100 protein-coding genes, 2 tRNA genes and 2 rRNA genes (2 of these 104 running past the window's edge) are annotated in these 112251 nt (G+C 70.1%); 58 read left to right on the top strand and 46 right to left on the bottom strand.

Annotated features, from left to right (window positions below; translation table 11 throughout):
• The 4 genes from HBB12_RS26475 to HBB12_RS26490 all read right to left on the bottom strand — a co-directional run.
• Positions 1-1069 (bottom strand): 23S ribosomal RNA (locus HBB12_RS26475) (it extends 1734 nt beyond the left edge of the window).
• A 270-nt stretch (positions 1070-1339) separates the two neighbouring features.
• Positions 1340-1415, bottom strand: a tRNA-Ala gene (locus tag HBB12_RS26480).
• 120 nt (positions 1416-1535) lie between these two features.
• Positions 1536-1612, bottom strand: a tRNA-Ile gene (locus HBB12_RS26485).
• A 151-nt stretch (positions 1613-1763) separates the two neighbouring features.
• Positions 1764-3247, bottom strand: a 16S ribosomal RNA gene (locus tag HBB12_RS26490).
• Together the 16S and 23S rRNA genes with 2 tRNA genes alongside form the textbook arrangement of a ribosomal RNA operon.
• Before the next feature lie 533 nt (positions 3248-3780).
• Here HBB12_RS26490 and HBB12_RS26495 point away from each other — a divergent pair.
• Positions 3781-5181, top strand: a complete 1401-nt coding sequence (locus HBB12_RS26495) for an FAD/NAD(P)-binding protein (protein ID WP_236992088.1) — start codon at positions 3781-3783, stop codon at positions 5179-5181.
• A 244-nt stretch (positions 5182-5425) separates the two neighbouring features.
• On the opposite strand, the gene HBB12_RS26500 is transcribed toward HBB12_RS26495, so the two are convergent.
• Together HBB12_RS26500 and HBB12_RS26505 are read right to left on the bottom strand one after the other, a co-directional pair.
• A complete protein-coding gene (locus HBB12_RS26500) occupies positions 5426-6037 on the bottom strand; it encodes a 2-dehydro-3-deoxy-6-phosphogalactonate aldolase (RefSeq protein ID WP_236992089.1) in 612 nt (203 codons plus the stop codon).
• A complete protein-coding gene (locus HBB12_RS26505; protein WP_236992090.1) occupies positions 6028-6906 on the bottom strand; it encodes a 2-dehydro-3-deoxygalactonokinase in 879 nt (292 codons plus the stop codon). The genes HBB12_RS26500 and HBB12_RS26505 overlap by 10 nt, the downstream gene beginning before the upstream one ends.
• Positions 6907-7050: 144 nt before the next feature.
• Between HBB12_RS26505 and hmgA the strand changes: the two genes are divergently transcribed.
• From hmgA to HBB12_RS26520, 3 genes are read left to right on the top strand one after another with little or no spacing between them, the layout of a single operon-like run.
• The gene (gene hmgA / locus HBB12_RS26510) at positions 7051-8412 is read left to right on the top strand and encodes a homogentisate 1,2-dioxygenase (protein WP_236992091.1); all 1362 of its coding nucleotides are present in this window, start codon (positions 7051-7053) and stop codon (positions 8410-8412) included.
• Complete coding sequence (gene fahA, locus HBB12_RS26515; protein WP_236992092.1) at positions 8412-9737, top strand: fumarylacetoacetase; 1326 nt, start codon at positions 8412-8414, stop codon at positions 9735-9737. Before hmgA ends, fahA begins: the two co-directional genes overlap by 1 nt.
• Positions 9734-10051: a Rieske (2Fe-2S) protein gene (locus HBB12_RS26520; protein WP_236992093.1), complete on the top strand. Its 318-nt coding sequence runs from the start codon at positions 9734-9736 to the stop codon at positions 10049-10051. Before fahA ends, HBB12_RS26520 begins: the two co-directional genes overlap by 4 nt.
• A gap of 7 nt (positions 10052-10058) precedes the next feature.
• Here the strand turns inward: HBB12_RS26520 and HBB12_RS26525 are convergent, their stop codons facing one another.
• Both HBB12_RS26525 and HBB12_RS26530 read right to left on the bottom strand, forming a co-directional pair.
• Complete coding sequence (locus tag HBB12_RS26525) at positions 10059-10541, bottom strand: hypothetical protein (RefSeq protein WP_236992094.1); 483 nt, start codon at positions 10539-10541, stop codon at positions 10059-10061.
• Positions 10542-10751: 210 nt separating this feature from the next.
• Positions 10752-11669 (bottom strand): 2-dehydropantoate 2-reductase, encoded by a 918-nt coding sequence (locus HBB12_RS26530; RefSeq protein WP_236992095.1) that lies wholly within the window; start codon positions 11667-11669, stop codon positions 10752-10754.
• 178 nt (positions 11670-11847) lie between these two features.
• On the opposite strand from HBB12_RS26530, the gene zwf reads away from it, so the two are divergent.
• From zwf to HBB12_RS26550, 4 genes are all read left to right on the top strand, one after another.
• Positions 11848-13368 carry a glucose-6-phosphate dehydrogenase gene (zwf, locus tag HBB12_RS26535; protein WP_236992096.1) on the top strand — a complete coding sequence of 507 codons (1521 nt, stop codon included), beginning with the start codon at positions 11848-11850 and terminating at the stop codon, positions 13366-13368.
• Positions 13369-13962: 594 nt separating this feature from the next.
• On the top strand, positions 13963-15870 hold the full coding sequence (locus HBB12_RS26540) for an amylo-alpha-1,6-glucosidase (RefSeq protein WP_236992097.1): 1908 nt from the start codon (positions 13963-13965) through the stop codon (positions 15868-15870).
• A 38-nt stretch (positions 15871-15908) separates the two neighbouring features.
• Positions 15909-18611, top strand: a complete 2703-nt coding sequence (locus tag HBB12_RS26545) for an MGH1-like glycoside hydrolase domain-containing protein (RefSeq protein WP_236992098.1) — start codon at positions 15909-15911, stop codon at positions 18609-18611.
• Between the two features lie 61 nt (positions 18612-18672).
• Positions 18673-20094, top strand: a complete 1422-nt coding sequence (locus HBB12_RS26550) for a DUF2254 family protein (RefSeq protein ID WP_236992099.1) — start codon at positions 18673-18675, stop codon at positions 20092-20094.
• A gap of 67 nt (positions 20095-20161) precedes the next feature.
• Here the strand turns inward: HBB12_RS26550 and HBB12_RS26555 are convergent, their stop codons facing one another.
• Both HBB12_RS26555 and HBB12_RS26560 read right to left on the bottom strand, forming a co-directional pair.
• Positions 20162-21421, bottom strand: a complete 1260-nt coding sequence (locus HBB12_RS26555; protein WP_236992100.1) for a class I SAM-dependent RNA methyltransferase — start codon at positions 21419-21421, stop codon at positions 20162-20164.
• Complete coding sequence (locus tag HBB12_RS26560) at positions 21418-22221, bottom strand: TlyA family RNA methyltransferase (RefSeq protein WP_236992101.1); 804 nt, start codon at positions 22219-22221, stop codon at positions 21418-21420. The genes HBB12_RS26555 and HBB12_RS26560 overlap by 4 nt, the downstream gene beginning before the upstream one ends.
• A gap of 109 nt (positions 22222-22330) precedes the next feature.
• Between HBB12_RS26560 and HBB12_RS26565 the strand changes: the two genes are divergently transcribed.
• Positions 22331-22888, top strand: coding sequence for a superoxide dismutase family protein (locus HBB12_RS26565; protein ID WP_236992102.1), 558 nt, complete (start codon positions 22331-22333; stop codon positions 22886-22888).
• A 42-nt stretch (positions 22889-22930) separates the two neighbouring features.
• Here the strand turns inward: HBB12_RS26565 and dxs are convergent, their stop codons facing one another.
• The 6 genes from dxs to serB form a co-directional block, all read right to left on the bottom strand.
• On the bottom strand, positions 22931-24925 hold the full coding sequence (gene dxs / locus HBB12_RS26570; RefSeq protein WP_236992103.1) for a 1-deoxy-D-xylulose-5-phosphate synthase: 1995 nt from the start codon (positions 24923-24925) through the stop codon (positions 22931-22933).
• 60 nt (positions 24926-24985) lie between these two features.
• Entirely contained in the window at positions 24986-25276 is a 291-nt protein-coding gene (locus HBB12_RS26575) for an exodeoxyribonuclease VII small subunit (protein WP_236992104.1), read from the bottom strand.
• A 140-nt stretch (positions 25277-25416) separates the two neighbouring features.
• Complete coding sequence (locus HBB12_RS26580) at positions 25417-25929, bottom strand: tyrosine phosphatase family protein (protein ID WP_236992105.1); 513 nt, start codon at positions 25927-25929, stop codon at positions 25417-25419.
• A gap of 21 nt (positions 25930-25950) precedes the next feature.
• Entirely contained in the window at positions 25951-26535 is a 585-nt protein-coding gene (locus HBB12_RS26585) for an HD domain-containing protein (protein WP_236992908.1), read from the bottom strand.
• Between the two features lie 26 nt (positions 26536-26561).
• Positions 26562-27191, bottom strand: coding sequence for a DNA-3-methyladenine glycosylase I (locus HBB12_RS26590; RefSeq protein WP_236992106.1), 630 nt, complete (start codon positions 27189-27191; stop codon positions 26562-26564).
• Between the two features lie 52 nt (positions 27192-27243).
• Positions 27244-28140 carry a phosphoserine phosphatase SerB gene (serB, locus tag HBB12_RS26595; RefSeq protein ID WP_236992107.1) on the bottom strand — a complete coding sequence of 299 codons (897 nt, stop codon included), beginning with the start codon at positions 28138-28140 and terminating at the stop codon, positions 27244-27246.
• 46 nt (positions 28141-28186) lie between these two features.
• Here serB and miaA point away from each other — a divergent pair, with 46 nt between their 5' ends.
• Positions 28187-29134 carry a tRNA (adenosine(37)-N6)-dimethylallyltransferase MiaA gene (miaA, locus tag HBB12_RS26600; protein ID WP_236992909.1) on the top strand — a complete coding sequence of 316 codons (948 nt, stop codon included), beginning with the start codon at positions 28187-28189 and terminating at the stop codon, positions 29132-29134.
• Positions 29135-29298: 164 nt separating this feature from the next.
• On the opposite strand, the gene HBB12_RS26605 is transcribed toward miaA, so the two are convergent.
• The 5 genes from HBB12_RS26605 to HBB12_RS26625 all read right to left on the bottom strand — a co-directional run bounded on the left by HBB12_RS26605 (position 29299) and on the right by HBB12_RS26625 (position 37354).
• The gene (locus tag HBB12_RS26605; protein ID WP_236992108.1) at positions 29299-31377 is read right to left on the bottom strand and encodes a hypothetical protein; all 2079 of its coding nucleotides are present in this window, start codon (positions 31375-31377) and stop codon (positions 29299-29301) included.
• A 28-nt stretch (positions 31378-31405) separates the two neighbouring features.
• On the bottom strand, positions 31406-34228 hold the full coding sequence (locus tag HBB12_RS26610; RefSeq protein ID WP_236992109.1) for a DUF4159 domain-containing protein: 2823 nt from the start codon (positions 34226-34228) through the stop codon (positions 31406-31408).
• A gap of 11 nt (positions 34229-34239) precedes the next feature.
• Complete coding sequence (locus HBB12_RS26615; protein WP_236992110.1) at positions 34240-35154, bottom strand: DUF58 domain-containing protein; 915 nt, start codon at positions 35152-35154, stop codon at positions 34240-34242.
• Positions 35155-35158: 4 nt separating this feature from the next.
• Entirely contained in the window at positions 35159-36166 is a 1008-nt protein-coding gene (locus HBB12_RS26620; RefSeq protein WP_236992111.1) for an AAA family ATPase, read from the bottom strand.
• Between the two features lie 510 nt (positions 36167-36676).
• Positions 36677-37354, bottom strand: coding sequence for an Lrp/AsnC family transcriptional regulator (locus HBB12_RS26625; RefSeq protein ID WP_336886957.1), 678 nt, complete (start codon positions 37352-37354; stop codon positions 36677-36679).
• Between HBB12_RS26625 and HBB12_RS26630 the strand changes: the two genes are divergently transcribed.
• From HBB12_RS26630 to HBB12_RS26665, 8 genes are all read left to right on the top strand, one after another.
• Positions 37334-37582 carry a hypothetical protein gene (locus tag HBB12_RS26630; RefSeq protein WP_236992112.1) on the top strand — a complete coding sequence of 83 codons (249 nt, stop codon included), beginning with the start codon at positions 37334-37336 and terminating at the stop codon, positions 37580-37582. The two genes, HBB12_RS26625 and HBB12_RS26630, sit on opposite strands and share 21 nt — an antisense overlap.
• Before the next feature lie 51 nt (positions 37583-37633).
• Entirely contained in the window at positions 37634-38881 is a 1248-nt protein-coding gene (locus HBB12_RS26635; protein ID WP_236992113.1) for a 3-methyl-2-oxobutanoate dehydrogenase (2-methylpropanoyl-transferring) subunit alpha, read from the top strand.
• A 1-nt stretch (position 38882) separates the two neighbouring features.
• The gene (locus HBB12_RS26640) at positions 38883-39896 is read left to right on the top strand and encodes an alpha-ketoacid dehydrogenase subunit beta (RefSeq protein WP_236992114.1); all 1014 of its coding nucleotides are present in this window, start codon (positions 38883-38885) and stop codon (positions 39894-39896) included.
• Positions 39897-39899: 3 nt separating this feature from the next.
• Positions 39900-41276, top strand: coding sequence for a dihydrolipoamide acetyltransferase family protein (locus HBB12_RS26645; protein ID WP_236992115.1), 1377 nt, complete (start codon positions 39900-39902; stop codon positions 41274-41276).
• Between the two features lies 1 nt (position 41277).
• On the top strand, positions 41278-42666 hold the full coding sequence (gene lpdA, locus HBB12_RS26650) for a dihydrolipoyl dehydrogenase (protein ID WP_236992116.1): 1389 nt from the start codon (positions 41278-41280) through the stop codon (positions 42664-42666).
• 74 nt (positions 42667-42740) lie between these two features.
• On the top strand, positions 42741-43064 hold the full coding sequence (locus HBB12_RS26655) for a hypothetical protein (protein WP_236992117.1): 324 nt from the start codon (positions 42741-42743) through the stop codon (positions 43062-43064).
• Between the two features lie 171 nt (positions 43065-43235).
• Positions 43236-44237 (top strand): DUF3616 domain-containing protein, encoded by a 1002-nt coding sequence (locus tag HBB12_RS26660; protein WP_236992118.1) that lies wholly within the window; start codon positions 43236-43238, stop codon positions 44235-44237.
• Positions 44238-44543: 306 nt separating this feature from the next.
• The gene (locus HBB12_RS26665; protein WP_236992119.1) at positions 44544-45377 is read left to right on the top strand and encodes a protein-L-isoaspartate O-methyltransferase family protein; all 834 of its coding nucleotides are present in this window, start codon (positions 44544-44546) and stop codon (positions 45375-45377) included.
• A 400-nt stretch (positions 45378-45777) separates the two neighbouring features.
• Here HBB12_RS26665 and HBB12_RS26670 read toward each other — a convergent pair whose 3' ends face one another.
• The 3 genes from HBB12_RS26670 to HBB12_RS26680 form a co-directional block, all read right to left on the bottom strand.
• Positions 45778-46857, bottom strand: a complete 1080-nt coding sequence (locus HBB12_RS26670; RefSeq protein WP_236992120.1) for a phytoene/squalene synthase family protein — start codon at positions 46855-46857, stop codon at positions 45778-45780.
• Positions 46838-48364 carry a phytoene desaturase family protein gene (crtI, locus tag HBB12_RS26675; RefSeq protein WP_236992121.1) on the bottom strand — a complete coding sequence of 509 codons (1527 nt, stop codon included), beginning with the start codon at positions 48362-48364 and terminating at the stop codon, positions 46838-46840. The genes HBB12_RS26670 and crtI overlap by 20 nt, the downstream gene beginning before the upstream one ends.
• Before the next feature lie 145 nt (positions 48365-48509).
• The gene (locus HBB12_RS26680) at positions 48510-48899 is read right to left on the bottom strand and encodes a DUF3775 domain-containing protein (RefSeq protein WP_236992122.1); all 390 of its coding nucleotides are present in this window, start codon (positions 48897-48899) and stop codon (positions 48510-48512) included.
• A 182-nt stretch (positions 48900-49081) separates the two neighbouring features.
• Here HBB12_RS26680 and HBB12_RS26685 point away from each other — a divergent pair, with 182 nt between their 5' ends.
• Both HBB12_RS26685 and HBB12_RS26690 read left to right on the top strand, forming a co-directional pair.
• Positions 49082-49831, top strand: coding sequence for a sulfate transporter family protein (locus tag HBB12_RS26685; RefSeq protein ID WP_236992123.1), 750 nt, complete (start codon positions 49082-49084; stop codon positions 49829-49831).
• Positions 49832-49914: 83 nt separating this feature from the next.
• Positions 49915-51534 (top strand): acyl-CoA dehydrogenase family protein, encoded by a 1620-nt coding sequence (locus HBB12_RS26690; protein ID WP_236992124.1) that lies wholly within the window; start codon positions 49915-49917, stop codon positions 51532-51534.
• Position 51535: 1 nt separating this feature from the next.
• On the opposite strand, the gene HBB12_RS26695 is transcribed toward HBB12_RS26690, so the two are convergent.
• Positions 51536-51931 (bottom strand): DUF2306 domain-containing protein, encoded by a 396-nt coding sequence (locus HBB12_RS26695; protein WP_236992125.1) that lies wholly within the window; start codon positions 51929-51931, stop codon positions 51536-51538.
• 103 nt (positions 51932-52034) lie between these two features.
• On the opposite strand from HBB12_RS26695, the gene HBB12_RS26700 reads away from it, so the two are divergent.
• The 11 genes from HBB12_RS26700 (at position 52035) to HBB12_RS26750 (ending at position 62924) form a co-directional block, all read left to right on the top strand.
• Positions 52035-52589: a TetR/AcrR family transcriptional regulator gene (locus HBB12_RS26700; protein ID WP_236992126.1), complete on the top strand. Its 555-nt coding sequence runs from the start codon at positions 52035-52037 to the stop codon at positions 52587-52589.
• A 151-nt stretch (positions 52590-52740) separates the two neighbouring features.
• Entirely contained in the window at positions 52741-54369 is a 1629-nt protein-coding gene (locus HBB12_RS26705; protein ID WP_236992127.1) for an ABC transporter substrate-binding protein, read from the top strand.
• Between the two features lie 66 nt (positions 54370-54435).
• Positions 54436-55389: an ABC transporter permease gene (locus HBB12_RS26710; protein WP_236992128.1), complete on the top strand. Its 954-nt coding sequence runs from the start codon at positions 54436-54438 to the stop codon at positions 55387-55389.
• Between the two features lie 4 nt (positions 55390-55393).
• Entirely contained in the window at positions 55394-56305 is a 912-nt protein-coding gene (locus tag HBB12_RS26715; RefSeq protein ID WP_236992129.1) for an ABC transporter permease, read from the top strand.
• Positions 56302-57342, top strand: coding sequence for an ABC transporter ATP-binding protein (locus HBB12_RS26720; RefSeq protein ID WP_236992130.1), 1041 nt, complete (start codon positions 56302-56304; stop codon positions 57340-57342). Before HBB12_RS26715 ends, HBB12_RS26720 begins: the two co-directional genes overlap by 4 nt.
• A gap of 7 nt (positions 57343-57349) precedes the next feature.
• A complete protein-coding gene (locus HBB12_RS26725; RefSeq protein ID WP_236992131.1) occupies positions 57350-58378 on the top strand; it encodes an ABC transporter ATP-binding protein in 1029 nt (342 codons plus the stop codon).
• Positions 58379-58652: 274 nt separating this feature from the next.
• Positions 58653-59494 (top strand): IS5 family transposase gene (locus tag HBB12_RS26730; protein WP_442919318.1). Its coding sequence is split into 2 segments (ribosomal slippage): positions 58653-59043 and positions 59043-59494, totalling 843 coding nucleotides; the frame shifts between segments, so codons are not numbered across the junction.
• A 101-nt stretch (positions 59495-59595) separates the two neighbouring features.
• Complete coding sequence (locus HBB12_RS26735; RefSeq protein WP_236992132.1) at positions 59596-60012, top strand: ABC transporter ATP-binding protein; 417 nt, start codon at positions 59596-59598, stop codon at positions 60010-60012.
• 157 nt (positions 60013-60169) lie between these two features.
• Entirely contained in the window at positions 60170-61369 is a 1200-nt protein-coding gene (locus HBB12_RS26740) for an ABC transporter substrate-binding protein (protein ID WP_236992133.1), read from the top strand.
• Between the two features lie 137 nt (positions 61370-61506).
• The gene (locus tag HBB12_RS26745) at positions 61507-61851 is read left to right on the top strand and encodes a (2Fe-2S) ferredoxin domain-containing protein (RefSeq protein ID WP_236992134.1); all 345 of its coding nucleotides are present in this window, start codon (positions 61507-61509) and stop codon (positions 61849-61851) included.
• Positions 61848-62924, top strand: coding sequence for a lysylphosphatidylglycerol synthase domain-containing protein (locus HBB12_RS26750; RefSeq protein WP_236992135.1), 1077 nt, complete (start codon positions 61848-61850; stop codon positions 62922-62924). Before HBB12_RS26745 ends, HBB12_RS26750 begins: the two co-directional genes overlap by 4 nt.
• 99 nt (positions 62925-63023) lie before the next feature.
• On the opposite strand, the gene HBB12_RS26755 is transcribed toward HBB12_RS26750, so the two are convergent.
• Together HBB12_RS26755 and HBB12_RS26760 are read right to left on the bottom strand one after the other, a co-directional pair.
• Positions 63024-63572 (bottom strand): ankyrin repeat domain-containing protein, encoded by a 549-nt coding sequence (locus tag HBB12_RS26755; RefSeq protein ID WP_236992136.1) that lies wholly within the window; start codon positions 63570-63572, stop codon positions 63024-63026.
• Between the two features lie 183 nt (positions 63573-63755).
• Complete coding sequence (locus tag HBB12_RS26760) at positions 63756-63923, bottom strand: hypothetical protein (RefSeq protein ID WP_236992137.1); 168 nt, start codon at positions 63921-63923, stop codon at positions 63756-63758.
• Between HBB12_RS26760 and HBB12_RS26765 the strand changes: the two genes are divergently transcribed.
• The gene (locus tag HBB12_RS26765) at positions 63858-66176 is read left to right on the top strand and encodes a bifunctional diguanylate cyclase/phosphodiesterase (RefSeq protein WP_442919379.1); all 2319 of its coding nucleotides are present in this window, start codon (positions 63858-63860) and stop codon (positions 66174-66176) included. The genes HBB12_RS26760 and HBB12_RS26765 overlap by 66 nt on opposite strands.
• A gap of 109 nt (positions 66177-66285) precedes the next feature.
• The gene (locus tag HBB12_RS26770; protein ID WP_236992139.1) at positions 66286-67911 is read left to right on the top strand and encodes an alpha-D-glucose phosphate-specific phosphoglucomutase; all 1626 of its coding nucleotides are present in this window, start codon (positions 66286-66288) and stop codon (positions 67909-67911) included.
• A 319-nt stretch (positions 67912-68230) separates the two neighbouring features.
• Here HBB12_RS26770 and HBB12_RS26775 read toward each other — a convergent pair whose 3' ends face one another.
• Positions 68231-69133, bottom strand: coding sequence for a DMT family transporter (locus HBB12_RS26775; protein ID WP_236992140.1), 903 nt, complete (start codon positions 69131-69133; stop codon positions 68231-68233).
• 101 nt (positions 69134-69234) lie between these two features.
• On the opposite strand from HBB12_RS26775, the gene HBB12_RS26780 reads away from it, so the two are divergent.
• The 9 genes from HBB12_RS26780 (at position 69235) to HBB12_RS26820 (ending at position 77131) form a co-directional block, all read left to right on the top strand.
• Positions 69235-70047 (top strand): IclR family transcriptional regulator, encoded by an 813-nt coding sequence (locus tag HBB12_RS26780; RefSeq protein ID WP_236992141.1) that lies wholly within the window; start codon positions 69235-69237, stop codon positions 70045-70047.
• 131 nt (positions 70048-70178) lie between these two features.
• On the top strand, positions 70179-70907 hold the full coding sequence (pcaH, locus tag HBB12_RS26785) for a protocatechuate 3,4-dioxygenase subunit beta (RefSeq protein WP_236992142.1): 729 nt from the start codon (positions 70179-70181) through the stop codon (positions 70905-70907).
• 4 nt (positions 70908-70911) lie between these two features.
• Entirely contained in the window at positions 70912-71547 is a 636-nt protein-coding gene (gene pcaG, locus HBB12_RS26790) for a protocatechuate 3,4-dioxygenase subunit alpha (RefSeq protein WP_236992143.1), read from the top strand.
• A gap of 345 nt (positions 71548-71892) precedes the next feature.
• On the top strand, positions 71893-72726 hold the full coding sequence (locus tag HBB12_RS26795) for a 3-oxoadipate:acetyl-CoA acetyltransferase (protein WP_236992144.1): 834 nt from the start codon (positions 71893-71895) through the stop codon (positions 72724-72726).
• 4 nt (positions 72727-72730) lie between these two features.
• Positions 72731-74089: a class-II fumarase/aspartase family protein gene (locus tag HBB12_RS26800; protein ID WP_236992145.1), complete on the top strand. Its 1359-nt coding sequence runs from the start codon at positions 72731-72733 to the stop codon at positions 74087-74089.
• 12 nt (positions 74090-74101) lie between these two features.
• Positions 74102-75283: a bifunctional 3-oxoadipate enol-lactonase/4-carboxymuconolactone decarboxylase PcaDC gene (gene pcaDC / locus HBB12_RS26805; RefSeq protein ID WP_236992146.1), complete on the top strand. Its 1182-nt coding sequence runs from the start codon at positions 74102-74104 to the stop codon at positions 75281-75283.
• 100 nt (positions 75284-75383) lie between these two features.
• Positions 75384-76031, top strand: coding sequence for a TetR/AcrR family transcriptional regulator (locus HBB12_RS26810; protein ID WP_236992147.1), 648 nt, complete (start codon positions 75384-75386; stop codon positions 76029-76031).
• Between the two features lie 75 nt (positions 76032-76106).
• Positions 76107-76349 carry a hypothetical protein gene (locus tag HBB12_RS26815; RefSeq protein ID WP_236992148.1) on the top strand — a complete coding sequence of 81 codons (243 nt, stop codon included), beginning with the start codon at positions 76107-76109 and terminating at the stop codon, positions 76347-76349.
• A 371-nt stretch (positions 76350-76720) separates the two neighbouring features.
• Positions 76721-77131, top strand: a complete 411-nt coding sequence (locus tag HBB12_RS26820; RefSeq protein ID WP_236992149.1) for a cupin domain-containing protein — start codon at positions 76721-76723, stop codon at positions 77129-77131.
• Positions 77132-77303: 172 nt separating this feature from the next.
• Here HBB12_RS26820 and HBB12_RS26825 read toward each other — a convergent pair whose 3' ends face one another.
• From HBB12_RS26825 to HBB12_RS26835, 3 genes are all read right to left on the bottom strand, one after another.
• A complete protein-coding gene (locus HBB12_RS26825) occupies positions 77304-79448 on the bottom strand; it encodes a TonB-dependent receptor (RefSeq protein ID WP_236992150.1) in 2145 nt (714 codons plus the stop codon).
• A gap of 122 nt (positions 79449-79570) precedes the next feature.
• A complete protein-coding gene (locus tag HBB12_RS26830) occupies positions 79571-80356 on the bottom strand; it encodes an SDR family NAD(P)-dependent oxidoreductase (protein WP_236992151.1) in 786 nt (261 codons plus the stop codon).
• A 52-nt stretch (positions 80357-80408) separates the two neighbouring features.
• Positions 80409-80855, bottom strand: a complete 447-nt coding sequence (locus HBB12_RS26835) for a cupin domain-containing protein (protein WP_236992152.1) — start codon at positions 80853-80855, stop codon at positions 80409-80411.
• Positions 80856-81158: 303 nt separating this feature from the next.
• Here HBB12_RS26835 and HBB12_RS26840 point away from each other — a divergent pair, with 303 nt between their 5' ends.
• The 4 genes from HBB12_RS26840 (at position 81159) to HBB12_RS26855 (ending at position 84599) form a co-directional block, all read left to right on the top strand.
• Positions 81159-81569, top strand: a complete 411-nt coding sequence (locus HBB12_RS26840) for a copper chaperone PCu(A)C (RefSeq protein WP_236992153.1) — start codon at positions 81159-81161, stop codon at positions 81567-81569.
• Positions 81570-81711: 142 nt separating this feature from the next.
• The gene (locus tag HBB12_RS26845) at positions 81712-83418 is read left to right on the top strand and encodes a PQQ-dependent dehydrogenase, methanol/ethanol family (protein ID WP_236992911.1); all 1707 of its coding nucleotides are present in this window, start codon (positions 81712-81714) and stop codon (positions 83416-83418) included.
• A gap of 58 nt (positions 83419-83476) precedes the next feature.
• Positions 83477-83995, top strand: coding sequence for a c-type cytochrome (locus tag HBB12_RS26850; protein ID WP_236992154.1), 519 nt, complete (start codon positions 83477-83479; stop codon positions 83993-83995).
• On the top strand, positions 83973-84599 hold the full coding sequence (locus tag HBB12_RS26855) for a hypothetical protein (RefSeq protein WP_236992155.1): 627 nt from the start codon (positions 83973-83975) through the stop codon (positions 84597-84599). Before HBB12_RS26850 ends, HBB12_RS26855 begins: the two co-directional genes overlap by 23 nt.
• Before the next feature lie 253 nt (positions 84600-84852).
• On the opposite strand, the gene HBB12_RS26860 is transcribed toward HBB12_RS26855, so the two are convergent.
• Positions 84853-86934 carry a methyl-accepting chemotaxis protein gene (locus HBB12_RS26860; RefSeq protein ID WP_236992156.1) on the bottom strand — a complete coding sequence of 694 codons (2082 nt, stop codon included), beginning with the start codon at positions 86932-86934 and terminating at the stop codon, positions 84853-84855.
• 609 nt (positions 86935-87543) lie between these two features.
• Here HBB12_RS26860 and HBB12_RS26865 point away from each other — a divergent pair.
• The gene (locus HBB12_RS26865; RefSeq protein WP_236992157.1) at positions 87544-87939 is read left to right on the top strand and encodes a hypothetical protein; all 396 of its coding nucleotides are present in this window, start codon (positions 87544-87546) and stop codon (positions 87937-87939) included.
• Positions 87940-87943: 4 nt separating this feature from the next.
• On the opposite strand, the gene sfsA is transcribed toward HBB12_RS26865, so the two are convergent.
• On the bottom strand, positions 87944-88651 hold the full coding sequence (gene sfsA, locus HBB12_RS26870; RefSeq protein ID WP_236992158.1) for a DNA/RNA nuclease SfsA: 708 nt from the start codon (positions 88649-88651) through the stop codon (positions 87944-87946).
• A gap of 139 nt (positions 88652-88790) precedes the next feature.
• Between sfsA and HBB12_RS26875 the strand changes: the two genes are divergently transcribed.
• The 4 genes from HBB12_RS26875 to HBB12_RS26890 all read left to right on the top strand — a co-directional run bounded on the left by HBB12_RS26875 (position 88791) and on the right by HBB12_RS26890 (position 91738).
• Positions 88791-89543: a competence/damage-inducible protein A gene (locus HBB12_RS26875; protein ID WP_236992159.1), complete on the top strand. Its 753-nt coding sequence runs from the start codon at positions 88791-88793 to the stop codon at positions 89541-89543.
• A 7-nt stretch (positions 89544-89550) separates the two neighbouring features.
• The gene (gpt, locus tag HBB12_RS26880; protein WP_236992160.1) at positions 89551-90057 is read left to right on the top strand and encodes a xanthine phosphoribosyltransferase; all 507 of its coding nucleotides are present in this window, start codon (positions 89551-89553) and stop codon (positions 90055-90057) included.
• A 176-nt stretch (positions 90058-90233) separates the two neighbouring features.
• Positions 90234-90884, top strand: a complete 651-nt coding sequence (locus HBB12_RS26885) for a transglutaminase-like cysteine peptidase (protein ID WP_236992161.1) — start codon at positions 90234-90236, stop codon at positions 90882-90884.
• A 146-nt stretch (positions 90885-91030) separates the two neighbouring features.
• A complete protein-coding gene (locus tag HBB12_RS26890; RefSeq protein WP_236992162.1) occupies positions 91031-91738 on the top strand; it encodes a transglutaminase-like cysteine peptidase in 708 nt (235 codons plus the stop codon).
• A 16-nt stretch (positions 91739-91754) separates the two neighbouring features.
• Here the strand turns inward: HBB12_RS26890 and HBB12_RS26895 are convergent, their stop codons facing one another.
• Both HBB12_RS26895 and HBB12_RS26900 read right to left on the bottom strand, forming a co-directional pair.
• Positions 91755-92495, bottom strand: a complete 741-nt coding sequence (locus HBB12_RS26895; RefSeq protein ID WP_236992163.1) for a tetratricopeptide repeat protein — start codon at positions 92493-92495, stop codon at positions 91755-91757.
• Between the two features lie 109 nt (positions 92496-92604).
• Positions 92605-92934: a DUF6949 family protein gene (locus tag HBB12_RS26900; RefSeq protein WP_236992164.1), complete on the bottom strand. Its 330-nt coding sequence runs from the start codon at positions 92932-92934 to the stop codon at positions 92605-92607.
• Positions 92935-93208: 274 nt separating this feature from the next.
• On the opposite strand from HBB12_RS26900, the gene HBB12_RS26905 reads away from it, so the two are divergent.
• Entirely contained in the window at positions 93209-93916 is a 708-nt protein-coding gene (locus HBB12_RS26905) for a hypothetical protein (RefSeq protein WP_236992165.1), read from the top strand.
• A gap of 9 nt (positions 93917-93925) precedes the next feature.
• On the opposite strand, the gene HBB12_RS26910 is transcribed toward HBB12_RS26905, so the two are convergent.
• From HBB12_RS26910 to HBB12_RS26925, 4 genes are all read right to left on the bottom strand, one after another.
• Positions 93926-94123, bottom strand: a complete 198-nt coding sequence (locus HBB12_RS26910) for a DUF3126 family protein (RefSeq protein WP_206289771.1) — start codon at positions 94121-94123, stop codon at positions 93926-93928.
• A gap of 286 nt (positions 94124-94409) precedes the next feature.
• The gene (cysE, locus tag HBB12_RS26915) at positions 94410-95249 is read right to left on the bottom strand and encodes a serine O-acetyltransferase (RefSeq protein ID WP_236992166.1); all 840 of its coding nucleotides are present in this window, start codon (positions 95247-95249) and stop codon (positions 94410-94412) included.
• Between the two features lie 136 nt (positions 95250-95385).
• Positions 95386-96138, bottom strand: a complete 753-nt coding sequence (locus HBB12_RS26920; RefSeq protein WP_236992167.1) for a response regulator — start codon at positions 96136-96138, stop codon at positions 95386-95388.
• A 240-nt stretch (positions 96139-96378) separates the two neighbouring features.
• Positions 96379-96606: a hypothetical protein gene (locus HBB12_RS26925; RefSeq protein WP_236992168.1), complete on the bottom strand. Its 228-nt coding sequence runs from the start codon at positions 96604-96606 to the stop codon at positions 96379-96381.
• 308 nt (positions 96607-96914) lie between these two features.
• On the opposite strand from HBB12_RS26925, the gene HBB12_RS26930 reads away from it, so the two are divergent.
• The 3 genes from HBB12_RS26930 to HBB12_RS26940 all read left to right on the top strand — a co-directional run bounded on the left by HBB12_RS26930 (position 96915) and on the right by HBB12_RS26940 (position 101197).
• Complete coding sequence (locus tag HBB12_RS26930; RefSeq protein ID WP_236992169.1) at positions 96915-98660, top strand: ATP-binding response regulator; 1746 nt, start codon at positions 96915-96917, stop codon at positions 98658-98660.
• A gap of 462 nt (positions 98661-99122) precedes the next feature.
• Positions 99123-99557: a TadE/TadG family type IV pilus assembly protein gene (locus HBB12_RS26935; RefSeq protein ID WP_236992170.1), complete on the top strand. Its 435-nt coding sequence runs from the start codon at positions 99123-99125 to the stop codon at positions 99555-99557.
• Positions 99554-101197 carry a pilus assembly protein TadG-related protein gene (locus HBB12_RS26940; protein ID WP_236992171.1) on the top strand — a complete coding sequence of 548 codons (1644 nt, stop codon included), beginning with the start codon at positions 99554-99556 and terminating at the stop codon, positions 101195-101197. Before HBB12_RS26935 ends, HBB12_RS26940 begins: the two co-directional genes overlap by 4 nt.
• Positions 101198-101227: 30 nt before the next feature.
• On the opposite strand, the gene HBB12_RS26945 is transcribed toward HBB12_RS26940, so the two are convergent.
• The 5 genes from HBB12_RS26945 to HBB12_RS26965 are packed head-to-tail and all read right to left on the bottom strand — an operon-like array spanning position 101228 to position 107266.
• Positions 101228-101482 (bottom strand): formate dehydrogenase subunit delta, encoded by a 255-nt coding sequence (locus tag HBB12_RS26945; RefSeq protein ID WP_442919325.1) that lies wholly within the window; start codon positions 101480-101482, stop codon positions 101228-101230.
• Between the two features lie 46 nt (positions 101483-101528).
• On the bottom strand, positions 101529-102350 hold the full coding sequence (gene fdhD / locus HBB12_RS26950; protein WP_236992173.1) for a formate dehydrogenase accessory sulfurtransferase FdhD: 822 nt from the start codon (positions 102348-102350) through the stop codon (positions 101529-101531).
• Positions 102337-105198, bottom strand: coding sequence for a formate dehydrogenase subunit alpha (gene fdhF / locus HBB12_RS26955; protein WP_236992174.1), 2862 nt, complete (start codon positions 105196-105198; stop codon positions 102337-102339). Before fdhF ends, fdhD begins: the two co-directional genes overlap by 14 nt.
• An 11-nt stretch (positions 105199-105209) precedes the next feature.
• Complete coding sequence (locus tag HBB12_RS26960) at positions 105210-106772, bottom strand: formate dehydrogenase beta subunit (RefSeq protein WP_236992175.1); 1563 nt, start codon at positions 106770-106772, stop codon at positions 105210-105212.
• Complete coding sequence (locus HBB12_RS26965; RefSeq protein WP_236992176.1) at positions 106769-107266, bottom strand: formate dehydrogenase subunit gamma; 498 nt, start codon at positions 107264-107266, stop codon at positions 106769-106771. The genes HBB12_RS26960 and HBB12_RS26965 overlap by 4 nt, the downstream gene beginning before the upstream one ends.
• A gap of 255 nt (positions 107267-107521) precedes the next feature.
• Here HBB12_RS26965 and HBB12_RS26970 point away from each other — a divergent pair, with 255 nt between their 5' ends.
• The gene (locus HBB12_RS26970; RefSeq protein WP_236992177.1) at positions 107522-107734 is read left to right on the top strand and encodes a hypothetical protein; all 213 of its coding nucleotides are present in this window, start codon (positions 107522-107524) and stop codon (positions 107732-107734) included.
• A 97-nt stretch (positions 107735-107831) separates the two neighbouring features.
• Here the strand turns inward: HBB12_RS26970 and HBB12_RS26975 are convergent, their stop codons facing one another.
• Together HBB12_RS26975 and HBB12_RS26980 are read right to left on the bottom strand one after the other, a co-directional pair.
• Positions 107832-109523 (bottom strand): methyl-accepting chemotaxis protein, encoded by a 1692-nt coding sequence (locus tag HBB12_RS26975; protein WP_236992178.1) that lies wholly within the window; start codon positions 109521-109523, stop codon positions 107832-107834.
• A 265-nt stretch (positions 109524-109788) separates the two neighbouring features.
• Positions 109789-110697 carry a LysR family transcriptional regulator gene (locus HBB12_RS26980; protein ID WP_236992179.1) on the bottom strand — a complete coding sequence of 303 codons (909 nt, stop codon included), beginning with the start codon at positions 110695-110697 and terminating at the stop codon, positions 109789-109791.
• A 300-nt stretch (positions 110698-110997) separates the two neighbouring features.
• On the opposite strand from HBB12_RS26980, the gene coxB reads away from it, so the two are divergent.
• Both coxB and ctaD read left to right on the top strand, forming a co-directional pair.
• Entirely contained in the window at positions 110998-111870 is an 873-nt protein-coding gene (gene coxB, locus HBB12_RS26985) for a cytochrome c oxidase subunit II (protein ID WP_236992180.1), read from the top strand.
• Between the two features lie 106 nt (positions 111871-111976).
• Positions 111977-112251, top strand: partial view of a cytochrome c oxidase subunit I gene (gene ctaD / locus HBB12_RS26990; RefSeq protein WP_236992181.1) — the 5' portion only. Its footprint extends 1354 nt past the window's final position; only the first 275 of its 1629 coding nucleotides appear in the window; it begins with the start codon at positions 111977-111979; the stop codon falls past the right edge of the window.

Consider the following 112251-nt stretch of genomic DNA (forward strand, 5'->3'; position numbering starts at 1 on the left):
TTCCCACTTAGCCACGAATTGGGGGCCTTAGCTGTCGGTCAGGGTTGTTGCCCTCTTCACGACGGACGTTAGCACCCGCCGTGTGTCTCCCGAACAGTACTCGTGCGTATTCGGAGTTTGGTTGAGTGCGGTACCGCTGTGGGCGGCCCTAGCCCATCCAGTGCTCTACCCCGCACGGTATTCATTCGAGGCGCTACCTAAATAGCTTTCGCGGAGAACCAGCTATGTCCAGGTTTGATTGGCCTTTCACCCCTAACCACACGTCATCCAAGACCTTTTCAACGGGCACTGGTTCGGACCTCCAGTGCGTGTTACCGCACCTTCATCCTGCGCATGGCTAGATCACCTGGTTTCGGGTCTAGAGCCACGAACTGAACGCCCTGTTCAGACTCGCTTTCGCTGCGCCTTCGCCTACCGGCTTAAGCTCGCTCGTAACTCTAAGTCGCTGACCCATTATACAAAAGGTACGCAGTCACCCAGAACGAATCTTGGGCTCCCACTGTTTGTAAGCATCCGGTTTCAGGAACTGTTTCACTCCCCTCGTCGGGGTGCTTTTCACCTTTCCCTCACGGTACTGGTTCGCTATCGGTCGCTGAGGAGTACTTAGGCTTGGAGGGTGGTCCCCCCATCTTCAGACAGGATTTCACGTGTCCCGCCTTACTCGTGTCCTGGCATTGGCTTGTCCCGTACGGGGCTGTCACCCATCACGCCGGCCATTCCAGGCCGTTCCGGTAAGCGTCATGCCAGGCGCTGGCCTGGTCCGCGTTCGCTCGCCACTACTGACGGAGTCTCGTTGATGTCCTTTCCTCCGGGTACTGAGATGTTTCAGTTCCCCGGGTTCGCTTCAAACCCCTATGAATTCAGGATTTGATACCTTCTCGAACCATCGTAGCGCAGACCCAGGATCGCTCCTGAGCCTACGATACGGTGGCTGAAGGTGGGTTTCCCCATTCGGAGATCCTCGGATCAAAGCTCGTTCGCAGCTCCCCAAGGCTTATCGCAGCGTACCACGTCCTTCATCGCCTCTCAGCGCCAAGGCATCCACCAGATGCTCTTAAGGCACTTGATCGCTCTCATGATCGGTGTCCGGCGTGACCGACAGCCTGTTGGGGCCATCGCTCACACCATCCACGGTCACGATAAAGACCGGCAGCAGGCCTTTTCAGACCCGCTGCCTTATGCTTGCCGAACGCACCCGAGCCGGCCGCTTTCGCAACGGCCCGGGCACATTCCCTCTTCACGATGTCAGATATCCGCAGCCACCCGCGATTGCGTCGATGGTTGCGAAGCTCTTTGATCCGGACGACCCTCGACCTCACTGCCGATTGGCAGGGGAGGGTGGTGGAGCTGGACGGGATCGAACCGACGACCTCATGCTTGCAAAGCACGCGCTCTCCCAACTGAGCTACAGCCCCGTGGGTGCTGCTCGTCAGGTCGAGGCGAAGCCTCGCAAGGCCAACTGGCCGCCGCGCCGCGTGGCGCGGGAAGCCTAAGGCGACGGATGTCGCCGCCGGCGTTTGAGGCCCCAAGAACAATGGTGGGCCTGGGACGACTCGAACGTCCGACCTCACCCTTATCAGGGGTGCGCTCTAACCACCTGAGCTACAGGCCCGTCGCTGGTTCCACCAGCGTGTCCGGATGATGAGAAAGAGAAACGAAGACGGCGCGTCCCGCCAAATGGGTCCTGACTGGACCCTTGATCCAACGACGCCGTACGAGGAGAGGACCGGTCACCCGATCGTCCTGACAAACAGCATCCTTAGAAAGGAGGTGATCCAGCCGCAGGTTCCCCTACGGCTACCTTGTTACGACTTCACCCCAGTCGCTGACCCTACCGTGGTCGCCTGCCCCCTTGCGGTTGGCGCAGCGCCGTCGGGTAAGACCAACTCCCATGGTGTGACGGGCGGTGTGTACAAGGCCCGGGAACGTATTCACCGTGGCGTGCTGATCCACGATTACTAGCGATTCCGCCTTCATGCACCCGAGTTGCAGAGTGCAATCCGAACTGAGACGGCTTTTGGGGATTCGCTCCAGGTCGCCCCTTCGCTGCCCATTGTCACCGCCATTGTAGCACGTGTGTAGCCCATCCCGTAAGGGCCATGAGGACTTGACGTCATCCACACCTTCCTCGCGGCTTATCACCGGCAGTCTCCCCAGAGTGCCCAACCGAATGATGGCAACTAGGGACGTGGGTTGCGCTCGTTGCGGGACTTAACCCAACATCTCACGACACGAGCTGACGACAGCCATGCAGCACCTGTGTGCACGCCTCCGAAGAGGACAACGGATCTCTCCGCCTAACATGCCATGTCAAGGGATGGTAAGGTTCTGCGCGTTGCGTCGAATTAAACCACATGCTCCACCGCTTGTGCGGGCCCCCGTCAATTCCTTTGAGTTTTAATCTTGCGACCGTACTCCCCAGGCGGAATGCTTAATGCGTTAGCGGCGCCACTGACCTGCATGCAGACCAACGGCTAGCATTCATCGTTTACAGCGTGGACTACCAGGGTATCTAATCCTGTTTGCTCCCCACGCTTTCGCGCCTCAGCGTCAGAACCGGACCAGACAGCCGCCTTCGCCACTGGTGTTCTTGCGAATATCTACGAATTTCACCTCTACACTCGCAGTTCCGCTGTCCTCTTCCGGTCTCAAGCCAACCAGTATCGAAGGCCATTCCGTGGTTGAGCCACGGGCTTTCACCCTCGACTAAATCAGCCGCCTACGCGCCCTTTACGCCCAGTGATTCCGAGCAACGCTAGCCCCCTTCGTATTACCGCGGCTGCTGGCACGAAGTTAGCCGGGGCTTATTCCTCCGGTACCGTCATTATCGTCCCGGAGAAAAGAGCTTTACAACCCTAAGGCCGTCATCACTCACGCGGCATGGCTGGATCAGGGTTGCCCCCATTGTCCAATATTCCCCACTGCTGCCTCCCGTAGGAGTCTGGGCCGTGTCTCAGTCCCAGTGTGGCTGATCATCCTCTCAGACCAGCTACTGATCGTCGCCTTGGTGAGCCGTAACCTCACCAACTAGCTAATCAGACGCGGGCCGATCCTTCGGCAGTCAAGCCTTTCCCCATAAGGGCGTATCCGGTATTAGCTCAAGTTTCCCTGAGTTATTCCGAACCGAAGGGCACGTTCCCACGCGTTACTCACCCGTCTGCCGCTGACCCCGAAGGGCCCGCTCGACTTGCATGTGTTAAGCCTGCCGCCAGCGTTCGCTCTGAGCCAGGATCAAACTCTCAAGTTGAAGAGCTGATCAAAGCTGATCACAATAGTAACGGAGGCTCACGACCGACCGGCGTTTCCACCAATCGTGTGAGCACCGAAACGTCAGATCAGCATCATCCTACTCACGATCCCACCCGAAGGCAGGATCCGCAGGGACGACGCCGTCCACGCTTCTCTTTCTCGTATGTACTTGTCAAAGAGCGGGTCGGGCCGGGAGCCAGACCTTGTACCCTGGAGAACAGAAAGCCGAGCCTGGTTTCCCTGGCCCTTGCTTCACCGTCTCTGGGGAAGTCCTTCGCGGCGGCCAGTTCGTCGGCGCCCCGTCGGTGAGCGGCTGTCTAAGGGTAGCCGGCTCGCCTGTCAACACGGCTGCGATCCAAGGATCGTGACCCATAAGGTGGGGAAGGGCAGGGGTACCGCGTAGCCCCCGCGGCCAGCCCGTCCCCGAGATGGATTTGCACGCCCTGCGTTCAAGTGTCCGCCGTCATCGGGCCGAGACCGGTCGGCCGGCGTCCCCTACATTGAGCAGGCGATGCAGGAGACCGACGGCGGATGCGTACGACCCTTCCACCCATCGCGGTGATCGGCGCCGGATTCAGCGGTACCATGGCGGCTCTCCACCTGAGCCGGTTGATGCCGGAGCGTCCGGTTCTGCTATGCGAGAAGTCGAGCGCGTTTGCGCGCGGCCTCGCCTACGCGACAGGGTGCAGCGATCACCTGCTGAACGTCCGCGCCACCAACATGAGCGCATTCCCGGACCAGCCGGACCATTTTTCGCGGTGGCTTGAAGGCTGCCCCCTCGACGGAGCCGCGTGGACCCATTCAACGCCGGCCGGGCTGTTCGCGGCCCGCGGACTCTATGGCCGTTACCTCACCGACCTGCTGCTCACAGCCTTGTCCAAGCCTGGGCCGGGGCCCCTCCTGATGCTCGAGAACGACGAGGTCGTCGATCTTGCGCCGGCGGAGACCGGCTTCGATCTAACCCTTGCGGCCGGACGTCGGCGGCGCGTGGCCGGCGCAGTTCTGGCCTGCGGCAACCTGCGGGCCCCGCGCGGTCCTCGCAGCCGCTACGTGGTCGATCCCTGGGACGACACTCCGCTCGACGATCTACGGCCCGACCTGCCGTTGCTCATCATCGGGACCGGGCTGACCATGGTCGATGCCGTCGCGGCTCTGCGCCAGCGCCGCTTCCCTGGGCCGATCCTTGCCGTGTCACGCCACGGCTTGTTGCCGCAGGTCCATGCCGCGACTGCCTCATGGCCCGCGCCTGCGATCCCAGCCGCAGCGCGGCAGTCGCTCCTCGGGCTGCTGCGGTTCTTGCGCGAGGAGACGCGCCGTGCTGCGTCGGCCGGGATCGATTGGCGCGGAGTGATCGACTCTCTGCGAGGCGACAGCGTCGGCTTGTGGCGCGGCCTGCCGCTCTCCGAGCAGCGCCGCTTCCTGCGCCACCTGCGTGCCTTCTGGGACGTGCATCGCCACCGGATGGCACCGCCTGCAGCCAAGATCGTCGGTCGCGAGTTCGCGGAGGGCGGGCTGACGCTGATGCGCGCACGGGTGGTCGCGATCGACGACCAAGCCGGCCATGCTCGGGTCACGGTGCGCGAGCGCGGCGTTGCCGCTCCGCAGGTCGTCGACGTGCAGCGGATCATCGATGCGTCCGGCGTCGGACGCGTCGTGGATACCGACGACTTGCTCCTGCGCCGCCTGCTGAGCCGAGGGCTGGTCCGGCCTGACGCCCTTGGCCTCGGTCTCGCGGTGGCGGATGATCTCGCGGTGCTCGGCCAGCACGGCGAAGCGGGTCGACCGCTTTGGACCCTCGGTCCTCTGCTGCGCGGTACGCTGTGGGAATGCACGGCAGTGCCCGACATCCGCGGGCAGGCGGCCGAGCTCGCCCGGACGGTGGCGAAGCGACTACAGAGTGCAGCGACCGGAGTGGGCCGGGAGACGGCCTGAGCTCGAGGGCACGATACTGGCGCCAGATGCCGCGCAATCGCAATCACCTGCTCGCGCACTCGCTCGCAAACGTGTACTTGCACAGGCACTTGCCCGCATCGAGCGGACACCTCCTGTCATTCCATAACGTCGCTTATGCGAATTGTGTGGTTCGGCGAGGGCACTGGCGGGCCGGAAAGGATCGATCCGACCTCCCCCGGAACGGATCGCGGGCCGATCCCGGGGCCGGCCCTCGTGCGGCGCCTCAGAGTGCGGCGATCAGGGTCTTGGCCTTCGCGGCGACCCGATCGGGCGTGTCGCCGGGCTTGTAGAGCGAGGAGCCGCAGCCGTAGCCGCTGGCGCCGGCCTCGCGCCAGGCCGGCAGGCTGCGGGCATCGACGCCGCCGACGGGCAACAGCGGCGTGCCCTTCGGCAGCACCGCCCGCAGGGCCTTCAGCATCGGCGGACCGCCGGCCTCGGCCGGAAACAGCTTGAGGGCGTCGGCCCCGGCATCGAGCAGGCCGAAGGCCTCGGCCGGGGTCAGGAAGCCCGGCATCGCCACCATGCCGCGGGCCTTGGCGGCGCGCACCAGGGCCGGATCGGCGTGCGGCGTCACCAGCAGGCGACCGCCGACGGCCGCCACCGCCTCGACCTCGGCCTCGCGGCGGAAGGTGCCGGCGCCGACGAGCGCCCGGTCGCCGAGGCGCGCCGCCAGACGGCGCACGCTCTCGACCGGCTCGGGCGAGTTCAGCGGCACTTCGAGGATCACGACGCCCTCGGCCACCAACGCCTCGCCGATCGCCTCGACCTCGTCGGGCGTCACGCCGCGCAGGATCGCCACCAGGGGGCAGCGCGAGAGCCAGCCCGTCACATCCATGCGATTCTCTCCCCGATCAGCGCCAGTCCGCGGGCGGCGGCATCCGGATCGCCCGTGACAGCCTCGCCACCCTCGAGGGCGATCGCCCGGCCGTAGAGCGCCATCAACGGGCCTGAGCCCACGAGGTGTACGAGGGCCGGCTTCGTCATGGCGGCCGCCACCTCGTGCCCGATCAGCAGGCCCGACAGGTAGCTCGCCGCATCCTCCGGTGCGAGCCGGCCGAGCAGCCCGAGGGTGCGGGTGCCGAACAGGTGGTGGAGCAGCCCGCCCTCGTCCGCTGCGCGGGCGACGCCCGCCTCGAAGGCCGGCCCCACCTGCGCCGGCCCGGTCATCATCCGGCCGAGGATCGTGTGACCGCTGAGCGCCGCGAAGGCCTCGCCGGTCATGTGGGTGGTGAAGCCGGCGATGCGGCTCCTTGCGACCCGCACCCACTTGGCATGGCTACCGGGCAGGCAAAGCAACGCGTCCTCGCCCCGCCCGGCAAGCGCCCCGAAGACCTGGACTTCCTCGCCGCGCATCACCTCGGGCGTGCCCGCGGCATCCTCGGCGCTCAGGCCCGGGACCAGCCGCACGGTGGCGCCCGCGAACGGCACCGGCACGACGGCGCCGGCCAGCTCGTCGAGCCCCGCCGGACAGGCGAGATACGGCGCCTCCTGCCAGCCTTGGCGGCTGCCGACCATGCCGGAGAGCAGCACCCGGGTCTCGCCCTCGGCCAGCCAGTCGCCGACCATCTCCGTCAGCGCTGCCGGAAAGCCGCCTTCGGGCACCCGCAGGATGCCGCCCGCGCTCTCGCGCCGCGCCAGAACGGCACCGTCCGGCGCGAGCCGGTAGGCGCGGGCGCTGCTCGTTCCCCAATCCACCGCGATCATGCCCGGTGCTGTGCCCCAGGGACGGCGCGAGCGCAACCATCCCGCCGCGCTGCCCCTTGCGCTTGACGCCGCTCCGGGCCGCTCCTATCCAGGGAAAAAGGTTGCAACTGAAACCAATCGACAGGGCAGGAAAGGGTCGCCGTCATGAACAGCCAGGCGCCGTCCGGGCTTCGTCCCGCCGCCACCGGCTCCGGTCTCAGCCCCGGCTACATGTCGGGCTTCGGCAACGGCTTCGAGAGCGAGGCCCTGCCCGGCGCCCTGCCGGTCGGACGCAACTCGCCCCAACAATGCCCCTACGGCCTCTATGCCGAGCAGATCTCCGGCTCGCCGTTCACCGCGCCGCGCACCACCAACGAGCGTTCCTGGCTCTACCGCATCCGCCCGACCGTGATGCATTGGGGGGCGTTCCGGAAGGTCGATGCCGGTCTCTGGCGCACCGCCCCGGCCCAGGAGATCGAGTTGCCGCCGGCGCCTTTGCGCTGGGATCCGGTTCCGATCCCGGCCGAGCCGCTCTCCTTCGTCGAGGGCATCCGCACCATGACGACGGCCGGCGATGCGGGCAGCCAAGCCGGCATGGGCGCGCATGTGTATGTCGCGACCCGCTCGATGCGGGACGAGTACTTCTACAACGCCGACGGCGAGACGCTGGTGGTGCCGCAGGAGGGCGGTCTGCGCTTCCGCACCGAGTTCGGGGTGATCGACGTCGAGCCCGGCGAGATCGTGGTGATCCCGCGCGGCGTGAAATTCATGGTCGAGCTGCTGGGCGGCCCGGTCCGGGGCTATGTCTGCGAGAATTACGGCGGCGCCTTCACGTTGCCGGAGCGCGGTCCAATCGGTGCCAATTGCCTGGCCAACCAGCGCGACTTCCTCACGCCGGTGGCGTCTTACGAGGACCGCGACGCCCCCGGCACGATGCTGGTGAAGTGGGGCGGGACCCTGTGGGCGGCGGACATCGCCCATTCGCCCCTCGACGTGGTGGCCTGGCATGGCAACTATGCGCCCTACAAGTACGACCTGCGAAAATTCTCGCCGGTCGGACCGATCCTGTTCGATCACGCCGATCCGTCGATCTTCACGGTACTGACCTCACCCTCCGAGACGCCCGGCACCGCCAATATCGACTTCGTGATCTTCTCCGACCGCTGGCTGGTGGCGGAGAACACCTTCCGGCCGCCCTGGTACCACCTCAACGTGATGAGCGAGTTCATGGGGCTGGTCTACGGGGTCTACGACGCCAAGACCGGCGGCGGCTTCCGGCCGGGCGGCGCGTCGCTGCACAACACGCTGCTGCCGCACGGGCCGGATGTCGACGCGTTCGAGAAGGCCTCGACCACCGAGCTCAAGCCGCACAAGCTGGAGGGCACGCTGGCCTTCATGTTCGAGACGCGGTTTCCCCAGAAGGTCAGCCGCTTCGCCGCCGAGACCCCGGCCTTGCAACAGGATTACGGGACTTACGGGCGCGAGCTCGTGAAGCATTTCGACCCGACCCGGCCGCAGGTGCGGTGATGACCATGATCGATCACACCCACGACCCCGCCGCCCGCTCCTCGGTGCCCGGAGCCGACGGGCATCCCGACTTTCCGATTCAGAACCTGCCGCTCGGGATCTTCTCGCGGGAGGACGGCGCCTCGACCGAGGGTGGCTCCCGGCGAGCCGGCGTCGCGATCGGCGACCAGATCCTCGATCTCGCGGCGGTCCTGGCCGCCGGCCTCCTCACCGGCGAGGCGGTTCGGGCGGTGGTTGCGGCGGAATCCGGCGACCTCGCCGGGATGCTGGCCCTCGGCGCCGGCCCGCGCCGGGCCCTGCGCCACCAGCTCTTCGCGCTCCTGCAGGCGGATGGGCCCGACCGCGATCGGGTGCCGCCGCTCCTGCACCCGGCCGCCGCCTGCACGCTGCACCTGCCGGCGCGGATCGGCGACTACACCGACTTCTTCGTCGGCATCCACCACGCCACCAACACGGGCAAGCAGTTCCGGCCCGACCAGCCGTTACTGCCGAACTACAAGCACGTGCCGGTCGGCTATCACGGCCGCGCCTCCTCGATCCGGCCCTCCGGCGTCCCGGTGCGCCGGCCGCACGGCCAGGCGAAGCCCCCGCATCTCGACGCGCCGGTCTTCGGCCCGTCGCGCCGGCTCGATTACGAGCTGGAGCTCGGGGTGTGGATCGGGTCCGGCAACGACCTCGGGACACCGGTGCCGATCGGCGAGGCCGCCGGGCAGGTGGCGGGCTTCTGCCTGCTCAACGACTGGTCGGCCCGGGACATCCAGGGCTGGGAGTACCAGCCCCTCGGGCCGTTCCTCGGCAAGAGCTTCGCCACCACGATCTCGCCCTGGATCGTCACGCCGGAGGCGCTGGCGCCGTTCCGCATCGCCCAGGCCGCGCGGCCCGAGGGCGATCCCGCCCCCCTGCCCTACCTCCTCGACGCGGCCGACCAGGACAGCGGCGCCCTCGACCTCGACCTGGAGATCTGGCTCTCCACCGCGGCCGCCCGCGAGGCCGGCGCAAGTCCGCACCGGGTCGCGCGGTCCAACGCCCGCCACATGTACTGGACGGTGGCGCAGATGATCGCCCATCACACCAGCGGCGGCTGCAACCTGCGCCCGGGCGACCTTCTCGGCACCGGCACCCTGTCGGGCCCGGATCCGGATTCCTGCGGCAGCCTGCTCGAGACCACGCAGGGCGGCAAGACGCCGATCCGCCTCGCGCCCGGCGAGGAGCGCCGTTTCCTGGAGGATGGCGACGAGGTGATCCTGACGGCGCGAGGAATCCGCGAGGGCTTCGCGCCGATCGGCTTCGGTGCCTGCCGGGCTTTGGTGCTGCCCGCGTCGTGAACTGGGTCCCGGTCGCCGATCTCGCCGAGTTCGAGGCAAGCCCGGTGCTCGCCCGCGAGGCCGGCGGCGTCGCCCTCGCGCTCTACCGCATCGACGGCGCGGTCTACGCCACGCAAGGGCTCTGCACCCATGCCGGAATCAGCCTCGCCGGGGGCGAGATCGTCGAGGGCTACATCGAGTGCCCGGCCCATTACGGCCTGTTCGAGATCGCCACCGGCCGGGCGCAGGGCGGGCCGGTCTGTCGCGACCTCGCGACCTATCCGGTCCGGGTCGAGGATGGCCGGGTCTTCGTCGCGGTCGGGCCGGAGGAGTGATCCCGGCTCAGCGGGCCTCCGCGAAATGCGTTCCATCCCAGGTCAGGGTCGTCCGGCAGGGGGCGGACTCCGCCTTGCCGCAGGCGCTGCCGTGCCGGCTCAGCAGGATGGCAGGCCTGCCGTTCACCGTCCCGAAGCGCAGGTCGCGGACGGTTCCGCTGAAGGCCTGGACGTAGCCGCTCCGTCCCTTCGAGACGTAGACCTCCATCCGGCATCCCGCTTCATGGCAGTAGCGGCTGGCCTCCGCGCCGCACTTGTAGCTGCCGTAATCGAGGATGTAATCCATCACGCCGTCGCGGTTCACGTCCTTGCGCGAGATGAATTGCGTCACGAACGCCGCCTTCTTCAGCATGCAGTCGCGGATATCGCCGTCGATCGCGGCCCGAAGCTGACGCGGCAGCTCCTGGGCCCGGACATCCCGATGCGATGACAGAACAGCCGAGACCAGCGCCGTCGCCATGACGGCGCGGCGAGAGAGGATGGCGCGCAACGACGATCTCCGGCAAGCATCGGCGGAACAGGGCCAGAATCTTGATTCCGGCTCGTCTCACGCAAATCGCGGAAGGCGAAGCGTTCGATGATTCGCCCCGATGCCGTGATCTGGCCGCAGCGCGACGCCCCCGTCAACACCATGACGCAGGGTAAAACCGTCGGATGGCGGGCGGACGGCCGCCGCGCCGGTCCGCCCTCGGCCGGGCGTCTACCGGTCCCCTGCCAGCCCCTGCCCGCTCGCCGCCCCGGCGAGCGCCAGGATCGCCCGGTTGAGCGGCACGGCGATCCCGTGGCGCTCGGCCGCCGCGACGACGGCGCCGGTCAGATGGGCGTGTTCCAGCGGGCGTCCGGCGAGGCGGTCGTAGAGCATCGAGCTGCCGCCGTCGCCGCTGATGCGCCCATAGCTGTCGAGGATGCGGGTCGCGTCCTCGTCGGTGAGCCGGGCGCCCTCGGCATTGGCGACCCGGATCACCTCGTCCATCAGGCCACGGGCGAGGTCCCGGATCGCCGGATCGTTGAAGACCACGATGCGCCGCAAGGTGAGCGCCGTGATCGGATTGACCACCGCGTTGCTCAGGAGCTTGCGCCAGGCGACGGTGACGAAATCCGCTTCCTGCGTGATCTCGAACGGCGTGCCGGAAAACAGCTCCGCGAAGGCGGCACCGTCGGGGCCGGCCGGCACGGTCATCTTGGTGCTGCCGTGGTGGGTGATGCGGCCCGGCGCCGTGCGCTCGACCGAGCAGTAGATGATCGCCGGCAGCACCGTGACCCCCGGCGGCAGGTGGGGACGGGCCCGCTCCGCCTGGCCGACGCCGTTCTGCACCACCACCACCCGGGTCCGGGGCCCGACGAGGGTGCGGAACCACGGCTCCGCACTCGCGGTGTCCTGGGCCTTGGTGGTCACCAGCACCCAGTCGGCGGCACCGACCTCCGCCGGATCGGCGACGATGCGGACCGGGACCTCGCGCTCGCCCGAGGCGTCGGTGACGACGAGGCGGTCGAACGGCGTGCGCACGCACAGGGTCACGTCGCGCCCTGCCCGCTCCAGCGCTCCCGCCAGGTAGCCGCCGATCCCGCCGCTCCCGATCACCGCGACGCTGCCCGCCTGCCTGGTCCCGTCCGCCATCGTTCCACTCGCTCTCAACGATCGTTGCGCCCGGACCTTAGAGCGGCCCCCTCGCCCCGGAAAGGCGGGGTCGCCGCGGGTGGGGCCTGCATCCGCCGCGTTCTTACCCAGGGTCACACCTTGTCCGCTGCGCTGCGGGATCTAGCTTCACCGCCGTCGCACAGGCCAGGAGATCCCCATGACGTCGCACGTCCCGGTGGAAGGGCATGCCGCTTCCGGCAACAAGCCGGCCCCGCCCTGCACGATCGTGATCTTCGGCGCCGGCGGCGACCTGACCAAGCGCCTTCTGATGCCGGCGCTCTACAACCTCGCCGGCAGCCGCCTCCTCGACGACGCGACCGCGATCTGGGGCGTGGACCACACCGACGGATCGGACGAGAACTGGCGAACGAACCTTTCCGACACGATGGAGTCCTTCACCAAGGACGACACGGCGGAGTTCCACGCCAAGCACATCGACCCGAAGGCCTGGGGTTTCGTGCGCGACCGGCTGCACTACTTCAAGGGCGACTTCCTCGACCCGACAACATATCAGGCGATTGCCAAGAAGATTCCCGGCAACGCGGTGTTCTACCTCGCGGTGGCGGCGCGGTTCTTCGCGCCGATCGTCGAGCATCTGGGCCAGGCGGGGCTCCTGAAGCAGTCCGACCACGCCTTTCGCCGGGTGGTGATCGAGAAGCCGTTCGGCAGCGACCTCGCCTCGGCGCAGGAGCTGAACAAGCGGCTGCTTACCGTCGCCGACGAATCGCAGCTCTACCGGATCGACCATTTCCTCGGAAAGGAGACGGTGCAGAGCATCATGGCGATCCGCTTCGCCAACGGGATGTTCGAGCCGATCTGGCGCCGCGATTTCGTCGACCACGTCCAGATCACCGCCGCCGAGACGATCGGCGTCGAGGAGCGCGGCGCCTTCTACGAGCCGACCGGGGCTTTGCGAGACATGGTGCCCAACCACCTGTTCCAGCTCCTGTGCATGACCGCGATGGAGCCGCCGGTCTCCTTCGACGCGGAAGCCGTGCGCACCGAGAAGGCGAAGCTCGTCCAGGCGGTGCGCCCGGTTCCGCCGGAGGATGCGGTGCGCGGCCAGTACCGCGCCGGCACCGAGCAGGGCCACGCCGTGCCGTCCTACCGGGACGAGCCGCATGTGGCTGGCGACAGCCGAACCGAGACCTACGCGGCCTTGAAGCTCACCATCGACAACTGGCGCTGGGGCGGGGTGCCGTTCTATCTCCGCACCGGCAAGCGGATGACCGGGCGGCGCACCGAGATCGCGGTGCATTTCAAGCCGGCGCCCTACCGGCTCTTCCGCGATACTCCGGTCGACCAGATCGCCCCCAACATCCTGCGGATCATGGTCGATCCGGTCCAGGGCATGACCACCGAGTTCAACGCCAAGGTGCCGGGGCCGTCGATGCGGCTCGGCGCCGTGCGCTCGACCTTCCGCGAGGGCGACTTCTTCCCCCAGGAGCCGAATGTCGGCTACGAGACCCTGATTTACGATTGCCTCTGCGGCGATGCCACCTTGTTCCAGCGCGCCGACAACATCGAGGCATCGTGGGCCGCCGTCGATCCGCTGGTGAAGGCGTGGGGGGCGGGCGGCGAGCCGGAGCCCTACGAATCCGGCAGCGCCGGCCCGAAGGCGGCCGACGAGCTGCTCGCCCGCGACGGCCGGCGCTGGCTGCCCCTGGACGGCGACTAAGCAGATTTCGCAAAAATGGCAGCCGGTTTTGCAGGATGAATCTGCGACAAAACAAGGAATCCGAGCGGGCGAAGCGTTGGTCTGCCAACGCGAGTCTGCTGAGAGCAGCACCCGATCGCGCCTCCACACGGTACACGACAGGGGCCTGAAGTCTGCCGGCCATGGTGCTCTTCCACCCTCATCCTCATCCTGAGGTGTCGGCGATCGAAGATCGACTGACCTCGAAGGAGGGCTCCAGGGATCGCGGAGGCTTCTGGAGCCCTCCTTCGAGGCTCCTTACGGTCGAATGCGATCTCCGATCGCCGGCGCCTCAGGATGAGGTCGCGGGTGGGAGAGGTGATCGCCGCGGGTTTCATGCCACTGTCGTGCATCGTGGCGCTGCCATCGGACGCTGCTCCAATTTTTGATTTTGCCGCATTTTCTGCGAAGAACCAGTATCCACTTCGTCGGAAAATGCGGTAGAGTAGAGCCCGATCACGCTGCCATCGGACGCTGCGTTAGTCTTTTATTTCGCCGCATTGTCTGCGGCGAACCGGTATCCACGTCGTCGGACAATGCTCTTTGCGGGAAATGCTCTTGGCGGGAGAGGCGACCTTGGACGACACGCGCGAATGGCTCGAGGCCGACGGGCTCGGGGGCTTCGCCTCCGGCCCGGTCATGGGCCCGCGTACCCGGCGCTACCACGCGCTGCTTCTGACCGCGACGACCCCGCCGACGGGCCGCATGGTCCTGGTCAACGGGATCGAGGCGGAGGTCGCCATCGCGGGCGGGACCGTCCCGCTCTCGACGCAAGCCTATGCGCCGGACGTGATCCACCCGGACGGCTGGCGCCACGTCGCCGATTTCACGCCCCGTCCCTGGCCGTCCTGGACGTATCGCCTGGCCGACGGCGGCACGCTCCGGCACGAAGTGCTGGTCGAGCCCGATTCAGGCGAAACGCTGCTGCGCTGGCAGCGCCTGACCGGCACCGGCCCCTGCACCTTGACTGTTCGCCCGCTCCTGTCGGGCCGCGACTACCACGCCCTCCACCACGAAAACCCGGCCTTCGCCTTCGCCGCCGCCGTGCAGGGCGGCAACGTCTGCTGGCGGCCCTATCCCGGCCTGCCGGCCATCGGGGCGCTCACCAACGGGACTTACGCCCACGAGCCGGACTGGTACCGGAATTTCCTCTACGCGGCGGAGGCGGCCCGCGGCCTCGACGACATCGAGGATCTGGCCAGCCCCGGTCGCTTCACCTTCGACCTCGCCGCCGGTCCGGCCGTGATGATCCTGCGCAGCGGCGACGGCCTGTCCGTTCGCGCGGCGGCGCATGCCGAGCGCCTGATGGCGGGTGAGCGGGCGCGGCGCGAAGCCCTGTCGCCGCTGGCGCTGGCGGCCGGTGCCTACCTGGTCGACCGCTCGGGCGGGCGCACCCTGGTGGCGGGCTTCCCGTGGTTCACCGATTGGGGCCGGGATACCTTCATCGCGTTGCGCGGCCTCCTCGTCGCCACCGGCGCGCTGGCACAGGCCCGCGCGATTCTTCTCGCCTGGGCCGGCGCGGTGAACGAGGGCATGATGCCGAACCGCTTCCCCGACCGAGGCGCGGTGCCCGAGTACAACGCCGTCGACGCCTCGCTCTGGTACGTGGTCGCGGTCCACGAGGTGCTCGCCGCCCACGCCGCTGCGGGTCGCCCGGTCCCGGAGGCGGAAGCCGCGCGCCTCGCCGAGGCCTGCATGGCGATCCTCGACGGCTACGCCGCCGGCACCCGCTACGGGATCGAGGCCGATGCGGATGGGTTGCTGCGGGCCGGCGTGCCGGGCGTGCAGCTGACCTGGATGGATGCCAAGGTCGACGACTGGGTCGTCACGCCCCGCATCGGCAAGCCGGTCGAGGTCCAGGCCCTGTGGATCAACGCGCTCAGAATCGGCTCCGCCCGCTGGTCGCCGCGCTGGCGCGACCTGGAGCAGCGCGCTTCGGCGAGCTTCGCGCGCTTCCTCGCCCCATCGGGCGCCCTTCACGACGTGGTCGATGCCGACCATGTCCCGGGCGCGGTGGATTCCAAGGTCCGGCCGAACCAGATCCTGGCGGTCGGCGGCCTGCCCTTCCCGCTCCTCACCGGCGCCGCGGCGCGGGCGGTGGTCGACGCGGTCGAGGCCCGCCTCCTCACGCCTCTGGGCCTGCGCTCCCTCGATCCCGCCGATCCGGACTATCGCGGCACCTATGCGGGCGATCAAAGGGCGCGGGACGGCGCCTATCACCAGGGCACGGTCTGGCCGTGGCTGATCGGCCCCTTTGTCGATGCCTGGCTCGGCGTGCGGGGCCGTTCCCAGCCGGCGAAGGCCGAAGCGCGGGCGCGCTTCCTGCCGCCGCTTGAGGCCCATCTCCAGGAAGCGGGCCTCGGCCACGTCTCGGAGATCGCCGACGGCGATCCGCCCCATCGGCCCGGCGGCTGCCCGTTCCAGGCCTGGTCCCTCGGCGAGCTGATCCGTGTGCGGCGGATGCTCGACCTCGATCCGGTGTGACCGCTCTTCCGGTGCGCCCGTTTCTGGAGAACCCCGCGATGCCCGATCCCGCCCCCTGCCTCACCGATACCGAGGAGGGCCGCCGCCTCGCCGCCGTCGAGGACGAGGGCTGGCACCGCTGGGGGCCGTACCTGAGCGAGCGCCAATGGGGCACGGTGCGGGAGGATTACAGCGCCGGCGGCACCGCCTGGGACTACCTGCCCCACGACCAGGCCCGCTCGCGCGCCTATCGCTGGGGCGAGGACGGCATCGCGGGCTGGAGCGACGACCGCCAGCTCTGGTGCCTCGCACTTGCCGTGTGGAACGGCCGCGACCCGATCTTGAAGGAGCGGATGTTCGGCCTTACCAACGGCGAAGGCAATCACGGCGAAGACGTCAAGGAACTGTGGTGGTACCTCGACGGAACTCCGACGCATTCGTACATGCGGATGCTCTACAAGTACCCGCAGGCGCCCTACCCTTACGCCGACCTCGTGGCCGAGAACGGACGACGCAAGGGAAAAAACCTCCCGGAATACGAGATCGCCGATACGGGTGTGTTCGCGGAGGGGCGGTACCACGACGTGACGGTGGAATACGCCAAGGCCGCCCCCGACGACGTGCTGATGCGGGTCACCCTCGTCAATCGCGGGCCGGACGACGCGGATCTCCACGTCCTGCCGCAGTTCTGGGCCCGCAACACCTGGTCCTGGGGCCATGAATCCTGGGAGACGACGCAACCCCGCCCGCTCCTGCGCCTGACCGAGACCGGCGCCGTCGAGGCGACGCGCGAGGGCTCGCCGCCCTTGCGCTTCACGGCCTTGCAGCCGGCCGAGTTCCTGTTCTGCGAAAACGAGACCAACACGCGGCGGCTGTTCGGCACGCCCGGCCCCGCCCACCCGAAGGACGCGGTCAACGACCGCATCGTCGAGGGCCGGCACGACGCGGTGAACCCGCTGGCCGAGGGCACCAAATGCGCCGCCTGGAGCCGCGTCACCGTACCGGCCGGCGGCGTCGTGAGTTTACGCTTCCGCCTGTGCCCCGCGGCGAACCCGGACGAGCGCGACCCGGCCGCCTTCGACGCCGTGATGGCGCGCCGCCTCGCCGAGGCCGACGCCTTCTACGGCGCGCTCCAGCGCGACATCGCCGACCCGGATGCGCGCCTCGTCCAGCGCCAGGCCCTCGCCGGCATGCTGTGGTCGAAGCAGTTCTACCATTTCGACGTCCGGCGCTGGCTTACCGGCGATCCGGCCCAGCCGGCCCCGCCGGAAGGCCGCCGCCACGGCCGCGACAGCGATTGGACCCATCTCAACAACGCCGACATCGTCTCGATGCCGGACAAGTGGGAATATCCCTGGTACGCGGCCTGGGACCTCGCCTTCCACTGCGTGACCTTCGCGCTGATCGATCCGGCCTTCGCCAAGGGCCAGCTGATCCTGCTGACCCGCGAATGGTACATGCACCCGAACGGGCAGTTGCCGGCCTATGAATGGGCCTTCGGCGACGTGAACCCGCCGGTCCATGCCTGGGCGGCGCTCCGCGTCTACCGCATCGACCAGGCGATGACCGGCAAGCCCGACCGCGCCTTCCTGGAGCGGGTCTTCCACAAGCTGATGCTGAACTTCACCTGGTGGGTGAACCGCAAGGATGCCGGCGACCGCAACGTCTTCCAGGGCGGTTTCCTCGGGCTCGACAATATCGGCATCTTCGACCGCTCGGCCAAGCTGCCCACCGGCGGCACCCTCGACCAGGCCGACGGCACCGCCTGGATGGCGACGTACAGCCTCAACCTGATGCGCATCGCGCTGGAGCTGGCGGTCGAGGATCCGGTGTACGAGGACATCGCCACCAAGTTCTTCGAGCACTTCCTGACCATCGCCGAGGCGATGACCCATGTCGGCGGCACCGGCACCGGTTTGTGGGACGAGACCGACGAGTTCTACTACGACGTCTTGCGCCTGCCCGACGGCCGCCAGGTGCCGTTGCGGGTGCGCTCGCTGGTCGGCCTGATCCCGCTCTGCGCCGTCGAGGTGCTGGACGAGAACTTTTCGGAGCGCTTCCCGGCCTTCGCCCGCCGGGCCCGCTGGATCCTGGCCCACCGCCCCGACCTCGCCGATCAGGTCTCGCGCTGGGAGCAGCCGGGCCGCGGCAACCGGGTGCTGCTCTCGCTGCTGCGCCGCCACCGGATGAAGGCGCTCCTGCGCCGGATGCTCGACGAGACCGAGTTCCTGTCCCCCCACGGCGTCCGCTCGGTCTCGAAGGCGCATGCGGCGGCGCCGTTCCGCTTCCCATGGGACGGCCAGACCTTCGCGGTCGATTACGAGCCGGCGGAATCGACCACGGCCGTCTTCGGCGGCAACTCGAACTGGCGCGGGCCGGTCTGGCTGCCGATCAACTTTCTGCTGGTCGAGGCGCTCACCGAATTCGGCCGCTTCTACGGCCCCGACTTCAAGGTCGAGTGCCCGGCGGGCTCGGGCCATTACCTCACCCTGCCGCAGATCGCCGACGAGCTGTCCGCCCGCCTCACCCGCCTGGTTTTGCGCGGCCCCGGCGGACGCCGCCCGGTGCTGGGCGACAACCCGCTGTTCCAGGACGATCCGCATTTTCGCGACCACATCCCGTTCCACGAATACTTCCACGGCGATACCGGCGCGGGCCTGGGGGCTGCGCACCAGACCGGGTGGACGGGCTTGCTGGCGCTGCTGCTCCAGCCGCGGCGGGACGTGGCGGGCGGGCAGGTGCCGGCGGCGCCGGAGGGCTGATGCAGGGTCTCTCGACCATTCATCGCGTCGTGCACCCATCGCTTCGGGGTGAGATCCGCGCATGAAGGCGATCACGTCGATCCCTGTCCGCTTCGTCAGCGCGATCAAGCGGTCGTTCCGGCAGTTCCTGAGCCTGCCGCTCGCGACCGTGATCGGCTTCGCGGGCTTGAGCGTCCTGGTCTACCTCGCGGACAGATCCTGGTCCGGCGGCCAGGCACCTCACGGCTTTCGCTGGCTCGGGGAACTGATGGGGGACCGGGCAGCCCTCGGAAGCCTGCTCGCGACCGTGGCATCGAGCATCGTCACGGTCACCTCCATCACCTTCTCGCTCCTGCTTCTCGCCGTGCAGCAAGGTGCCGCAGCCTTGACCGCACAGGTCACCGACCAGTTCATGGCCCGCAAGGTCAATCAATTCTACTTCGGCTATTTCGTCGGCCTGTCGGTTTTCGTACTGATGACCCTCGTCACGAACACTGATTATCATCGTCCCGTGTTTGCCGCAGCCCTCAGCCTGCTGCTCACCGCTCTGGCACTGTGCCTGATCATCGTGATGATCTACAACACCATCGATCAGATGCGACCCGAGCAGATCATCCAGTTCATTCACGACAAGGTGCTGGGCGCGCGAGGCGAGGACCTCAAGCTGCTTGCGGCAACCCGACGGGCGAGGTGCCACGGCTGGTTCGACGTCGCGCTCGTCCGCTCCTGCGAGAAGGGCTACGTCGTCGGCCTCGACCTCGCTCGGATCGAGAACGCTCTGGAGCGGCATGCGCGAGGCAACGTCGAGATCGAGATCCTGATCACGCTCGGGACGTATCGGGCCGTCCAGGACCCGCTGTTCCAGGTCCGAACCAGACCCGGCGTCACCTTGAGCGAGGATGCGCAAAACAGCATCGTCGACGAGGTCCTGGCCGCCTTCGCCTACGACGACGGCCGTGATCTGAAAAACAACACCGCCTACGGCTTGCACCAGCTCTCGACCATAGCGTGGACTTCGGTATCGACGTCGAAATCGAACCCCAATCCAGGTCTCACGGTGATCGAAGCCCTGCGAGACATCATCTCACAATGGAGCCGGGGCGAGGTCGAGATGCGGGACGATGCCGGCTCCTGTATCGTCTACGACGATGCGGCCCCGATCATCGCAACCGACGCGCTCGAAGCCGTGATCGTGGTCGCATCGGAATCGATTCAATCGCAGACGCTGACGGAAGCCGTCAGGACGCTCGCCATCCTCCTGCGCCACGTCGAAACGCCGACGGCCGGGCGGCTGGCCGATGTGGCCCATCGCGCGCTGTCGAGCCTCGGCGAGCACGTCCTCACCCGCCAGCTCGACATCGCACTCCGCGACCTGACGGACGCCCTGCGGGAACGGGGCTTCGTCACCATCGCGGATGCCGTCCGCGAGGCGTCGGCCGAACTCGCGGCCAGCCTGGGCAAGCTGAACTCGCGCTCGACCCGGGTCCCCGGAACGACATCGTAGCCGATGACCGTCACGCCCGCTCTCATCCTGCCGCGGAGGCCTGACACCGTGGCGGGCCGAACGGCAATCAGCGCCTCTTCCCCGGCCGCTTGAACACCCCGACGATCTCGACATGCGGCGAGTGCCGGAACTGATCGACCGGGGTCACCGCCTCCAGCCGGTAGCCGCCGCGCACCAGCAGAGCGGCATCGCGGGCGAAGCTGCCGGCGTCGCAGGAGACGCCGACCACCACCGGCACCTTCGATTCGGCGATCCGGGCGCTCTGCGCCTCGGCGCCGGCGCGGGGCGGATCGAACACCACGGCGTCGTAGCGGTCGAGCTCCGGCGCCAGCAGCGGGCGGCGGAAGAGGTCGCGGCGTTCGGTGGTGATGGTGCGAAGGCCCGCGGTCTCACGGAAGGCGCGATCGAGGGCTTTGAGCGCCCCGTCCTCGCCCTCGACGGCGTGGACGGTATGGCCTTCCGCGAGTGCCAGCGAGAAGGCGCCGGCGCCGGAGAAGAGATCGACCACGCGCTTCGCTTTGCCGACTCCCTCGACGACGAGGCGCGCGAGCGTCGCCTCGCCCTCCGCCGTCGCCTGGAGGAAGCCGCCGGAGGGCGGTACCAGACGCGAGCGGCCGGCCGGGATCTCCGGCGGACGGCGGATGATCAGCACCTCGCCGTGGAGGGAGAGCCGGGCGAGGTCCAGTTCTCCCGCGAGCAGCACCAGGGCCTGGCGCGCCCGCTCCGAGGCCGGGCCGTGGCCGCGGATATCGACGTCGAGGCCCCCGGCGGTCGCGGTGACCTGCACGTCGAGGGGCTTTCCGCCGCCTCCGCCGAGGGGACGGCTGACCGCCCGGGCGATCTCGGGGGCGCGGTGCAGGGCCGATTCCGTGATCGGGCAATGGTCGATCGCCACCAGTGCGTGGCTGCGCGCCGCCATGAAGCCGGCCTGGGGCCCGCCCTCGCCCGCCCGTACATGCAGGGTGATGCGGCGGCGTCCCGTGCCGTGGGCATCGAGGAGCGGCGCCACCGGCGCCTCGATCCCGGCCCGCGCCAGGGCACCGACCAAGAGGTCGCGCTTCCATTCCGCATAAGGAGCGGGTGCGAGATGCTGGATCGCGCAGCCGCCGCAGGTGCCGAAATACGGGCAGAACGGCGCGATCCGATCGACCGAGGGCGTCAACACCGCGTCGAGCCGGGCCCGGGGCGGCCGGGCGCCCTCCTCCGGCTCCGCCCGCACGGTCTCGCCCGGCAGAGCGCCCGGCACCACCACGCCGTCCGCCGTCACCCCGTCGCCGCGCAGGCCGAGGCGGGTGATCTCGTAGGTCGTCTCTGCCACGTCGCTCATCGCCCCAGCCCTTGCGAAACAAGCCCCTGCAAACCAAGCCCCTGCGAACCCAATCCCCGCAAGCCGAGCCCCCGCACCGCGCCGATCAGGAATTCCCGGTTGCCGTCGCCGCCCTCGACCGGCGACGGGATCAGGCCGCGGACGGCAAAGCCGAGAGAGACGATGAGGTCCCGGATCCGCTGGCAGACCGTCTCCTGCACCGCCTCGTCGCGGACCAGCCCGCCGCGGCCGACATGCTCGCGCCCGGCCTCGAATTGCGGCTTGATCAACGCCACCAAGGCGGCGTCGCCCGCCAGGAGCGGGATCACGGGCGGCAGGACCAGCCGCAGGGAGATGAAGCTCACGTCGATCACCAGAAGGGAGGGCGGCTCGGGGAAGGGTTGGAGGGAGCGGGCGTCGGTCGCCTCGAGCGCCGCGACGCGGGGATCGGCGGCCAGGCTCGGATGGAGCTGGAAGCGGCCGACATCGACGGCATGGACGAAGGCTGCGCCGCGGCGCAGCAGCACGTCGGTGAAGCCGCCGGTCGAGGCGCCGATATCGAGGCAGGTCCGGTCCGCCGGGTCGATCGCGAAGGCGTCGAGGGCGGCAGCGAGCTTGAGGCCGCCGCGGGAGACGTAAGGGTGCGGCGCCTCGGCGACGATGGCGGCGCCCTTCGCGATCAGGTCGGAGGCCCGGCGCACCACGACGCCGTCCGCCCGCACCAGTCCGGCTTCGATCGCGGCTTGCGCGCGCGCCCGGCTCTCGAAATGGCCCGCCTCCACCAGGAGGCGGTCGGCCCGCAGCCGCTCGCCCGTCGTCATCAACCCTCGATCCCTGATCGTCTACGACCGTTCCGTCGCCGCCCGGAGGCCGTCCACACCGGCGCCGCGCGCCCTAGCTACACGGCGGCACACGAGGAGAGTTCTTCCCATGAGACATACCGTGCTCGCGAGCGCCCTGGTTCTCGGCGTGACCGCCCCGGCCTTCGCCCAGGACAAACCTGCTCAGGACAAACCTGCTCAGGACAAGCCCGCTGCGCCGACGACCTACAATGCGCCGATCGTCAACAACAAGGGCGAGACGATCGGCAAGATCGACCTCAGGGACGGCGCCAACACCCTGGTGATGCGGGTGACGATCCAGACCGGCGGCCTGCCGCCCGGCTGGCACGGCATCCACTTCCATGCGGTCGGCAGCTGCGCCGACACCGACAAGTTCCAGGAGTCGAAGGCGCACGTCAATCACGACAACGCCAAGCACGGCCTGCTGAATCCGGAGGGACCGGACGAGGGCGACCTGCCGAACGTCTACGCCAATGCCGATGGCTCGGTGAATGCCGAGGTGTCGAGCGACACCCCGCTCACCGGCGAAGGCGGCCTGAAGGACAATGACGGCTCGGCGCTGATCATCCACGCCAACGAGGACGACCATACCACGCAGCCGATCGGCAATGCCGGCGCCCGCATCGCCTGCGCGGTCATCAAGTAGCCGGGAACGGGCCGCGTCCTCGGACGCGGCCCGGTTCTCGCCTCAGCGCTGGCGCCGGGCGACGCTCACGACGTTGCTCGCGACCTTGGGTTCCGAACGGGCCGGCAGCGTGGCCTCGACGACCTTGACGATCGAGGCCGCATCGAGCCCGGCCTCGGCATACATCCGCTCCGGCGAGTCGTGGTCCTGGTAGCTGTCCGGCAAGGTCAGCGTCCGCACCCGCACCTTGCCGTCGTCGAGCGCCCCGCGCGACGACAAGAGGTGCAGCACCATCGCACCGAACCCGCCGACAGACCCCTCCTCCAGCGTCACCAGAACCTCGTGGCTCGATGCCAGATCCAGGATCAGCGCCTCGTCGAGCGGCTTGGCAAACCGCGCATCCGCCACCGTCACGGCGATGCCGGCCGCCTCCAGGCGTTCGGCCGCCTTCAGCGCCTCCGCCAGACGCGTGCCGAGGCTCAGCAGGGCCACCCGCGCGCCCTCGGGACGGCGGATCACCCGGCCCTTGCCGATCTCCAGGACCTCGCCCTTCTCGGGAAGCTCGACGCCGACGCCCTCGCCGCGCGGATAGCGGAACGCGATCGGCCCCGTATCATGCGCGTGCGCGGTCGCCACCATGTGCACCAGCTCGGCCTCGTCGGCCGCCGCCATCACCGTCATGTTCGGCAGGCAACAGAGATACGCCAGGTCGAAGGCGCCGGCATGGGTCGCCCCGTCCGCCCCCACCAGGCCGGCCCGGTCGAGGGCGAAGCGCACCGGCAGGTTCTGCAACGCCACGTCGTGGACGAGCTGGTCGTAGCCGCGCTGCAGGAAGGTCGAGTAGATCGCGCAGAACGGCTTGAACCCCTCCGTCGCCAGGCCGCCCGCGAAGGTCACCGCGTGCTGCTCGGCGATGCCGACGTCGAAGGTCCGCTCCGGATGCACCTTGGCGAACAGGTCGACGCCGGTGCCCGACGGCATCGCGGCGGTGATCGCCACCACCTTGTCGTCGATGTCGGCCGCCTTGATCAGGCTCTCGCCGAACACCCGCGTATAGGCCGGCGCGTTGGGCTTGGCCTTGGTCTGCTTGCCCGACACCACGTCGAACTTCACCACCGCGTGGCCGCGATCGGCGGCGGCCTCGGCGGGTGCGTAGCCCTTGCCCTTCTGGGTCACGACGTGGACCAGCACCGGGCCGTCCGGCGCGTCGCGCACGTTCTTGAGCACGGGGAGCAGGTGGTCGAGGTTGTGGCCGTCGATCGGCCCGACATAGTGGAAGCCGAGCTCCTCGAACATCGTGCCGCCGCCGGCGAGCATGCCGCGGGCATATTCCTCGGCGCGGGCGGCGGTGTCGTAGAGGGCCTTCGGCAGCAGGCGGCCGAACTGCTTGGCGGTGTCGCGGAGCGAGCGGTAGGTGTCGCCCGAGACGAGCTTGGCGAGGTAGGACGACATCGCGCCGACGGGGGGCGCGATCGACATGTCGTTGTCGTTGAGGATGACGATCAGGCGGGACTTCAGCGCGCCGGCATTGTTCATCGCCTCGTAGGCCATGCCGGCCGAGATCGAGCCGTCGCCGATCACCGCCACCACGTTGCGGCGCGGCGGCGTCTCGCCGCGGGCTCGTGCCGCGGCGTCCGAGAGGTCGCGGCCGATCGCCATGCCCAAGCCGGCGGAGATCGAGGTGGAGGAGTGCGCCGCGCCGAAGGGATCGTAGGGGCTCTCGGAGCGCTTGGTGAAGCCCGACAGGCCGCCGCCCTGGCGCAGCGTGCGGATGCGGTCGCGGCGGCCGGTGAGGATCTTGTGGGGATAGGCCTGGTGGCCGACATCCCAGATGATGCGGTCGTCGGGGGTGTTGAAGACGTAGTGGAGGGCGACGGTGAGCTCGATGACGCCGAGGCCCGCGCCGAGATGGCCGCCGGTGACCGAGACGGCATCGATGGTCTCGGCGCGCAGCTCGGCGGCGAGCTGCGTCAGGTCGCTCTCGGGCAGCTGGCGCAGGTCCGCAGGAATGCGGACGCGGTCGAGGAGGGGAAGGTTGAGCGGTGACACCGGAGCCATCCTCACGTCCGGAAGGAGAAGACCCGCCGCGGCACGCCGGGGCGGGATGAATGGGAGCGATCAGGCGACATCGAGCGGCGCCGTCCCGGCGGCGCGTCCGTCCGCCCCGAGGGTGATGCGCTGGATGCGCGCCTCGGCACGCTGCAGCAGCGCCTCGCAGTGCCGCTTGAGGACCTCGCCGCGCTCGTAGATCGCGACGGATTCGTCGAGCGGCACGTTGCCCTGCTCCAGGCGCTGCACGATGCCCTCGAGTTCCTCGAGGGCCTTCTCGAACGGCAGATCCGCGGTTCCGGTCGGGCCGGCGGGGACGGAGACGGCCGCGCGGCTGGCATCGGACCGGGCTGCGGACATGCGTGACGACACTCCCATGATGAGCGTTGGGTTATGGCGACGAGAATCGCGCGAAACAACCCTTCGGCGGTGCCGCAGGGCCGCGATGAAGCCGTCGATGCCCGTTTGCGCGCCAGGGCTGCGTTTCGGCCACAGTGGAATCAGTCGATGGTGACGCTGAAGGGCTCACCCTCGAAGGCGTCGGCGCCGCGACCGATCGCCGCGATGGCCGCCACCATGCGCCCGTCCCGCCCGAGCATCGCATCCGCCACCGCGACGAGGCGGCGGTTCGGAGTCGCCGAGGGCGAGGCCTGGCGCAACTCGCGGGCGATCTCGGCCTCGTCCCGGTCCGGACGTAGGGCGCAGGTGGCGATGAAGGCGGCGGCCGTCGAGCGGCTGATGCCAGCATAGCAGTGGATCACCAGCGGCTGCTCGCGCGGCCAGGCGCGCACGAAGTCGAGGAGCCGCCGGACATGCACCTCGTCGGGCAGGACGTGGCCGTCGAGGGTGTCGGTGATGTCGCTGACTCCGACGAACAGGTGGTCGTCTTCCGCGATTGCCGGCGGCCGGATCACCTTCGTGCCGACATTGATCAAGGTCACCACATGGCGCGCGCCGGTCGCCTCGACCGTCTCGGGCAGGCGGGACAGGGCGCAGACGTGCAGGGTCGGCATGGCGGCGGGAAATCCTTCGGTTCAGGATACGGGAACGCCCTGCTGGGCATCGGCCAAGGCGTGGAAGCGGGCGAGGAACGCGCTTTGGGCCTCGGCGGTCGGCCAGGGTTCGAGCAAGGTGCCGAGATCGGCGTCGAGGCGATCCGGCTTGCCGAAGACCCGGACGGCCTCGACTTGCGAGAAGCCGGCGAGCCGCGTCGCCTCCAGGTAGGCGCTGAGCCGATCGGCGCGCTTGATCAGGCGCTGCATCGCCGCGCCCGGTGCCGGGGTGAGCCCGAAGCGCAGACGGATCGCCGCCAGCAGCCGAGTCTCCACCGCCTTGTAGGAATGCCCGATCGCCGCCTTGAACGGCGAGATGATGTCGCCGATCACGTATTCGGGCGCATCGTGCAGCAGCAATTCCAGCCGGCCAGCGGCCGCGAGGCCGGGCTCGAAGGCGCCGCCGATCGCCTCGACGAGCAGCGAATGCTGGGCCACCGAGAAGACCTGCGGGCCGGCGGTCTGCCCGTTCCAGCGCGCGACCCGGGCGAGCCCATGGGCGATGTCGACGATCTCGACGTCGATGGGCGAGGGATCGAGAAGGTCGAGGCGCCGACCCGAGAGCATCCGCTGCCACGCCCGCGGCGGCGCGCTCACGGCTTGACCCCGAGACCACCGGGACCGGCCAAGGCGGCGCAGGCTTCGTGCCGGCAGCAGCCGACGAGGTGATCGTTGAGCATGCCGACCGCCTGCATGAAGGCGTACACGATGGTCGGGCCGCAGAAGCCGAACCCTTCCGCCTTGAGCGCCTTCGACATCTTGCGCGAGACCTCGCTCTCGGTCGGGATCTCGGTGCGGGTCTCCGCCTTCGTCTGGACCGGGCGTCCGTCGACGAAGTCCCACAGGAAGGCCGAAAAGCCGGGCCCTCGCTCCTGGATGGCGAGGTAGGCCCGCGCACTGCGGATCGTCGCCTCGATCTTGGCGCGGTTGCGGATGATGCCGGTATCCCGCATCAGCGCCTCGACCTCCGCAGGGCCGAACCGTGCGATCGCCTCCGGCTCGAAACCCGCGAAGGCACTCCGAAAACCCTCGCGCCGGCGCAGGATGGTGATCCAGCTCAGGCCGGCCTGGAACCCGTCGAGGATCAGCTTCTCGTAGAGGGCGCGGTCGTCGTGCTCCGGCACGCCCCACTCGGCGTCGTGATAGGCGACGTAGAGCGCGTCGGTGCCCGGCCACCAGCAGCGCTGGCAGCCGTCGGGATGCAGGATCAGTCCGGTCGACATCCGGTGTCGTGTAGCGGTGTGGAGCTGGAACGCAACCTCCCCGACGACCTCGCTACGCGACGAACTCGGCCGCCGCGAAGCCCTGCAGGTAGAGGAGCGCGGTGAGGTCTCCGTGGTCGATCCGGGCGTGCGCCGCGGCCGCCACCGCAGGCTTGGCCCGGAACGCCACGCCGAGGCCGGCTTCCTCCAGCATCGCCAGGTCGTTGGCGCCGTCGCCCACCGCCAGGGTCTCGGCCGGATCGAGACCGAACCGGCTGCGCAGCTCGACGAGGGCGTCGCGCTTGGCGTCGCGACCGACGATCGGCTCGGCGACGGTGCCGGCGAGCCGGTCGCCCTCCGTCTCGAGGCGGTTCGAGCGATGCTCGTCGAAGCCGATTTGCGCCGCCACCGGCCCGGTGAACAGGGTGAAGCCGCCCGAGACGAGCGCCGTATAGGCGCCATGCGCCCTGAGGGTGCGCACCAGGATGCGCCCACCGGGCATCAGGGTGATGCGCTCGGCGATGACCTGATCGACGGCCTTGAGGGGCAGGCCCTTGAGCAGGGCGACGCGCTCGCGCAGGGCCGGCTCGAAGGCGATCTCGCCCCGCATCGCCCGCTCGGTGATCGCCGCGACGTGGTCCTTGAGCCCGACCACGTCGGCGAGCTCGTCGATGCATTCCTGGCCGATCATGGTCGAATCCATGTCGGCGAGGAAGAGCCGCTTGCGCCGGTGGGGGCTCACGACCTGCATCGCCACGTCGATCGGCTCAGATGCGAGCGCCGCGCGCAGGCGCTCGGCGAGGGCCGGCGCGGAGGCGGGCGCCCCCTCGACCAGGATTTCGGCGGCGACCTCGCCGTGCAGGATGCGCGGCGGGTGCTCGGTCGCCAGCACGCGCCGGGCTTCGGCCAGCACCGCGTCGGTGATGGCGGGGCGCTCCGGGTTTGCTATCAGGGTGGCGACCAGGGTCATCGGAAAAGCTCGGGCTCGTCGGTACGGCGCGTCCGGGCTTGCGCGCATCGGAGAGGCAGGCATGGACGGGCGGGTTCGGGCGATCCTCATCGCAGGGCCGACCGCCTCGGGCAAGTCGGCCCTGGCACTCGCCCTGGCGCAACGGCACGGCGGCGTGGTGATCAATGCCGATTCGATGCAGGTCTATCGCGACCTCCACCGACTCACCGCCCGGCCGGCGCCGGAGGAGGAAGCACGGGCGCCCCACCGCCTCTACGGCACGATCGACGGCGCGGTGAATTTTTCCGTCGGCCATTACCTGGCGGAGGCCGGCGCGACGCTCCGCGAAGCCTGGGCCGCGGGCCGCCTGCCGATCGTGGTCGGGGGCACCGGGCTCTACTTCATGGGCCTGACCGACGGCCTGTCGGAGATCCCGCCGGTGCCGGACGAGATCCGGGCCGTCGTGCGGGCCGAGGCGGAGGGGCGGGAGACGCCCGAGCTTCACGCCGCCCTCGCCCGCCGGGACCCGGACGGTGCCGCCCGCCTCGACCGCAACGACCGCCTGCGGGTGCTCCGCGCCCTCGAAGTGCTGGCCGCCACCGGCCGGCCGATCGCCGCGTTCCAGGCCGCGCGCCGGCCGGGCCCGCTCACCGGCCTGTCCTGCCACAAGATCTTCCTCACCCCGGACCGGGAGGTTCTGCGGGCGCGGATCGATGCCCGCTTCCTCGCCATGATGGCGGCGGGCGCCCTCGACGAGGTTCGGGCCCTGGCCGACCGTCACCTCGATCCGATGCTGCCGGTGATGCGCGCCCACGGCGTGCCGGGGCTGATCGCCTACATGCGCGGGGACCTCCCGTATGACGAGGCCGTGGCCCGTGGCCAGGCGGATACGCGGCGCTACGCCAAAAGGCAGGTGACGTGGTTCCGGCACCAGGCCGGGGCGGAGTGGGCGTGGGTGACGCCGGAGGCGGCGATGGCGGGGGTCGAGACGGGAATGTGGGACGGGCCGGGGTGACGGGGGACCCGGCAACCCCTGTTCCCCACCGGTTTTCAGAGGAACCGCAAGGCGTTGCCCGGGTATCCTGCGACGGCGCCTGAGACCGTCTTGCCTCGCCCTCCCGTGATACGAGAGGATGAAGAGATCGGGCCAAGCCCTTGTGGGGATAGCCCGATCGCCGGTCACGCCCGCCCGCGCCGTCCCTCCACCAGCCACATCGCCAGCACGGCCGCGGCGATGGCCGCGAGCGCCGCGAGGCCGAGCCCCAGGGGATAGACCGAGACGCCGCGCACCACCGCGCTGTCGCTCGGGCGGAAGCCGATCCAGTCGGAGCCGGAGAGCCGGCCGGAGCGGGTGATCTGGAGCCGCGGGATCGCGAGCCCGCCCCCGGTTTCGGCGAGGCGGCGCACCGAGCCGCCGGTCGCCTCGGCGAGCGGGCGCAGGCGCTCGGTGTCGCTGAACACGTCGATCAGCTCGCGCGGATTGGCCGGACCGACGCTGACGAAGGCGACGAGGTTGCCGGAGCGCAGGGTGTGCAGCCCGAGTTCGTCGGCGTCGAAGGCGGCGGCGAACAGGCCCGGCTTGTCGGGGTTCAGCGTCAGGGTGCGTGTCTTCCCGCTCGGCGCCGTCACGGTGACGGGCTCGGCGGTGTCGGCCATGGTCTGGCGCTCGACCCGGACCTCGCGGCCATGGCCGGTCGCATTGGCCCGCAGGGCCTCCTCCTCCAGGGCCGGCTCCTTCATCAGCCAGTGGCCGAGGCGGCGCAGCAGGTCGAGATGCGGCCCGCCGCCCTCGTAGCCCCGGGCCCAGAGCCAGGCATGGTCGGAGAGGAGGAGAGCCACCCGGCCCTTCTCCTCGCGGGAGAGCGCCAGCAGCGGCAGCTTGTCGGCGCCGGCCAGGATCGGGGTGACGCCGGGGCGGACCTCGGCGCCGATGAGGCGCAGCCAGTCGCCCCAGGCCGGCGGCGAGGCCTCGGAGCCCGGCAGGTCGCGGGTGACCGGGTGGCGCTGGCCGCTATCGGTGAGCGCCGCCTTGTAGGCGCGCTCGACCACCCGCCCGTTCGGCTCGCCCGGCAGTATCGCGGCGAGCCGCGTGCGGGCAAGACTCGCCGCGGAGGCGAATTCGGGCCCGGCGGCGATCAAGAGCGCCCCGCCCTCGCGCACGTAGCGGACAATGTTGTCGAAGTAGCTCGACGGCAGCACGCTCTGGTTGGCGTAGCGGTCGAAGATGATGAGGTCGAAATCCTTGATCTTCTGCTGGAACAGCTCGCGGGTCGGGAAGGCGATCAGCGACAGTTCGGAGATCGGCGTGCCATCCTGCTTCTCCGGCGGGCGCAGGATGGTGAAGTGGACGAGATCGACGTTGGCGTCGGACTTGAGCAGGTTGCGCCAGGTGCGCTCGCCGGCATGGGGCTCGCCCGAGACGAGGAGCACCCTGAGCTTCTCGCGGATGCCCTCGATCGGCAGAACCGCCCGGTTGTTGGCGGTGGTCAGCTCGCCGGGCAGAGCCTCGGCCTCGATCTCGACGACGTTGGGCCCGCCATGCTCGACCCGGAGCGTCAGGGTGAAGGGCTGGCCGGTGCGGACCGTCTGGCGCACCACCTGCTCGCCGTCGCGGCGCACCGTCACCACCGCGGAGCCGGTGCCGCCGCGCTCCATCACCTCGGCCCGGATGGTCTGGTCGCGCCCGACGATGCCGAAGCGCGGCGCCTCGATCAGGCGGATCTGCCGGTCGCGCTCGTCGGGCCGGCCGGTGACCAGCACGTGGAGCGGCGCCTTGAAGCTCGCGGCGGCGAGGTTCGCCGGGATGTCGTGGACGACGCCGTCGGTCAGCATCACCACGCCGGCAAGGCGATCCGGCGGCACGTCGGCGAGGGCGCTGGAGAGCGCCGTGAACAGCCGCGTGCCCTCGTCGCCGCCGGCCTCCGGCACGTCGACGAAGCGCGGCTCGATCTGGTTCAGCGTGCCGAGGCGGCGTTGCAGCTCGGCCCGCACCGTATCGGTCATCGCCGGGCGATCGCCGAGCCCTTGCGAGCCCGAACGGTCGACCACGACCGCCACGATGTCCTTGACCGGCTCGCGCTCCTCCTGGACCAGCGAGGGATTGGCGAGCGCCAGCAGCACCAGGGCGAGGACGAGGACGCGCAGCAGCGCCACCGGCCCGCGGGCCAGGAACGCCACTACGGCGAGGATCGCGGCGAGGCTCCCTAAGGCCCACAGGATCGGGACGGGGACGAGGGGGGCGAGGCTGAGACTCAGCATGAACGGTACCGTTGTCTGATGCGACGCCTCACTGCCCCAGCCGCTCCAGCAGCGCCGGCACGTGGACCTGATCGGCCTTGTAGTTGCCGGTGAGCGCGTACATCACGAGGTTGACGCCGCCGCGGAAGGCCATCTCGCGTTGCCGCGGATCGCCGCCGACAAGAGGATAAAGGGCTTCGCCGCGCCGGCCGATCGCCCAGGCGGAGGCGAGGTCGTTGCCCGTGATGACGATCGGCGAGACGCCGTCGCCGGCCCGGGCCGGGCGGCGCTCAGCCCCATCGCCGGCCGGCGGCAGGGCCTCGACCCAGGTCTGGCCGGTGGCGTAGCGGCCGGGAAAGCCGTCGACGAGGTAGAACGCCTTGGTCAGCACATGGTCGCGGGGCACCGGCTCGAGTTCCGGCACCTCCAGGGTCGCCAGCATGCGCTGGAGGGTGAGGGCCTCGGGCGTGGGCGGTCCGCCGGGGCGGGCCGTCATCGCGTCGCGGGTGTCGAAGATCACCGTGCCGCCGTTCTTCATGAAGGCGTCGATCCGCCGGATCGCCGCCTCGCTCGGCAGCGGCCGGTTCGGCACGATCGGCCAGTAGATCAGCGGGTAGAAGGCGAGCTCGTCCTTGGCCGGGTCGATGCCGGCGGGCTCGCCGGGTTCGAGCGCGGTGCGGCTCGCCAGCATCTGGGTCAGGCCGGCGAGGCCGGCCCGGCTGGTCTCGTCGACGGTCGGGTCGCCGGTGATCACGTAGGCGATGCGGGTGACGAGCGCCGATTCGATGCCGTTCGGCCGGTTGGCCGCGGGCTCGACCGCGCGAGCCGATTCGGGCGCCGCGCCCAGCACCAGGATCCCGAGGATCACGGCGGCCGCGGCCGGCCGGCGGCGCAGGCGTGCCGCCATCCGCCCGAGGAAGCCGCCGAGCCACAGGCTCGCCACGGTGTCCAGACCCAGGAGCAGCAGCGCGGCGAGGAAGAACGGTCCGCGCAGGTCGCGGGTGCGGGCCTCCTCCAGGCCGCCGAAGCGGGCACTGCTCAGCGGCTTCAGGTCGAGAGGCTTCAGCCGGTCCTCCGCCGTGAGGGCGTTGACCGCGAGGCCGCCATCGGCGGGTCCGTAATAGCCCGGCGGGTGCTCCGGCGTCGCCCGTTCGGTCCACGTCGCCGGGACCGCCCGGGCGGTGGCCGGGGGCGCCTTCAGGGCGCCGAACCCGTCGAGGGTGAGGCGCGGCGCGAGCACAGGCGGCGGGGCGCCGGGGCTCGCCCCGGTCGTCGGCGGGGTGGTGCCCGCCAGCGCCACGACGCGGCGCAGCATGGTCACGAACAGGCCCGAGAGCGGCAGGTTCGACCAGGTGGTGTCGGCGGTGACGTGGACCAGGACCACCATGCCCTCCCCCCGCTTCGCGGCGGTGACGATCGGAGTGCCGTCCTGCAGGGCGGCCCAGGTGCGCCGGGCGAGGTCGCCGTCCGGCTCGGCCAGGATCTGGCGCCGCACGCCGATATCGGCCGGCGGCGTCAGCCCCGAAAAGGGGCTCTCGGGCGCGAACGGCGCCAGTGTGCGCGGGCTGTCCCAGGACAGGGTGCCGCCGAGATTGCGCCCGCCCCGGCGCAGGCGCACCGGCACGAGGTCGTCGCTGCCGGCGGCGAGCCGCGGGCCCGCGAAGCGCAGGAGCAGCCCGCCCTTGTCGACGAAGGTGGAGACCCGCTCCAGCGTCGCCGGATCGAGGGCGCCGACATCCGCCAGCACCAGGACCGAGACCTGGGAATCGAGCATCTGGCCGATCGATTCGGCGACGCCGCGCCCGCCGCGGGGCTCCAGCACGTCGGCGAAGGGCGTCAGTGCGCGGGAGAGATAGTAGGTCGGCGAGAGCAGCGGCTGGGCCTGGTCGCTCGTCCCGCCGAAGACGAGGCCGACCCGGCGGCGCCGGCCGCGCTCGTCGGCCAGCACCACGGCACCGGCCGAGTGCTCGCCCGCGACCTCGAACCGCGCGATGGTGTTGCGTAGCTCCACCGGCAGGTCGAAGCGGACCTCCGTCGCGGTGGCATTGCCGGCGAAGGCGAAATTCGTCTCGGCAAGCGGCAGGCCCTTGGCATCGAGGGCCCGGACCGTGCCGGATTCGCGACCGTTCGGCTCCGCCCGCACCACGATGACGCCGAGCTGGCCGCCGGAGGAATCCGGGCCGGCGAGGCCTAGAGCCGGCGTCCGCTCGGCCTTGAGCACGGTGATGTCGGCGCGGTTGCGCGATGCGGCTGCCGCGAGGCCGGCCGGGAAGGCGTCGCCGTCCGGCCCGGCGACGCCGTCGCTGACCCAGACCACGGCGCTGCCCGGGTTGCGCTCCAGGAAGGCGGTGAGCGACGGCAGCTGCGCCGACCGGTCGGCGAGGTGCGGCAGCGGCTCGATGGCGCGCAGGCGCTCGAGCGCCGGCCCGGGACCGGTGGCCTCCAGGCCCGTCGGCGAAGCGGCGGTGGCGAGCAAGGCCACCGGACGCCCGGCCCGGGCTGCCGCCTCGACCTCGGCCGCGGCGACGCGGATCCGGTCGCGCCAGTCCTGCGCGGCGGTGAAGCCGTTGTCGAGGACCAGTACCAGGGGGTTACGCCCGTCGGCGGCACCCTGCGGGCTCGGATTCCAGACCGGACCCGACACCGCCAGGATCAGGCAGGCGGAGGCGAGCAGCCGCAGCGCCAGCAGCCAGGGCGGCGTGCGGGCCGGCGTCTCGCGCTCCGGCAGCAGGTCGGCGAGGATGCGCAACGGCGGGAAGTCGATGCGCCGCGGCCGCGGCGGCGTCACCCGCAAGAGGTACCAGAGCGCCGGCAGGGCGACGAGCGCCGCGAGGGCGGCGGGGGCGGCGAAGCTGAGGGGCAGTCCGAACATCGAAGGCGTCCTCAACCTGCCCCGCGGGCGGCGGCGACCAGGGTGACGAGGCGGAGCGCCGCCTCGCTCGCCGGTCGGTCGGTGCGGTGCAGCGTCAACGTCCACCCCTGCGACCGGGCGATCTCCGCCAACGCATCGCGATGGGCGCGGATCCGCCGGCGATAGGCCTCGCCCCAGGCGGCGGCGTCGCCGACCCGGAGCGACAGGCCGGCCTCCAAGTCGTGCAGTTCGGCCTGGCCGGAGAACGGGAAAGTCTCCTCCACCGGATCGACCACCATGACGAGGTGGCCGCGGCTGCCGGCACCGGCGATCGCCGCGACCGCGGCCCGCACCTGCTCCGGCGGCGAGAGGAAATCGCCGATCAGCACCGCCTCGTCGAAACGTCCGACCGGGGCGCGGGGCGGCAGATCCTCGTCGAGGCCGGAGGCGTCGGCCGACAGGGTCTCGGCCATCCGCTCGACGATGGTGCGAGTGGCCTGGGGCCGCGACAGGCCGAGGAGCCCGACCCGCTCGCCGGCCTCCACGAAGGCGTCGCCGAGGGCCAGCGCCAGGACGAGGGCCCGCTCGATCTTCGGCGCCTGCGCGAGCGTGGAGCCGAAGCCCATCGAGGCCGAGCGGTCGACCCAGAACCAGACGGTATGGGCCGCCTCCCATTCGCGCTCGCGGACGTAGAGACGGTCGTCCCTCCCTGAGCGACGCCAGTCGATCCGGCTCGCCGCCTCGCCGGCGACGAAGGGGCGGAACTGCCAGAAGCTCTCGCCCGGGCCGGCCCGGCGGCGGCCGTGCAGGCCGTGCGCCAGGGTCGCGGCGACCCGGCGGGCCTCCAGGATCAGGCGCGGCATCCGCTCGGCGAGCGAAAGGGCGGTCTCGGTCTCCTGCCGGCCGGGGGCGCGGAGGCTTGCGTCCAGGACGCGTGTCGCGACCACCGGGTCAGAGCCGCCCGACGAGGCGGCCGATCAGGCCGGGGATCGTCTCGCCATCGGCGCGGGCCGCGAAGGTCAGCGCCATGCGGTGCTTCAAGACCGGCTCGGCCAAAGCCGCCACGTCGTCGACGGAGGGCGCGACCCGTCCCTCGATCAGCGCGCGGGCGCGCACCGCCAGCATCAGCGCCTGGCTGGCGCGGGGGCCGGGGCCCCAGAGCAGCTTGTCGGCGATCGCCGCGTCGCCCCCGACGGGCCGCGCCGCGCGCACGAGGTCGAGGATCGCATCGACCACCGCCTCGCCGACGGGCAGGCGCCGCACCAGGCGCTGGGCCGAGAGCAGGGCGTCGGTGTCCATCACGGCTTGCGGCCGGTGTTCCTCGGCACCGGTGGTCTCCAGCAGGATGCGCCGCTCGGCAGCGCGGTCGGGATAGCCGACGTCGATCTCGAGCAGGAAGCGGTCGAGCTGGGCCTCGGGCAGCGGATAGGTGCCCTCCTGCTCGATCGGGTTCTGGGTCGCCAGGACGTGGAACGGCCGCGGCAGATCGTGGCGGGCGCCGGCGACCGAGACGAAGCGCTCCTGCATCGCCTGGAGCAGCGCCGACTGGGTGCGGGGGCTGGCGCGGTTGATCTCGTCGGCCATCAGGAGCTGGGTGAAGATCGGCCCGCGCACGAAGCGGAACGAGCGGTGCCGGTCCTGGTCCTCGTCGAGGATCTCGCTGCCGAGGATGTCGGAGGGCATCAGGTCGGGGGTGAACTGCACCCGGCGCGCGTCGAGCCCGAGCACGGTGCCCAGCGTCTCGACGAGCTTGGTCTTGGCCAGGCCCGGCAGGCCGACGAGGAGACCGTGGCCGCCCGCCAGCACGGTGACCAGCGCGAGATCGACCACCTGCTCCTGCCCGAAGATGACCCCGTGGATCGCCTCCCGGGCGCGCCCGACGCTGGCGAGGCAGGCCTCCGCGGCGGCGACGATGCCGTCATCCATCGGGGTCGCGGCCGGCGCGCTGGCTTCCATCATGCGGGGTCCTCGTCGTCATCCGGGGGGCCTCGCGGCCCCCTGTCGGGGATCGGCGAGTGTGGCTCCCTTCCGCACCGCAAGGCAAGGTTGGCGCGACGCCGCAGGGCAGTGGGGCGGGTGGCGAACTCACGCGCCGTGCGGCTCGTCCTCCGCCCCGATCAGGGATGACGCTGTCGAGAGACGGAAGCGGCGCGGGCGATTCCCCCCGCGGGCTGCAGGGCCGTCCGGGAAAGATCGGCACGGGTAAACCCATCCCCTCTCCCGAATGGGCAGGACAGTTGCATAAGAAGGACAATTGCATAAGAGACGACTGTGGGTCGATCTGCCCTGAAAGCGAGTTCGGAGAGCGGCCTCTCTGCAAGCGAAAGATGCGGCGAGCGATCGGCAATCACGCATGCTTGTACAGCATCTTGACTTATATGCGATAGCCATGCCTACATGAGAGATTTAATCCTGCGCTTTACTGGCATGGATTAGGTAAGATGCAACCAAACAGGGATCAATGTCAAATCAAGGCGTTTGTCGCCCGATCGCCACCGGATCCACCGACACCTCCTGCTTCAAGGTCCGCAGCGCGAAGACCGAGCGCGACTGGCGGATGCCGCGGATGCGATAGAGCTTTTCACGAAGGAACCGCTCGTAATGCGCGGTGCCGCTGACCGCGACCTTGATCATGTAATCGTACTCGCCGGTCACAAGATGCACCTCCAGCACTTCGGGGATGCGCAGGATCTCGGTACCGAAGGCCTCCAGCACCGCATCGTCGTGCTTGTCGAGGGTGACCTCGATGAACACCACGTCCGGGATGCCGAGTGCCCGGTGGTCGAGCACGGCGACGTAGTCGCGGATCAGCCCCGCCTCCTCCAGGCGCCGCAGCCGCGTCCAGCACGGCGATTGCGACAGCCCGACCCGCTCGGCGAGCGCCGCGATCGTCAGCCGGCCATCGGCCCGCAGGGCACCGAGGATCTTCCGGTCGAGATCGTCGAGCCTTTGCGGCTCCGCGCCCTTCTGCGGCGCCTGCGCCCGCGCAGAACGTCTGTTCGGCGTTTCGCCCCTCGATGCCATGCTGCGTTCTCCGGTCACCCGCTTTAGCGGCGAAAAACGGCGAGGACCATCCGGCCGGACCGGGCTACAGTCGGGGAAATCAAGCGTCGCGGGAGGGCGCAGATGGCTCTTGAACAAGGGCATGCGGTGGAGGTCCGGGCCCGGATTCTCCACGTCTTCGGCGGTGTCACGCGCCCGCTCGGCGGGAGCGAACGCGCCGGCCACACTCTGAGACGCCTCGCTCTCGACGCCACCTCCTCCGCGGTCACCCTGTCGATCCTGGTTCCGGAAGGAACGGACCTGTCCGTCCTCGCTGCCCGCCTCTCGCGCCATCCGATCGCGGTCGAGGCGCAGGTCGGCGCGCCGTTCTGACACCCCCTCCCGCATCGTCCGCGACCCCCTCCCCCGCGAAGGGCTTATCCCATGCCGCCAGACGCCCCGAGCCCGCAGGCTCCGTTAAGTCTCCACGTCCCCGAGCCGGCCGTCCGTCCCGGCGGCAATCCGAGCTTTTCCGATCTCGACATCCCGGAGGCCGGCGCCGTCCGCCGGCCCGACGTCGACGTGGCGGCCGCCGACATCCGCGACATGGCCTACACGCTGATCCGGGTGCTGGATTCCGACGGCAAGGCGGTCGGCCCCTGGGCCGGCTCGCTCACCGACGACGAATTGCTCGCAGGTCTTCGCGACATGATGAAGCTGCGCGCCTTCGATGCGCGGATGCTGATGGCCCAGCGCCAGGGCAAGACCTCCTTCTACATGCAGCATCTCGGCGAGGAGGCGGTGAGCACCGCGTTCCGCCGGGCGCTCCAGCCCGGCGACATGAACTTCCCGACCTACCGCCAGGCGGGCCTGCTGATCGCCGGCGGCTACCCGCTCGTCGACATGATGTGCCAGATCTACTCGAACGAGGCCGATCCGCTGCACGGCCGGCAATTGCCGGTGATGTACTCGGCCAAGGAGCACGGCTTCTTCTCGATCTCGGGCAACCTCGCGACCCAGTATATCCAGGCGGTCGGCTGGGCGATGGCATCGGCGATCAAGAACGACACCAGGATCGCCGCCGCCTGGATCGGCGACGGCTCGACGGCGGAATCGGATTTCCACGCGGCCTTGGTCTTCGCCTCGACCTACCGGGCGCCGGTGGTGCTCAACGTCGTCAACAACCAGTGGGCGATCTCGACCTTCCAGGGCTTTGCCCGCGGCGGCTCCTCGACCTTCGCGGCCCGCGGTCACGGCTTCGGGATTCCGGCGCTCCGGGTCGACGGCAACGACTACCTCGCCGTCCACGCGGTGGCGAAATGGGCGACCGAGCGGGCGCGGCGCAACCTCGGGCCGACGCTGGTCGAATACGTCACCTACCGGGCCGGCGCCCATTCGACCTCCGACGACCCCTCCGCCTACCGGCCGAAGACCGAGTTCGATGCCTGGCCCCTCGGCGACCCGGTCAGGCGCCTGAAGGATCACCTGATCGCCCGCGGCGCCTGGTCGGAGGAGCGCCACCGCCAGGGCGAGGCCGAGATCCTCGACGAGGTCGTGGCCGCCCAGCGCGAGGCCGAGACCCACGGCACGCTGCATGCCGGCGGCAAGCCGTCGCCACGCGACATGTTCGAAGGAGTGTTTTCGGAAATGCCCCCTCACCTGCGCCGCCAGCGCCAGCAGGCGGGGTACTGACATGCCGCGCCGCACGATGATCGAGGCCATCCGCGACGCGATGGCCGTGGCGATGGAGCGCGACGACGACGTGGTCGTGTTCGGGGAGGATGTCGGGTATTTCGGCGGCGTCTTCCGCTGCACCCAAGGGCTCCAGGCCCGCTTCGGCAAGAGCCGCTGCTTCGATGCGCCGATCAGCGAACTCGGCATCGTCGGCGCCGCCGTCGGCATGGCCGCCTACGGCTTGAAGCCCTGCATCGAGATCCAGTTCGCCGACTACATGTACCCGGCCTACGACCAGATCGTGTCCGAGGCCGCGCGCCTGCGCTACCGTTCCGGCGGCCAGTTCACCGCCCCGATGGTGGTGCGGATGCCCACCGGCGGCGGGATCTTCGGCGGCCAGACCCACAGCCAGAGCCCCGAGGCCCTGTTCACCCACGTCGCCGGCCTCAAGACCGTGGTGCCGTCGAACCCCTACGACGCCAAGGGCCTGCTGATCGCCGCGATCGAGGATCCCGACCCGGTGATCTTCCTGGAGCCCAAGCGCCTCTATAACGGCCCCTTCGACGGCCACCACGACCGGCCGGTGACCCCGTGGGCCCGCCACGACCTCGGCGAGGTGCCGGACGGGCACTACACCGTGCCGCTCGGCAAGGCGGCGATCCGGCGCGAGGGGAACGCCGTCACGGTGCTGGCCTACGGCACCATCGTCCACGTCGCCGAGGCCGCCGCCGCCGAGACGGGAATCGACGCGGAGGTCATCGACCTGCGCACGCTGCTTCCCCTCGACATGGAGACGATCGAGGCCTCGGTGCGCAAGACCGGGCGCTGCGTCATCGCGCACGAGGCGACGCTGACCTCGGGCTTCGGCGCCGAGCTGGCGGCGCTCGTGCAGGAATCCTGCTTCTACCACCTGGAGGCGCCGATCGTCCGGGTCGCCGGCTGGGACACGCCCTACCCGCACGCCCAGGAATGGGCCTATTTCCCGGGCCCCGAGCGTGTCGGCCGGGCCCTTCGCGCCGCGCTGGAGGGCTGACCCATGGGCTTTCGCATCGTCAAGCTCCCGGATATCGGCGAGGGCGTGGCCGAGGCCGAGGTCTCGGCCTGGCACGTCAAGGTCGGCGACGTGGTCCGCGAGGACCAGCCCCTCGCCGACGTGATGACCGACAAAGCCACCGTCGAGATCCCCTCGCCGGTGAGCGGTACCGTGGCGGCACTGGGCGCCGAGGCCGGCCAGATGCTGGCAGTCGGCGCCGAATTGGTGCGGCTGGAGATCGAGGGCGGCGAGGCCGCTCCCGAGGCCGGGGTCGCGGTGGCGCCCGAGATCGCCAAGGCGCAGGACGCGGCGGCCGGCAAGCCCGCCGCCGCCCTGATCCCGGCCGCGGACGGCCTGGAGCCGGCGCAGCCCGCACCTGCCCCGCCTTCTGCTGCCGCGCCGAAACCCGCCGAGCCACCGAAGCCTGCACCGACCAAACCCGCTTCCCCTGCCCCGCGCCCCGCGGCGGCAGCACCCTCCTCCGGCCCGCCGCGCCCTCCCGGCGAGAAACCGGTCGCCTCGCCTGCCGTGCGCCGGCGGGCGCTGGAGGCCGGGATCGACCTGCGCCAGGTCCGCGGCACCGGCCCGGCCGGCCGCATCGGCCACGACGACCTCGACGCCTTCCTGAACACCCCGCCGGAGGATGCCGCGCCGGCCCCCGCCGGCCGCGCCCCGCGCACGGGCGTGGAGGAGATCAAGGTCATCGGCCTGCGACGGCGCATCGCCCAGCGGATGGCCGACGCCAAGCGCCGCGTCGCCCATTTCTCCTACGTCGAGGAGGTCGACGTGACGGCGGTGGAGGAGCTGCGCGCCGCCCTCAACCAGCGCCACGGCGCGACCCGGCCGAAGCTGACCCTGATCCCGTTCCTGGTCCAGGCCCTGGTGCGGAGCCTCCCGGACTTCCCGCAGATGAACGCGCATTACGACGACGAGGCGGAGGTGATCCACCGCCATGCCGGCATCCATGTCGGCATCGCGACGCAGACGCCGTCGGGCCTGATGGTGCCGGTGCTCCGTCACGCCGAGACCCGCGACGTGTGGAACTCGGCGGCCGAGGTTCGCCGCCTGGCGGAGGCCGCCCGCAACGGCCTGGCCGCCCGGGACGAACTCTCGGGCTCGACCATCACCATCACGTCGCTGGGGGCGCTCGGCGGCATCGTGACGACGCCGGTGATCAACCGACCGGAAGTGGCGATCATCGGCGTCAACAAGCAGGTGATGCGCCCGGTCTGGCGCGATAACGCCTTCGTGCCGCGCCTGACGATGAACCTCTCGGCGTCCTTCGACCACCGGGTGGTCGACGGCTACGACGCCGCCCTGTTCGTGCAGGCGCTCAAAGGCCTGATCGAGACGCCCGCGACCCTGTTCATGGAGGCCTGATGTGGGCGAGATCACCACCAAGCTCCTGGTGCTCGGCGGCGGCCCGGGCGGCTACGTCGCGGCGATCCGCGCCGGCCAGCACGGCATCGACACCGTGCTGGTCGAGGAGAACCGCTTGGGCGGCACCTGCCTCAATGTCGGCTGCATCCCCTCGAAGGCGATGATCCACGCCGCCGAGGCGTTTCACGCGGCGGTGCTGCAATCCGAGGACGCCTCGCCCTTCGGCCTCTCGGCCGGCCCGCCGCGCCTCGACTTCTCCCGCACGGTGGCCTGGAAGGACGGTATCGTCGGGCGGCTCAACACCGGGGTGGCGTCGCTCCTGAAGCGCGGCGGGGTCAAGATCCTGCGCGGGCGCGGCACCATGGTCGACGGCAAGACCTGCCTCGTCGAGACCGATACCGGCCCCGAGCGGGTTCGGGCCGAGCACGTGATCCTGGCCACCGGCTCGGTCCCGGCGGCACTCCCCCACCTGCCCTTCGGCGGGCGGGTGATCTCCTCGACCGAGGCCCTGTCGCTGCCGAGTGTCCCCGCCACGATGGCGGTGGTGGGCGCGGGCTATATCGGCCTCGAACTCGGCACCGCCTTCGCCAAGCTCGGCGCCAAGGTCACGGTGGTGGAGATGGCCGAGCGGATCCTGCCGGCCTACGATGCCGAGCTGACCCGGCCGGTGGCGCGGCGCCTCGCGGGGCTCGGGATCGAGGTGCTGCTCGGCGCCAGGGCGACCGGCCTGTCCAGCGACGCGCTGGCCGTCGAGGTCGGCGGAGACTCGAAAAAGATTCCGGCGGAGGTGATCCTGGTCGCGGTCGGGCGCAAGGCGCGCACGCAGGATCTCGGGTTGGAGCGGCTCGACCTCGACATGAGCGGACCGTTCATCCGCATCGACGAGCGTTGCGCCACCTCGATGCGCAACGTCTGGGCGGTCGGCGACGTCACCGGCGAGCCGATGCTGGCCCACCGCGCCATGGCGCAGGGCGAGATGGTGGCCGACCTCGTGGCGGGCCGCCGCCGCGCCTTCCACAAGGTGGCGATTCCGGCGGTCTGCTTCACCGACCCGGAGGTGGTCTCGGCCGGCCTCTCGCCGGAGGAGGCCCGTGCCGCCGGCCACGAGATCCGCACCGGCCTGTTTCCCTTCGCGGCGAACGGCCGCGCCATGACGCTCGGCGCCGAGGACGGCTTCGTGCGGGTGACGGCGCGGGCCGACAACCACCTCATCCTGGGCATCCAGGCCGTGGGGGCCGGGGTCTCGGAACTCGCGGCGGGATTCGGCCTGGCGCTGGAGATGGGCGCTCGGCTGGAGGACGTGGCCGGCACGATCCACGCCCACCCGACCCTCGGCGAAGCCTTCCACGAGGCGAATCTCCGGGCGCTCGGGGAAGCGTTGCACATCTGAAAAACGGCGCCGCCGCGCAAATCGGCGCCCGATATGCGAGAGGATCGGTCGTCCGGGCGGCGGAGGGACGACGCGTGAGCGAGAAGAAGCGCCGGGCCACGGCCGCGGAGATCCGCGACCGGGCCTTCGGCGACGTGATCGAGTGGCTGGAATACCGCGTCGCGGTGTGCCGCGACGGGCTGGAGCGCTACACTGCCTCCCACGGCGCCGACAGCCGGGCCGTGGCGACGGAGCGCGCCGCGGCGTTCGAGGCCGAGCTGATCCTGCGCGAGATCGGCAAGCTCGCACAGGCGGCGCCGCGCTCGAAGGCGTTTCGCGAGGCCGCCGAGGCACGCCGCCGCTTCATCGCCGCGCAGCGCGAGCGGACCGGCGACGCGGGCACGCCGGACGAGGCCTGAGGGGCTGCTGCCGCAGCGCCACCCGCGGCACGAAGATTTTTCCCGTTCCTCATTGAATAGAACCGAGTCCGCGTGAAATACTCCGAAGTCGGTTCGCACCAGACGGGCCGGAATCCGGGGAGAATCGCCATGACGGGCCGGGGCCGCTTGCGCCTGGAGAGACTCGTTTCCGTGCTCGCCCTCTGCCTCGCCGCGCAAGGCGCGCGCGCCGAGGTGAAGACCGGGCCGGTGCTGACGCATTGGGGCCTGTGCGAGGCCTCTGGCGCCGTTCCCTATCCGGCCGGCAGCTTCGGCGACCGCTTCCTGGTGGTCGACGACGAGGACAACACGCTCCGCCTCTACAAGGCCGACGAATCCGGCGCACCGCTCGCCCTGAAGGGCGGCGACCTCGACGCCGCGCTCGCGACGAGCGGCCGCGAGGAGCCCGCCAAGGCCGACCTCGAATCCCTTGCCTGGCTCGGCAGCGACCTGGTGCTGATGGGCTCGCATGCCCGCGACACGGACGGCCGCACCCGCGAGGCCTCGCGCCAGATGCTCGCCCTGTCGGTCGGGGGCGACGCCAAGGCCCCGGCGGTATCGCCGAAGGGCAAGGCGTTCACGGGGTTTGTCAAGGCGCTGGCCGATCTCGACCCGCGCCTGTCCGAGCGCATCGCCGTCGATCTCGCGGCGAAGGCGAGCCTGAGCCCGAAGCGGCGCGGCCTCGCCCTCGAGGGCCTGAGCCCGATGCCAGACGGGCGCGGCCTGTTCGTGGGCCTGCGCAACCCGCTCAACGCCGACAACGATGCCCTGGTGGTGCCGTTCGAGAACGCCGCCGAGGCGCTGGCGAGCGGCGCCGCGCCGAAGCTGGCAAAGCCCATCGCCCTCGACCTCAAGGGCCGGGGCATCCGCGACATCGCCTATGCGCCGGGGATCAAGGCGTATTTCCTCGTCGCCGGCGGCTCCGGCAGCGGCGGCGAGGCCGCCGACCTCTACCGCTGGTCGGGTACGGTCGGCGAGGCGCCGACCCGGGTTCCTGGGGTAGCCGAAGCGCTGGCGGCGCTCCCGGATTTCCAGCCCGAAGGCCTGATCGTGTCTTCGGACGGGAAGAAGGTGCAGGTGATCAGCGACGATGGCGACATCTGCCCGGCGCGCAAGCCGCAGGGGTTTCGGAGTGTGGTGCTGGAGTTGGAGTGAGAGGTATTCGCTCCACTGATCCTTCAGCGATCTCGTGTCTCTTGTTTCATCCCGATGCCCGCCGCGAGACGGGTCTCGGGGTGATGTCGGCGAAGCCCGGGAGAAGAGACGGAACGGCATCCGCGCTTTGAGGACCTGGCGGTAACGACATCCGATCGGCTTGACCATGCGCAGGATGGTGATCGACCGGATGCGGCTTCGGGAGGGGCTGCTTCCAGGCTATCGATGACGACGAGGTCCATGACGGGTTTGCAGTCTGACGGCTTTCGGGCAGGATCGCGAAAGAGTCGGACGTCGACCGCCCCCTTGGCCAAGCCTGCCAGCGCCGAGGAGGTGCGCGCATTTCACGCGAGGCTGATGGCCGTCGCCAGCGGCTCAGATGATCCGCGGCTCGAACGTGTCTTCGACATCGTGCCGCGGGAGGCATTTCTGGGTCCCGGACCATGGAAGATCATGGTCAATGAGCGCTACGTCGAAACACCGACTACCGATCCGGTCTTCGTCTACCAGAACTGCCTCGTTGCCCTCGATGCCGCCAGGCGCATCAACAACGGCGAACCGTTCCTGCATGCGCGCTGGATCGGAGCGATCGCCCCGAAGAGGGGCGAGACCATCGTCCACATTGGAGCGGGCGCCGGATATTACACCGCTCTCCTGTCGATGCTGGCCCTGCCGAGCGGTCGCGTACACGCCTATGAGATCGAACCGGGACTGGCCCGCCGCGCCTCCGACAACCTCGCGCCATTCGAGGGCGTGACTGTCGTGCAGGGCGATGCGACGGAATTGCCCCTGCCGGATTGCGACGTGATCTACGTCAATGCGGGGGTCGTTTCACCGCCCGGTCCTTGGTTGAAAGCCCTGCGACCCGGCGGGCGGATCGTCTTTCCGTGGCGGCCCTCGACGCAGCTGGGGGTCGCCGTGATGATGACCCGAGCGGACACGAGCTTCACGGTCCGGCTGTTGGGACCGGCGTGGTTCATCCCCTGCGTCGGTGCGTCGGACCCGGCAGGTTGCATCAAGTCCCCCAGCCTATCGCAGGCGCATTCCATCGGAGCGGCGTGGCTGATCGAAGATCGAGCGCCGGACGATACGGCTGTCGCCCTATGCCGGGATGTCTGGTTCTCGGGCGGGCCGGAATAGAACCGGACGACCGATCCGGGTCGACAGGGGAACGGCCGGTTCGGGATGGGCGACAGCCCCATGGTCACGAGACCGCCGCTTTCGGGCAGAGGGGTCGGGGCCGCGCACCCCACTCAGCAGCGTTTCACCGGCGGTCGAAGGATACGCCGATGCCATCGCAGGCGGGTTTTCGAGTCGGTGACGTATCTCTGCGAGACGGTCATGCGACGAGTGCCGCCGGGCGAACCGAACGTTCTTCGACGATGACCGCGACCGTGTCGTCATCACGCACGCGGCCCGTGATCCTATCTCCACGAACGACGCCGTCCGTTGCCCGCCCTGCCGCAGCATATGCCGAGATGCCGCGAGCCGGCACGACTCTACAGTTCATCGCGGCCCTCGCGCCGCGTGAAGCCCCGCCTCACGACGGAGCCGCGCCTCCCAGGCGCTCCCTCTCCCGCAACGCCTCGATGAGATCGAGCACGCGCGCGACCTGCGCCCCGACATTCCACCAGGCCGGCCGCGGCAGGGCGGGAGGCACGGGCATCGCCGCCACCGCCTCGACCAGGAAGGCCGCCTCCGGCAAGGCCGGTCGGTCGGCGCGGCGGGTCGAGGCGGTGGTCAGCGCCCGGGCGAGAAGTTGCGCCTTGCGGGCCCCCGGCACCCGGGCGCGGCGGGTGACCGGGTCGAGGCCGGCGCGGGCGAGGTCGCGGCCGATCTCGGCGTAGATCAGCCCGGCGGCGCGCACCGCCGGGCGGCAGGCGGGGAGCAGCATCGCGATGCCGGATTCGGCCCGGGCATAGAGGAGGTCGGCCGCCGCGAGCAGGCGGGCCACCACGGCGGCGAGCGCGGGGCTCGGCTCGGGCCGGGCCAGGAAGGCGCCGGGGTCGATCCCGGCCTCGCGCAGCCAGTCTTCCGGCAGGTAGAGGCGCCCGTTGCGGGCATCCTCGCCGACGTCGCGGGCGACGTTGGTGAGCTGCATGGCGATGCCGAGGTCGCAGGCCCGGGCGAGGGCCTCGGGCGAGCGCTCGCCCATCACCAGGGTCATCATCGCCCCGACCGAGCCGGCGACCCGGGCCGCGTAGGCGACGAGGGAGGAGAGGTCGGGGTGGCGCCGCCCGGCGGCGTCCCAGGCGAGACCCTCGAGGAGGGCGGCGGGCAGCGCCTCGGGGATGGCGTGCCGGGTCACGATCTCGGCGAGCGCCCGGTCGGCGGGGGCGTCCGCCGGCCGGCCGGCATAGGCGGCGGCGAGGCGGGCGCGCAGACGCGGCACGGCATCGGCTCGGGCGCCCGCCCCGTCCACCGCGTCGTCGGAGAGGCGGCAGAAGGCGTAGAGCCCGTAGGCGTCGCGGCGCACCGCCTCGGGCAGCAGCCACGAGGCGGCATAGAAGCTGCGCGAGCCGGCCCGGATCGCGTCCCGGCAGGCGCTGTGGTCTGCGGAGCGGGCCAGGGCGGCGGCGAACGGCGTCGGGCGACGCGCATCAGGCGAAGACGGCAGCATCGGGCACCACGCGATCGAGGATCTTCGAGGAGGACAGCACCCCCGGAAGCCCGGCCCCCGGATGGGTGCCGGCGCCGACGAGGTAGAGGTGGCGCACCGCGCCGCAGCGGTTGTGCGGGCGGAAATAGGCGCTCTGGGTCAGGATCGGCTCCAGGCCGAAGCCCGAGCCGCGCCAGGACAGGAAGTCGTCGGAAAAGTCCTGCGGCGTCGTCACCCGGGAGGTGACGAGGGCATCCGACAGGCCCGGCAGCACGGTCGCTTCGAGGCGCGCGGCGATGCGCTGCCGGAACGGCTCGGCCAGCGCCGCCCAATCCTGCCCGCCGGCGAGGTTCGGCACGGGAGCCAGGGCGTAGAACGCGTCGTGCCCCGGCGGCGCCACGCCCGGATCGGTCGCGGTCGGCCGGTGCAGGTAGAGGCTCATGTCCTCGGCCAGCACCTTTCGCGAAAAGATGTCGTCGAGGAGCCCGCGATAGCGCGGCCCGAGCAGGATCGTGTGGTGGGCGAGTTCCGGATAGCGGCGCCGCGTGCCGAAGTACCAGACGAACAGCCCCATCGAGGAATGCGCCCTGGACAGGCGCCGCTCGCGCCAGCCCCGCGCCTCCTTCGGCAGCAGATGGAGCGCGGTGACGGCGGAATCGGCGTTCGACACCACCACGTCGGCGGGAATCTCGGTGCCGTCGGCGAGCGCGACGCCCCGGGCGGTGCCGTCCTTCACCAGAATTCGCTCGACCTCGGCGCCGCACCGCACCTCGCCGCCCTGGCCCTCGATCAGCGACACCATCCCGCGCACCAGGGCGCCTGTGCCGCCGAGAGCCGAATGCACGCCCCAGCGCCGCTCGAGCGACGCGATCAGGCAGTAGAGCGCGCTCGCCCGGAACGGCGAGCCGCCGATGAGCAGCGGGTGGAAGCTGAAGGCCGTGCGCAGGCGCTCGTCGCGAAACACCGACGAGACCAGGCTGTAGACGCTGCGATGACCGCCGATCCGCAGGAGGTCGGGGGCGATGCGCAGCATGTCGGTGAGGCGCCCGAACGGCACCGCGCCGAGCTGCTCGAACCCGACCCGACACAGCTCGTCGGACAGCGCCATGAACCGGTCGTAGGCACCGCCCTCACCGGGGGACAGGCGCTCCACCTCGGCGCGCATGGCGTCGGCCTCGCCGCACATGGCGAAGGTGGCGCCGTCGTCGTAGCGGATGCGGTAGAACGGCCGCATCGGTACGAGCGTCACGTCGTCGGCGAGACGACGCCCGCAGAGCGCCCACAATTCCTCGAACAGGAACGGCGCGGTGACGATGGTCGGCCCGGCATCGAAGGCGAAGCCGTCCTGCCGGTGGACCCGCGCCCGCCCACCCGGCTGGTCGAGCCGTTCGAGCACGCTCACCCGGTAGCCCCGCACGCCGAGCCGGATGGCCGCCGCGAGCCCGCCGAAGCCGCTGCCGATCACCACCGCACGGGGGCGGCGCCGGGCGGACGTGACCCGCGGCGGCGCATCGTCGAGTGTCAACATAGGTTGACACTATCGTCGCGGTCGGGGCGGGTGGCAAGCGGGAAAGGTGGTTTTCCGGGCCGGCGCCTCATGACGCTCGCGCGCTCACCGGCGCACGAGCGTCAAGCTGCATTGACGCCTGCTCCGTGTGGCCTCGGCCGGGCGCCTACACGTCGCAGCTCAATCCCAACGCCGCCAGCCCCTCGTCGAGCAGGTCGCCGACATTCGGGATGCCCAGGAGGTAATCGGCGGGGCGGGTGCCGGCGGCCTCGCGCTCGCGGGCGAGACGGACCGCGTCGGGGAATTCCTCCGGCTCCATGTCGCCGCGGCCGACGAACAGGATCGCCACCAGCTCGGCCCGCTCGTCGTCGTTGAGGCCGGCGATCACCTCGCGCAGCTCCTCCTCGGTGGCGTCGTCGGTGCCGTCGACCAGCACGTCGCGGGCGCCGTCGTCGATCGGGTTCGAGCCGGAATCAGGGTCGCTCAGGCCCTCCTTCACGTCGAGGGCCCGGACCCGCAGGATGAACTCACAGACCTTCTCTACGGCGATGTCCATCGGTCGAACCTCCTCGCACCACGCGCGACACTGAATGCCAGCCTCAACCCGCGAAGCGCGGCCGGGTTCGCCTTTCTCGCTTCGCCTCTGGTTTCTCGCTTCGCCTCTGGACGGCGGGGCCGTTCGACATCAAGTGAGCGGCGGCGCGCCCATCCTCCGAGATTCCCGCCCCGAGGTTCCCGATGCTCATCAACGCCGCCTTCGCGGCCCTGCGGCAGGTCTTCTCCCCGCCGCTCCGCGCGATCCTGTGGAAGTCGCTCGGTCTCACGGTCGGGCTCTTGGTCCTGGTATGGTTCTGCCTCACCAAGGGCATCGCGGCGATCCTCGCCGCCCACCCGATCTCGACCGACTACGCGATGGTCAACGCCGTGGCGTCGTTCCTGGCCGGGGCCGGGCTGTTCGTCGGGCTCGCCTACATCCTGCCGCCGGTCTCGATCCTGGTGGCGGGCTACTTCCTCGACGACGCCGCCGACATCGTCGAGCGCACCAACTTCCCCGACGAGGTGCCGGGCCGGGCGATGCCGCTCTCCCAGGCGATGCTCTACACGGTACGATTCGCCGCGCTGGCGCTGGCCGTCAACCTCGCGGCCCTGCTCCTGCTGCTGGTGCCGGGCGTCAACGTGGCGGCGTTCTTCCTCGCCAACACCTACCTGCTCGGGCGCGAGTATTTCGAGCTCGCCGCCGCCCGGTTCCGGCCCCTGACCGAGGCCGGCGCCATGCGGCGCCACCATTCGGCGACCGTGATGCTCGCCGGTGCGCTGCTCGCCGGGCTGATGCTGGTGCCGATCGTCAACCTGATCACGCCGCTCTTCGGCATCGCCCTGATGGTCCACGTCCACAAGGGCCTGAGCCGCGACCGGCTGCTGAAGGCCCCGACCTCGCGCCCGCCCCTGGCGATGGACCGCGACCGGCTCGACGCGGGCAGGCGCTGATCCGGTTTCCGCATCGCGAAGCGATCAATCGGCAGCCGTACGAGACGGTTGCGGATCGTGCCGGGCGCGCGCACCCTGGCGCCATGCCCGGCGAGACCCACGACGTGCTGAACCAGAGCCCGCCCTTCGGCGACGTGAACCTGTTTGCGGCCGATGCGGCGCTGCGGGGCGCCGTCGCGGCCTTCGGACCGGATGCGGCCGACGGGCTCGACAGTTTCGGCGTGCACTGGGGAACGGCCGAGCGGCTCGATCTCGGCCGCCTCGCCAACGCCCACCCGCCGATCCTGCGCACCCACGACCCGCGAGGGCACCGGGCCGACCGGGTCGAGTTCCACCCGGCCTACCACGCCCTGATGGCGGACAGCGTCGCGGACGGCCTGCACGCCTCGATCTGGGACGGGGCGGATCCGGAAAGACCCCGGGCGCGGGGCCGTCTCGCCCGGGCGGCGCGGGTCTTCATGGTGGCGGGCGTCGAGAGCGGGCATCTCTGTCCGATGACCATGACGAGCGCGGCGGTCGCGGCGCTCGAGTCCGCCCCCGACCACCTCGCCGCCTGGCTGCCGCGGATCGTGAGCCGGCGCTACGATCCGCGCTTCAAGCCCTGGTTCGAGAAGGCCGGCGTCACCCTCGGCATGGGGATGACCGAGAAGCAGGGCGGCACCGACCTGCGCGCCAACACCACGACGGCCGCGCCCGCGGGCGGCGACACCTACGCGCTCACCGGCCACAAGTGGTTCTTCTCGGCGCCGATGTCCGACGGTTTTCTGGTGCTGGCGCAGGCCCCCGGCGGGCTCACCTGCCTGCTGGTGCCGCGCCACCGGCCCGACGGCAGCGTGAACGCCCTGCACCTGCAACGCCTGAAGGACAAGCTCGGCAACCGCTCGAACGCCTCCGCGGAGGTCGAGTTCGCGCGAGCCTTCGGCTGGCGTATCGGCGAGGAGGGCCGCGGCGTTCCGACCATGCTGGCGATGGTGCAGCTGACGCGTCTCGATTGCGCGGTCGCCTCGGCGGGTCTCTGCCGCATGGCCCTGGTGCTGGCCCTCCACCATGCCCGCCATCGCCAAGCGTTCGGGAAAGCCCTGGCCGACCAGCCGGCGATGCGCCGGGTGCTGGCCGATCTCGCCCTCGAGAGCGAGGCGCAGACGGCTTTGACCCTCCGGCTCGCCGCCACCTTCGACCGGGGCGAGGCGGCGCACACCCGGCTTCTCACCCCGGCGGTGAAATACGCTGTGTGCAAGGCGGCGCCCGGCTTCGTCTACGAGGCGATGGAGGCTCTCGGCGGCAACGGCTACGTCGAGGAGAGTCCCCTGCCCCGGCTCTACCGCGAGGCGCCGGTCAACGCGATTTGGGAGGGCTCCGGCACCGTCATGGCCCTCGACGTGCTGCGCGCCGCCACGCGGGCGCCGGAGGAGGTCGTGGGGCTGGTGGCGGAACTCGGCGAGGAGGCGGAGGGCCTGCCGGGCGTGCGCGAGGCTGCCGCCGACATCGTTGCGGCGCTCCGGGCGCCCGACGCCGAGGCCCGCGCCCGCTTCGCCACCGGCCGCCTCGCGACCCTCGCCGCCACCGCGTCCCTGGCCGCCTGCGCGCCGCCGGCCGTCGCGGAGGCCTACGCGGCGACGCGGCTCGCGCGGGAGCGGGCGATCTACGGGGCGAACGGGATCGGGGCGGTGACGGAGATGCTGCTCGGCCGCGCCCTGCCGTGAGTCACCCGAACACCACGTGCCCCATGATCCGCCCCGGCATGAGGGTGAACAATCCGGTGATCACCAGCGCGCCGAGATAGACCCCGATCATGCTCCAGCGATGGGCCGCGACGTTTCCTCGCCGCGCGTAGAGCACCGCCCGCACCAGGGCGACGAGCGTCACCACCGACAGAAGGTGGATCCAGCTGAACGGCCCGGCCTGGCGCAGGCCCGAGATGCCGAACGAGCTGAGCGCCACCACCGCCATCAGCCCGACCCAGAACCGGCCCATCAGCCGATGCCGCCCGCCGCCCCGGGGCAAGACGAACTGCAAGGCCCCGAGCACCAGCGCGGCGATCGCCGCCGCGGCGTGGGCCTGGATCACCGGCGAGGCCTGGAGGAGCGGCTGGAGGGTCATGGCTGGAGGATCATGGCGGACACGTCCCGCGACGCGTGCCTCGGCGCCCGCGCCTTGCGGCCCGGTCCGATGCGCGTATGTTGACAGGAGCAACATACGAGGCATGTGGACATTGTCAACATCGGAGGGCGGCAGCGCCTATCACCATGGCGACCTGCGCCGCAGCCTGATCGCGGCGGCGCGCGAATTGCTGCGGGCCGGCGGCGTCGAGGCGGTGACCTTGCGTGAGGCGGCGCGCCTCGCCGGCGTGTCGCACAACGCTCCCTATCGCCACTTCGCCAGCCGCGAGGCGCTGCTGGCGGCGCTCGCGGCCGAGGGATTCCGGGACCTCCGCCGGGTGCTCGACGAGGCCGGGGGCCGGGCCGAGCCGGCCGGACGGCTCACCGCCCTCGGCCGGGCCTATCTGCGTTTCGCCGATGCCGACCGGGCGACCTTCCGGCTGATGTTCGGCGGGGTGGTGGAAGAGACCGCGCATCCCGATCTCGCGGAGGCCTCGGGCGCCGCGTTCGCGACGTTGCAGAACGTTGTGGCGGAGCGCGAGCCCTCCGGCCTCGCCGAGCGCGAGGCCCTGCGCGCCTGGGCGCTGGTCCACGGCCTCGCCCATCTCGTGGCCGACCGGCAGATCGATGCCGCGCGGGCGGAAGCGTGCCTCGCTTGAGAGCAATTCCGATGTGGATCGTTCGCCTTCAAATGAGGCAGCCCAAAATTTAGGCATTTTCGCTGCGCTTAAAAACAGCGTGCCGGTGATGGAACGGTTGGCAGGGCTCTTGCAGTCCCCTCCCCGTCATTCACCGACGGGAAACTCCACAATGCCGCTGCCCACCCGCCCGCTCCTGCGCCGGTCCGCGCTCGGGCGAACCCTGTCCGGGCTCGCCCTCGCCCTCGCGCTGGTGGGGCCTGCGAGCGCGCAGGGCGTGCTGCGCATCGGCATGACCGCCTCCGACATCCCGCTCACCACCGGCCAGGCCGACAATGGCGGCGAGGGCATGCGATTTGCCGGCTATACGATCTACGACGCGCTCATCAACTGGGACCTCAGCCGGGCCGACAAGGCCTCCGACCTGACGCCGGGTCTGGCCACCTCCTGGACGATCGACCCCGCCGACAAGACCCGCTGGACCTTCAAGCTCCGCCCCGGCGTGACCTTCCACGACGGTTCCATCTTCGACGCCGACGCGGTGGTGTGGAACCTCGACAAGCTGCTGAAGCAGGACAGCCCGCAATTCGACCCGCGCCAGTCGGCGCAAGGCCGTACCCGCATCCCGGCGGTCGCCTCGTACAAGGCGGTCGATCCGATGACGGTGGAGATCGTCACCAAGAACCCGGACGCCACCTTCCCCTACCAGATCGCCTGGATCCTGATGTCGTCTCCCGCCAACTGGGAGAAGCAGGGGAAGAGCTGGGACGCCGTCGCCAAGGCGCCCTCCGGCACCGGACCGTGGAAGGTGACCGGCTTCGTGCCGCGCGAGCGCCTGGAACTGGCGCCGAACAAGGAGTACTGGGACAAGGGCCGGGTCCCGAAGCTCGATCGTATGGTCCTGGTGCCGCTGCCCGAGGCCAATGCCCGGGTGGCCGCGCTGCGCTCCGGCCAGGTCGACTGGATCGAGGCGCCGGCGCCGGATGCGGTGCCCTCGCTGAAGGCCGCGGGCTTCGCGCTGGTCACCAACCTCTACCCGCATAACTGGACTTGGCACCTGTCGCGGGCCGAGGGCTCGCCGTGGAACGACATCCGCGTGCGCAAGGCCGCGAACCTCGCCGTCGACCGCGAGGGCCTGAAGGAGTTCCTCGGGGGGCTCGCCACCCCGGCCGAAGGCTTTTTGACCCCCGGCCATCCCTGGTTCGGCAAGCCGAGCTTCAAGCTCTCGTACGATCCGGACGCCGCCAAGAAGCTGCTCAAGGAAGCCGGCTACGGCCCGAACAAGCCGGTCGTCACCAAGGTGCTGATCTCGGCCTCGGGCTCGGGCCAGATGCAGCCGCTGCCGATGAACGAGTTCATCCAGCAGAACCTCGCCGAGGTCGGCATCAAGGTCGATTACGAGGTCGTGGAGTGGAACACGCTCATCAACATCTGGCGTGCCGGGTCCAAGTCCGATAGCGCGCGCGGCGGCACCGCGATGAACTACTCCTACCTGATCCAGGACCCGTTCACCGCCTTCATCCGCCACGCCCAGTGCAACCTGGCGCCGCCGAACGGCACCAACTGGGGCTATTACTGCGACCCGGCGATGGACAAGCTGTTCGACGAAGTCCGCACGACCTTCGACCCGAAGGAGCAGGTCGGGGTCCTGCAGAAGATCCACGAGAAGTTCGTCGATGACGCGCTGTTCCTGATGGTCACCCACGACGTCAACCCGCGGGCGATGAGCAAGAAGGTGCAGGGCTTCGTCCAGGCCCAGAGCTGGTTCCAGGATTTCTCGCCGATCACGATGGCGAAGTGAGCGTCTGACCGATCTCCCGCCCGGCCACCGCCGGGCGGGACCACGACACCGTCAACCGGCGCCCCCATGATCCTCTTCATCCTCAAGCGCATCGGCTACGCCGCACCGGTCGCCCTCGGCGTCAGCCTTGTGTGCTTCCTCCTCGTCCACCTCGCCCCCGGCGATCCCCTGAGCGCGATCCTGCCCGTGGATGCCACCGCCGAGATGCAGGCGCAGATGCGGTCGGCCTACGGCTTCGACAAGCCGCTGCCGGTGCAATACGGCCTGTGGCTCTGGAAGATCCTGCACGGCGATCTCGGCACCTCGATCGCCACCGGCCGCCCGGTCCTGTCGGAGGTCGGCCGCGCCGTCGGCAACAGCCTGATCCTCGCCTCGGTGGCGACGCTGATCGGCTTCACCTTCGGCACCTTCTTCGGCTTCGTCGCCGGCTATGCGCGGGATTCCTGGCTCGACCGGGTCGCCTCGTCGATCGCGGTGTTCGGGGTCAGCGTGCCGCATTACTGGCTCGGCATCGTGCTGGTGATCGTGTTCTCGGCCACCCTCGGCTGGCTGCCGCCGACCGGCGCGGGGCCGCAAGGGTCGGGCAACTGGGTCCCGGACTTCGAGCACCTGCGCTACATCCTGCTGCCGGCCATCACCATGTCGGTGATCCCCATGGGGGTGATCTCGCGCACCGTGCGGGCGCTCGTCGGCGACATCCTGCACCAGGACTTCGTGCAGGCGTTGCGCGCCAAGGGCCTGTCGGAATTCGGCGTCTTCCGCCACGTGGTGAAGAACGCGGCGCCGACTGCCATCGCCATCATGGGCTTGCAGCTCGGCTACCTGCTCGGCGGCTCGATCCTGATCGAGACCGTGTTCGCCTGGCCCGGCACCGGCTTCCTCCTCAACGCCGCGATCTTCCAGCGCGACCTGCCGCTGCTCCAGGGCACGATCCTGGTCCTGGCGATGTTCTTCGTCACCCTCAACCTCCTGGTCGACGTGGTGCAGACCGCGCTGGACCCCCGCATCGAGAGGGCCTGATCCGATGTCGATCCAGACCTCCCTCACCGGCGATCCCGTCGCATCGGTGCCGGCGCCCGAGATCCCGGCCGTGGCGTCCCGCGGCTATTGGGGCAGCGTGCTGCGGCGGCTCGCCCGTGATCCGGTGGCGATGGCGGCGGGCCTCGTGATCCTCGCCATCGTGCTCGCGGCGATCTTCGCGCCGCTGATCGCCCCGATGGACCCGTTCAAGGGCTCGATGGTCCGGCGCCTGCGCCATGTCGGTGATGCCACCTACTGGCTCGGCTCGGACGAGCTCGGCCGCGACATGCTCACCCGCCTCCTCTATGCCGGCCGCCTGTCGCTGTTCATGGGCGTGCTGCCGGTCGTCATCGCGTTCTTCGTCGGCTCGGGGCTCGGGATCCTGGCGGGCTATGCCGGCGGCTGGGTCAACACGCTGATCATGCGCGTGGTCGACGTGTTCTTCGCCTTTCCCTCGGTGCTGCTCGCCATCGCGCTCTCGGGCGCGCTGGGTGCCGGCATCCTGAATTCCATCGTGTCGCTCACGGTGGTGTTCGTGCCCCAGATCACCCGCGTCGCCGAGAGCGTCACGGTGCAGATCCGCAACCGCGACTATGTCGAGGCCGCCCGGGTCTCGGGCGCGAACCCGTTCACGGTGGTGCGGGTGCAGGTGCTCGGCAACGTGCTGGGTCCCGTCTTCGTCTACGCCACCAGCCTGATCTCGGTCTCGATGATCCTGGCCTCGGGCCTGTCCTTCCTCGGCCTCGGCGTGAAGCCGCCGGAGCCGGAATGGGGATTGATGCTCAACACCCTGCGCACCGCGATCTACGTCAACCCGGTCGTCGCGGCTTTGCCCGGCGTGATGATCTTCATCACCTCGATCTCGTTCAATTTGCTGTCCGACGGCCTGCGCTCGGCCATGGAGGTGCGCCAGTGACCGAGCTCGATCCCCGCGACCGCGGCGGCCCCGCGCAGCCGCTGCTGACCGTCGACGGCCTGGTGAAGCACTTCCCCGGCAAGGGCGGTCTCTTCGGCAAGGGCCCGGCGGTCCGCGCCGTCGACGGCATCGACTTTTCCGTGATGAAGGGCGAGACCCTGGGCGTCGTCGGCGAATCCGGCTGCGGCAAGTCGACGACGGCGCGCCTGCTGATGCAGATTTCCCGGCAGGACAAGGGCGAGATCGTCTTCGACGGCGAGTTGCTCGGCTCCCGCGCCCTCGACCTGAAGGCCTATCGCCGCCAGGTGCAGATGGTCTTTCAGGATTCCTACGCCTCGCTGAACCCGCGCCTCACCGTCGAGGAATCGGTCGCCTTCGGCCCGCGGGCGCACGGCCTGTCCGCGGCGGCGGCGCTCGCCCGCGCCCACGACCTGCTGCGCCGGGTCGGGCTGGAGCCGCGGCGCTTCGGCGGGCGCTACCCGCACGAGGTCTCGGGCGGCCAGCGCCAGCGGGTCAACATCGCCCGCGCGCTCGCCCTCGAGCCGCGGCTCCTCATCCTCGACGAGGCGGTCTCGGCCCTCGACAAATCGGTCGAGGCGCAGGTTCTGAATCTCTTGACCGACCTCAAGCAGGAATTCGGCCTGACCTACATCTTCATCTCGCACGACCTCAACGTCGTGCGCTTCATGTCCGACCGGGTGATGGTGATGTATCTCGGCCGGATCGCCGAGATCGGACCGGCCGACGCGATCCTCGGGGAGCCCCGCCACCCCTACACCGCGGCCCTGCTGGCCTCCCAGCCCTCCACCGATCCGAATGCCCGGCTGGAGGAGGCGCCGCTCACCGGCGACCCGCCGAACCCGATCAACCCGCCCCCCGGCTGCCGCTTCCACACCCGCTGCCAGTTCGTGGCAGACGTTTGCCGGACGCGCGAGCCCGGTCTCGACCCGGTGGCGCCGGCCCATTTCGCCGCCTGCCACAGGTCGGTGGCGGGGTCCGGCCACCCGGATGCTCCCCCGGTCCCGCTGGCGGCGTGAGGCAATCATGAACGCACCCCTGCGCACGAGCGACACCGCCACCTCCGACGCCCTGATCGAGGTCCGCGACCTCACGGTCGACTTCCTCGGCGGCCGAAAAGCCGTCCGGGCGGTCGGCGGGGTCGATTTCTCGATCCGCGCCGGCGAGGCCCTGGCCCTGCTCGGCGAATCCGGCTCCGGCAAGTCCGTGACCCTGCGGGCCCTGATGCGGCTCCTGCCGGAATCCCGCACCCGCATCGGCGGGCACCTGCGGGTCGACGGCCACGACGTGCTCTCGCTGAAGCCGAAGGCGCTCTCGGCCTATCGCGGCGGTACGGTCGCGATGATCTTCCAGGATCCGGGCCTCGCCCTCGATCCGGTCTACCGCATCGGCGACCAGATCGCCGAGGCCGTCATGCGCCACGAGGGCGTCTCCCGCGCCGCCGGGCGGGCCCGGGCGCTGGAACTGTTCGAGCGCGTCCACATCCCCTCGCCGGCCCGCCGGCTCGACGCCTACCCGCACGAATTGTCCGGCGGCATGCGCCAGCGGGCGATGATCGCGCTGGCGCTCGCCTGCCGGCCGAAGGTGCTGCTGGCCGACGAGCCGACCACGGCGCTCGACGCCACGGTGCAGATCCAGATCCTGCTGCTCCTGCGCGAGTTGCAGCGCGACCTCGGCCTCGCGGTGATCTTCGTCACCCACGATGTCGGCGTGGCGGTTCAGGTCGCCGACCGGGTGGCGGTGATGTATGGCGGCCACCTCGTCGAGGTCGGGGCGAGCGGCGAGGTCATCGGCACCCCGGCCCATCCCTATACGCGGGGCCTGCTCGCCTCCCGCATCACGCCGGATTCACCGCGCGGCGTGCGGCTGCCGACCATCCCGGGCTCGCCGCCCGACCTCGCCGACCCGCCCCCCGGATGCCCGTTCGAACCCCGCTGCGGCCTCGTGGTGCCGGCCTGCCGCGAAGGCCTGCCGGCGCGGGTGGCGGTGGCGCCGGGGCATGCGGCACGGTGCGTGCGCGTGGGTGAGGATGGGACGGGGGAGATGCGGGCTTAAGCAGATTGGCGTTAGAGCATTTTCCGACGAAGTGGATGCCGGTTCGTCGCAGAAAATGCGGCAAAAACAAAGACCTAGAGAGCTTCGCGATTGCAGCGCGATCGTGAAGTGCTCTAGCGTGCAACGCGTCGTTCGCTCGGGCTCTCGTTCGGTCGCACATTTGTTGTCGCAGAACCGGCGGCCGCTTTTGCGAATTCTGCTGAGAGTCTGTCCGGGAAGAATTTGTTTTTTCGGAGCGCGTTGCGGTTCGCGCCGACAGGCGTATGCTTGAGCGATGTGGACGCCTGAGAACCGCCAGCGGTACGACCGCAGCAAGCTTCGCTATCCCACTGATTTGACGGATGAGGAATGGGCGCTTGTTGCTCCCCTTCTCCCGCCGGCTCGACGCGGGGGAAACAAACGAACGGTTGATCTGCGCGAGGTGGTCAACGGCTTGATGTATGTCCTTGGAACGGGGTGCCAATGGCGCGCTATCCCAAAAGATCTACCGCCTCGCTCGACGGTGCATGGCTACTTCGATCTATGGGATTACGACGGAACTCTCCTGCGCATCCATCACACCCTCTACGTTCTCTGCCGCGAACAGGCAGGACGTGAGGCCAGCCCAACGGCAGCGATCATTGACAGCCAGAGCGTCAAGAGCGCGGAAAAAGGGGGCGCACGATCGACCCGTCCGGCTATGATGCGGGCAAGAAGATCAAAGGCAAGAAGCGCCATCTCCTCGTCGATACGCAAGGTCTGCTGATGCATGCTCTGGTGCATCCGGCCGACGTGCAGGATCGTGATGGCGGCGTATGGGTCATGGCGACGCTGTTTAGTCTCTACCCGTTCCTGCTGAAGCTGTATGCAGATGGCGGCTACCAGGGGCCGGTGTTCCGGGAGGCATTGGAACGGGTCTGCCGGTCTGTGACGGTGGAAATCGTCAAGCGGTCGGATCAGGCGGTCGGGTTCGAGGCCCTGCCCAAGCGCTGGATCGTGGAGCGGACGATTGGTTGGCTCAATCGCTGCCGGCGGCTGGCGAAGGATTGGGAGTGCCACACCCGCAAGGCGCTGGCTTTCCTGCGCCTTGCTTCCATCCGCATCATGCTCAGAAAACTCTGCCAACAATCAGCATGATCCCGGACAGACACTGAGAGAAAGCCCCCCCCTCATGGACCATTGCCTCCCGGTCCGATGCGGGGGCATGATCGAAGGCAGATCCGAGACCTGGAGGCTCCATGACGCAGGTGACGAATCCTGAAAGACTATCGCTCGACGCGGTGTCGGTCGAGGACCTGAACGCCGCCCTCCGCGTCATCCGCCGGCTGCCCCTGGAGCTGCTGGGCTTCCTGATCCTGCTCCCGATCGTCTGCATCGGCCTGTCGCGGCTCGGGACGGCCCTCGCGCCTCCCTACGGCGTCTATCTGTACGGGCAGTCCCTCGTCACATGGGGCCTGATCCTGATGCTCGCCCTGCTGTTCGGGCTGGTCTGGTGGCGAGGGCGACAGGTCGGACGCCTGCTGAATGCTCCGGAGATCCTGTCGTCGCCGGTACCGGGCCTGCTGTCGGCGCCCGGCGTGCTGGCCGAACGCGCGCAGGCCCTGGGCATGGAATGGACCGGCTTCTTCGGGCCGCTCCGCCCGCGCCGGACGTGAGGCCGGTGGATCGCAGCAAACGCGCCGCCTTCGAGTGATCGTCGAGCCGCCGGTCGGGCTCCGGCGTGGCGAGGTGGACCGGCACGCTTGACGGACCTCCTCCGTTAGCCCCTCCTGTGGCGATAACAATCGTCACCGGGAGGATGTCTTGAATTCCATGAAACGGCTGCTGTTGTCCGCCGGCTGCCTGGTGCTGTCGGCTGCCTCCGCCTCGGCTCAGACCACCATCAAGGTCGGCGTGCTGAACGATATGTCGGGGGTCTACTCCGATATCGGCGGCAAAGGGTCGGTCGCCGCGGCGCAGCTCGCGGTGGAAGACTTCGCGGCGATCGACAAGTCCATCCATGTCGAGGTCGTCTCCGCCGATCACCAGAACAAGCCGGATATCGGCGCCGGCATCGCGCGGCAATGGTATGACCGGGACGGCGTCGACGCGATCCTGGACGTGCCGACCTCGTCGGTGGCGCTGGCGGTCAGCCAGGTCACCCGCGAGAAGAACAAGATCTTCATCGATTCGGGCGCCGGCACCACCGACCTGACCGGGTCGCAATGCTCGCCCAATACCGTCCACTGGACCTACGACACCTATGCACTGGCGAACGGCACCGGCGGCGCCATGGTCAAGCGCGGCGGCGACACATGGTTCTTCCTGACGGCCGATTACGCCTTCGGGCAATCGCTGCAGAACGAGACCGCTTCGGTCGTCACGCGCAATGGCGGCAAGGTACTGGGCTCCGCCAAGGTGCCGTTCCCGGCGAGCGACTTCTCGTCCTTCCTGCTCCAGGCGCAAGCCTCCGGCGCCAAGGTGATCGGGCTGGCGAATGCCGGCGGCGACACGATCAACGCCGTCAAGCAGGCGCATGAATTCGGCATCACCGAGGGCGGGCAGAAGCTCGCGGCCCTGCTGTTCTACGCCCAGGACGCCAAGGCGCTCGGCCTCGAGACCGCCAAGGGCCTGGTGCTGACGGAGGCCTTCTACTGGGACCTGAACGACGGGACCCGGGCCTTCTCGGAGCGCTTCGCCAAGCGGGCGAACGGCACCATGCCGAGCATGAACCAGGCGGGCGTCTATGGCGGGCTGATGCACTACCTGAAGGCGGTCTCGGCGACGAAGTCGAAGGATCCCAAGATCGTGATGGATTGGATGAAGGCCAACCCGACCGACGATCCGCTCTTCGGCAAGGGCATGATCCGAGCCGACGGCCGCACGATCCACGACATGTACCTGTTCGAGGTCAAGAAGCCGTCCGAGTCCAAGGGCCCCTGGGACGTCTACAACAAGCTCGCGACCATTCCCGGCGACCAGGCGTTCAAGCCGATGAACCAGGGCGGCTGCCCGCTGGTCGGCAAGAGCTGAGTGGCAGGAGCTGTGTAGCAAGAGCTGAGCCGGCCGGCGCGGCATCCCGACGCCGCGTCATGCCGCGTTGCGCCCGTCCCGGCCGGGGGTTAACTCCGGCCTCGGATTCGAGTGATGGAACGGGAGATCGGGACGCGGTGAGCAAGGCGCCGGTGACGAAACGCGGGCCGGCGCAAGGGGCGGCCAAGACGGCGGCCGCCCCCTTCGCCGAGATCGTGATGGTGTGCGCCAAGTGCGCCAAGCGGCAGGGCCTCGGCGCCAAGGCGGTCCGGGGCGGTTTGAAACGCGCCCTCAAGGCGGGTCAGCGCGGCCGCAAGGTGCGGGTGGTCGAGACCGGTTGCCTCGGCCTGTGCCCGAAGCGCAGCCTGACGCTCGCCACCGCCGGCTCCCTCGGTGAAGGCCGTCTCCTGGTGCTCGATCCGGCGCTCGCCCCCGAGGCGATGCTGGACGCTCTGCTGCCTGGGCGGGAGACGATGACGTGACGGCGGTCGGAACCGGCGCGGCACGGTCCGGCACCCGCCCGAGCCTCGGCCGCCGCCTGCTGCGGCGGGTGCCGCTCCTCGGCGCCGCGATCGGCGTGGTGCTGGCCCTCTGGCTCGTCGCCGCCAACGACGTCGGCGCGGTGGCGGACGCATTCGGGCGCGTCGGAATCCTCGGTATCGCCGCGGTGGTGCTGGTGCGCGTCGCGATCATCGGGCTGTGCGGCGTCGCCTGGGCCCGGGTCCTCACCGGCCTCGTCGGCGTCGCCGCCGGCCCGTTCGTGCTGCTGCGCTTCGTGCGCGAGGGCGTCAACGTGCTGCTGCCCGTCGCCTCGGTCGGCGGCGAGGTGCTGGGCGCGCGGCTCCTCACCTTCTGGGGTGTCACCGGGGCGGCGAGCGCCGCCGGCATCCTGGTCGACATGTTCTTCCAGGTCGTCACCCAGGCCCTGTTCGCGCTGACCGGCGTCGTGCTGCTGTCGCAGATCGAGGGCGAGCAGGCCGCGACCCTGGCGGCCTGGTGCGCCAAGGGACTGGCCCTGAGCGGCGTGGTGCTCGCCGCCTTCTTCGCGGTGCAGCGCTATGGCGGCGCCGCCTTCATCGAGCGCCAGGTGACCGCGCTCGCCCGCCGCTTCGCCGCGGAGGGCGGGACGGCGCCGGCCGGTGGCGGCGTGCAGGCCTCCCTCGACGCGGTCTGGGACCGCCGGCGCTGGTGGCCCCTCGCCCAAGGCTTCCTGCTCCACCTCGCGGCCTGGTTCCTCGGCGCCCTGGAGATCTGGATCGCCCTGCAATGCATCGGCATCGAGGGCGTGACGCTGGCCGAGGCGGTGGTGCTCGAATCCTTGAGCCAGGCGATCAAGTCCGCCGCCTTCCCGGTCCCGAGCGGTCTCGGGGTGCAGGAGGGCGGTTTCGTGCTCCTCGGCGGCCTGTTCGGCATCGATCCGCACACCGCGCTCGCCCTCTCGCTGGTCAAGCGGGTGCCGGACGTGGTGCTGGGCGTACCGGGGCTGATGGCCTGGCAGGCGATCGAGGCCAGGCGCGGGCTGATGGCGGCGAGGGCGGTACCGCCAGCCGTCTAGTGCACTTCACGATTGCGCTGCAATCGCGAAGTTCTCTTAGATCTTTGATTTTGCCGCATTTTCTGCGACGAACCGGTTCCCACTTCGTCGGAAAATGCTCTAGCGCGCAGCGCCCGCTGCGATCACCCGGGCCAGCAGGTCCGGGGTGTCCTGGGCGTTCATCGCACGGGCGGCGGTCTCGGCGGTATGGCCGCTCGCGTCGCGGCGGGACGGGTCGGCCCCGCGGGCGAGCAGCGTCTCCACCATCTCGACGCGGTTGAACATCGCGGCCGTCATCAGGGCGGTGCGCCCGTCCGGTCCGGCGCCGTCGATCGCGGCCCCGCCGTCGAGGAGGGCCAGCACCACCGGCATCGCGCCCTTGAACGCCGCCGCGGCGAGCGGGGTCTGGCCGCGGTCGTTGGCGGTCTCCGGATCGGCCTTGTGCGCCATCAGCACGCCCACCGTCTCGACATGGCCGTGATAGGCCGCCAGCATCAGGAGCGTGTCGCCCTTGTCGTTGCGCAGGTTGGGCGGCAGGCCCATCCCCAAGAGTTCGGCCAGCTCCGCGTGATGGCCGAGTCGGGCATACTGGAAGACCCTCCCTGCGAAGGCGATCGTGTCCTCGTCCAGCATCGGCGGCGCCTTCGCGCCGGGCTCGTCGTTCTGCATCGCGCTCGCATCCATGGCTCGTCGGTGCCGGATATCGGGCAGACCGGCCGGCTGCCAAGAGAAAGGGTCGGCGAGAGGGAGCGCCGCCGACGAGCGGAGCGCCTTCCGCCGAGGACGGGGTTAGGATTACGTTCACCACTCGGCGTGGAAAGGCTGGGAGCGGCCAGGCTTCGGGATGGATGTTCACGTCTGCCTGCGCATCTGGAGCCGCACGAAAAGCTTGAGCGCGAGACATCCGTCGTGACTGCCCTGTACGAGTGCATTGCCGGAAATCACGACCTCAAGCTGGTTTTTCTTGCAGCGGTTGTATGCAACCTTGCCGCGGCAACCAGCTTGACGCTCCTCGACCATGCCCGCCTCCGCGCCGGCCGGGAGCGGCGCCTCTGGCTCTCCACCGCCGCCCTGGCGGGCGGGACCGGCATCTGGGCGACGCATTTCATCGCCATGCTGGCCTTCTCGCCTGACATCGCCTCGGCCTACGATCTCGGCCTGACCGGGCTGTCCCTGCTGATCGGCATCGGCATGGCGGCGGCCGGCTTCTGGACCGCCCTGCGGCCGGGCCTGCCGGCGGCCGCCTGGCTCGGCGGCGCGCAGATCGGGCTGGGCGTCGGCGCCATGCACTTCACCGGTATGGCGGCCTTCGAGGTCGCCGGCCGGATCACCTGGAATTTGGGCCTCGTCCTGGCGGCTTTGGCCGCCGGGACCGGGCTCGGGAGCCTGGCGCTCGCCACCACCCTGCGGGACGGCTCGGTCCGGGTGAAGCTCGCCGGGGCGGGCCTGATGGTGGCGAGCATCTGCGGGCTGCACTTCACCGCAATGACGGCGGCCACGATCGTGCCGGATCCGAGCATCGCCCTGTCGGGCACCGCAGTGACGGCGGGGACCCTCGCCCTGGCGGTGGCGCTCGCCAGCATCACCATCCTGGCCCTGGCCTTCGCCGGCCTGTGGCTGCACCAGCGCGACGAGCGCCGCTCGGCCCTCGAAGGCGACCGGATGCGCGGCCTCGCCAACGCCGCGGTCGAGGGGCTGGTGGTCTGCGACGGCGACCGGATCGTCACCGTCAACGACAGCTTCGCCGACCTCGTCGGCCTCGAGCCCGACGCGCTGACCGGCGCCGCCCTCGCGGATCTCCTCGTCGAGCCGGCCGCGACAGGGTCCGCTGAGGTGCCCGAGGCGCAGCTGCGCCGCCGCGACGGCAGCCTGGTGCCGGTCGAGGTGATACGCCGGGTCATCGACTTCGCCGGCCGGCCGCACGCCGCCCTGGCGGTGCGCGACCTGCGGGCCCGCAAGCGCGCCGAGGCGCGAATCGCCTTCCTCGCCCATCACGATGCGCTCACCGGGGCGCCGAACCGCACCAGCTTCAACGCCCGGCTGTTGCAGGAGATCGCGCTGGCCCAGGCCGCCGGCCGGCCGCTCGCGGTGCTCTGCGCCGACCTCGACCGCTTCAAGGAGGTCAACGACCTGTTCGGCCACGCCGCCGGCGACGCGCTCCTGCGCACCGTCTGCGCGGCGATCACCGCGGTGCTGAGCCCCGGCCAGATGCTGGCGCGGCTCGGCGGCGACGAATTCGCCGTGCTGGCACCGAATCTCGACGCACCGGGCGCCGAGGCGCTGGGCGAGACGATCCTGGCGGCCCTGCGCCAGGCTGAGACCGGGCCGGCGGGCGCCATCGCGGCGGCGAGCCTCGGCATCGCGCTCTATCCCCATGACGGGGAAGATGCGGAAACCCTGATGATCCAGGCCGACACCGCCCTCTACCGCGCCAAGCAGGAGGGCCGCGGCCGCCTGCGGTTCTACGAGGCGCGGATGGGTGTGCAGGTCCGCGAGCGGCGCCAGATCGAGCACGACCTGCGCCACGCCGTCGAGCGGGGCGAGATGCGGGTCGTCTACCAGCCCCAGACCCGCATCGACACCGGCGAGGCGGTCGGCTTCGAGGCGCTCCTGCGCTGGCAGCACCCGGAGCGGGGGAACGTCCCGCCCGACCGGTTCATCCCGATCTCGGAGGAGACCGGCAGCATCCTGCAGATCGGCGAGTGGGTGCTGCGCGAGACCTGCCGCGAGGCGGCCTCGTGGGACAAGCCGCTGCGCATCGCCGTCAACGTCTCGGCGGTGCAGCTCCACGCCCCGGGCTTATCGGAGCTGGTCCACGAGGTCCTGTTCGCCACCGGCCTCGCTCCCTCCCGGCTCGAACTCGAGATCACCGAGACGGCGCTGATCCGCGACCTGCCGCGGGCGCTCGCCACCCTGCGCCGGGTCAAGGCGATGGGGGTGCGGATCGCCATGGACGATTTCGGCACCGGCTACTCGTCCCTGTCCAACCTGCGCGCCTTCCCGTTCGACAAGATCAAGATCGATTCCTCCTTCACCCGCGCGGTCGATTCGAGCGAGCAGGCGGCGACGATCGTGCGCACCGTGCTCGGCCTCGGGCGCGGCCTCGGCCTGCCGGTCCTGGCCGAGGGCGTCGAGACCGCCGGCGAGCTCGCCTTCCTGGGGGCCGAGGCCTGCCACGAGGCGCAGGGCTACCTGTTCGGCCGTCCGGGCCCGATCGAGGGGTTCCGGCACCTCACCATGGGATTGCCGCCCGCCGCCGAGACGGCGGCGTGAGGGACCGTCGCGAAACTGCGACCCCACGGGCTGGCCGGCGGTGGCGGGAGGCGGCATAAGCCTGGCGGAAGGGGCCACCCGGCCCCGCCCTCTACCGAGACGAGACCCCATGACCGTCAAGGCCGTCCCCACGCAGCCCTTTCCCGACCAGAAGCCCGGCACGTCGGGCCTGCGCAAGAAGGTGCCGGTCTTCCGCCAGCCCGGTTACGTCGAGAACTTCGTCCAGGCGATCGTCGACTGCCTGCCCGATCGGGCCGGCACGACCCTGGTGGTCGGCGGCGACGGGCGCTTCCTCAACCGCGAGGTGGTGCAAACGACCCTGAAGATCGCGGCGGCCAACGGGTTTTCCCGCATCCTGGTCGGCCGCGGCGGCCTGCTCTCGACCCCCGCCGCCTCCTGCGTGATCCGGAAATACGGCGCGATCGGCGGCGTGGTCCTGTCGGCGAGCCACAATCCGGGCGGGCCGGAGGGCGATTTCGGCATCAAGTTCAACGCCCGCAACGGCGGCCCGGCGCCCGAGCCGGTGACCGAGGCGATCTTTTCCCGCACCAAGACGATCACCGAGTACCGCATCGTCGAGGCCGCCGACATCGACCTCGACACGATCGGCGACGTGGCTCTCGGTGAGGCCACCGTCACGGTGATCGATCCGGTGGCGGATTACGCCGCCCTGATGGAAACCTTGATCGACTTCGAGGCTGTTGCGGCCCTGTTCCGCTCCGGCTTCCGGATGCGCTTCGACGCGATGAGCGCGGTGACGGGTCCCTACGCGGTGGAGATCCTGGAGCGGCGCCTCGGCGCGCCGGCCGGCACGGTGGTCAATGCCGAGCCCCTGCCCGATTTCGGCGGCCACCATCCGGATCCGAACCCGGTCCACGCCCATGACCTGATGGTGGAGATGACCGGCCCGGACGCGCCCGATTTCGGCGCGGCGTCCGATGGCGACGGCGACCGCAACATGATCGTGGCGCCCCGCCTCTTCGTCACCCCGAGCGACAGCCTGGCGATCCTCGCCGCCCACGCGCATCTGGCGCCGGGCTATCGCGGGGGCCTTGCCGGCATCGCCCGCTCGATGCCGACGAGCCGCGCCGCCGACCGGGTCGCGGCCGCGCTCGGCATCCCGGCCTTCGAGACCCCGACCGGCTGGAAGTTCTTCGGCAACCTGCTCGATGCCGGGCGGATCACGCTCTGCGGCGAGGAGAGCGCCGGCACCGGCTCGAACCACGTCCGCGAGAAGGACGGGCTCTGGGCGGTCCTGCTCTGGCTCAACCTGCTCGCCGCGACGAAGACACCCGCCGACCGGGTGGTGCGCGACCATTGGGCGACTTACGGCCGCGACTACTATGCCCGCCACGATTACGAGGAGGTGGAGAGCGCCGCCGCCGAAGGATTGATGACCGCTCTTCGCGACAAGCTCGCCGGGCTGCCCGGGCAGCGTATCGGAGATCTGACCGTCGAGGCCGCGGACGACTTCGCCTATACCGACCCGGTCGACGGGTCGGTGACGGCGCGCCAGGGCGTGCGGATCCTGTTCCGCGAGGATGCCCGGGTGGTCTTCCGTCTGTCGGGCACCGGGACGGTCGGGGCGACGCTCAGGGTCTATCTCGAGCGCTTCTCGAAGGACCGGCTCGATGCGCCGACCGCCGAGATGCTGGCCCCGGTCGTGGCGGCCGCCGAGGCGATCGCCGGGATCGTGCAGCATACCGGCCGGACCGAGCCGTCGGTGGTGACGTAGGGCAGGCGTGAACCCTCCCCCCGCAGAGGGCTGAGTTGTTCGGGGAGAACAAATGGCGCGGGTTCCTCCTCTCCCCGCGGGCGGGGAGAGGGCCGATCCTCCGTCCAGGAGGAGCGGCGAGCCCGCAGGGCGAGGGCGAGGGGGGGGGCCGGATGAGCCTCATCCTGAGACACCCCCTCACCCTCGCTCCGGCTGCGCCTGCCGTGCCATCTGAACGATGACACAGCCCTCTCCCCGCCCGCGGGGAGAGGGGATCTCCTGCGCCTCGTCTTTCCCCGGACAGCCCTCCGCAGAGGGAGAAGGGTTCAGAGGTGGCGCCTCACACCGCCCCCTCCTCCCCCGGCGGGGTGATCCGCGGGCGCTCGTGGTAGAGCAGGTACAGCCCCGAGGCCGCCACGATGGCGCCGCCGATCACCGTCCAGCGGTCGGGCAGATGGCCGAAGATCAGGTAACCCAGCAGCACCGCCCAGAGCAGGTGGGCGTAGGCGAAGGGGGCCAGCGTCGAGGCCGGCGCCCGGCGATGCGCCAGAATCAAGAGCCAGTGCCCGAGCGCCCCGAAGAACCCGACCGAGGCGATGCCGATCCACGTCGAGGGCTCGGCCGGCGTCTCCCACAGGAACGGCAGGGCCGGTGCGGTCAGCACCGAGCCGACGAGGCCGGTATAGAACATCGTGGTCTCGGGCGGATCGTGCGCGGCGAGCATCCGCGTCACCACGATGTAGACGCCGTTGACCAAAGCCGTCACCACGGCGAGCAACGCCGCCGGATGCATCCCCGAGACGCCCGGGCGGCTCACGACCAGCACGCCCGAGAAGCCGACCAGCACCGCGATCGTCCGCCGCCAGCCGACCCGCTCGCCCAGCAGCGGCCCGGCGATCAGCGCCACTACCAGGGGCGAGGCGAAGGTGATCGAGGTCACCTGTGCCAGCGGCAGGTAGCGGAGCGCCACGAACGAGCACATCGTCGCCGTCACCAGGCAGAGCGAGCGCAGCACCTGCAGCCCGGGCCGGCAGGTGCGCATCAACCCGACGATGTCGCGCCGCGCGGCGAGGAACGCCGCCACGATCACGAAGCTGACGAGGTAGCGCACGGCGACGATCAGCATCGGGCTCATCGTTCCGCTCAAAAACTTCGCCGAGGCGTCGATCGAGGCGAAACCCGCCACCGCGCTCACCATCAGGGCGATGCCGATCAGGGTCTCGTGCTGGCCCGTGCCGCGCATGCCCGATTCCTCTCCTGTCCACTCCCTTGACTTAGAATGGAACTCCGTTCAAATCCAGAACTGCGTTCCAGATTTGCGAGCGCGGAATTCGAGCACGACAGATGGCCGGCTCCCTGCTGCGGCGCGCCCTGGACCTGGTGGAACTCCTCGCGAACCATCCGCGCGGGTTGCCCCTCCAGACCATCGCCGAGACGCTGGATATCCCCAAGAGCGGCGCGCACCGGCTGCTCGCCGAACTCACCGAGCATCATTACGTCGTGCAGGACGGCGAGACCGGCCGCTATCTCCTCACCACCAAGTTCGCCACGCTCGGTCTCAAGCACCTCTCGCGCACCGGCGTCGTCGACATCGCCCAGTCGGTGCTCGACCGGCTGGCGGGCCTCAGCGGCGAACTGGCGCGCCTCGCGGTGGTCGATTACCCGCGCCTGGTCTGGGTGGCGAAGGCGCAGGGCGCCCGCACCGGCCTGCGCTACGACGGCGACATGGGCACGGAAGCCCGGCTCTCCACGACCTCGACCGGCATCGCCTGGCTCGCCAGCCTCTCGGACGAGGAGGCGCTGAGCCTCGTCATGCGCCAGGGGCTCGCCGTGCCGGAGGAATGCGGCCCCAACGCGCCGCGCACGGTCGCCGCCCTGATGGCGCTGGTGAACGAGGCCCGCGCCCGGGGCTATGCCTGGGTGCAGGACACCAACACGCCGGGCGCCGCGGCGATGGCGGCCAACATCGTCCATCCGCAGACCGGGCGGGCGATCGGCAATCTCAGCGTCGCCGGCCCGAGCCTGCGCCTCACGCCGGCGCAGCGCGACGCGATCGCGCCCGACCTGATCTCGGCCGCCGCCGACCTGTCCTCGGTCGGCGCCTTCTCCGAGTATCTCGGAGCGCTCGGCGGCAGGGCCACCGTCACGTCCGGGTAACGCCCCGACATGGCTCGGGCCCCGGGACGGTGGTAAGTCCCGCGGGCGCGTCGAACGACCGGGCCACCGAGAGCCACCGAGGATCAACCCTCGCACGACCCGCCTCCGAGAGGAGCGCACAGGAGGAGACGATGACCCACGCCGACAGCGAGTTCCTGCAACGGGACCGCTCGATCCATCCGCCGGCCTTCACGCCGGACTACAAGACGAGCGTGCTGCGCTCGCCGCGTCGCGCCATGCTGTCGCTGCAATCCTCCCTGTCGGAGGTGACCGGCCCGACCTTCGGCCATTCCGAACTTGGGGCCCTCGATAACGACCTGATCCTCAACTACGCCCGCGAGGGCGAGCCGATCGGCGAGCGGATCTTCGTCCACGGCCATGTCCGCGACGAGAACGGGCGCGGCATCCCCCACACCCTGGTCGAGTTCTGGCAGGCCAATGCCGGCGGGCGCTACCGCCACCGCAACGACCGCTACCTCGCGCCGATCGACCCGAATTTCGGCGGCTGCGGCCGGACGATCACCGACGAGCACGGCTTCTACTACTTCCGCACGATCAAGCCCGGGCCCTATCCCTGGCGCAACAACCTCAATTCCTGGCGCCCGGCACATATCCACTTCTCGGTGTTCGGCTCGGGCTTCGCCCAGCGCCTCATCACCCAGATGTATTTCGAGGGCGACCCGCTGATCTGGCGCGACCCGATGGTGCTCGGCATCCCCGACCGCTCGGCCGCCGAGCGCCTGATCGCCCCCCTCGACCTCGGCGCCGCGGTGCCGCTCGACATGCTCGCCTACAAGTTCGACATCGTGCTGCGCGGCCGCCAGCAGACGGTGTTCGAGAACAAGCTTCAGGGGAACTGAGACGATGGTCCAGCCGCTTCCCGTCCGTCTCCAGGAGACCCCGTCCCAGACCGCCGGGCCCTACGTGCATATCGGGCTGATCCCGCACCAGGCCGGGTTCGACATCTTCGAGACCAACTTCACCAACGTCCTGACCGGTCCGGACACGAAGGGCGAGCGCATCCGGATCGAGGGCCGGGTCTTCGACGGCGCCGGCTCGCTGGTGCGCGACGCCTTCCTGGAGATCTGGCAGGCCAATTCTGCGGGCCGCTACAACCACCCGGCCGACCGCCAGGAGGGCAAGCCCCTCGACGAGACGTTTCGGGGCTGGGGCCGCACCGGCTCGGATTTCGAGACGGGCGTGTGGTTCTTCGAGACGGTGAAGCCCGGCCCGGTCGAAGGCCGCAAAGGCCACCGCGCGATGGCGCCGCACGTCAATCTCTGGATCGCCGCCCGCGGCATCAATATCGGCCTCCAGACCCGGCTCTACTTCGCCGACGAAGCCGCGGCCAATGCCGACGACCCGGTGCTGAACCTCGTCGAGCGCGGGCCGTTGCGCGACAGCCTGCTGGCGAAGCGCGAGGAGCGGGATGGGAAGGCGGTCTACGTCTTCGACATCTACTTGCAGGGGCCGAACGAGACCGTGTTCTTCGACGTGTGATACGGCTTCCGGAAGATTCCTTCCGGAAGCCGTATCATCAGCCCGCGCGGCGCCTGAGCGAAGCCGGTTTCCGCATCGCGAAGCGATCTATCGGAAACCGTATGAGGCGTTCGGAAATACGAGAACGAAGCATCAGGGTTTGAAGCCCTCCAGGTCATTCCGGGGCTCGCCGCAGGCGAGAGCCCGGAATCCAGAACCGCGGGACGTTCAGGATGGAGCGGTGATCGTTCTGCCTTCTTCTGAAACACCTGAGTGTCTGGATTCCGGGCTCCGCTACGCGGCCCCGGAATGACTCGGAGGGTGGAACGTCACGACAAGCAAATTCGAACAACCCAGGAGACCCCCATGAACCCCGTCGTCATCGCAGTCGCGATCACCGGCTCGGTCCCGCGCAAGAAGGACAACCCGGCGGTGCCGACCACCGTCGCCGAGCAGATCGAATCGACGCACCAGGCCTTCGAGGCCGGCGCCACCCTCGTCCACATCCACGTCCGCAACGACGACGAGTCGCCCTCCTCCGACCCCGACAAGTTCGCGGCCGTGCAGGAGGGCGTGCGCAAAGCGTGCCCCGGCATGATCGTGCAGTTCTCGACCGGCGGCCGCGGCCGCGACCCGAGCGCGCGCGGGCTCTCGCTGGTGCACCGGCCCGACATGGCCTCGCTCTCGACCGGCTCCGTCAACTTCCCGAGCATCGTCTACGAGAACCACGCGACGCTGGTGAACGACCTCGCCGGCACGATGCACAAGAACGGTATCCGGCCCGAGATCGAGATCTTCGATCTCTCGCACATCCACGGCGCCAAGAGGCTGATCGAGGAGGGGCTGATGGACGCCCATCCGCACGTCCAGTTCGTGATGGGCGTGAAGAACGCGATGCCGGCCGACGAGCACCTGCTCGACATCCTGCTCGCCGAGACCCGCCGGGTGATCCCGGGCGCGACCTGGACCGCCGCCGGCATCGGCCGCGAGCAGGCCCGCGTCATGGGCTGGGCGCTCTCCCGCGGGGCCGATGCGGTCCGCACCGGCCTCGAGGACAACGTCCGGGTGACCAAGGACCGGCTGGCGGCGAGCAACGCCGAGCTGGTGTCGCTGGCCGCCGAGATGGTGACCCGCCACAACCGCAAGGTCGCGACCCCGGCGGAGGCCCGCGCCCTCCTCCATCTCAAGCCCGTGGCCTGATCCGATGACGCTCTCGGCCCTCGACTCCGCCCTGCTCGGGCCCCTCTTCGCCACGGACGCGATGCGCGCCGTCTTCGCCGACGAGGCCCGGGTGGCGGCGATGCTGCGGGCCGAGGCGGCCCTGGCGCGGGCGCAGAGCCAGGCCGGCCTGGTGCCGGCCTCCCTCAGCGCCGCCATCGAGGCGGTCCGGTCGACGGCGCTCGACCCCGCCGCGCTCGGCCGGCGCACCGCCGTCTCGGGCGTGCCGGTGATCCCCTTCGTCAAGGCGGTGCAGGGCGCGCTGCCGCCGGAGCTGGAGCCCGCCTTCCACAAGGCGACCACCACCCAGGACATCGCCGACACGGCCCTGGTGCTCCAGGTCCGCGACGCCCTCGACCTCGTCGCCGCCGACCTGAGGGCGATCATCGAGGGGCTGTCGGGCCTCGCCCGTCACCATCGCGAGACGCCGTGCGTCGGCCGCACCTACGGCCAGCACGCGGCACCGGTCACGTTCGGCTTCAAGGCGGCGATCTGGGCACTCGGCATCGCGGAGGTGGCGGCCCTGCTGCCGGCCCTGCGCGATCGGGTGCTCACCGCCTCGCTGGGCGGTCCCGTCGGCACGCTCGCCGGCCTCGGCGAGAAAGCGGAAGCGGTGGGCGACGGCTTTGCCGCCGCGCTCGGTCTCCATCCCGACCTCGCGCCCTGGCACACGCGGCGCGCCCGCATCGCCGAGACCGGCTCGTGGCTCGCCCTGCTGATGGGGGCGCTCGCCAAGTTCGCCACCGACGTCGCGCATCTCGCCACCACCGAGGTCGCCGAGGTGGCCGAGCCCTACGTGCCGGGCCGCGGCGGCTCCTCGGCGATGCCGCACAAGCGCAACCCCGTCTCCTCGACGGTGATCCTCTCCGCCTTCGGCGCCGCCAAGGGCACCAGCCTGACCCTGCTCGACGGGATGGCCGCGGCCCACGAGCGCCCGGCCGGCGCCTGGCACGCCGAGTGGCACGCCCTGCCGACCCTGTTCGGCCTCGCCTCGGGCGCGTTGCGCGAGGCGCGCGGGTTGGCACAGGGGCTGGTGCCCGATCCCGAGCGGATGCGCCGGAACCTCGACGTGACGCAAGGCCTGCTCTTCGCCGATGCGGCGGCGAGCCGGCTCAGCCCGGTGATCGGCGCCAAAGCCGCCCATGCCCTGGTGGAAGAGGCCGCCGGCGCGGTGCGCGACGGGCAGGGCTCGCTCCGGGAGGTCTTGCGCGCCCGGCCCGAAACGGCCGACGCCGATCTGGACGCCGCCTTCGATCTGACCCCCGCCATCCGGGCGGGGGCCCGCACCGCCGACCGGGCGCTGGCGGAAGTCTCCCGCCTCGCCGCCTTCCTGCATTCCGCATAACCTGAGGTTCCCATGCCCCGGATCGAGGCCAACGGTACCCTTCTGAACTACGAGCTGTCCGGCCCGAGCGGTGCGCCGGTGGTGGTGTTCTCCAACTCCCTCGGCACCTCGCTGGCGATGTGGGACCCGCTGGTGCCTCACTTGCGCGGCCGCTACCGGGTGTTGCGCTACGACACGCGCGGCCACGGCGCCTCGCAGGTGCGCGACGAGCGCATCGAGGTCGAGGACCTGGCCGAGGACCTGATCGGCCTCCTCGACGCGCTTCACATCCCCCGCGCCCACGTGGTCGGCCTGTCGCTCGGCGGCATGACCGGCCAGGCGGCGGCGAGCCGCCATCCCGACCGGGTGATCAGCCTGACCCTGATGGCGACCGCCGCCTTCATGCCGAGCGAGGCGTCGTGGAACGAGCGCGCCGCCCTGGTGCGCGAGAAGGGCACGGCGGCGATCGTCGAGGCGACGATGACCCGCTGGTTCACGCCCGATTTCCCGGCCAAGGCCCCCGACGCCGTGGCGCCGGTGCGCGGGCAGTTCACGGGGACGGATTCCGCCGGCTACGCGGTGTGCTGCAACGCCATCGGCCGCATGGACCTGCGCCCGGTGCTGAACCGCATCACCGCGCCGACCCTGGTCATCGCCGGCCGCGACGACCCGGCGACGCCGCCCGCCATGGCGCAGGAGATCTGCGACGGCATCCGCCACGCCGAGCTGGTGGTGCTGCCGAACGCCGCCCATCTCCTGTCCGTCGAGCAGCCGGCGGCCACCGCCGCCCATCTCCTCGGCTTCCTCGACCGGCACCGGGAGGCGGCCGACACCGCGACCGGCGCGGTGGCGTTCGAGACGGGGCTCGCCAACCGCAAGAGCGTGCTCGGCGAGGCCCATGTCGAGCGCTCGCTCGCGGCGGCCGGCGACTTCGCCGGGCCGTGGCAGGACTTCATCACCCGTACCGCCTGGGGCGAGGTCTGGGGCGACCCGCGCATCCCGTGGAAGACCCGTTCCTTCGTGACGCTCGCCATGATGGTGGCGCTCGGCCGCGAGGAGGAATTCAAGCTCCATATCCGCCCGGCCCTGCGCAACGGCGTCACCGTCTCGGAATTGCAGGCCCTGCTGATCCAGACCGCGATCTATGCCGGCGTGCCGGCGGCGAACGGCGCCTTCCGCTGGGCCCGCGACGTGCTGGGCGACGAGATCGCCTGAGCCGGGGCGACGAACCGGCCTTGCGCCGATGCGCCGGGGCGGCCGGGATGGTAGAGCACCGTCCCGACCGCCTCGCCCCTGCCCGCCGAACTGTTCGATCATGGACGCCGTCACGCCCCGCGCCTCTCCCCGCACCAAGGATCCCGAGCGGACCAAGGCCGACATCCTGACGGTCGCGACGGAGGAATTCTCGGCCTTCGGGCTCAGCGGCGCGCGGGTCGATGCCATCGCGGAGCGCACCCGCACCTCGAAGCGGATGATCTACTACTACTTCGGCAGCAAGGAAGGCCTGTACCTCGCGGTGCTGGAGAAGGCCTATGCCGACATCCGCCAGGTCGAGGCCGATCTCGACCTGGGCAACGTGGGCCCTGCCGAGGCGATCCGCCGGCTCGTGGAGTTCACCTTCGAATACGACGAGGCCCATCCGGACTTCATCCGTCTCGTGGCGATCGAGAACATCCACCGGGCCGAGCACCTGTCGGGCTCCGAGACGATCCGCGGGCTCAATCTCGGGGTGATCCAGACCATCACCGACATCATCGCCCGGGGCCAGCGCGACGGGGTCTTCCGCGCCGACGTCGATCCCCTCGACGTGCACCTGATGATCAGCGCGCTCTGCTTCTTCCGCGTCTCGAACCGCCACACCTTCGGGGCGATCTTTTCCGTCGATCTCGATGCGCCGGACCTGCGCGCGCGCCACAAGCGGATGGTCGGCGACGCGGTGGTCGGTATGCTGTCGCTGCGCTGACCCGGCGGGGAACCGGATCCGGCGCGCGGCCATTACTCCGATAAGACTGCACGCCATTTTATCGAGGAGAGCCCGATGACCAGGGGCACCAGCCGCCTCGTCCTGCTCGCCGTCCTGGCCGCCTCGCCCGTTCTGGCGCAGGTCACGGACACGCCGCAGCGCAGCCGCGAGCAGACCCCCAACATGCCCCCGCCCCACGAGACCCTGCCCGAACGCGTCCGCCCCGGCGACACCGACGCGACCGGCACCGTGCGGCCGAGCGCGCCGGCACCGGACCCGAAGACCAGCGACGGGGTGCTGCGGCCTCAGAAGGGGTGAAGGCACGCGCTTCCGCACGCCGGCCTTGCGACATTCACGACCGCAACAGACCCCCGCACAGCAGACGGGTCCTGTTGCCTGTCCGGTGCCGCGCGTCGCCCAACGGCGAGGCGGCCTCCGCTCCCTTGGAGGAAACTCGGTGCGCAACGTCGCGCAGCCCGGCAGCGATCGTGTTCGTCGACACCTCCCCTGCGGGCCGAATTGCAGGGCACACCCGGGGACATTACTGTTATTTTCTCCATCCATTCAACATCAATTGTTATAATATAAGATAATGATTACGCTTAACATTCCGCCCGAAGCAGTCATGATCGATCGTGACTGTCTGCTCCGCACCATTACGGCTCTGCGATACGCGCGAGGAGGGAGGCATGTTGAGCAGGCGGATCTTCACCGGCTGCGCGATCTGCGCGGCCTTCGGGCTGGTAGCGGATGACGCCTCGGCGCAGCCGTCGGGCGGGATCAAGCGGACGATCACCGCGCGCACCGACGGCCCGGCCGAGGGCTACGAGACGCTTCAGGTGATCGTGGATATCGAGCCGAACGTCACGCTCGACTGGCATACCTATCCGGGCACCGAAGCGGGCTACGCCTTGGACGGTGTCGGCGAGCTGCGCGTCAAGGGCGAGGCACCGCGGACGATGAGGTCCGGCTTCTCCTGGATGACGGCGCCGGACACGCCGCACATGCTGAAGAACGGTCCGCAGGCAACCAGGCTGCTCGTGACCTTCACGGTGCAGAAGGGCAAGCCCCTGGCGACGCCGGTCCCGGCTCCGACATGAGCGCCCTGCGACCGCGGCGGCGCCGACCCGTGCGCCGCCATCGGGAGCGAAACGATCACCTTGGGAGCGCCTCGACGACCGAACCGCAGGACACGATCATGCGAGGCTTGGCCTTCGTCGCGATCCCGTGGCTCTCCGCCCCTTCGATCGCCGGCGCATCGGCGAACGAGTCTCAGAACCGCGCCGTCAGGAACAAGCTGACGTTCCGCCCCGGCAGCACGATCTCGTCCTTCTTGAACGAGGCCGAGTTGCGGATCACGTCGTTGAGCAGGTTCGTGCCCCGCATCCCGAGCGTCACCTCGCTCCAGCCGGTCACCGCCGGATCGAAGGCCTTGGTGTAGCTGACCTCCGCCCGCAGGTTGTCGTAGCCGGGCGTACGGGTCTCGTAGGGCGCGGTCTCGGTATGGGCGAAGGCGTGGAGCAGGTTCATCCGCGCGTACCAGCCGTCCGCCCGCACGAACACGCCGCCGCCGACCCGGTGCGGCGGGATGCGCGGCACATAAGTTCCGTCGTCGAAGGTCGCGCGCACGAAGTCGTACTGCGCCTCGATCCCCGCAAAGCCGTTGCCGACGGGCAGAAGGTCGAGCTGCGAGCCGATCTCGGCGCCGGCGAACGTCGCGTTCTGCTGCGAGTAGACGATCTGGGCCAGCTCGTCGTCGCTGCCGCAGCTGGAAAAGTCGTCGCCGCAGCGCTGGCCGGTCAGGCGCTTGTAGATGAAGCCGGTATAGCGGGTGTAGTAGCCGGTGGCGTCGAGGCGGAACGGGCCGACGGCCCGGCGGATGCTGGCCTCGATGGTGCGGGCGCGCTCCTTCTTCAGGTTCGGATCGCCGATCTCGAAGGTCTCGGTCGCGTCGTGGGGACCGCGGGAATAGAGCTCGAAGGCCGACGGCGCCCGCTCGACGTACTGCCCGGTCAGGCTGGCGACGAAGCCCTCGGGCAGATCCTGCAGCACGCCGAAACTCGCGCTCTTCGGGGCGAAGTGCCGGCGGCGGCCGTAGGAGAGCGGATCCTCGCCGTCCACCGGCAGGTAATCGCCCGGGAACAGCGTCGCGGTGCCGGTGGAGCGCGCCCCCTCGATCCGACCCGCCGCCTGGAGCCGCAGGCCCCGCTCCAGGCGCAGCTCCTCGAACAGGTAGACGGCGTTGCTGCGCGAATCGGTCGGCGCCAGGAGGGTGCCGGCCTCGCCCGAGGTGCCGATCAGCCGCCGGTCGGCCTGGAGGCCGAGTGCGCCGGTGAGCGTGCCCAGCGGAGTGAGCACCGGGACGTGCTGGATCTCGAGCCGGCCTTCCGCCTGCCGGTTCTTGAAGGTGGCCTGGATGCCGTCGATCCCGTCGCCGCCGATCCCGATCTCGTTGTGGCGGTAGGTCGAGCCGCCGAGCCAGAACCGGATCGCCTCCACCGGCCCGTCGAGCGGGCGGTACTCGCCCTTGGCCTGGAGCTTGTCCTGGGTCGGGTCGAGGCGGGTGCGGCTGTCGGCGGCCTCTCCGCCCGGGATCTGGTAGAGCGCGTCGTAGTGGCTGAACGACAGGCCGACGAAGCCGCGGTCGAACAGGTACGACATCCCGACCGCGCCGCCCTGCGATTCGTTGGCCGAGTTGCGCTGGATGCCGAGCGGCGTGGAATAGCTGTCGGCGGCGGTCTTGAAGCCGTCGGCGTGGAAGGCGACCGACTGGCCGGCGGCATCGACCGTCGCGGCGGCATTGCGGCCGTTATCGACCGACGAATAGCCGGTGGTGATCTGCCCGGCATAGCCGTTCGGCGGCGCGAGCGTCGGGATCCGGTTGTCCTCCACCGAGACCACGCCGCCGATCGCCTGGCTGCCGTAGCGCAGGGAGGCGGGCCCGCGGATCACCTCGATGCGGTTGGCGACGAGCGGGTTGATCGGCACGGCGTGGTCCTCGCCGAGATCCGAGACGTCCTGGACGCCGATGCCGTTCTCCTGGATCCGCACCCGACCGGTATCGAGGCCGCGGATGATCGGCCGGCTCGCCGCCCCCGGCGCGTAGGTGGTGGCGGAGAGGCCGGGCCGGTCGAACAGGGCGTCGCCCAGGGTGCGCGGCTGCTGGCGCAGGATCTCGCCTTGCGTCACCACCGTGACCGGCGAGAAGGTGGTGGTGACGACCGGCAGCACCCCGACCGGGAAGGCACCCCCTGCCCCGCTCCCCGCCCCGCCGGTCGGCGCGGCGGCGATCGGGCTCGGCGAGGCGACGTCGATCGTGTCGAGGGCGATGTCCTCGGCCCGGGCCGCCTGGCCGGCAAAGGTGAAGGCCGCCGCCAGCAGCACCGGACCCGCCCCGAACGATCCCACCTTGCCCATGCCCGCCCCCGACGAATGCTATAACGTTGCATTCGCGCGACGAGGGACGGGCTGGCAAGGGGAAAGCCGGGGCATCCCGCACGAGACGCCCCAAGCGTAACGTTATTACAACACGGTACGTATCAGCGGTCGGCGAGGTCCCGCCGCAGGGTCGGCAGCCCGATCCCGGCGGCATCGAAACCGCCATCCACCGCGAGGGTCTGGCCGGTGACGTAGCTCGCCCGCGGACCGCACAGGTAGACGATGGCGTCGGCGATCTCGCGCTCCAGGCCGTAGCGGTTGAGCGGCACGGCGTCGTGGTAATCGGCGCGGATGGCGGGGCTGTGGACCGCCTTCGCCATGGCGGTATCGACCGGGCCCGGCGCCACGGCGTTGACCCGGATGTTCAGGTGGGCGAGTTCCACCGCCTGCTGCTTCGTCAGGTGCTTGAGCGCGGCCTTGCTGGTGCCGTAGGCGACCCGCAGGGTCGAGGCGCGCTGCCCCGAGATCGACGTGATGTTGACGACCGCACCACCGCCGCCCCGCGCCATCACCGGGGCCGCCGCCTGCACGCAGAGGAAGGGGCCGGTGAGATTGACGGCGAGCACCCGCGCCCATTCGGCGTGGCTGGTGTCGAGGAGCGGCTTGAACACCGCGGTGCCGGCATTGTTGACCAGCGCGTCGAGCCGGCCGAACCGGCCCTCGACGGCGGCCACGGCCTGCGCCACCGCATCCGGGTCGGCGACGTCGGCGGTGAGCGCCAGGGTGTGGTCGGGCCGGTCGAGCGCGGCCACGGCCCGGTCCTGTGCCGCGCCGTCGATGTCGAGGAGCGCGACGCGCCAGCCCTCGTCCAGGAAGAGTCGTGCCGTCGCCAGCCCGATGCCCCGCGCCGCGCCGGTAACCAATGCGACCTTGCCCTCGCCCGCCATACGATGTCCTCCCGTTGTTATGCCTCTTGGATCGCGGGCGGAGGCCGGCAGGTCAAGCCGGATCGGGGGTCGCGTTGCGGGCCATGAAGCTCTGCGCCGTGCCGGTCGAGGAATCGACGAAGATCACATCCGTCGGCGCACGCCGGGGCGTGTCGACGGAGAGGAACACCACCGGCCCTTCGATCAGTCGCGGCATGGCGTGGACCACGCCGCGCTCGAAGAACAGCAGTTGGCCGGGGCCGAACTCCGCCTCGTCGGAGGCGTCGCCGATCCAGAACGTGCCGCGGCCGGAGATCACGTAGAGGTATTCGTCGCAAGCTTCGTGGTAATGCGCCGGCGTCGGCCGGTAGACGCGAAACACCCGGGCGCTCGCCGCCGGCCGATCGGTCAGGTAGGTGTCGACCAGCATCGTGGTCGCGCTGTCCGGCAGGGCGGCGGCGATCGCCCCGATATCGAAGCGGCCGCTTTTCGGCGGTGCGTCGGACACGCTGTCGGACATCCCATCCTCCCGTTCGAACCTCGCAACCGTTCAAGCTAGCGCGGCTCCTCGCGCAGCGGGAGGGGCGAAAACGCCGAACCCGAGTGCATCGGTCGCGGGCAATTTTTTAGAACCCCCTTAGTCTTCGATCTTGACGGAGCACCGCCGCCGGCTACCCTCACGCACAATTCGCCGCCAAAAGGCGAAGCTGACGCAAGAGGGAGGAGAGTGGATGCCTGCATCCATGTCGCCCGGTCACGCCATCACGGCCACGCCATGCCGCTGATGACGCGAATCGTTTATTTCCGACATCGTGCCGCGAGCGTGGCCTTTGCCTCGTTTCTCGGCTGTGTCCCGGCCTTCGCCGGCGACATCGACGTGGTGCACGCCTTCGTGGCCCCCACCGAGAAGGTCGGCTCCGACGTCCCGCTCCACCTGACGGTGATGAACCGCGCCGCCGAGGCCGATTCGCTGCTGCGCTTCCGCTGTCCCTTCGCGAATTTCAGCGAGCGGGTCACGGTCGACAAGGGCGGCGAGGGCCCGCCCTCGAAGCGCCCGGTCCAGACCATCGCCGTCAAGGCCGCGGGTGAGACCGCCCTGACCCCGGAAGGCATGCACGTCATGCTGCTCCAGATCCGCCAGCCGCTGGCCGCGGGCGAGCGCTTCACCTGCTCGGCGAGCTTCCGCAAGGCCGGCTCGGTGGACGTGCCGGTCGAGGTCCGCGCGTCCAACTAGCGATCGACATCGATCCACGCCCGGCCGCGAGACGGCCCGCGCCGGGGCGACGACATAACCATAAGGCCGCCCGGAGGAGACACCCATGACGACGTCCCGCACGGCCCGGCGCATCCTCGCCGCAACCTCGCTCGCCGCCCTGATGGCCGGCACCATCGCCCCGGCCTTCGCCGCCGACGGCGGCGTCACGCAGGAGCGCCTGCTGAATGCCGACAAGGAAGACGGCAACTGGATCCAGCACCACAAGAACTTCGCCGGTCACCGCTACTCGACGCTGAGCCAGATCAACAAGGAGAACGTCAAGGGCCTCAAGGTCGCCTGGACGATGGCGCTCGGCGGCATCGAGTCCGGCGGCATCTGGAGCCATGGCGGGCTCGAAGGGACGCCGATCGTCGAGAACGGCATGATGTACGTCACCGACGGCTGGGGCTCGGTCTACAAGATCGACACCCATGGCGGCGAGGGCAAGCTCGTCTGGAAGATGGATCCGAAGACCGACCGGGAATGGGCCGGCGCGGTCGCCTGCTGCGGCGTCAACAACCGCGGCGTCGCGCTCTGGGGCGACCTCGTGGTCAGCCACACCCTGGACGGGCGCCTGATCGCCACCAACAAGGAGACCGGCCAGGTCGCCTGGCAGCGCCAGGTCGCCGATCCCGACAAGGGCGAGACCATCACCGGCGCGCCGCTGATCGTGAAGGGAATGGCGATCTCCGGCGTCGGCGGCGCCGAATACGGCATCCGCGGCTGGATCGCCGCCACCGACCTGAAGACCGAGAAGGAGGTCTGGCGCACCCACACCATCCCGGGCAAGGGCGAGCCGGGCTCCGAGACCTGGAAGGGCCCGAACAACGCGGCGGTCAGCGGCGGCGGCTCGACCTGGGTCACCGGCACCTACGATCCCGATACCGACACGATCGTCTGGGGCGTCGGCAATCCGGGCCCGGACTGGGACAACGCCTACCGGCCCGGCGACAACCTCTACACCGACTCGACGCTCGGCCTCGACGCCCAGACCGGCAAGATCAAGTGGCACTTCCAGCACACGCCGAACGACCCCTACGATTATGACAGCGTGTCGGAGAACCTGCTGGTCGACGCCAACGGCCGCAAGCTCGCCATCGAGGCCGACCGCAACGGCCACGCCTACGCGGTCGACCGGACCAACGGCCAGTTCGTCTGGGCGACGCCCTTCGTCAAGAAGGTGACTTGGACCAAGGGCATCAACCCCGATACCGGCAAGCCGTTCGAGTACGACCCGACCAAGGACGTGCAGCGCTACAACCCGGCAGCGACGCCTTCGGCCGAGAACAAGAACGCCGATTTCTGCCCCGGCAACATGGGCGGTAAGAACTGGCCGCCGACCGCCTACAACCCGAACCTGCAATACTGGTACATCCCGGTCATCGAGAGCTGCAACCGCGTCACCCACGAGGCGATGACGCAGGCGAACCTGAAACCCCGGGAGTTCTTCACCGGCGGCGGGCCGAGCCAGCCGTTCCGGATCACCGGCAGCGTGACGGCGATCGACGTGAAGACCGGCAAGGTCGCCGGCAAGCACGAGACCCAGTTCCCGCTGCTCGGCGGCATGCTGGCGACCCCCGATCTCGTCTTCACCGGCGAGCCGGGCGGGGGCGTGATGGCGCTCGACGCCAAGAGCCTCGACAAGCTGTGGGAGTTCCGCACCGGCAGCGGCGTCAACGCGCCTCCGATGACCTTCACGGTCGACGGCAAGCAATATGTCGCGATCCTGGTCGGCCTCGGCGGCGCCTGGGACAAGTGGTTCATCGACTCGACCCCGGAGCTGAAGAACATCCAGACCGGCTCGATGCTCTACGTCTTCGCGCTCTGAACTGAAATCCTTCCGGGCGGGGCGCGTCGGCGCCCCGCCGCGCACGAGGTTTTGACGGATGCGGAAAACGATGGTGCCGGCTTTGCTCGCCGGCCTCGCGCTCGCCTGCGCTCCGGCCTGGGCGCAGGGCGCCCGGACGGCCGGGGGCGAGGGCGATCTCGCGGTATTCAAGAAGGCCTGCTCGGGCTGCCACAAGTGGCATGGCGGCGGCGGTGGCGGCTATGGCGGCGACGCCCTGTCCCTGCGCAAGACGCAGCTCGACAAGGAGCAGGTCGCCGAGGTGGTGCGCTGCGGCCGGCCCGGGACCGGCATGCCCTACCACCTGCGCGGCGCCTACGACACGGTGAAGTGCTACGATTCGGTGAAAGCCGACATGGCCGGCAACATGCCGCCGGAGACGGCGGTTTTCTTACGTCCGGCGGAGATCGACGCGGTGGCGACGTATGTCGTCACCCAGCTGAAGGGCAAGGGCGACCCGACCTTCGCGGAATGCACCGCCTTCTTCGGCACCACCTCCCGGGCCTGCGACGTCTACCGCAAGAAGGAGGGCTCCGATGAGCCGACCGTCTCACATTGATCTCGCGGCCTTGGCCGCCCTCCTCTGCGCCGGGCCGGCGCTCGCCGTCGGGCCCGAGATCGCGGACCTGCGTGATGTGCGCGTCGGGATGCCGGTCTCGGAGATCTCGGGCAAGGGCTACGGCGATCTCGTCTGCCGCGAGGGCCCGGCCCGGACGCTCGCGGGCTGGAGCGATTGGCGCACCTGCCCGGCGGATGCCAAGGGGCTGCACGCCATCGGCTTCGCTTACGCCGACGGCACCACCCGCAACGGCACCCGGGTCGCCGGGCACCCGGCGCGGCTGACCCTGCTCGTCGGCGACGATGCCCGGGTCGACGGGCTGGTGATCGAGACCGACGACGCGGTGCCGCTCTACCTGCGCAAGAAGGGCCATCTGCTGGGCCTCCAGGCCCGCAGCCACTGGGGCGAGGACGGCTGGACCTGTGCCGAGGGCAAGCCCGCCGGCGACGAGACCCCGCTCGGCGAGACCTTCGTCAAGGAGGAGTGCCGCAAGGCGCTGGGACCCAAGAGCGTGACGGTGACCCGCGACCTCTACGGCCACCAGGGCGCCGACCCACGCGCCTTCATCAGCCGGACGCGGATCGTGGTGGCGGCGACGAAGTAGGGTTTCGTTCCGCAGCGCGCGAGAATATTTTCCGGATGAATATTGAGATAAACAGCACGCGATCTCCAACCCTCGACCTCATCTGAGGTGCTGGCGATCGTAGATCGCACGCGATCGCAGCTCGACTGACCTCGAAGGAGGGCTCCAGAAATCTTTTGGCTTCTGGAGCCCTCCTTCGAGGCCTACTGTGACGCGGGCACCTCAGGATGAGGTTCTTTGGTGGATGGGGCGTGCATCCGCCCGGGCAAACCCCTCACGCCGCCCGGATCGTCGCGAGGAACTGCGCCACCTCCCCGGTCAGCTGCTCGGTGCGGCGCGACATCGTCGCGGCCGAGGCCAGGACCTGGGCGGCGGCGGCGCCGGTCTCCTCGGAGGTCCGGGCGACCGTGCCGATCGTGCCGGTGACCGCGCCGGTGCCGGCGGCGGCCTCGGCGACGTTGCGGACGATCTCCTGGGTCGCCGCGCCCTGCTGCTGCACCGAGGTGGCGATCGCGCTCGCCACGCCGCTGATCTGATCGATCCGTGCGGTGATGCCGTCGATCGCCCCGACGGCCCGCCCGGTCGAGGTCTGGATCGCCGCGATCTGGCCGGTGATCTCCTCGGTGGCGCGGGCCGTCTGGCCGGCCAGTTCTTTCACCTCGGCGGCGACGACCGCGAAGCCGCGCCCCGCGCTACCGGCCCGCGCCGCCTCGATCGTGGCGTTGAGCGCCAGGAGGTTGGTCTGGCTGGCGATCGACGAGATCAGCGCCACCACGTCGCCGACCCGGGCCGCCGCGCCGCTCAGATCCCGCACCAGGGACACCGTCTGCGCGGCTTCCGCGGCCGCGACCCGCACGAGATCGGCCGAGCCGTCGACCTGCCGGCTGATGTCGGCGATCGACGAGCCGAGTTCCTCGGCGGCGGCCGCCACGGTCTGCACGTTGGCCGCGGTGTGGCCCGCCGTTGCCGCGACCGCGTGGCTGCTCTCGGCCGTCTGCGTGGCCTTGGCCGCCATGGAGTGGGCGGTCGCCTGCATCGCGTCGGCCGCCTGCGCCACGTGATCGACGACGGCGCTCACCGCGCCCTCGAACCGGTCGGCGATGCGTTGCAGCTCGGTCCGGCGCCGCTCCTCCGCACCGGCCCGGGTGGAGGAGGCCTCGGCCTCGAGGGCGCGGTTGCGGATCAGGCTGTCCTTGAACACCGCGACGGCGTTCGCCATCGCGCCGATCTCGTCCCGTCGCCCGGCGCCGGGGATCGCCACGTCGAGATCGCCCCGGGCGACCCGGCCGATCGCCTGGGCGGTGCCGGTGAGCGGCCGGATCACCCGCGCCACGACGAGGATCAGCACGGCCAGACCGACGGCGACCGTGGCGGCCAAAGCCGCCAGCGCCAGCTCGAGGCCACTCTGCGCCTCGGCGCGGCGCCCGGCCAGGACGGAGGCCGCCCGGTCGAACGCGGTGTCCCGCAGGCGCAGGACCGACGACCACATCGGAACCGCCCGGTCCCGGTAGGCCGTGCCGTCGAGCGGGAAGGCGCCGGTGCCGAAATGCGGCAGCAGCTCCGTCTTGAGGGCCGCGAAGGCCTGGACGTAGCCGCGGCGCACGCCCTCCATCGCCGTGGCGACGGCCTCCCCGGCGCCGGCATCGGCTGCCACCCGCTCCAGTCCGGCGAGCAGCTGGTCGACGCGGCCCTGGGCGGTCCAGAAGGCGATCTCCTGCTCGGGCGTCACCGGCTTGCGGGGCGCGATCAGGGTCTGGAGGAAGCCGGCCTGCCGGCCGCCGATATCGCGCAATTCGCCGGCCGTCCCGGCAAACAGAACCCAACGAAAGGCCCGGCCGTCGACCGTCGCGAGGTCGCGCGTCAGGCCGGATGCGGGCGCGGCGGCGGCGTCGTTGATCGTCGCCATGACCTTGGCGAGCGCGCTCTCGGCATCGCCGCGCTGGCTCACCGGCAGGGCGAGCCGGGCCTGCGCCAGGTCTCGGGCCGCGCCGAACCTCGTCTCGATCTCCCGCGTCGTCGCCTGGAGCGCGCCCGCGTCCGGCAGGGTGGCGGCGGCCTCGACCGCCCGGCGCAACGTCGTCACCGCCTCATCGGACCGCCGCCGCAAGTCGGCGAGCCCGGCATGCTTGCCGGCCTCGTCGAGGGAGGCTGTCGTCAGGAGCAGACTCCACAGGCCACGCTCCATGTTGACCGCCTGCGGAATCGCCGCGAGGGCCCGCACGACGTCGAGCCGCACCGTGGCGCGATCGATCTCACTGGCCCGGGACCGATGGAACGAGGCCATCGCGGCGGCCAGGGCGCATGCAAGCGCGCAGATCGCGACGATGGACGAGAACAAAAGCTTCTTGATGCTCACGACCGAGGCCCTCCCAGGCGCCGCCATGATGCGTGGAAATGGCTAATCGGAGATTGCCGCAGGGTCTCTCCACGTCGAGGACTAAGCAGATTTCGCAAAAGTGGCCGCCGGTTTTGCGGAAAAAATCTGCGATAAAACAAGGATCTAAGCGGACGAAGCGTTGGCCTGCCAACGCAAGTCTGCTTAGCATTCGCGCGATCCCGTCTTGCCTTCCCGTGCGCCGCCCCGTCCGTCACCGCTGTCCGCCACCGGTCGGGCAGATGCCATCGCGGGGCCATCGCGAGAATCCCGACCGGAATCAGGCGCAGGACCGCTCATGCCGCTGCCTCTTCCGGATCCTGTCCGGGGTTTCCGATCGATCGCTCGGCGATTGCCACGCCGTCGCCGTGATGGCTGTGCCATCGCGTTCGCGATGGGGAGGCCGGCTTCGCTCGGGCGGGTGGAGCGTGCGGGACCGCCGCGCAGGTTGGCCGACGGAGTGTCCGACAATCCTGTCAGTCCGGCAACGGCGGCTTCAGCCGCGGTTCAACGCCGGGCCGCGAGGATGCCCCCATGCCGGCCTTCACCGGCCCCGTCCACCGGCGACGAGCCGGACAGGAATCGTCCGCCATGACCGCGCGTTCCTCACGCACGACCCGCCTCGCCCTCGGCGCCCTGGCGCTCCTCGCCCTCGCGGGCCCGGTCGCTGCCGCCGATCTCGACGAGGAGCCGCCACCCCGCTTCGAGGGACGGAGCGAGTGGCGGGCCCCGCCGCCTCCGCCTCCCCTCGCCCACTCCCTTGCCCCTGTCCCACCGCGCATCGTGCAGGGTCCCGAATCCTGCCGGACCTTCGTGAAGCGCCGCATCGACCCTTACGGCGAGGAGGTGGTACGCCGGGTGCGGGTCTGCGACGAGAGTCCAGGGTATCGGGACGGCGGTTTTCGCGATGGCCCGCGCTGGGGCGGCCCGCCGCCCTGGCACCGCCACCGGCACTGGGACGACGAGCCCGGACCCGGGCGCTGGTAGAACCTCACTCGACGATCGGGATTTCCTCCCCGATCGTCACCTCGCTGCGATCGACCCGGCAGACGAAGGCGTGAGCCGCCACGCCGGCCTCACGTGCATGCCGGAACGCGGCGGCAAAGCCCGGATCGAGGTCGCCCGCGACGGCGAACCGCTCGGCCCGCATCTGCACCACCCAGATCACCAGGGCGCGACCGCCGAGGCGAACGACCTCGGCGAGCTCGTCCATATGACGGGCGCTGCGGGCGGCGACGCAATCGGGGAACTCGGCGAGGCCCGGCTCCCGCATCAGGTGGCAGTTCTTCACCTCGACATGGATCGGACCGGCGGCATCGCCGGCGAGGAAATCGACGCGGCTCGCCCGACCATAGGCCACCTCGGCCCGCCAGGACGTGGCGCCGGCAAGCGGCTTCAGGCGCCCTTCGTGAAACGCCTCGGCCACCAGGGCGTTCGGCCGCGCGGTGTTGATGCCGACCCATTGCGGCCCGCCGGGCAGATCCGCCTCGACCAGCTCCCACGACCAGGCGAGCTTGCGGGCCGGATTGGTGGAGGCCGAGAGCAGCACCGGCCGGCCGGGCGCGACCAGGCCGAGCATCGCCCCCGGATTGGCGCAATGCGCGGTGACGAGGGAGCCGTCGGCGAGCTCGATATCGGCGAGGAAGCGCTTGTAGCGGCGCACGAGGCGCCCCTCGGTCAGCGGGCCGGGGAAGCGCATGAGACGGGGATTTCGATGGGCATTCCCGGCGCTTAACCGGCGCGGGCCGGGGTGTCACGCTTGAGCCGCGGGGGAGGCCGCGATAAGGCGGGCGTCAACCCTATCGCCCCCGGTCGCGGGACGGTCACGAGGATCCCAGATGCCTGACGCCAGCCCCGCCCCGGTCACGGCCGCCATCCTGGTCATCGGCGACGAGATCCTGTCCGGACGCACCAAGGACAAGAACATCGGCTACATCGCCGAGTACCTGACCCATTCGGGCATCGACCTGCGCGAGGTGCGGGTGGTGCCGGACGTGGCCGAGGAGATCGTGGCGGCGGTGAACGGCTTACGCGCCCGCTACACCTACCTGTTCACCACCGGCGGCATCGGGCCGACCCACGACGACATCACGGCCGATTGCGTGGCCGAAGCCCTCGGCGTCGGGATCGACGTCGATCCGCGGGCGCGGGCGATGCTGCTCGAGCGGATCAAGCCCGAGGACCTCAACGAGGCCCGCCTGCGCATGGCCCGCATCCCGTTCGGGGCCGAGCTGATCGAGAACCCGATCTCGAAGGCGCCGGGCTTCATGATCGAGAACGTGATCGTGATGGCGGGCGTGCCCTCGATCATGCAGGCGATGCTCGATTCGGTCGCCCCGCGGCTGAAGACGGGCGCGCGCGTGACCGCCGAGACGATCGAGGCCGGCAACCTGCCGGAAGGCGGCTACGCCGAAGGGCTCGCCGCCATCGCCAAGGCCCATCCGGGCGTCTCGATCGGCTCCTACCCGTCGATGACGCCGGCGGGCTTTCGCAACCAGATCGTCGTGCGCGGGCGCGAGCCCGAGGCGCTCGCCGCCGCGCGCACCGAGATCGAGGCGCTGGTCTCGCGCCTGCAAGCCGAACGGAACTGAGGATACGATGGCTGCCCCGAGCGACAAGGCTTTTCCGGTTTCCTGGGACCAGTTCCACCGCGACGCCCGGGCGCTGGCCTGGCGGCTCGCCAGTGCCGGCCCGTTCGAGGCCATCGTCTGCATCACCCGCGGCGGGCTGGTGCCGGCGGCGATCGTCTCGCGCGAGCTCGGCATCCGGCTCGTCGAGACGGTCTGCGTGGCGAGCTACCACGATTACCAGGAGCAGGGCGCCCTCAAGGTGCTCAAGGACGTGGCTCCGAGCATCCGCGCCATCGGCGACGGCCAGGGCCGCGGCGTGCTCGTCCTCGACGACCTGACCGACACCGGCAAGACCGCCCAGGTGGTGCGCGCCATGCTGCCTGAGGCCCATTTCGCCACCGTCTACGCCAAGCCCGCCGGGCGTCCGCTGGTCGACACCTTCGTCACGGAGGTGAGCCAGGACACCTGGATCTACTTCCCGTGGGACATGGGCCTGTCGTACCAGGCGCCGATCCAGCCCGGAACGTCCGGTTAAGGTATTCGCCGCCCTAACGTGATCCGGCACATTCGCCGGATCAGTTGAGCGAGGTCTTGGCCCTGTCCACCGGGGCCTCGCCCCGGCGGCCAGATCGATAAAATTGCGCCTATCCATTTCAGCGCCGCCGAGCAGGTCGGGGGCCATTCTCCTTCGTAACGAAGGGGATGGCGCAGATGACCACGGGTTTCGGGCACCAGGTGAAGCGGGTTCTGGTCGGCGTGGCGATGCTCTCGGCGGCGTTCGTGACGGGCCAGGCCGACGAGGCGGCGGCCCAGACCCTGGCCGCCCTGCCGATGCCGAGCGCCGGCGCCCCGGATCTCGGCCATGCCCGGCCGATCGTCGGCTGGGTCGAGTTCTGCGCCCGCTACGCCTCCGAATGCGCGGTCGACGTGAGCGAGCCGGCCCAGGTGACGCTGACCCCGCGGCTGTGGCAGACCGTCACCGGCATCAACCGCCAGGTGAACACCTCGCTCCGCGCCGTGACCGACCAGGAGCATTGGGGCGTGCCGGACCGCTGGGACCTGGCCGAGGACGGCTCGGGCGATTGCGAGGATTTCCAGCTCCTCAAGCGCAAGCTGCTCGCCCAGGCCGGCCTGCCGCGCCGGGCGATGCGGATGACCGTGGTGATCGACGAGAAGGGCGAGGGCCACGCCGTGCTGATGCTGCGCACCGACCGCGGCGATCTGGTCCTCGACAACAAGACCAGCGCCGTGCTGCCGTGGCACAAGACCGGCTACACCTACATCAAGCGCGAATCGCAGGACGCCACCGCCTGGGTATCGCTCGGCGGCGCCACCGCTCCCACCGTCACCGCCAACCGGTGAACCGCCGAATCAGCCGAAGAATCTGCGTATCGAATTGGAACCAAAGTGCGGCAGGGCCGTTTACCAGGGTTTAAATTTTTCGGTTGAGCGCCGTCCGGCCCCGTGGCAGCTTGGATGCAAGAACCAAGCGAAGAGTCGATGGGGCGATGCGGGCAGTGTTGGACGGCCTCGGCCGGGCGGGCCATGTCGATGCGCGGCATGTCGATCGCCAGGGCCTCCTGAAGCGCGGCATCCGGGCGGCGCAGCTCGGACTTCTCGGCACGCTGCTGCTCATCGGCGGCGCCACGACGCAGGGGCAGACCCAGACCCTGGCCGCCCTGCCCGATGCCAGCGCGGCGATCGAGCGCGGCGGCACGGCCAAGCCCGTGAGCGCCTGGACCGATTTCTGCAACCGCTACCCGGCGGAATGCGCCGTCGACACCAGGGAGCCCACCACCCTGACGATGACGCCGGCCCTCTGGCGCACGCTCACGGCGGTGAACCGGCGCGTCAACGGCCGCATCCGGCCGATGATCGACCAGGATCATTGGGGCGTGGTCGACCGCTGGGACTTTCCCGATGACGGCATGGGCGATTGCGAGGATTACCAGCTCCTCAAGCGCCGGATGCTGGTGGAACGCGGCCTCGCCCGCCGCGCCCTGCGGATGACCGTGGTGATCGACGAGATCGGCGAGGGGCACGCCGTGCTGATGGTCCGCACCGACCGGGGCGACTACATCCTCGACAACAAGACCAACATGATCCTGCCCTGGCAGCGCACCGGCTACACCTACGTGAAGCGCGAGGGTCAGGACGGCCTCGCCTGGGTGGCGCTGAACGGCGTCGCCTCGCCGGTCACGACCGCGAATCGCTGATCCGGGCCGGAGCCGCTCAGGTCCGGCGCAGGACGTTCTCGGCGAGGCGGCCCCATTCCGCCTGGAGCTTGCGCACATGCGCGGGGGCGCGGCGTAAGGAGTCCAGGATCTCCTGCGCATCGCGCCGCGCCTCTTCCGGGCGGCCCGCCTCGGCCAGCACGGAAGCGAGCCGGGCGCGTGCCTCGTAAGCGTGATCGTGCCGCGAGATCGTCTCGAACGCGTCGATCGCCTCCTCGGTGCGGCCGACAGCCGCCAGGGCGCGGGCATGGAGCATGGGCCCGCGCGGAGAGTCGTAATCGGGCTCCCGAACTTTCAGCGCATCGAGGCCGGCCAAGGCCTCCGCCGGACGGCCGAGCGCCAGATCGGCCTCGGCCCGGGCGAGATGGAAGACCGGCTCGCCGCCATTCGGCCGCTGGACGATCTCGTCATACTGCTCCCAGGCCTCCTGCCACTTGCCGAGCGCCGCGCATTCCTCGGCGAAGCGCGCCCGGTTGGCGACCGTGTCGGCCTCCGCGAGTTGGTCGCGCAAGGCGCGGTAGATCCTCTCCGGGTTCACGCTGTGGGCGATCGCGCGCCGGGTCCTCTCGCCGCGGGGCGAGCCGAGGAGGTTCGGCAGCAGCTCGACCAGGATGTAGGCGATGCCGCCGAGGGGCGGCAGGAGAACGATGATCCAGCCCCAGGGCGAGAACCGCCCGGTCTTCGCGGCATGGACCGCGAGGCCGACATTCACGAGCAGGAGGAGAAGGGCGATCGGCACGGCACGCATCCCGGTATCGAGGGCTGCGTGCGAGAAAGAACGGCGCTTCCGCTAGGTCAACACGCGCCACGCGCGGGCGAATGCGGACCCGGCCTGCGAGGCAGGGCTCTCAGGCGCCCGACACCAGATGGGCGAGGTCGAGCACGACCCGGCCCGAGACCAGGCTCCAGCCGCAGGCCAGCATCGTCGCCAGCATCACGAACGGCACCGGCCGCCGCTCGATCCGCCGGCCGCGCACGGTGTTGCGCAGGATGATGAACGGGGCTCCGAAGGCGAGAATCGGCAGGGAGGCGAGCGCCACGATGCCGCCGCCGGACAGGAGGCCGAAGCTCGCACGCCGCGCCGTCGCCCATTCGAAGGCGCTCGCCAGGAGGCCGGCGAAAGCGAGGCCGAGCACCAGGGTCTGCAGGTTCTCGAGAGCGGAGGGCGAGAGGTTCATGGGAGGTTAAACTCCGGCAAGCGCGTTCGTCCCACCCTGCGCCAGACGCGATTTTCGATTATGGTTAATTTTTCGTTATCCACAGGTCTTTGAGGCCGATCCCGTTGCGGGATTCTCCTCCCCCTTTGTGTGATTCTCCTCGGCATGGGGCGGTCGCGCCACAGAAATCCGCCCCGTGACCGGGTTTCGGTAAGGAGCCGTTAACGATCGGAGCCGAACGTTCGGGGATAGGCCCGGTCCGGGCCTCGAATCGAACGAATCGGAGGCGGGCGCCATGGGGCCTGCACTGAGCGCCACTGTCGCGCAACTCGAACGGGATGTGATGCGTGCGGCGCGGACCGGTCGGTCCGCGGTCCCGCCCGTCGCCCGCCATCCGTCCGACCGGCGCCTGATCCTCGCGGCAGCCCTCGGGCTCGCCGGCACGCTCGCCCTCACGGGTGTCCTCGCCGCCTGGCTCGCCCGTCCGCCGGTTCCGGCCGGCCCGGTGGTGGTGGCGAACCTCGCGCCCCGTCCCCTCGTGCTGCCGGCCGCCTGGTTCGTACGGCCCGCTGCCGCCGCCGAGGCGACGCCGGAGCGGATCGACCTGGCGATCCCGTGGAGCGAACTGACCGGCAGCGCTCTGCCCGGCCTGATGCGGGTGACCGCCACGCGGGCCCCGGAGACCGAGGCGCCGCTGAGCCCGGCCCGGCGCTACGCCCGGTTCCTCACCGCCGAGGCGCAACCGTTCGGCGAGGGCCTGATGCGCCGGCGCTTCCGGACCGGCACGCCGTTCGAGGGCGAGGATCTGTACCTCGCGCAGGGCGAGGGCAGCCGCTTCGCGGCGCGCTGCACGACCGGCGCCGTACCGGAGCCCGACGCCGCCTGCCTCAGCGAGATCCGGGTCGGGTCCTTGAGCTTGCGCCTGCGTTTCTCGACCGACCGGCTGCCCTCCTGGAGCGCCGGTCTTGCCGGGCTGGAGCGTCTGTTCGGCCCCAGCCCGTAAGGCTTTGGACTACTCGTCCAGATCGGTGTCGAGGATCGCCATCGAGAAGTTGAACGAGCGGTCGCCGTCCTCGTCGTCGACCGACAGCACGCCGAGAAATTCCTCACCGATATAGACCTCGGCCGAATCCGTCTTCTTGGGACGGGCGACGAGCCGGATGTTGTGGTTGGCGAAAGTGCGGCGGAGATAGCCTTCCACCTTCGTCATCTCGGTCTTGTTCACGCTGGCCTCTTCACGTGCTTGGGCGTCGCAGCGACCGCGCCGGAGCGGGCGCGGGCACTGCCGCCTTCAACGAGGACCCCGCGCCGCCGGCACGGGATGCGACGATGCCCCCTCCCCGCCGGGCGGACCGCGGGGTCTGTCCACGGGCGATTCCCTTGCCGCAGGAACTTGCGCCGTAGGAACTTGCGCCGCAGGAGCGTCTCGGGGGGCGGCAGGCCCCCGCCTTGCCACGGCGGGGCCTGACGGGCAAGGCGCCCTGCGCGCCCGGCCGTCAGATCCCGTCCATCGCGTTGATGAACTGGTTCATCGCGCGGGCCGGGTCCGAGCAGCCGGCCGAGCCGACCACCCGCGCCGGCACGCCCACCACCGTGGTGCAGGGCGGCACCGCCTGAAGCACCACCGAGCCGGCGGCGACCCGGGCGCAGGCCCCGACCTCGATGTTGCCGAGGATCTTGGCCCCGGCGCCGATCATCACGCCGTGGCGGATCTTGGGGTGGCGGTCGCCGCCGTGCTTGCCGGTGCCGCCGAGGGTGACGTCGTGCAGCATCGAGACCTCGTCCTCGATCACCGCCGTCGAACCGACGACGAGGCCGGTGGCGTGGTCGAGGAAGATGCCGCGGCCGATCCGCGCCGCCGGGTGGATGTCGGTCTGGAACACCTCGGAGGAGCGGCTCTGGAGGTAGAGCGCCAGGTCGCGCCGGCCGCGGGTCCAGAGCCAGTGGCCCAGGCGGTGGGCCTGGATGGCGTGGAAGCCCTTGAAGTAAAGGACCGGCTCGATCGCCCGGCCGGCGGCCGGATCGCGGTCGATCACCGCGCCGATATCGGCCCGGAAGGCCTGGCCGATGCCGGGATCGTCCGCCACCGCCTCGCCGAAGGCCTGGGCGATCAGGTCAGCGGTCAGCGCCGGGTGGCCGAGCCGCGAGGCGACGCGGTGAGCCACCGCCGATTCGAGGGTGGCGTGGTTGAGCACGCTGGCGAACAGGAACGAGGCCAGGCGCGGCTCGTCGTGCATGACGGCCTCGGCCTCCTGGCGCAGCCGCCGCCAGACCGGATCGACGATGCCGGCGACCGGATCGGCGCCGGACAGGGTGGGAGCGGGGCTGGACGACAACGACCTTCTCCTCGGCAGCGGCGGCGGGCGGACGAAACTCTCTCCACCGCATGGCGCACGACGGCGTTCATCCGGAATAGCCTGGAGAGGCACCGGCGATTCATCAAGCCCCCCTGCCCGCGGGGCTGCCCCGCCCTCAATCGCCGTCGGGCCTGAAGACGTAGCCCATGCCCCTGACGGTCTTGATGAAACGAGGATTGGCCGGGTCGGGCTCGACCTTCTTGCGGATGCGGTTGATGCGGACGTCGATCGCCCGGTCGAAGGCGTCGGGGTCGCGGGCATCGGCGAGATCGAGCAGGCGCTCGCGGGTCAGCACGCGCTTGGGGTTGTCCAAGAAGGCCTTCAGCAGGCCGTATTCGGACCGGGTCAGGATCTGCTCGGTGCCGGCTTCGTCGCGCAGGCGCAGGGTCTCGGTATCGACGATCATCCGGCCGAAACGGACGCCGTTCTCCTGTCGGTCGTCCGGCCTGGTCTCCTTCTCCTGCTTGCCCTCCTCCGGCGGGGCGCTCTTCGCCTGCGCTGCCCGGCGCAGCACCGAGCGGATGCGGGCGACGAGTTCGCGCAGTTCGCAGGGCTTGGGCAGATAGTCGTCGGCCCCGAGTTCGAGGCCGACCACCCGGTCGATCGGGCTCGCAGTGGCGGTGAGCATGATGATGGGGATCGTCGAGCGGCCCTTGAGATCGCGCACGATCGAGAGCCCATCCTCCTCCGGCATGTTGAGGTCGAGGACGATCAGGTCCGGGGCGACCTCGGCGAGGCGCCGCCGCAGCGCGCGGCCGCCGTCGCACAGGCTGACCTCGAAACCGTGCATCCGCAGGTAGTCGCCCACCATGGCGCGGGCATCGGGCTCGTCGTCGACCACGACGACGTGCGGGGCGAGGCTCGTCATCCCGTCGCCCCCGGACGGGCAGCCCGCCCGCATCCCCGCCTCGCCACCATCCTGCGCCCCCGTGCCGCAGCGGCCCCGACATCACGGGGGCGCTGGCGACGACAATGCCGTGCCGGACGCTTTCCGTCCACGTGCCGCACCGGGAGCCGGGGCACTGCACCAAGATTGTCCTCAGTTCGTCGGGGCGCGGGGATCGGCCCGCCATCCCCGGAAAAGACGGATCTCGGGCGAGGATCCGGTTCAGGCGAGGATATCGGCCAACCGTCCGGCGAGCCGGGCGCGGGAGGCGGCCGAGAGGGCGCCGGGTGCCTCGGCCTCGATCAAGGCGGCGATCTGGGCCCGGCTCGGGCCGCGCGGGCGGGAATCCTGCAGGAGCGCGTTCAGGGCATCGAGATCCCGCTGCCAGGGTGCGCCTTCCGGCAGCGGGGCGGCGGTCGCGCCGACATGTCCCGGGACCACGTGAAGCATGGCGTGCCTCCCTTGTCTGCAAGCGCGGTGCTTGTAGGCGGGCTCTGTTGCACGAGCATTACGTGGCAACGATCGCCGCGCGGGATGTGCTCTCGCGCACAAGACGTCATGCCGTGCCGTTCGCGGGCTGCCGCCGTCGCCGTGTCGTCGCATCGAGATTCCGACACTCCGCCGGCGACGCGGGACCGGGCCGGTCGGGGCAAGCGGTGCGGATCGTCGGGTGTGATCTTGTCCTGACGGCTCGGGCCCGCCAGGATAACGCGCGGCGCCTTGCCAACCGGTCCGCGCAGGCCCTCAACGGACGGTCGATGAGCGACGACGACATCCTCTTCCTCCTGCCGGACGACGAGCCCGGCGAGGACCTGCAAGCGGCCGCCTGGCCGGTCATGGTGGTGGACGACGATCCCGCCGTGCACGAGGGCACCCGATTCGCACTGTCCGGCTACGGCCTCGACGGGGCGGGGCTCGAACTCATCTCCGCCTATTCGGCGGCGGAGGCCAGGACCCTGCTCTCGGCCCGGCGCGGCATGGCGGTGATCCTGCTCGACGTGGTGATGGAGACCGACGATGCGGGCCTGCAGCTCGTCGACTTCGTGCGGCGCGAGCTGAAGGACGACACGGTGCGCATCATCCTGCGCACCGGGCAGCCCGGCCAGGCGCCGGAGCGGCGCGTCATCGTCGATTACGACATCAACGACTACAAGGCGAAGACCGAGCTCACCGCCGACAAGCTGTTCACCAGCCTGACCGCGGCGTTGCGCGCCTACCAGCAGCTCAAGCGGCTGGAAGAGACGCGGCGCGGGCTCGAGATCATCATCGACGCCGCCCCGATGCTGCTCGACTACAAGTCGATGCAGCGGCTGGCCGAGGGCGTGCTGACCCAGGTCTCCTCGCTCCTCAACGTCGCCTGCGAGGGCATCCTGGTCCTGCGCGAGCAATCCGGCCCGCAGGATGCGGTGAGCGTGCTCGCGGGCTCCGGCTGCTACCAGCACCTCGCCGGCGACGGGCAGCGCCCCCTCGACAACGACGTGCGCGAGATCGTCGCCCGCGCCTTCGCGGAGCGGCGCCACACCTTCGGCGACCGCTGGTCGACCCTCTACGTCCACACCGCCAGCGGCAGCGAGATCGTCGCCCTGCTGAAGGCCGACCGCTCGCTTTCGGAGACAGACCGGGCGCTCATCGGCCTGTTCACCTCGCGCCTGTCGGTCGCCTTCGACAACGTGATCCTCTACGAGCAATTGCAGCGGGCCAATATCGGCCTGGAACAGCGGGTGGTGGAGCGCACCGGCGAATTGATGCGGGCCAACCGGCGGCTCGCCATGCAGCGCTCGGACCTGCGCCGCGCCAATCAGCTCAAGACCGAGATCCTCGGCACCGTCGCCCACGACCTGAAGAACCCGCTCGCGGTGATCCTCGGCCGGACCGAGATGCTGGGCGACATGATCGAGGCGAGGCCGCCGCCCACGGAAGCGATGCACGCCCAGATCGGCCATATCCGCGAGACGGCGCGCCGCCTCACCGGCATGATCGAGACCCTGATCGCCGATGCGATGAACGACGCGCTCGACATCGTGGTCCGGCGCGAGCCGGTGGATTTCGCCGGCCTCGCCCGCGAGGTGTCGCAGGCCAACGCGCCTTTGGCCGAGACCAAGGGCCAGACCCTGCGCTCGGAGATCGCCGCCGGCCTCACGCTCCACGGCGACGCCGAGCGCCTGCGCGAGGCGATGGACAACCTGATCTCGAACGCCATCAAGTATTCGCCGGCCGGCGCCGAGATCGTCGTCACGGTGACGCGTGAAGCCGACGAGACCGTCTACGCGGTGCGCGACCACGGGCCAGGCCTGTCGCCGGAGGATATCGGCCGCCTGTTCGGCCGCTTCCAGCGCCTTTCGGCCAAGCCCACCGCCGGAGAAGGCTCGACGGGCCTGGGGCTCTCGATCGTCAAGCGCATCGCCGAGTTGCATGGCGGGCAGGCCACGGCGGAGACGCATGGGACCGAGCCGGGCTCGACCTTCGCGATCCGGCTGCCGCACGGAACCGGCGGGATCGAATGACCGAGGCGCTGCGAACCGTCTGCGCCACGACCGAGAGACGGCGGCGTTCGCACGGCGAGGTTCGGCGGGCATGCAACGTCGCTGCAGCGGGACACCACTCCGCCCTCGCACGCGCGTAGCGCTGGCCAGCCCGTTTCGATCCCGATCGATCAAATTCAATGTCTCAACTGATTCTCTCGATGATGATTTGATCTATGTTTAAAATAAAGTTGTTGAAATTTTTGTTTGTATCTTAAAATACGAATAAAAATCTCAATCTCGCGATTTTTAACATATAAAATTGCCGTTCATTCTATGGAATAACATTAAATCGATCGAGATTATGTCAGCAACTGGTACTTTATCGTTATACGACGGAAAATATCAAGCCCGATACGATCGACGAACTGTCGACCGATGTTAACTTTCGCGTAACTTTCTTATATTGCAATCAATCTCAGGTTGATCAACCCGGGGTTGCCAATGCCTCTCTCCCGCCTTTCGCCGACGCGGTTCGTCCATCACCGGTCGGGTTCGGCCGCGGTCGAGTTCGCGATCCTTGCCCCTGCATTACTGGCGATCCTGCTCGGAATCGTCGCCTTCGGAAGCTTTATCGGCACCGCCCATAGTCTACAGAATGCGGCCGGTGAAGCCGCGCGCGCGGCCGTCGCCGGGCTCGACCCGACCGAGCGCGCCATGCTCGCGACGGCCGCCGCACAACGAAGCATTGCAGGAAGCGGGCTGCTCCGAACGGATGCCCTCGTCGTCGACGCCAAGCCGGACCCGGACGATCCCGATCTCTTCACCGTGACGCTGCGGTACGATCTCAAGACGACCTTGCTCAACCTGCTGCCCCCGGTGGTGCCGTTCCCACAGACCCTCTCGCGCTCGGCCAGCATCCGGAGGGGCGGGCTATGATGGCGGGCACGCCGCGCCGGCGCTTCGGCGTCGATCGGACGGGATCGATCGCACCCCTCGTCGCCATCCTGGCGACGATCCTTTGCGGCTTCGCCGGTCTCGGGATCGATCTCGGTCAGGTCTATCTCGAGAAACGTCGGGTCCAGTCCGCGGTCGATCTTGCAGCACTCGCGGCGGCGCGGGCCGGCAACAGCCCCATCGCCGCGTCCCGGTCGCTGTTCGACAACGGATACCGCACCGCGGACGGACTGGCCATCGCAGCCGGCACCTATCTGGCGGACCGCGCGGTGCCAGCGGCCGATCGGTTCACCCCGGCCGGACAAGCGCCGAATGCGACCCGGGTCCGCGTCGCCAGCACCGTGCGGACGGCCTTCGCGCGGATCGTGGGCGGACCGGCAAGCTTCACGGTGTCCGGCGAGGCCACGGCGATGCGGGCGGATCTCGCGGCGTTCGGCCTCGGATCGCGCCTCGTCGGAGTCGATGGCGGCATCGCCAACGCCCTGCTGTCGCGCCTGCTCGGTACCGCCGTCTCCTTCACGATCATGGATTACCGCGCCCTGGCCAGTCTGAGGGTCGATGCGCTCGGCCTCCTGCGCGGGGCGGCGTCCCGGCTGAACCTCCAGGCCGGCACGTATGACGACGTCCTGAAGAGCAGCCTGCCGATCGCCGATGTCATGGCGCTGATCCTGACGGCGGCCGAGCCGGGTGGCGCGACTGCGTCCTCCCGGTCGTCCCTGAATGCCCTGACGGCGGCCTTGAGCGGCGCCGGCGCTTCCATTCGCCTGGCCGGGCTGCTGACGGCGGGCGAACTCGGCGCCTCCCCCGTCTCGCAGACCGGCGAGGCGCTCTGGGTGAATGCCCTCGACCTGATCACCGGGACCGCCCTCCTGGCGAACTCGGCCAATCAGGTCAGCCTCGATCTCGGCGCCACGCTCCCGGGTCTCGCACGCACCCGGGTGACGATGCGCGTCGGCGAGGCGTGGCGCACGTCCGGGTTCGTGGGCCTCGGCGGCAGCCTGAGCGCCGCCCAGCAACGGGTTCTCGTCGAGTTCTGGATTCCCGGACCACTCGCCCTCGCCAGCCTGTACCTTCCGGTCTACGTCGAGCTTGCGCCGGCGCGCACCGTCCTGAAGGGGGTCACCTGCCCGTGGAACGCCGTCGGCGAGCGGAGCGTCAAACTCGACGTCGCGACCGGCGTCGCATACCTCGCGGTCGGCCAGGCTCCGCCCGGCGCACTCGATCTCGGCTCGCCCCGCCCCAGCCTCGTGCCGACGACGATCCTGGAGGCACCCCTCGTCACGGTCACCGGGGCCGCAGCCCTGCAGCTCGGCTCCTCGACACAATCCGTGACGTTCACCGACAGCGACATCCGGGCCGGACGGGTGAGAACCGTCTCGACCAACACCATCGCCTCGTCCCTGACGGCATCCCTGCTCACGAATATCGACCTGCAAGTCAACGGCCTCGGGCTGCCGGGCCTGGTCGACCTGAGGACCGTGGTCTCCGCCGCCCTGAGCGCGGCGGCAGCGCCGATCGACACCGTCCTGGCCTCCATCCTCACCGTCGCCGGGGTCCAGCTCGGCTCCGCAGATGTCGCCGTCACGGGCACCCGGTGTGGCGGGGCGGTCCTCGTTCAGTAACCCGCTCGCCGCCCGAGCGCGACCGTCGCCTCACCCCGCGTCGCTCGCCCCCAATCCCTGCTCGTGCGGGTCGGTCACCGCGTCCGGGATCGGGGCGCGGGCCTTCGGGGTGACCTCAAGGGCGGTCAGCGCCAGGGGATCGAGGCCGTGATCGGCCTCGCCGCAATAGGCGGCGAGCTGCTCGCGCATGCGCGGGGTCCAGAACGCCACGATGTGCTTGTGGATGCCCGCCACCGCCTCGTCCTCCGGGTAGGAGCGGAAGAAGGCGGCGATCTGGTTTGCCATGCGGACGAGTTTTTCGGCGGGATCGGCGGCGCTCATTACAAACAACTCACGGAACGATCAGGCGCTCGGGCGCGGTAAACAGGGTGACGGTGTCGCGGCGGGCGATCGCCGCCAGGGTCAAGCCGTGCTTGGCGGCGCGCTCGACGGCGAGCGAGGTCGGGGCCGAGATCGCCACCAGCACGGCGGCGCCGAAGCTCGCGGCCTTCTCGACCATCTCGAACGAGCACCGGCTGGTGATGACGAGGAAACCGTCCTCGGGTCGCGTGCCGGCGCGCAGGAGCGCGCCGATCAGCTTGTCGAGGGCGTTGTGGCGCCCGACATCCTCGCGCACCATCGCGACGCGACCCTCGCAGGTAGCCCAGGCCGCGGCATGGACCGCCCGGGTCTCGCGGCCGAGCACCTGGAGGTCGTCGAGGGCTTGAACCGCCCGCTCGACCGCCGAGAGGGAGACCGTGACGCCCTGCGCCGCTTTCCGGTCGGCCTTCGGGATGTCCTTCAGGTCGTCGATGCCACAGACGCCGCAGCCGGTGCGGCCCGAGAGCGCCCGCTTGCGGGCGAGGTGCTCGCGCAGGCGGCCCGGGACGAGGTCGACGACGAGGCGAAGGCCCCCCTCCCCGGTCTCGACGCGGGCGCCGCGGATCTCGGCCGCGTTGGCCACGATCCCCTCGGTCAGGCTGAACCCGTAGGCGAAATCGGCGAGATCCGCCGGCGTCGTCATCATGACGGCGTAGGGCACGTCGCCGTAGATCACGTTCACCGGCATCTCGACGGCGAGCGACCGCTCCCCGTCCCGGTCCTCGCCGCGGCCATAGGCGACGGTCCGGATCGGGACGGGATGACAGGTCGCGAGACCGTTATTCGGCGGCATCGAGGGTCTGGGCGATGCGGGTGAGGGAGATGTCTTCCTCATAGAACCGGGCCTGCCAATCGGAGGGCCGGTTGGTACGCCGAACCTGCACCGCCGTCACCTTGTACTCGGGGCAGTTGGTCGCCCAGTCCGAGTAGTCGGTGGTGATGACGTTGGCGCCGGTCTTGGCGTGGTGGAAGGTGGTGTAGACCACGCCGGGCTGCATCCGCTCGGTGACCCGCGCCTTCAGGGCGATGTCGCCGGACCGGCTCTCCAGGCTGACGAGGTCGCCGTCGACGATGCCGCGGGTCTCGGCGTCGAAGGGATGGATCTCGAGCACGTCCTCGGGATGCCACAGCGAGTTGGCGGTGCGCCGCGTCTGCGCCCCGACATTGTACTGCGACAGGATCCGGCCGGTGGTGAGCACCAGCGGGAACTTGCGGGTCGTGCGCTCGTCGGTGGGCACGAACTCGGTCAGCATGAAGCGGCCGAGGCCCCGCACGAAGCGGTCGACATGCATCATCGGCGTGCCCTGCGGCGCCTTGTCGTTGCAGGGCCACTGGATCGAGCCGAGCTCCTCGAGCTTGGCGTAGGAGACGCCGGCGAAGCTCGGGGTCAGGGACGCGATCTCGTCCATGATCTGCGACGGATGCGTGTAGTTCATCGGGTAGCCGAGCGCGTTGGAGAGCAGCACCGTGCCCTCCCAGTCGCCGTAGCCGCCCATCGGCGCCATCACCTGGCGCACCCGGCTGATCCGCCGCTCGGCATTGGTGAAGGTGCCGTCCTTCTCCAGGAACGAGGCGCCCGGCAGGAAGACGTGGGCGTATTTCGCGGTCTCGTTCAGGAACAGGTCCTGGACGACGATGCATTCCATCGCGCGCAGGCCGGCGGTGACGTGGTGCGTGTCCGGATCCGACTGGGCGATGTCCTCGCCCTGGATGTAGAGGCCCTTGAACGTGCCGGCGACGGCCTCGTCCAGCATGTTGGTGATGCGCAGGCCCGGATCGGGCGAGAGCTGCGCGCCCCACAGGGCCTCGAAGGTCTCGCGGGTCGCGTCGTCCGAGACGTGGCGGTAGCCGGTCAGCTCGTGCGGGAACGAGCCCATGTCGCAGGAGCCCTGGACGTTGTTCTGGCCCCGCAGCGGGTTCACGCCGGCACCCGGCTTGCCGATATTGCCGGTGGCCATGGCGAGGTTCGCCATGCCCATCACCATGGTCGAGCCCTGGCTGTGCTCGGTGACGCCGAGCCCGTAATAGATCCCTGCGGCCCCGCCCTTGGCGTAGAGACGGGCGGCGGCCCGCACCTCGGCGGGGTCGCAGCCGGTGAGTTCCTGCACCGCCTCCGGCGCGTGGCGCTCGTCGGCGATGAAGCGGGCCCAGATCTCGAAATCCTTGAGGTCGCAGCGCTCGCGGACGTAAGCCTCGTCGATCAGGCCTTCCGTCACGATGACGTGGGCGAGGGCGTTGACCATCGCCACGTTGGCGCCGGGCTTCACCGGGAGATGGTGCGTCGCCTTGATGTGGGGCGACTTGACGAGGTCGATCCGGCGCGGATCGATCACGATCAGCTTGGCGCCCTGGCGCAGGCGCTTCTTCATCCGCGAGCCGAAGACCGGGTGGCCGTCGGTCGGATTGGCGCCGATCACCAGGATCACGTCGGATTGCTCGACCGACTTGAAGTCCTGGGTGCCGGCCGAGGTGCCCAGCGTCGACATCAGGCCGTAGCCGGTCGGCGAGTGGCAGACCCGGGCGCAGGTATCGACGTTGTTGTTGCCGAAGCCGGCGCGAACCAGCTTCTGGACGAGGTAGGCCTCCTCGTTGGTGCAGCGCGACGAGGTGATGCCGCCGATCGAGTCGCGGCCGTACTGGGCCTGGATCCGCTTGAACGCGGTGGCCGCGTGCTGGATCGCCTCCTCCCAGGACACCTCGCGCCAGGGATCGGTGATCTTGTCGCGCACCATCGGCTTGGTGATGCGGTCCTGGTGGGTGGCGTAGCCGTATGCGAAGCGGCCCTTGACGCAGGAATGGCCCTCGTTGGCCTTGCCGTCCTTGTAGGGCACCATGCGGACGATCCGGTCGCCCTGCATCTCGGCCTTGAAGGCGCAGCCGACGCCGCAATAGGCGCAGGTCGTGACCTTGGAATGCTCCGGCTGGCCCATCGCGATGACGGACTTCTCCTGAAGCGTCGCCGTCGGGCAGGCCTGCACGCAGGCGCCGCAGGAGACGCATTCGGAATTGAAGAAGTCGGTCGGACCGGCCGCCACCCGCGAATCGAAGCCGCGGCCGGCGATGGTCAGCGCGAAGGTGCCCTGCACCTCCTCGCAGGCCCGGACGCAGCGGTTGCAGACGATGCACTTCGACGGGTCGTAGGCGAAGTACGGGTTCGACTCGTCCTTCGGGAGATACAGCTCGGAGTTCTTCGAGACGTGGTTGGCGCCGTCATAGCCGTAGCGCACCTCGCGCAGGCCCACCGTGCCGGCCTGGGTCTGCAACTCGCAATCGCCGTTGGCCGAGCAGGTCAGGCAGTCGAGCGGGTGATCGGAGATGTAGAGCTCCATCACCCCCTTGCGCAGGCGAGCGAGCTTGTCGCTCTGCGTATGCACCACCATGCCGTTCTCGGCCGGGGTGGTGCAGGAGGCCGGCGTGCCGCGGCGCCCGTCGATCTCGACGAGGCAGAGGCGGCACGAGCCGAACGGTTCGAGCGAATCGGTGGCGCAGAGCTTCGGGATCTGCGTTCCGGCATGCATCGCCGCCGCCATCACCGAGGTGCCGGCGGGCACGGTCACGCTCTGGCCGTCGATCGTCAGCGTCACGCTCTGGTCGGAGACGCGGATCGGGGTGCCGTAGTCGATTTCCTTGATGAGGGCCATTCGTTGCGTCCTCACTCGGCGGCCAGCGGCAGCTTGGCGCCGCGGCCGGAAAAATCTTCCGGGAAATGGGTGAGCGCGCTCATCACCGGCACGGGCGTGAGCCCGCCCATGGCGCAGAGCGAACCGTCGGTCATGACCTCGCAGAGGTCGGTGACGAGGGCGAGGTTTTCGCGGGGCGACTCGCCGGCGAGCACCTTGTCGATCGTCTCCATCCCGCGCACCGCGCCGATCCGGCACGGCGTGCACTTGCCGCAGGACTCGGCGGCGCAGAACTCGAAGGCGAAGCGGGCCTGGCGGGCGAGATCGACGGTGTCGTCGAACACCACGATGCCGCCATGGCCGAGCAGGCCCTTCTTCGCCGCGAAGGCCTCGTAGTCGAGGGGCGTGTCGAGGAGCGATTCGGGGAAATAGGCGCCGAGCGGCCCGCCGACCTGCACCGCGCGCAAGGGGCGGCCCGACGCCGTGCCGCCGCCGAAATCCTCGATGACCTCGCGGAGCGTGAGCCCGAAGGCGGTCTCGATCAGGCCGCCGCGCTTGACGTTGCCGGCGAGCTGGATCGGCAGGGTGCCGAGCGAGCGGCCCATGCCGTAGGCGGCGTAAGCGGGACCGCCATGCTCCAGGATCCACGGCACGGCGGCGAAGGAGAGCACGTTGTTGACCAGCGTCGGCTGGCCGAACAGGCCCTTGAGCGCCGGGATCGGGGGCTTGGCCCGCACGAGGCCGCGCTTGCCCTCCAGGCTCTCCAGCAGCGAGGTCTCCTCGCCGCAGATATAGGCGCCGGCGCCCAACCGCACTTCCAGGTGGAAGGCGTGGCCCGAGCCCATCACGTTCGCGCCGAGAGTGCCCGCCCGCTCGGCCGCCGCGATGGCGGTTTCGAGCGCCGCGAAGGCGTGCGGGTACTCGGAGCGGCAATAGATGTAGCCGCGGGTGGCGCCGACCGCGACCGCCGCGATCGTCATGCCCTCGATAAGCGTGAGCGGATCGCCCTCCATCAGCATCCGGTCGGCGAAGGTGCCGGAGTCGCCCTCGTCGGCGTTGCAGACCACGTATTTCTGCTCGGCTTGCGCCAGCATCACCGTGTTCCACTTGATGCCAGTCGGGAAGCCGGCGCCCCCGCGACCGCGGAGCCCCGAGGCCTTCACCGCCTCGACGGTGCCGGCGGGCCCGGCCGCCAGAGCGGCTTCGAGCCCGCGATAGCCGCCATGGGCCCGGTAATCCTCGACCGAGGCCGGATCGATCACGCCGCAGCGGCCGAAGGTCAGGCGCTGCTGGCGGGCGAAATAGGACTGGTCCTCGGGCCGGCCGATGCGCAGGCGATGCGCCCCGCCCTCGGTGAGCCCGGCATCGAGCAGGGATTCGATGTCGCCCGGTCGCACCGGCCCGTAGGCGATGCGCCCCGCCGGCGTCTCGACCTCGAGCAGCGGCTCCAGCCACAGCATGCCGCGCGAGCCGGTGCGGACCAGCGTCACGTCGAGGCCGCGGGCCTGCGCCGAGCGCTGGATCGCCTTGGCGACGCGGTCGGCGCCGAGCGCGAGGCTCGCAGCGTCCTTCGGGAGATAGAGGGTGATGCTCACGCGGCCCGCTCCGTCAGCGCATCGGCCAGGGTGTCGAGGTCGAGGCGGCCGACCGGCTCGCCGTCGATCAGCGCCGCCGGGCCGCAGGCGCAGAGCCCGAGGCAGAAGACCGGCTCGACCGTCACCTGCCCGTCCCGGGTGGTGCCGTGCCAGGCGACGTCGTAGCGGCGCAGCACGTCCTCATGGAGCGCGTCGGCCCCCACCGCCTGGCAGGCCTCGGCCCGGCACAGCTTCACGGTGTGGCGGCCCGCCGGCTCCTTGCGGAAATCGTGGTAGAAGGTAAGGCAGCCGTGGACTTCCGCCCGCGACAGGTTCAGCGCCTCGGCGATCAGCGGCACCGCCGCGGTATCGACGTAGCCGAAGGTCTCCTGCAAGGCGTGCAGGATCGGCAGGGTGGCGCCCTCGCGGTGCGCATGGCCGGCGATGATCCCGGCCGCCCGCTCGGCGTCCCAGGATTCGTATGCGCTCGCGCGGCCAAGGTCTCGGCCCGACATCGGTTTCCAACCCAGATCGTTGTCGTTCTAGGGTGCAGCCTGGGCGGTCTAGGCCATCGGATCAAGCGCGTGGTTCGGTGGCACGACAGGGAATTTTTGTTAAAACCGGTATTTACGAACGAGAAAGAAGGTGTGAGCGCGATCCCTACGACGAAAGTTCCGGGCATCGGGCGGAAGCGGTGATCGGCGGACGGGGGCGTTGCGCCCACGTCTTCGGGACGGGCGGAATTTCCGGGATCATCGGAACGCCCGGAAGTGACGCAGCGCATCCTGACGAGACATGCGCGCTCCACATCGTCTTTTCACGAAGCCGCAACCCGCTCGATCACGCCGGCGGACGACGACATCGCCATCCTCGTTCCGGGATCGCGCGGCGAAGCCCGACATCCAGGACTGTCGATCGTGAAGTCGGGAGAGGAGAGCCTGCCGCTCTGCCGCCCACGCCCGATCCGTCCGGTTCACGGGTGACGCACGGGCAGGCGCAGGCTTTCCGCGTCCCCGGGGCGATCCCGGTGCCGGCCGGGAGCGCCCAGCGTCGGTCGTGATGTCCTCCGAGATCGGCGTCCTACGCCGCCCGCACCGTCGCCAGGAACCGCTGCACCTCGGCGTCCAGGTGCTCGGACTGACGCGACAGGTCGGTGGACGAGGACAGGACCCGGCGTGCCGCCGCGCCCGTCTCTTCCGAGGCGTGGGCGACCCCGGTGATGTTGCTCGTCACCTCGCCGGCGCCGGTCGCCGCCTGGCTCACGTTGCGGACGATCTCCTGCGTCGCCGCGCCCTGTTGCTCCACCGCCGCCGCGATCGACGTCGCCACGCTGTCGATCTCGCGGATGCGTCCGGTGATCCCGCCGATCGCCGCCGCCGCCCGGTCGGTGACGCTCTGGACCTCGCCGATCTGGCGCGCGATGTCCTCGGTCGCCCGGCCGGTCTGGGTGGCGAGCTGCTTGACCTCCGCGGCGACGACCGCGAAGCCGCGGCCGGCCTCGCCGGCCCGCGCCGCCTCGATCGTGGCGTTCAGCGCCAGAAGGTTGGTCTGGCTGGCGATGGTCGAGATCAGCCCGACCATCTCGCCGATCCGGCCCGAGGTCTCGCGTAGGGCCTGGACCAGCTGCCCGGTCCGGTCGGCCTCGTGCACGGCGGCCTGGGCGAGCTCGGCCGAGCCCTGGACCTGGCGGGCGATCTCGTGCACCGAGGCGCCGAGTTCCTCGGCCGCCGCCGCCACGGTGTTGACGTTGACGGCGGCCTCCTCGGCGGCCGCCGCGACGGTCGTCGACCGGCCCGCCGTCTCCGTGGCGGTGGCGGTCATGGTCCGGGCGGTCGCCTGCAGCTCGGCCGCCGAAGCCGAAACCTGATGCACGATGCCGCCGACGGCGCCCTGGAAGCCGTCGGCGAGATCCAGCATGGCCTGCCGGCGCGCGCCTGCGGCGGCCTCGTCGGCACGGCGGCGGACCTCCGCCTCCTCGGCGGCCTTGCGGGCGACCATCGCCTTGATGCCCTCGACCGCCCGGGCGACCGCCCCGACCTCGTCGCGCCGCGACGCCGCGCCGATGCGGGCGTCGATCTCGCCCCGCGCCATGCGCTCGAGCACGCCGACGAGGCCGCGCAGCGGCCGGGTGATGCCGACGACCGCAATGAGCGCCGCCGCGGTGAGTCCGGCCAGGAGGGCGGCGATGCCCGACAGGAGCAGGTGGAAGCGGGTCGCCGCCGTCTCGGCGTCGAGCCGCGCCGCACCCTGATCCACCGCCTGGGTGATGTCGCGGGCGAGCGCCTTGCCCTCCTCCACCATGGCATCGAAGGTCGGGTCGACGGTCTCGTGCGCGAGGTCGATCGCCTCCCAGTTCTTGTTCTCGCGGCCGAGCCGCAGCACCTGGGACACGGCCTTGATGTAGGCCTCGGCCCGGGTCGCCTGCGCGGCGATGCGCGCGGAGAAGGCCGGTGCCTGGACGCGCAGGTCGGCCAGCACCCGGGCGATCTCGGGGATCGCCGCCTCGAAGGCCCGGCCGTCCGACTCGATCCGCTTCTGGTCGGTCTCCGATGCGATGCGGAAGACCCGGTAGTTCATGTCGAAGATCAGGCGGTTCAGCTGGCGCATGTTCGCCGCCGCCTTGGATTCGTGCCGCAGGAAGGCGCCGTAATCGGCGTTGATCGTGGCGAGCTGCGACTGCGCGTACCACAGGCTGCCGCCGAGCAGGGCGCCGATCAGCCCCACCGCCCCGACGATCTTGGGGAGAATCTTGAGATGGGACAATCGCACCATGGGAGGCCTCGGCCGGTCCGTCCTGCAGGCGCAGAATTCAGCTGCACCATTCATAAGCCTGGATTAACGTCGCGCGTTTAACGTGTTATATCAAAACCGAAAGCGACAGACGCCATCAAGCATCTCCCCGCGGATCAGGCCCCGATCGATCGCAGATCGTGCGGCGAAAGCGGCCCATATCGGCAGAATATGCTTGGGAACCGCGCAATCTGCCTGCCGATGCATCGAAATACAGGGTACCCCGTGCACGGTTCGGCCCCAATGCTCAGAGCGCCGCCACCTCCGCTGCCAGGTCCGGCGCAATCGCCCGCGCCTCGGCCAGGAAGGCGGTAACGAGCGGGGTCATGGGATCGCGCTCGGGGACGACGAGGCCGATCATGTGGCTGACGTCCGGATCGGTGATCGGCACCGCCCGCACCCGCTCGGTGAGCCGGAAGGTCTCGGCGAGCGCCGCCGGCATGATGCTCGCCCATTTGGCGGTGCGCACATGCGTCACGAGCACGATCATCGAGTTCGATTCGAGCAGCGGTGCCGGCTCGGCGCCGGCGGCGCGCAGGTGGCGGTCGATGATGCGGCGGTTCTGCATCGCGGGCGTCAGCAGGCAGAGCGGGATGCGGCCGACCTCGGCCCAGGTCACGCTCGCGCGTCCGCCATAGATCCCGTCGGCGGCGGTCAGCAGGCGGTAATGCTCGCGGTAGAGCGGCAGCGCCGTGACGCGCCCCAATGGCTCGTCCTCGATGTAGGTGAGGCCCGCATCGAGTTCGAGATTGGCGATCTGTCGGATGATCTCGTGCGAGGTCGCGGACTGCACCGAGAAGCGCACCGCCGGGTGGCGGGCGCGGAACGGCGTCGTGAGTGCGGCGACCATCGGGGTCGCGGTCGGCACCGCCGCCATCCGCAGCGTGCCCGAGAGGCCACGGCGCAGGGCCGCCACCTCCTGGCGCATGGCGCGGGCATCGCCGACGATGCGCCGGGCCCAGTCGAGCACCCGCTCGCCCTCCGGGGTGAATCCCTGGAAGCGCGAGCCGCGTTGCACGAGAAGCACACCCAGCCGCTCCTCGAGCTGCTTGACCCCCGCCGAGAGGGTCTGCTGCGACACCCCGCAGGCCTGGGCGGCGCGGCCGAAATGCTGCTCGCGGGCGAGCGCCAGGATGAACTCGAGACGGTCGATCATCGAAGGGTCAAGGTCACGTCCAGCGGCTCGAAACGGCCCTGCGAGGCCGAGCACGGTTTCGCGGAATCATTCGAGCATCAAGACGAATGTCCAGTGTCCACAGGCGAATTCGGAACGCCGATGCGACGCCAACGCCGTTGCGCTTGCGGCGGCATTGTGGTGAGAGACGCCTGACCGGGTCTCGGCCGGGTTCCGGCCGCAGGGCGGCGGGCCGGCATCCTACGACCGAGACAGGACGGCGCTCCCGACGCGCGGGCAGCCGTTGCCGGCACACAGCCTGTTGGGGAGCATCGAGGGCAGATGGGGATGGCGAGGGCGCAAGGCCGGCGGTTGAGCCGGGGCTTCTGGGGAGGCGCAGCGGCGCTGGCGACGACCGGGTTCCTCGGCACCGCCACGGCCGTGTCGGCGGCGGGCATCGGCCAGCCGGTGCCGTGGCAGATGGACCTGCAGAAGCCCGTGACCGAGGTGGCGACGGAAATCTACAATTTCCACCACCTCCTGAACTGGATCATGCTGGTCGTCGTCCTGTTCGTGCTCGCCCTGCTGATCGCGGTGGTGGTCAAGTTCAACGAGACGAAGAACCCGACCCCGTCGCGCACCACCCACAACACGATGCTCGAGGTCGCCTGGACGATCGTCCCGGTGCTGATCCTCGTGGCGATCGCGATCCCGTCGTTCCGGGTGCTGCGCACGCAGCTCTCCGACCCGAAGGCCGACCTGATGGTCAAGGTCATCGGGCACGCCTGGTACTGGTCCTACGAGTACCCGGAGGCGGTCGGCGGCTTCAAGTTCGACGCCAACCTGCTCGAGGGCGAGGACCAGGTGAAGTCCGGCCAGCCCAAGATGCTCGCCACCGACAACGAGATGGTGGTGCCGGTGAACAAGATCGTGAAGATCCAGGTCACCGCCGCCGACGTGATGCATTCCTGGGCGATGCCGTCCTTCGGCTTCAAGATCGACGCGATCCCCGGCCGCCTCAACCAGTTCTGGTTCAAGGCCGACCGCGAGGGCGTCTATCACGGCCAGTGCTCCGAGCTGTGCGGCCAGCGCCACGCCTACATGCCGATCACCGTGAAGGTGGTGAGCGAGCAGGCCTTCCAGGCCTGGACCGCCGAGGCCAAGACCAAGTTCGCCCGCACCGACGGCGGCGCCAAGTTTGCTGAAGCGAAGTAATCCGCTTCGCGAACGCCGACTGATTTCATGATGCGGGGTGCCGCCGCCGGCGCGCCCCGCCCCTTTCGACAGACCGACCGAGACATTCCTCGAAGAGGCTGACCCCATGGCTCAAGCCGTTGCGGCAGGGCACGACCACGCCCACGACCACACCCCACCGTTCTTCACGCGCTGGTTCAACTCGACCAACCACAAGGACATCGGCACGCTCTACCTGCTGTTCGCCTTCTCGGCGGGCATCGTCGGCGCGTTCCTGTCATTCGGCATCCGGATGGAGATGGAGGCCCCCGGCCTGCAATACTTCTCCAACCCGCAGACCTACAACGTGTTCGTGACCGGGCACGGCCTCATCATGGTGTTCTTCATGGTGATGCCGGCCCT

Source organism: Methylobacterium sp. SyP6R, from assembly GCF_019216885.1.
GTDB lineage: Bacteria > Pseudomonadota > Alphaproteobacteria > Rhizobiales > Beijerinckiaceae > Methylobacterium.

What these genes read in the sequence shown, in the direction of transcription:
- HBB12_RS26495 (WP_236992088.1), top strand. Translation starts at nt 3,781, where the DNA reads ATGCGTACGACCCTTCCACCCATCGCGGTGATCGGCGCCGGATTCAGC.
- HBB12_RS26500 (WP_236992089.1), bottom strand. Translation starts at nt 6,037, where the DNA reads ATGGATGTGACGGGCTGGCTCTCGCGCTGCCCCCTGGTGGCGATCCTG.
- HBB12_RS26505 (WP_236992090.1), bottom strand. Translation starts at nt 6,906, where the DNA reads ATGATCGCGGTGGATTGGGGAACGAGCAGCGCCCGCGCCTACCGGCTC.
- hmgA (WP_236992091.1), top strand. Translation starts at nt 7,051, where the DNA reads ATGAACAGCCAGGCGCCGTCCGGGCTTCGTCCCGCCGCCACCGGCTCC.
- fahA (WP_236992092.1), top strand. Translation starts at nt 8,412, where the DNA reads ATGACCATGATCGATCACACCCACGACCCCGCCGCCCGCTCCTCGGTG.
- HBB12_RS26530 (WP_236992095.1), bottom strand. Translation starts at nt 11,669, where the DNA reads ATGGCGGACGGGACCAGGCAGGCGGGCAGCGTCGCGGTGATCGGGAGC.
- zwf (WP_236992096.1), top strand. Translation starts at nt 11,848, where the DNA reads ATGACGTCGCACGTCCCGGTGGAAGGGCATGCCGCTTCCGGCAACAAG.
- HBB12_RS26545 (WP_236992098.1), top strand. Translation starts at nt 15,909, where the DNA reads ATGCCCGATCCCGCCCCCTGCCTCACCGATACCGAGGAGGGCCGCCGC.
- HBB12_RS26550 (WP_236992099.1), top strand. Translation starts at nt 18,673, where the DNA reads ATGAAGGCGATCACGTCGATCCCTGTCCGCTTCGTCAGCGCGATCAAG.
- HBB12_RS26555 (WP_236992100.1), bottom strand. Translation starts at nt 21,421, where the DNA reads ATGAGCGACGTGGCAGAGACGACCTACGAGATCACCCGCCTCGGCCTG.
- HBB12_RS26560 (WP_236992101.1), bottom strand. Translation starts at nt 22,221, where the DNA reads ATGACGACGGGCGAGCGGCTGCGGGCCGACCGCCTCCTGGTGGAGGCG.
- HBB12_RS26565 (WP_236992102.1), top strand. Translation starts at nt 22,331, where the DNA reads ATGAGACATACCGTGCTCGCGAGCGCCCTGGTTCTCGGCGTGACCGCC.
- dxs (WP_236992103.1), bottom strand. Translation starts at nt 24,925, where the DNA reads ATGGCTCCGGTGTCACCGCTCAACCTTCCCCTCCTCGACCGCGTCCGC.
- HBB12_RS26575 (WP_236992104.1), bottom strand. Translation starts at nt 25,276, where the DNA reads ATGTCCGCAGCCCGGTCCGATGCCAGCCGCGCGGCCGTCTCCGTCCCC.
- HBB12_RS26580 (WP_236992105.1), bottom strand. Translation starts at nt 25,929, where the DNA reads ATGCCGACCCTGCACGTCTGCGCCCTGTCCCGCCTGCCCGAGACGGTC.
- HBB12_RS26585 (WP_236992908.1), bottom strand. Translation starts at nt 26,535, where the DNA reads ATGCTCTCGGGTCGGCGCCTCGACCTTCTCGATCCCTCGCCCATCGAC.
- HBB12_RS26590 (WP_236992106.1), bottom strand. Translation starts at nt 27,191, where the DNA reads ATGTCGACCGGACTGATCCTGCATCCCGACGGCTGCCAGCGCTGCTGG.
- serB (WP_236992107.1), bottom strand. Translation starts at nt 28,140, where the DNA reads ATGACCCTGGTCGCCACCCTGATAGCAAACCCGGAGCGCCCCGCCATC.
- HBB12_RS26605 (WP_236992108.1), bottom strand. Translation starts at nt 31,377, where the DNA reads ATGCTGAGTCTCAGCCTCGCCCCCCTCGTCCCCGTCCCGATCCTGTGG.
- HBB12_RS26610 (WP_236992109.1), bottom strand. Translation starts at nt 34,228, where the DNA reads ATGTTCGGACTGCCCCTCAGCTTCGCCGCCCCCGCCGCCCTCGCGGCG.
- HBB12_RS26620 (WP_236992111.1), bottom strand. Translation starts at nt 36,166, where the DNA reads ATGATGGAAGCCAGCGCGCCGGCCGCGACCCCGATGGATGACGGCATC.
- HBB12_RS26630 (WP_236992112.1), top strand. Translation starts at nt 37,334, where the DNA reads ATGGCTCTTGAACAAGGGCATGCGGTGGAGGTCCGGGCCCGGATTCTC.
- HBB12_RS26625 (WP_336886957.1), bottom strand. Translation starts at nt 37,354, where the DNA reads ATGCCCTTGTTCAAGAGCCATCTGCGCCCTCCCGCGACGCTTGATTTC.
- HBB12_RS26635 (WP_236992113.1), top strand. Translation starts at nt 37,634, where the DNA reads ATGCCGCCAGACGCCCCGAGCCCGCAGGCTCCGTTAAGTCTCCACGTC.
- HBB12_RS26640 (WP_236992114.1), top strand. Translation starts at nt 38,883, where the DNA reads ATGCCGCGCCGCACGATGATCGAGGCCATCCGCGACGCGATGGCCGTG.
- HBB12_RS26645 (WP_236992115.1), top strand. Translation starts at nt 39,900, where the DNA reads ATGGGCTTTCGCATCGTCAAGCTCCCGGATATCGGCGAGGGCGTGGCC.
- HBB12_RS26670 (WP_236992120.1), bottom strand. Translation starts at nt 46,857, where the DNA reads ATGCTGCCGTCTTCGCCTGATGCGCGTCGCCCGACGCCGTTCGCCGCC.
- crtI (WP_236992121.1), bottom strand. Translation starts at nt 48,364, where the DNA reads ATGTTGACACTCGACGATGCGCCGCCGCGGGTCACGTCCGCCCGGCGC.
- HBB12_RS26680 (WP_236992122.1), bottom strand. Translation starts at nt 48,899, where the DNA reads ATGGACATCGCCGTAGAGAAGGTCTGTGAGTTCATCCTGCGGGTCCGG.
- HBB12_RS26685 (WP_236992123.1), top strand. Translation starts at nt 49,082, where the DNA reads ATGCTCATCAACGCCGCCTTCGCGGCCCTGCGGCAGGTCTTCTCCCCG.
- HBB12_RS26690 (WP_236992124.1), top strand. Translation starts at nt 49,915, where the DNA reads ATGCCCGGCGAGACCCACGACGTGCTGAACCAGAGCCCGCCCTTCGGC.
- HBB12_RS26695 (WP_236992125.1), bottom strand. Translation starts at nt 51,931, where the DNA reads ATGACCCTCCAGCCGCTCCTCCAGGCCTCGCCGGTGATCCAGGCCCAC.
- HBB12_RS26700 (WP_236992126.1), top strand. Translation starts at nt 52,035, where the DNA reads ATGTGGACATTGTCAACATCGGAGGGCGGCAGCGCCTATCACCATGGC.
- HBB12_RS26705 (WP_236992127.1), top strand. Translation starts at nt 52,741, where the DNA reads ATGCCGCTGCCCACCCGCCCGCTCCTGCGCCGGTCCGCGCTCGGGCGA.
- HBB12_RS26710 (WP_236992128.1), top strand. Translation starts at nt 54,436, where the DNA reads ATGATCCTCTTCATCCTCAAGCGCATCGGCTACGCCGCACCGGTCGCC.
- HBB12_RS26715 (WP_236992129.1), top strand. Translation starts at nt 55,394, where the DNA reads ATGTCGATCCAGACCTCCCTCACCGGCGATCCCGTCGCATCGGTGCCG.
- HBB12_RS26725 (WP_236992131.1), top strand. Translation starts at nt 57,350, where the DNA reads ATGAACGCACCCCTGCGCACGAGCGACACCGCCACCTCCGACGCCCTG.
- HBB12_RS26735 (WP_236992132.1), top strand. Translation starts at nt 59,596, where the DNA reads ATGACGCAGGTGACGAATCCTGAAAGACTATCGCTCGACGCGGTGTCG.
- HBB12_RS26740 (WP_236992133.1), top strand. Translation starts at nt 60,170, where the DNA reads ATGAAACGGCTGCTGTTGTCCGCCGGCTGCCTGGTGCTGTCGGCTGCC.
- HBB12_RS26755 (WP_236992136.1), bottom strand. Translation starts at nt 63,572, where the DNA reads ATGCAGAACGACGAGCCCGGCGCGAAGGCGCCGCCGATGCTGGACGAG.
- HBB12_RS26760 (WP_236992137.1), bottom strand. Translation starts at nt 63,923, where the DNA reads ATGGTCGAGGAGCGTCAAGCTGGTTGCCGCGGCAAGGTTGCATACAAC.
- HBB12_RS26770 (WP_236992139.1), top strand. Translation starts at nt 66,286, where the DNA reads ATGACCGTCAAGGCCGTCCCCACGCAGCCCTTTCCCGACCAGAAGCCC.
- HBB12_RS26775 (WP_236992140.1), bottom strand. Translation starts at nt 69,133, where the DNA reads ATGCGCGGCACGGGCCAGCACGAGACCCTGATCGGCATCGCCCTGATG.
- HBB12_RS26780 (WP_236992141.1), top strand. Translation starts at nt 69,235, where the DNA reads ATGGCCGGCTCCCTGCTGCGGCGCGCCCTGGACCTGGTGGAACTCCTC.
- pcaH (WP_236992142.1), top strand. Translation starts at nt 70,179, where the DNA reads ATGACCCACGCCGACAGCGAGTTCCTGCAACGGGACCGCTCGATCCAT.
- pcaG (WP_236992143.1), top strand. Translation starts at nt 70,912, where the DNA reads ATGGTCCAGCCGCTTCCCGTCCGTCTCCAGGAGACCCCGTCCCAGACC.
- HBB12_RS26795 (WP_236992144.1), top strand. Translation starts at nt 71,893, where the DNA reads ATGAACCCCGTCGTCATCGCAGTCGCGATCACCGGCTCGGTCCCGCGC.
- HBB12_RS26800 (WP_236992145.1), top strand. Translation starts at nt 72,731, where the DNA reads ATGACGCTCTCGGCCCTCGACTCCGCCCTGCTCGGGCCCCTCTTCGCC.
- pcaDC (WP_236992146.1), top strand. Translation starts at nt 74,102, where the DNA reads ATGCCCCGGATCGAGGCCAACGGTACCCTTCTGAACTACGAGCTGTCC.
- HBB12_RS26810 (WP_236992147.1), top strand. Translation starts at nt 75,384, where the DNA reads ATGGACGCCGTCACGCCCCGCGCCTCTCCCCGCACCAAGGATCCCGAG.
- HBB12_RS26815 (WP_236992148.1), top strand. Translation starts at nt 76,107, where the DNA reads ATGACCAGGGGCACCAGCCGCCTCGTCCTGCTCGCCGTCCTGGCCGCC.
- HBB12_RS26820 (WP_236992149.1), top strand. Translation starts at nt 76,721, where the DNA reads ATGTTGAGCAGGCGGATCTTCACCGGCTGCGCGATCTGCGCGGCCTTC.
- HBB12_RS26825 (WP_236992150.1), bottom strand. Translation starts at nt 79,448, where the DNA reads ATGGGCAAGGTGGGATCGTTCGGGGCGGGTCCGGTGCTGCTGGCGGCG.
- HBB12_RS26830 (WP_236992151.1), bottom strand. Translation starts at nt 80,356, where the DNA reads ATGGCGGGCGAGGGCAAGGTCGCATTGGTTACCGGCGCGGCGCGGGGC.
- HBB12_RS26835 (WP_236992152.1), bottom strand. Translation starts at nt 80,855, where the DNA reads ATGTCCGACAGCGTGTCCGACGCACCGCCGAAAAGCGGCCGCTTCGAT.
- HBB12_RS26845 (WP_236992911.1), top strand. Translation starts at nt 81,712, where the DNA reads ATGGCCGGCACCATCGCCCCGGCCTTCGCCGCCGACGGCGGCGTCACG.
- HBB12_RS26850 (WP_236992154.1), top strand. Translation starts at nt 83,477, where the DNA reads ATGCGGAAAACGATGGTGCCGGCTTTGCTCGCCGGCCTCGCGCTCGCC.
- HBB12_RS26855 (WP_236992155.1), top strand. Translation starts at nt 83,973, where the DNA reads ATGAGCCGACCGTCTCACATTGATCTCGCGGCCTTGGCCGCCCTCCTC.
- HBB12_RS26865 (WP_236992157.1), top strand. Translation starts at nt 87,544, where the DNA reads ATGACCGCGCGTTCCTCACGCACGACCCGCCTCGCCCTCGGCGCCCTG.
- sfsA (WP_236992158.1), bottom strand. Translation starts at nt 88,651, where the DNA reads ATGCGCTTCCCCGGCCCGCTGACCGAGGGGCGCCTCGTGCGCCGCTAC.
- HBB12_RS26875 (WP_236992159.1), top strand. Translation starts at nt 88,791, where the DNA reads ATGCCTGACGCCAGCCCCGCCCCGGTCACGGCCGCCATCCTGGTCATC.
- gpt (WP_236992160.1), top strand. Translation starts at nt 89,551, where the DNA reads ATGGCTGCCCCGAGCGACAAGGCTTTTCCGGTTTCCTGGGACCAGTTC.
- HBB12_RS26885 (WP_236992161.1), top strand. Translation starts at nt 90,234, where the DNA reads ATGACCACGGGTTTCGGGCACCAGGTGAAGCGGGTTCTGGTCGGCGTG.
- HBB12_RS26890 (WP_236992162.1), top strand. Translation starts at nt 91,031, where the DNA reads ATGCGGGCAGTGTTGGACGGCCTCGGCCGGGCGGGCCATGTCGATGCG.
- HBB12_RS26900 (WP_236992164.1), bottom strand. Translation starts at nt 92,934, where the DNA reads ATGAACCTCTCGCCCTCCGCTCTCGAGAACCTGCAGACCCTGGTGCTC.
- HBB12_RS26905 (WP_236992165.1), top strand. Translation starts at nt 93,209, where the DNA reads ATGGGGCCTGCACTGAGCGCCACTGTCGCGCAACTCGAACGGGATGTG.
- HBB12_RS26910 (WP_206289771.1), bottom strand. Translation starts at nt 94,123, where the DNA reads ATGACGAAGGTGGAAGGCTATCTCCGCCGCACTTTCGCCAACCACAAC.
- HBB12_RS26920 (WP_236992167.1), bottom strand. Translation starts at nt 96,138, where the DNA reads ATGACGAGCCTCGCCCCGCACGTCGTCGTGGTCGACGACGAGCCCGAT.
- HBB12_RS26925 (WP_236992168.1), bottom strand. Translation starts at nt 96,606, where the DNA reads ATGCTTCACGTGGTCCCGGGACATGTCGGCGCGACCGCCGCCCCGCTG.
- HBB12_RS26930 (WP_236992169.1), top strand. Translation starts at nt 96,915, where the DNA reads ATGAGCGACGACGACATCCTCTTCCTCCTGCCGGACGACGAGCCCGGC.
- HBB12_RS26935 (WP_236992170.1), top strand. Translation starts at nt 99,123, where the DNA reads ATGCCTCTCTCCCGCCTTTCGCCGACGCGGTTCGTCCATCACCGGTCG.
- HBB12_RS26940 (WP_236992171.1), top strand. Translation starts at nt 99,554, where the DNA reads ATGATGGCGGGCACGCCGCGCCGGCGCTTCGGCGTCGATCGGACGGGA.
- HBB12_RS26945 (WP_442919325.1), bottom strand. Translation starts at nt 101,482, where the DNA reads ATGGCAAACCAGATCGCCGCCTTCTTCCGCTCCTACCCGGAGGACGAG.
- fdhD (WP_236992173.1), bottom strand. Translation starts at nt 102,350, where the DNA reads ATGCCGCCGAATAACGGTCTCGCGACCTGTCATCCCGTCCCGATCCGG.
- fdhF (WP_236992174.1), bottom strand. Translation starts at nt 105,198, where the DNA reads ATGGCCCTCATCAAGGAAATCGACTACGGCACCCCGATCCGCGTCTCC.
- HBB12_RS26965 (WP_236992176.1), bottom strand. Translation starts at nt 107,266, where the DNA reads ATGTCGGGCCGAGACCTTGGCCGCGCGAGCGCATACGAATCCTGGGAC.
- HBB12_RS26975 (WP_236992178.1), bottom strand. Translation starts at nt 109,523, where the DNA reads ATGGTGCGATTGTCCCATCTCAAGATTCTCCCCAAGATCGTCGGGGCG.
- HBB12_RS26980 (WP_236992179.1), bottom strand. Translation starts at nt 110,697, where the DNA reads ATGATCGACCGTCTCGAGTTCATCCTGGCGCTCGCCCGCGAGCAGCAT.
- coxB (WP_236992180.1), top strand. Translation starts at nt 110,998, where the DNA reads ATGGGGATGGCGAGGGCGCAAGGCCGGCGGTTGAGCCGGGGCTTCTGG.